Source organism: Thauera humireducens (assembly GCF_001051995.2).
Taxonomy (GTDB): Bacteria; Pseudomonadota; Gammaproteobacteria; order Burkholderiales; family Rhodocyclaceae; genus Thauera; species Thauera humireducens.
On sequence record NZ_CP014646.1, the window covers coordinates 1,745,882 to 1,858,505 of the forward strand.

The 112,624-nt window shown below is 67.8% G+C and carries 111 protein-coding genes (2 of these 111 cut by a window edge); 53 read left to right on the forward strand and 58 right to left on the reverse strand.

Translation table 11 applies throughout. The annotated features are described in order from the left end of the window. From AC731_RS08270 to AC731_RS08285, 4 genes are all read left to right on the forward strand, one after another. On the forward strand, window positions 1-317 hold the end of the coding sequence (locus AC731_RS08270; RefSeq protein WP_048705071.1) for a VWA domain-containing protein. Its footprint begins 727 nt before the window's first position; the window shows 317 of its 1,044 coding nt (coding positions 728-1,044); the start codon falls outside the window, past its left edge; the stop codon is at window positions 315-317. Next, on the forward strand, window positions 310-1,965 hold the full coding sequence (locus AC731_RS08275) for a VWA domain-containing protein (RefSeq protein WP_048705073.1): 1,656 nt from the start codon (window positions 310-312) through the stop codon (window positions 1,963-1,965). Before AC731_RS08270 ends, AC731_RS08275 begins: the two co-directional genes overlap by 8 nt. Continuing rightward, window positions 1,962-3,398 (forward strand): BatD family protein, encoded by a 1,437-nt coding sequence (locus AC731_RS08280; protein ID WP_082794278.1) that lies wholly within the window; start codon window positions 1,962-1,964, stop codon window positions 3,396-3,398. Before AC731_RS08275 ends, AC731_RS08280 begins: the two co-directional genes overlap by 4 nt. A gap of 83 nt (window positions 3,399-3,481) precedes the next feature. Further along, entirely contained in the window at window positions 3,482-4,378 is an 897-nt protein-coding gene (locus AC731_RS08285) for an alpha/beta fold hydrolase (protein ID WP_048705077.1), read from the forward strand. Window positions 4,379-4,424: 46 nt separating this feature from the next. On the opposite strand, the gene AC731_RS08290 is transcribed toward AC731_RS08285, so the two are convergent. The 8 genes from AC731_RS08290 to AC731_RS08325 form a co-directional block, all read right to left on the reverse strand. After that, window positions 4,425-5,102, reverse strand: coding sequence for an EthD domain-containing protein (locus AC731_RS08290; RefSeq protein ID WP_048705079.1), 678 nt, complete (start codon window positions 5,100-5,102; stop codon window positions 4,425-4,427). Next, entirely contained in the window at window positions 5,099-6,115 is a 1,017-nt protein-coding gene (locus AC731_RS08295) for an NAD(P)H-dependent flavin oxidoreductase (protein ID WP_048705081.1), read from the reverse strand. The genes AC731_RS08290 and AC731_RS08295 overlap by 4 nt, the downstream gene beginning before the upstream one ends. A 48-nt stretch (window positions 6,116-6,163) precedes the next feature. Further along, window positions 6,164-7,327, reverse strand: a complete 1,164-nt coding sequence (locus AC731_RS20145; protein WP_237266625.1) for an acyl-CoA dehydrogenase family protein — start codon at window positions 7,325-7,327, stop codon at window positions 6,164-6,166. Window positions 7,328-7,345: 18 nt separating this feature from the next. Continuing rightward, window positions 7,346-8,470 carry an acyl-CoA dehydrogenase family protein gene (locus tag AC731_RS20150; protein WP_048705085.1) on the reverse strand — a complete coding sequence of 375 codons (1,125 nt, stop codon included), beginning with the start codon at window positions 8,468-8,470 and terminating at the stop codon, window positions 7,346-7,348. After that, window positions 8,470-9,672 (reverse strand): acetyl-CoA C-acyltransferase, encoded by a 1,203-nt coding sequence (locus AC731_RS08310; RefSeq protein WP_048705087.1) that lies wholly within the window; start codon window positions 9,670-9,672, stop codon window positions 8,470-8,472. The genes AC731_RS20150 and AC731_RS08310 overlap by 1 nt, the downstream gene beginning before the upstream one ends. A 57-nt stretch (window positions 9,673-9,729) precedes the next feature. Next, entirely contained in the window at window positions 9,730-10,191 is a 462-nt protein-coding gene (locus AC731_RS08315) for a MaoC family dehydratase (protein ID WP_004256984.1), read from the reverse strand. Between the two features lie 11 nt (window positions 10,192-10,202). Next, window positions 10,203-10,988, reverse strand: coding sequence for an SDR family oxidoreductase (locus AC731_RS08320; RefSeq protein WP_237266626.1), 786 nt, complete (start codon window positions 10,986-10,988; stop codon window positions 10,203-10,205). A 127-nt stretch (window positions 10,989-11,115) separates the two neighbouring features. Then, window positions 11,116-11,262 (reverse strand): RidA family protein, encoded by a 147-nt coding sequence (locus tag AC731_RS08325; RefSeq protein ID WP_237266627.1) that lies wholly within the window; start codon window positions 11,260-11,262, stop codon window positions 11,116-11,118. A gap of 170 nt (window positions 11,263-11,432) precedes the next feature. Here AC731_RS08325 and AC731_RS08330 point away from each other — a divergent pair, with 170 nt between their 5' ends. Continuing rightward, the gene (locus tag AC731_RS08330) at window positions 11,433-11,906 is read left to right on the forward strand and encodes a universal stress protein (protein ID WP_004256914.1); all 474 of its coding nucleotides are present in this window, start codon (window positions 11,433-11,435) and stop codon (window positions 11,904-11,906) included. 24 nt (window positions 11,907-11,930) lie between these two features. Here the strand turns inward: AC731_RS08330 and AC731_RS08335 are convergent, their stop codons facing one another. After that, a complete protein-coding gene (locus AC731_RS08335; protein ID WP_048705092.1) occupies window positions 11,931-12,869 on the reverse strand; it encodes a LysR family transcriptional regulator in 939 nt (312 codons plus the stop codon). A 181-nt stretch (window positions 12,870-13,050) separates the two neighbouring features. Between AC731_RS08335 and uraH the strand changes: the two genes are divergently transcribed. The 9 genes from uraH (at window position 13,051) to AC731_RS08380 (ending at window position 20,535) form a co-directional block, all read left to right on the forward strand. Further along, the gene (gene uraH / locus AC731_RS08340; protein ID WP_048705094.1) at window positions 13,051-13,401 is read left to right on the forward strand and encodes a hydroxyisourate hydrolase; all 351 of its coding nucleotides are present in this window, start codon (window positions 13,051-13,053) and stop codon (window positions 13,399-13,401) included. A 40-nt stretch (window positions 13,402-13,441) separates the two neighbouring features. Next, on the forward strand, window positions 13,442-14,635 hold the full coding sequence (locus AC731_RS08345; protein ID WP_048705096.1) for a urate hydroxylase PuuD: 1,194 nt from the start codon (window positions 13,442-13,444) through the stop codon (window positions 14,633-14,635). 49 nt (window positions 14,636-14,684) lie between these two features. Next, on the forward strand, window positions 14,685-15,263 hold the full coding sequence (gene uraD, locus AC731_RS08350; protein WP_048705098.1) for a 2-oxo-4-hydroxy-4-carboxy-5-ureidoimidazoline decarboxylase: 579 nt from the start codon (window positions 14,685-14,687) through the stop codon (window positions 15,261-15,263). A 34-nt stretch (window positions 15,264-15,297) separates the two neighbouring features. Beyond that, window positions 15,298-16,230 carry an allantoinase PuuE gene (puuE, locus tag AC731_RS08355; protein WP_048705099.1) on the forward strand — a complete coding sequence of 311 codons (933 nt, stop codon included), beginning with the start codon at window positions 15,298-15,300 and terminating at the stop codon, window positions 16,228-16,230. Window positions 16,231-16,294: 64 nt separating this feature from the next. Further along, window positions 16,295-17,344, forward strand: a complete 1,050-nt coding sequence (alc, locus tag AC731_RS08360) for an allantoicase (RefSeq protein ID WP_048705100.1) — start codon at window positions 16,295-16,297, stop codon at window positions 17,342-17,344. Window positions 17,345-17,426: 82 nt separating this feature from the next. Further along, complete coding sequence (locus AC731_RS08365) at window positions 17,427-17,942, forward strand: ureidoglycolate lyase (protein WP_048705101.1); 516 nt, start codon at window positions 17,427-17,429, stop codon at window positions 17,940-17,942. A gap of 47 nt (window positions 17,943-17,989) precedes the next feature. Continuing rightward, window positions 17,990-18,754 carry a class II aldolase/adducin family protein gene (locus AC731_RS08370; protein ID WP_048705102.1) on the forward strand — a complete coding sequence of 255 codons (765 nt, stop codon included), beginning with the start codon at window positions 17,990-17,992 and terminating at the stop codon, window positions 18,752-18,754. A 58-nt stretch (window positions 18,755-18,812) separates the two neighbouring features. Continuing rightward, entirely contained in the window at window positions 18,813-19,001 is a 189-nt protein-coding gene (locus AC731_RS08375) for a 4-oxalocrotonate tautomerase (RefSeq protein ID WP_048705104.1), read from the forward strand. Window positions 19,002-19,134: 133 nt separating this feature from the next. Continuing rightward, the gene (locus AC731_RS08380; RefSeq protein ID WP_048705107.1) at window positions 19,135-20,535 is read left to right on the forward strand and encodes a nucleobase:cation symporter-2 family protein; all 1,401 of its coding nucleotides are present in this window, start codon (window positions 19,135-19,137) and stop codon (window positions 20,533-20,535) included. A gap of 107 nt (window positions 20,536-20,642) precedes the next feature. On the opposite strand, the gene AC731_RS08385 is transcribed toward AC731_RS08380, so the two are convergent. The 6 genes from AC731_RS08385 to AC731_RS08410 all read right to left on the reverse strand — a co-directional run bounded on the left by AC731_RS08385 (window position 20,643) and on the right by AC731_RS08410 (window position 26,286). After that, the gene (locus tag AC731_RS08385; protein ID WP_004256872.1) at window positions 20,643-21,131 is read right to left on the reverse strand and encodes a GlcG/HbpS family heme-binding protein; all 489 of its coding nucleotides are present in this window, start codon (window positions 21,129-21,131) and stop codon (window positions 20,643-20,645) included. 113 nt (window positions 21,132-21,244) lie between these two features. Beyond that, complete coding sequence (locus tag AC731_RS08390) at window positions 21,245-21,877, reverse strand: response regulator transcription factor (RefSeq protein WP_048705109.1); 633 nt, start codon at window positions 21,875-21,877, stop codon at window positions 21,245-21,247. A gap of 23 nt (window positions 21,878-21,900) precedes the next feature. Continuing rightward, window positions 21,901-23,373, reverse strand: a complete 1,473-nt coding sequence (locus AC731_RS08395) for a sensor histidine kinase (protein WP_048705111.1) — start codon at window positions 23,371-23,373, stop codon at window positions 21,901-21,903. A gap of 18 nt (window positions 23,374-23,391) precedes the next feature. Then, complete coding sequence (locus AC731_RS08400) at window positions 23,392-24,288, reverse strand: DMT family transporter (RefSeq protein WP_048705114.1); 897 nt, start codon at window positions 24,286-24,288, stop codon at window positions 23,392-23,394. A gap of 516 nt (window positions 24,289-24,804) precedes the next feature. Next, window positions 24,805-25,716: a LysR family transcriptional regulator gene (locus AC731_RS08405; RefSeq protein WP_048705116.1), complete on the reverse strand. Its 912-nt coding sequence runs from the start codon at window positions 25,714-25,716 to the stop codon at window positions 24,805-24,807. Window positions 25,717-25,818: 102 nt separating this feature from the next. Next, window positions 25,819-26,286: a nucleoside deaminase gene (locus tag AC731_RS08410; protein ID WP_048705118.1), complete on the reverse strand. Its 468-nt coding sequence runs from the start codon at window positions 26,284-26,286 to the stop codon at window positions 25,819-25,821. A 293-nt stretch (window positions 26,287-26,579) separates the two neighbouring features. Here AC731_RS08410 and gcl point away from each other — a divergent pair, with 293 nt between their 5' ends. The 7 genes from gcl (at window position 26,580) to pyk (ending at window position 33,898) form a co-directional block, all read left to right on the forward strand. Further along, window positions 26,580-28,355 (forward strand): glyoxylate carboligase, encoded by a 1,776-nt coding sequence (gene gcl, locus AC731_RS08415; RefSeq protein ID WP_048705120.1) that lies wholly within the window; start codon window positions 26,580-26,582, stop codon window positions 28,353-28,355. A 62-nt stretch (window positions 28,356-28,417) separates the two neighbouring features. Beyond that, window positions 28,418-29,197 carry a hydroxypyruvate isomerase gene (gene hyi / locus AC731_RS08420; protein ID WP_048705122.1) on the forward strand — a complete coding sequence of 260 codons (780 nt, stop codon included), beginning with the start codon at window positions 28,418-28,420 and terminating at the stop codon, window positions 29,195-29,197. A 38-nt stretch (window positions 29,198-29,235) separates the two neighbouring features. Continuing rightward, window positions 29,236-30,120 carry a 2-hydroxy-3-oxopropionate reductase gene (locus tag AC731_RS08425; RefSeq protein ID WP_004256851.1) on the forward strand — a complete coding sequence of 295 codons (885 nt, stop codon included), beginning with the start codon at window positions 29,236-29,238 and terminating at the stop codon, window positions 30,118-30,120. 147 nt (window positions 30,121-30,267) lie between these two features. Next, entirely contained in the window at window positions 30,268-30,690 is a 423-nt protein-coding gene (locus tag AC731_RS08430) for a DUF3830 family protein (protein WP_048705124.1), read from the forward strand. A 78-nt stretch (window positions 30,691-30,768) separates the two neighbouring features. Next, entirely contained in the window at window positions 30,769-32,031 is a 1,263-nt protein-coding gene (locus AC731_RS08435; protein WP_048705126.1) for a glycerate kinase type-2 family protein, read from the forward strand. Between the two features lie 35 nt (window positions 32,032-32,066). Then, entirely contained in the window at window positions 32,067-32,483 is a 417-nt protein-coding gene (locus AC731_RS08440; protein ID WP_048705128.1) for a GlcG/HbpS family heme-binding protein, read from the forward strand. Then, window positions 32,480-33,898, forward strand: coding sequence for a pyruvate kinase (gene pyk / locus AC731_RS08445; RefSeq protein WP_048705129.1), 1,419 nt, complete (start codon window positions 32,480-32,482; stop codon window positions 33,896-33,898). The genes AC731_RS08440 and pyk overlap by 4 nt, the downstream gene beginning before the upstream one ends. Window positions 33,899-33,922: 24 nt before the next feature. Here pyk and AC731_RS08450 read toward each other — a convergent pair whose 3' ends face one another. The 17 genes from AC731_RS08450 to AC731_RS08530 all read right to left on the reverse strand — a co-directional run bounded on the left by AC731_RS08450 (window position 33,923) and on the right by AC731_RS08530 (window position 51,361). Further along, window positions 33,923-34,381, reverse strand: coding sequence for a nuclear transport factor 2 family protein (locus AC731_RS08450; RefSeq protein WP_048705132.1), 459 nt, complete (start codon window positions 34,379-34,381; stop codon window positions 33,923-33,925). Window positions 34,382-34,391: 10 nt separating this feature from the next. Next, window positions 34,392-35,273, reverse strand: a complete 882-nt coding sequence (locus tag AC731_RS08455; RefSeq protein WP_048705134.1) for an SDR family NAD(P)-dependent oxidoreductase — start codon at window positions 35,271-35,273, stop codon at window positions 34,392-34,394. A gap of 52 nt (window positions 35,274-35,325) precedes the next feature. Continuing rightward, window positions 35,326-36,150, reverse strand: coding sequence for an SDR family NAD(P)-dependent oxidoreductase (locus AC731_RS08460; RefSeq protein ID WP_004256809.1), 825 nt, complete (start codon window positions 36,148-36,150; stop codon window positions 35,326-35,328). An 18-nt stretch (window positions 36,151-36,168) separates the two neighbouring features. Further along, window positions 36,169-37,743: an amidase gene (locus tag AC731_RS08465; RefSeq protein ID WP_048705137.1), complete on the reverse strand. Its 1,575-nt coding sequence runs from the start codon at window positions 37,741-37,743 to the stop codon at window positions 36,169-36,171. Between the two features lies 1 nt (window position 37,744). Then, window positions 37,745-38,620 (reverse strand): SDR family oxidoreductase, encoded by an 876-nt coding sequence (locus AC731_RS08470; RefSeq protein ID WP_048705139.1) that lies wholly within the window; start codon window positions 38,618-38,620, stop codon window positions 37,745-37,747. Window positions 38,621-38,634: 14 nt separating this feature from the next. Further along, complete coding sequence (locus tag AC731_RS08475; protein WP_004256797.1) at window positions 38,635-39,786, reverse strand: acetyl-CoA C-acetyltransferase; 1,152 nt, start codon at window positions 39,784-39,786, stop codon at window positions 38,635-38,637. A 2-nt stretch (window positions 39,787-39,788) separates the two neighbouring features. Continuing rightward, a complete protein-coding gene (locus AC731_RS08480) occupies window positions 39,789-40,847 on the reverse strand; it encodes an acyl-CoA dehydrogenase family protein (protein WP_048705142.1) in 1,059 nt (352 codons plus the stop codon). A gap of 12 nt (window positions 40,848-40,859) precedes the next feature. Next, window positions 40,860-42,029 (reverse strand): acyl-CoA dehydrogenase family protein, encoded by a 1,170-nt coding sequence (locus tag AC731_RS08485; RefSeq protein ID WP_004256790.1) that lies wholly within the window; start codon window positions 42,027-42,029, stop codon window positions 40,860-40,862. Window positions 42,030-42,038: 9 nt separating this feature from the next. Next, complete coding sequence (locus tag AC731_RS08490; protein ID WP_048705144.1) at window positions 42,039-42,791, reverse strand: enoyl-CoA hydratase family protein; 753 nt, start codon at window positions 42,789-42,791, stop codon at window positions 42,039-42,041. A gap of 50 nt (window positions 42,792-42,841) precedes the next feature. Continuing rightward, window positions 42,842-43,984 (reverse strand): NAD(P)H-dependent flavin oxidoreductase, encoded by a 1,143-nt coding sequence (locus tag AC731_RS08495; RefSeq protein ID WP_048705146.1) that lies wholly within the window; start codon window positions 43,982-43,984, stop codon window positions 42,842-42,844. Continuing rightward, window positions 43,981-44,892 carry an enoyl-CoA hydratase gene (locus tag AC731_RS08500; protein ID WP_048705148.1) on the reverse strand — a complete coding sequence of 304 codons (912 nt, stop codon included), beginning with the start codon at window positions 44,890-44,892 and terminating at the stop codon, window positions 43,981-43,983. Before AC731_RS08500 ends, AC731_RS08495 begins: the two co-directional genes overlap by 4 nt. 20 nt (window positions 44,893-44,912) lie before the next feature. Then, a complete protein-coding gene (locus AC731_RS08505) occupies window positions 44,913-45,713 on the reverse strand; it encodes a CoA-transferase subunit beta (protein ID WP_048705150.1) in 801 nt (266 codons plus the stop codon). A 14-nt stretch (window positions 45,714-45,727) separates the two neighbouring features. Continuing rightward, complete coding sequence (locus AC731_RS08510; protein ID WP_048705152.1) at window positions 45,728-46,603, reverse strand: CoA transferase subunit A; 876 nt, start codon at window positions 46,601-46,603, stop codon at window positions 45,728-45,730. A 26-nt stretch (window positions 46,604-46,629) separates the two neighbouring features. Continuing rightward, window positions 46,630-47,532, reverse strand: coding sequence for a VOC family protein (locus AC731_RS08515; RefSeq protein WP_048705155.1), 903 nt, complete (start codon window positions 47,530-47,532; stop codon window positions 46,630-46,632). A gap of 113 nt (window positions 47,533-47,645) precedes the next feature. Next, complete coding sequence (locus AC731_RS08520; protein ID WP_048705158.1) at window positions 47,646-48,395, reverse strand: SDR family NAD(P)-dependent oxidoreductase; 750 nt, start codon at window positions 48,393-48,395, stop codon at window positions 47,646-47,648. Between the two features lie 77 nt (window positions 48,396-48,472). Then, window positions 48,473-49,699, reverse strand: a complete 1,227-nt coding sequence (locus tag AC731_RS08525) for a helix-turn-helix transcriptional regulator (protein WP_048705160.1) — start codon at window positions 49,697-49,699, stop codon at window positions 48,473-48,475. A gap of 141 nt (window positions 49,700-49,840) precedes the next feature. After that, entirely contained in the window at window positions 49,841-51,361 is a 1,521-nt protein-coding gene (locus AC731_RS08530; RefSeq protein WP_048705161.1) for an acyl-CoA carboxylase subunit beta, read from the reverse strand. A 238-nt stretch (window positions 51,362-51,599) separates the two neighbouring features. On the opposite strand from AC731_RS08530, the gene AC731_RS08535 reads away from it, so the two are divergent. The 3 genes from AC731_RS08535 to AC731_RS08545 all read left to right on the forward strand — a co-directional run bounded on the left by AC731_RS08535 (window position 51,600) and on the right by AC731_RS08545 (window position 54,713). Further along, window positions 51,600-52,151 (forward strand): TetR/AcrR family transcriptional regulator, encoded by a 552-nt coding sequence (locus tag AC731_RS08535; RefSeq protein WP_048705163.1) that lies wholly within the window; start codon window positions 51,600-51,602, stop codon window positions 52,149-52,151. An 81-nt stretch (window positions 52,152-52,232) separates the two neighbouring features. After that, window positions 52,233-53,162: an alpha/beta hydrolase gene (locus tag AC731_RS08540; protein ID WP_048705165.1), complete on the forward strand. Its 930-nt coding sequence runs from the start codon at window positions 52,233-52,235 to the stop codon at window positions 53,160-53,162. Between the two features lie 54 nt (window positions 53,163-53,216). Next, entirely contained in the window at window positions 53,217-54,713 is a 1,497-nt protein-coding gene (locus AC731_RS08545) for a flavin-containing monooxygenase (RefSeq protein ID WP_048705167.1), read from the forward strand. Window positions 54,714-54,889: 176 nt separating this feature from the next. On the opposite strand, the gene AC731_RS08550 is transcribed toward AC731_RS08545, so the two are convergent. Next, window positions 54,890-55,846 (reverse strand): bifunctional OB-fold nucleic acid binding domain-containing protein/MaoC family dehydratase, encoded by a 957-nt coding sequence (locus AC731_RS08550; protein ID WP_048709904.1) that lies wholly within the window; start codon window positions 55,844-55,846, stop codon window positions 54,890-54,892. 5 nt (window positions 55,847-55,851) lie between these two features. Beyond that, complete coding sequence (locus tag AC731_RS08555) at window positions 55,852-57,063, reverse strand: thiolase family protein (RefSeq protein WP_048705170.1); 1,212 nt, start codon at window positions 57,061-57,063, stop codon at window positions 55,852-55,854. Window positions 57,064-57,268: 205 nt separating this feature from the next. Here AC731_RS08555 and AC731_RS08560 point away from each other — a divergent pair, with 205 nt between their 5' ends. Next, window positions 57,269-59,368 carry a PQQ-dependent dehydrogenase, methanol/ethanol family gene (locus tag AC731_RS08560; RefSeq protein ID WP_048705173.1) on the forward strand — a complete coding sequence of 700 codons (2,100 nt, stop codon included), beginning with the start codon at window positions 57,269-57,271 and terminating at the stop codon, window positions 59,366-59,368. 100 nt (window positions 59,369-59,468) lie between these two features. Here AC731_RS08560 and AC731_RS08565 read toward each other — a convergent pair whose 3' ends face one another. The 4 genes from AC731_RS08565 to AC731_RS08580 form a co-directional block, all read right to left on the reverse strand. Further along, window positions 59,469-59,672, reverse strand: coding sequence for a hypothetical protein (locus AC731_RS08565; protein WP_048705175.1), 204 nt, complete (start codon window positions 59,670-59,672; stop codon window positions 59,469-59,471). 218 nt (window positions 59,673-59,890) lie between these two features. Continuing rightward, on the reverse strand, window positions 59,891-61,738 hold the full coding sequence (locus AC731_RS08570; protein WP_237266628.1) for a long-chain-acyl-CoA synthetase: 1,848 nt from the start codon (window positions 61,736-61,738) through the stop codon (window positions 59,891-59,893). A 55-nt stretch (window positions 61,739-61,793) separates the two neighbouring features. Further along, window positions 61,794-62,435, reverse strand: a complete 642-nt coding sequence (locus AC731_RS08575; RefSeq protein WP_048705180.1) for a nuclear transport factor 2 family protein — start codon at window positions 62,433-62,435, stop codon at window positions 61,794-61,796. A gap of 11 nt (window positions 62,436-62,446) precedes the next feature. Beyond that, window positions 62,447-63,406, reverse strand: coding sequence for an SDR family NAD(P)-dependent oxidoreductase (locus AC731_RS08580; RefSeq protein WP_237266629.1), 960 nt, complete (start codon window positions 63,404-63,406; stop codon window positions 62,447-62,449). A gap of 26 nt (window positions 63,407-63,432) precedes the next feature. Between AC731_RS08580 and AC731_RS08585 the strand changes: the two genes are divergently transcribed. The 5 genes from AC731_RS08585 to AC731_RS08605 all read left to right on the forward strand — a co-directional run bounded on the left by AC731_RS08585 (window position 63,433) and on the right by AC731_RS08605 (window position 68,713). Beyond that, a complete protein-coding gene (locus AC731_RS08585; RefSeq protein ID WP_048705185.1) occupies window positions 63,433-64,776 on the forward strand; it encodes a spinster family MFS transporter in 1,344 nt (447 codons plus the stop codon). 30 nt (window positions 64,777-64,806) lie between these two features. Further along, on the forward strand, window positions 64,807-65,637 hold the full coding sequence (locus AC731_RS08590; RefSeq protein WP_048705188.1) for an alpha/beta fold hydrolase: 831 nt from the start codon (window positions 64,807-64,809) through the stop codon (window positions 65,635-65,637). Window positions 65,638-65,644: 7 nt separating this feature from the next. After that, the gene (locus tag AC731_RS08595; RefSeq protein ID WP_048705191.1) at window positions 65,645-67,777 is read left to right on the forward strand and encodes an oxidoreductase; all 2,133 of its coding nucleotides are present in this window, start codon (window positions 65,645-65,647) and stop codon (window positions 67,775-67,777) included. A gap of 108 nt (window positions 67,778-67,885) precedes the next feature. Then, complete coding sequence (locus AC731_RS08600) at window positions 67,886-68,341, forward strand: nuclear transport factor 2 family protein (RefSeq protein ID WP_048705193.1); 456 nt, start codon at window positions 67,886-67,888, stop codon at window positions 68,339-68,341. A 60-nt stretch (window positions 68,342-68,401) separates the two neighbouring features. After that, a complete protein-coding gene (locus AC731_RS08605; RefSeq protein ID WP_048705196.1) occupies window positions 68,402-68,713 on the forward strand; it encodes a hypothetical protein in 312 nt (103 codons plus the stop codon). A gap of 70 nt (window positions 68,714-68,783) precedes the next feature. Here the strand turns inward: AC731_RS08605 and AC731_RS08610 are convergent, their stop codons facing one another. The 5 genes from AC731_RS08610 to arsC form a co-directional block, all read right to left on the reverse strand. Continuing rightward, a complete protein-coding gene (locus AC731_RS08610; protein WP_048705198.1) occupies window positions 68,784-69,023 on the reverse strand; it encodes a thioredoxin family protein in 240 nt (79 codons plus the stop codon). Window positions 69,024-69,025: 2 nt separating this feature from the next. Then, window positions 69,026-70,489, reverse strand: a complete 1,464-nt coding sequence (locus AC731_RS08615; RefSeq protein WP_048705201.1) for a permease — start codon at window positions 70,487-70,489, stop codon at window positions 69,026-69,028. Between the two features lie 178 nt (window positions 70,490-70,667). Beyond that, on the reverse strand, window positions 70,668-71,255 hold the full coding sequence (locus tag AC731_RS08620; RefSeq protein ID WP_048705203.1) for a sigma-70 family RNA polymerase sigma factor: 588 nt from the start codon (window positions 71,253-71,255) through the stop codon (window positions 70,668-70,670). A gap of 66 nt (window positions 71,256-71,321) precedes the next feature. Then, window positions 71,322-72,074 carry an arsenical resistance protein ArsH gene (arsH, locus tag AC731_RS08625; protein WP_048705205.1) on the reverse strand — a complete coding sequence of 251 codons (753 nt, stop codon included), beginning with the start codon at window positions 72,072-72,074 and terminating at the stop codon, window positions 71,322-71,324. After that, window positions 72,052-72,474: an arsenate reductase (glutaredoxin) gene (gene arsC / locus AC731_RS08630; protein ID WP_048705208.1), complete on the reverse strand. Its 423-nt coding sequence runs from the start codon at window positions 72,472-72,474 to the stop codon at window positions 72,052-72,054. The genes arsH and arsC overlap by 23 nt, the downstream gene beginning before the upstream one ends. Before the next feature lie 14 nt (window positions 72,475-72,488). On the opposite strand from arsC, the gene AC731_RS08635 reads away from it, so the two are divergent. From AC731_RS08635 to AC731_RS08705, 15 genes are all read left to right on the forward strand, one after another. Next, window positions 72,489-73,610, forward strand: a complete 1,122-nt coding sequence (locus AC731_RS08635) for an MBL fold metallo-hydrolase (protein ID WP_237266630.1) — start codon at window positions 72,489-72,491, stop codon at window positions 73,608-73,610. Between the two features lie 2 nt (window positions 73,611-73,612). After that, window positions 73,613-74,938: a hypothetical protein gene (locus tag AC731_RS08640; protein WP_048705213.1), complete on the forward strand. Its 1,326-nt coding sequence runs from the start codon at window positions 73,613-73,615 to the stop codon at window positions 74,936-74,938. A 223-nt stretch (window positions 74,939-75,161) separates the two neighbouring features. Beyond that, a complete protein-coding gene (gene npdG / locus AC731_RS08645; RefSeq protein ID WP_048705216.1) occupies window positions 75,162-75,842 on the forward strand; it encodes an NADPH-dependent F420 reductase in 681 nt (226 codons plus the stop codon). Window positions 75,843-75,852: 10 nt separating this feature from the next. Next, a complete protein-coding gene (cofE, locus tag AC731_RS08650) occupies window positions 75,853-76,620 on the forward strand; it encodes a coenzyme F420-0:L-glutamate ligase (protein ID WP_048705219.1) in 768 nt (255 codons plus the stop codon). Further along, on the forward strand, window positions 76,617-77,567 hold the full coding sequence (cofD, locus tag AC731_RS08655) for a 2-phospho-L-lactate transferase (RefSeq protein ID WP_048705221.1): 951 nt from the start codon (window positions 76,617-76,619) through the stop codon (window positions 77,565-77,567). Before cofE ends, cofD begins: the two co-directional genes overlap by 4 nt. Window positions 77,568-77,876: 309 nt before the next feature. Further along, a complete protein-coding gene (gene cofC, locus AC731_RS08660; RefSeq protein WP_048705224.1) occupies window positions 77,877-78,524 on the forward strand; it encodes a 2-phospho-L-lactate guanylyltransferase in 648 nt (215 codons plus the stop codon). After that, window positions 78,491-80,977 carry a 5-amino-6-(D-ribitylamino)uracil--L-tyrosine 4-hydroxyphenyl transferase CofH gene (cofH, locus tag AC731_RS08665; protein WP_082794280.1) on the forward strand — a complete coding sequence of 829 codons (2,487 nt, stop codon included), beginning with the start codon at window positions 78,491-78,493 and terminating at the stop codon, window positions 80,975-80,977. Before cofC ends, cofH begins: the two co-directional genes overlap by 34 nt. Window positions 80,978-81,070: 93 nt before the next feature. After that, on the forward strand, window positions 81,071-81,970 hold the full coding sequence (gene cysD, locus AC731_RS08670; protein WP_048705227.1) for a sulfate adenylyltransferase subunit CysD: 900 nt from the start codon (window positions 81,071-81,073) through the stop codon (window positions 81,968-81,970). Between the two features lies 1 nt (window position 81,971). Then, complete coding sequence (gene cysN / locus AC731_RS08675; RefSeq protein WP_062450089.1) at window positions 81,972-83,879, forward strand: sulfate adenylyltransferase subunit CysN; 1,908 nt, start codon at window positions 81,972-81,974, stop codon at window positions 83,877-83,879. 53 nt (window positions 83,880-83,932) lie between these two features. Continuing rightward, a complete protein-coding gene (gene cysQ / locus AC731_RS08680) occupies window positions 83,933-84,715 on the forward strand; it encodes a 3'(2'),5'-bisphosphate nucleotidase CysQ (protein WP_048705230.1) in 783 nt (260 codons plus the stop codon). Between the two features lie 175 nt (window positions 84,716-84,890). After that, the gene (locus tag AC731_RS08685; protein ID WP_048705232.1) at window positions 84,891-85,553 is read left to right on the forward strand and encodes a TetR/AcrR family transcriptional regulator; all 663 of its coding nucleotides are present in this window, start codon (window positions 84,891-84,893) and stop codon (window positions 85,551-85,553) included. 10 nt (window positions 85,554-85,563) lie between these two features. After that, window positions 85,564-86,757, forward strand: a complete 1,194-nt coding sequence (locus AC731_RS08690) for a sulfotransferase family protein (protein ID WP_048705234.1) — start codon at window positions 85,564-85,566, stop codon at window positions 86,755-86,757. Beyond that, a complete protein-coding gene (locus AC731_RS08695) occupies window positions 86,750-88,201 on the forward strand; it encodes a UBA domain-containing protein (protein ID WP_048705237.1) in 1,452 nt (483 codons plus the stop codon). Before AC731_RS08690 ends, AC731_RS08695 begins: the two co-directional genes overlap by 8 nt. A gap of 13 nt (window positions 88,202-88,214) precedes the next feature. Then, window positions 88,215-89,066: an SDR family NAD(P)-dependent oxidoreductase gene (locus AC731_RS08700; protein ID WP_048705239.1), complete on the forward strand. Its 852-nt coding sequence runs from the start codon at window positions 88,215-88,217 to the stop codon at window positions 89,064-89,066. A 21-nt stretch (window positions 89,067-89,087) separates the two neighbouring features. Continuing rightward, complete coding sequence (locus tag AC731_RS08705; RefSeq protein WP_048705242.1) at window positions 89,088-90,125, forward strand: TIGR03617 family F420-dependent LLM class oxidoreductase; 1,038 nt, start codon at window positions 89,088-89,090, stop codon at window positions 90,123-90,125. A gap of 41 nt (window positions 90,126-90,166) precedes the next feature. Here the strand turns inward: AC731_RS08705 and AC731_RS08710 are convergent, their stop codons facing one another. Further along, window positions 90,167-91,342: a helix-turn-helix transcriptional regulator gene (locus tag AC731_RS08710; RefSeq protein ID WP_048705244.1), complete on the reverse strand. Its 1,176-nt coding sequence runs from the start codon at window positions 91,340-91,342 to the stop codon at window positions 90,167-90,169. A gap of 199 nt (window positions 91,343-91,541) precedes the next feature. On the opposite strand from AC731_RS08710, the gene AC731_RS08715 reads away from it, so the two are divergent. Then, the gene (locus tag AC731_RS08715) at window positions 91,542-92,381 is read left to right on the forward strand and encodes an SDR family NAD(P)-dependent oxidoreductase (RefSeq protein WP_048705247.1); all 840 of its coding nucleotides are present in this window, start codon (window positions 91,542-91,544) and stop codon (window positions 92,379-92,381) included. A 14-nt stretch (window positions 92,382-92,395) separates the two neighbouring features. Then, window positions 92,396-93,280: an NAD-dependent epimerase/dehydratase family protein gene (locus tag AC731_RS08720; protein ID WP_048705249.1), complete on the forward strand. Its 885-nt coding sequence runs from the start codon at window positions 92,396-92,398 to the stop codon at window positions 93,278-93,280. A 112-nt stretch (window positions 93,281-93,392) separates the two neighbouring features. Here the strand turns inward: AC731_RS08720 and paaY are convergent, their stop codons facing one another. Genes paaY through AC731_RS08770 form a run of 10 tightly spaced genes read right to left on the reverse strand, consistent with a single transcriptional unit; the run spans window position 93,393 to window position 103,551 of the window. Further along, window positions 93,393-94,004: a phenylacetic acid degradation protein PaaY gene (gene paaY, locus AC731_RS08725; RefSeq protein ID WP_048705252.1), complete on the reverse strand. Its 612-nt coding sequence runs from the start codon at window positions 94,002-94,004 to the stop codon at window positions 93,393-93,395. 4 nt (window positions 94,005-94,008) lie between these two features. Further along, window positions 94,009-95,436 (reverse strand): DHA2 family efflux MFS transporter permease subunit, encoded by a 1,428-nt coding sequence (locus AC731_RS08730; protein ID WP_048705255.1) that lies wholly within the window; start codon window positions 95,434-95,436, stop codon window positions 94,009-94,011. A gap of 14 nt (window positions 95,437-95,450) precedes the next feature. After that, window positions 95,451-96,251: an SDR family NAD(P)-dependent oxidoreductase gene (locus AC731_RS08735; RefSeq protein WP_048705257.1), complete on the reverse strand. Its 801-nt coding sequence runs from the start codon at window positions 96,249-96,251 to the stop codon at window positions 95,451-95,453. A 3-nt stretch (window positions 96,252-96,254) separates the two neighbouring features. Then, window positions 96,255-97,409, reverse strand: a complete 1,155-nt coding sequence (locus AC731_RS08740) for an acyl-CoA dehydrogenase family protein (protein ID WP_048705260.1) — start codon at window positions 97,407-97,409, stop codon at window positions 96,255-96,257. Window positions 97,410-97,422: 13 nt separating this feature from the next. Continuing rightward, window positions 97,423-98,637: an acyl-CoA dehydrogenase family protein gene (locus AC731_RS08745; RefSeq protein WP_048705263.1), complete on the reverse strand. Its 1,215-nt coding sequence runs from the start codon at window positions 98,635-98,637 to the stop codon at window positions 97,423-97,425. Between the two features lie 19 nt (window positions 98,638-98,656). After that, window positions 98,657-99,823, reverse strand: a complete 1,167-nt coding sequence (locus AC731_RS08750; protein ID WP_048705265.1) for an acyl-CoA dehydrogenase family protein — start codon at window positions 99,821-99,823, stop codon at window positions 98,657-98,659. Between the two features lie 17 nt (window positions 99,824-99,840). Further along, window positions 99,841-101,019: a lipid-transfer protein gene (locus AC731_RS08755; RefSeq protein WP_048705268.1), complete on the reverse strand. Its 1,179-nt coding sequence runs from the start codon at window positions 101,017-101,019 to the stop codon at window positions 99,841-99,843. Window positions 101,020-101,038: 19 nt separating this feature from the next. Continuing rightward, window positions 101,039-101,458, reverse strand: a complete 420-nt coding sequence (locus AC731_RS08760) for a MaoC family dehydratase (RefSeq protein WP_048705271.1) — start codon at window positions 101,456-101,458, stop codon at window positions 101,039-101,041. Beyond that, complete coding sequence (locus AC731_RS08765; RefSeq protein ID WP_048705274.1) at window positions 101,430-102,563, reverse strand: acyl-CoA dehydrogenase family protein; 1,134 nt, start codon at window positions 102,561-102,563, stop codon at window positions 101,430-101,432. The genes AC731_RS08760 and AC731_RS08765 overlap by 29 nt, the downstream gene beginning before the upstream one ends. A gap of 10 nt (window positions 102,564-102,573) precedes the next feature. Further along, a complete protein-coding gene (locus tag AC731_RS08770; protein WP_048705277.1) occupies window positions 102,574-103,551 on the reverse strand; it encodes an OB-fold domain-containing protein in 978 nt (325 codons plus the stop codon). Window positions 103,552-103,860: 309 nt separating this feature from the next. On the opposite strand from AC731_RS08770, the gene AC731_RS08775 reads away from it, so the two are divergent. After that, a complete protein-coding gene (locus tag AC731_RS08775; RefSeq protein WP_048705279.1) occupies window positions 103,861-105,441 on the forward strand; it encodes an MFS transporter in 1,581 nt (526 codons plus the stop codon). Between the two features lie 63 nt (window positions 105,442-105,504). On the opposite strand, the gene AC731_RS08780 is transcribed toward AC731_RS08775, so the two are convergent. Continuing rightward, a complete protein-coding gene (locus AC731_RS08780; RefSeq protein WP_237266631.1) occupies window positions 105,505-106,230 on the reverse strand; it encodes a hypothetical protein in 726 nt (241 codons plus the stop codon). On the opposite strand from AC731_RS08780, the gene AC731_RS08785 reads away from it, so the two are divergent. Then, window positions 106,198-106,845, forward strand: a complete 648-nt coding sequence (locus AC731_RS08785) for a metallophosphoesterase (RefSeq protein ID WP_237266636.1) — start codon at window positions 106,198-106,200, stop codon at window positions 106,843-106,845. The two genes, AC731_RS08780 and AC731_RS08785, sit on opposite strands and share 33 nt — an antisense overlap. A gap of 65 nt (window positions 106,846-106,910) precedes the next feature. Beyond that, window positions 106,911-107,483 carry an HNH endonuclease gene (locus AC731_RS08790; protein WP_048705285.1) on the forward strand — a complete coding sequence of 191 codons (573 nt, stop codon included), beginning with the start codon at window positions 106,911-106,913 and terminating at the stop codon, window positions 107,481-107,483. 217 nt (window positions 107,484-107,700) lie between these two features. Here the strand turns inward: AC731_RS08790 and AC731_RS08795 are convergent, their stop codons facing one another. Together AC731_RS08795 and AC731_RS08800 are read right to left on the reverse strand one after the other, a co-directional pair. After that, a complete protein-coding gene (locus AC731_RS08795) occupies window positions 107,701-108,612 on the reverse strand; it encodes a bifunctional GNAT family N-acetyltransferase/nucleoside diphosphate kinase regulator (RefSeq protein WP_048705288.1) in 912 nt (303 codons plus the stop codon). 184 nt (window positions 108,613-108,796) lie between these two features. After that, window positions 108,797-109,585, reverse strand: coding sequence for an AraC family transcriptional regulator (locus tag AC731_RS08800; RefSeq protein WP_048705291.1), 789 nt, complete (start codon window positions 109,583-109,585; stop codon window positions 108,797-108,799). 169 nt (window positions 109,586-109,754) lie between these two features. Between AC731_RS08800 and AC731_RS08805 the strand changes: the two genes are divergently transcribed. Then, on the forward strand, window positions 109,755-110,750 hold the full coding sequence (locus AC731_RS08805) for a bile acid:sodium symporter family protein (protein ID WP_048705294.1): 996 nt from the start codon (window positions 109,755-109,757) through the stop codon (window positions 110,748-110,750). Window positions 110,751-110,792: 42 nt separating this feature from the next. Here the strand turns inward: AC731_RS08805 and AC731_RS08810 are convergent, their stop codons facing one another. Continuing rightward, window positions 110,793-111,593 (reverse strand): SDR family oxidoreductase, encoded by an 801-nt coding sequence (locus tag AC731_RS08810; protein ID WP_048705298.1) that lies wholly within the window; start codon window positions 111,591-111,593, stop codon window positions 110,793-110,795. Between the two features lie 160 nt (window positions 111,594-111,753). Between AC731_RS08810 and AC731_RS08815 the strand changes: the two genes are divergently transcribed. Beyond that, entirely contained in the window at window positions 111,754-112,557 is an 804-nt protein-coding gene (locus tag AC731_RS08815; RefSeq protein WP_048705300.1) for an enoyl-CoA hydratase, read from the forward strand. 38 nt (window positions 112,558-112,595) lie between these two features. Next, window positions 112,596-112,624 carry the 5' end (the start) of an SDR family NAD(P)-dependent oxidoreductase gene (locus tag AC731_RS08820; RefSeq protein WP_048705302.1) on the forward strand. Its footprint extends 727 nt past the window's final position, so only the first 29 of its 756 coding nucleotides appear in the window; its start codon is at window positions 112,596-112,598; its stop codon lies beyond the right edge, outside the window.

A 112,624-nucleotide genomic window follows, 5' to 3' on the forward strand; every position in this document is an offset into this window, starting at 1 on the left:
CCGTCGCCATCGGCACCGCCAGCGCAGCGGCCGGCGAGCAGCCGGATCTCGAGGCACTGCGAGCCTGGGCCGCCATCACCGGCGGGCGCGCATTCAGCGCCGACGACCGCGACGGCCTGGCTGACATCTACCGCGAACTGGACGCCCTCGAAGGGCGCGACCAGGCGCTCGCAGCCGAGCGCCCGCGGCGCCCGCTCTTTCACTGGTTCGTGGCAACGGCGCTGGCGCTGATCATCGTCCACCAGGCCGCTGCCGCGCTGCGCGGCGGGCGGGCAGCGCACGCCGTGGTCCGACACGGGTCCAGCCGCGATGAGTGAATGGTTCGACGCCCTCCTGCCCGCGCACTGGCTGCGTCCGTGGGCGCTCGGCGGGCTGATCCTGGCGCTCTTGCTGGTCGTCCTTGGACGCCGTCGCAACGAGATGCGTGCGCTGCGCGAAGTCATCGATCCGCAGCTGCTTCCGCACCTGCTCGTGCATGGCGGCCCCCGACGCGGGGTGCAGCCCGCCGACACGCTCGCTGTGGCGGTGGCCTGCTTCAGCATCGCGCTCGCAGGCCCGGCCTGGGAACGCGAGCCTCCTCCACTCGCGCGCGAACAGGCCGCGCTCATGGTGGTGGTCGACCTGTCGAGCGCAATGGATGCGACCGACCTGCCGCCCAGCCGGCTGGCCTGGGCGCGCTCGAAGCTGCACGCCCTGCTGGCGCGCCGCGGTGACGCACCCACCGGCCTGATCGTGTATGCCGGCAGCGCCCACCTGGTGTTGCCTCCCACCGACGACCGCCAGCTCCTCGCGTCCTACGTCGACGTCCTGTCCACCACACTGATGCCCGCCGACGGCGCGCGTCCCGCCGCTGCCCTGGCGCTCGCGCATGCCTGGCTGGCGCGGACCGGGTTGCCCGGCACCGTGCTGTTCCTGACCACCGCCTGGCCGCAGGCGGAACAGACCGGTGCCGAGCGCGAGACTGCCACCTCCCGCCACCGCCTGATCGTGTGGGCGATCGGCACCGAGCGCGGCGGCCCGATCCGGAACCCGGAGACGCGTGCCACTCCCGAGGCGAGCGGAACGCTGCGCCACGCCCGCCTCGAAGTCACCGAATTGCGCAGCCTGCGCGCGCGCAGCGGCGCAAACCTGGTGAGCGTGACTGCGGACGAAGGCGACCTGGAACGTATCCAGGCGCTCATCACCCGCCAGCAGGCCGAGGCCTCGGCCGCAGCGGCCGACACGCGCTGGCGTGATCGCGGCGCGGACTGGGTCTGGCCCGGCCTGCTGGCGCTGTTGATGTCCTTCCGCCGTGGCTGGGTCGTCCCCTGGCGCGCCTTCTGCGGCCCGGTGCTCGCCAGCATGGTCGTCCTGTCACTGCTTTCGATGCCCTCGCCCGCCCAGGCCGGCGATGACGATGCGGGCTGGACGAATCGCCTGTCACAGCGCTTCGTCGACCTCTGGCTCACCCGCGACCAGCAGGGCCGCCTGTGGCTGGAACGCGGCGACCCGGCGCGCGCCGCGGACCTCTTCGACGACCCGCTCTGGCGCGGCATCGCCGCAGCCCGCGCCGGGCGCTGGCAGGCTGCGGCCGACGCCTTCGCGCAGGCGGACTCGGGGGCGGCCTGGTTCAACCAGGCGCAGGCGCTCGCCCGCCTCGGCCGCTACGCCGAAGCGCTGGCCGCGTATGACCAGGCCCTGATCCGTGTGCCGGGCTGGCCCGAGGCGCTCGCCGACCGTGCGCGCGTGCGCAACCTGCTGTCCGCGCGCACGGTCGCAGACGAGGGCGAACCCGCCACCGCCCCCGGCGAGGGCGACGAGCAGGGCGAGGACGGCGAGCGCAACACCCAGCCACCTGCCGAGGCCGAGGCGGCCGACGCCTGGCTGCGCCGCCTCGACACCAGCCCGGCCGCCTTCCTGCGACGCAAGTTCGCCCTGCAGGCGCAGCCGTCTGCCGCCAAGCACCCAGGATCTGCAAACCGATGAATATGCGCCCGATCCGACCCGACGCCCGGCGCCGCCAGTTGCTGCGCATGACCGCACTGCTCGCGGCGGCCGCCGCAGTCCCGGGGCGCAGCTTCGCCGGCGACCGCGCCGCCCCCGAGGCGCGCCTGCGCTGGGCCGTCGATACGGCGGGGCGGAACGATGACGCGGCATTCGAGCTCGGCGAGCCGATCATCATTCGGCTGGAGGTCTGGGTCAGCACCTGGTTCCAGGCCCCGGTCGATTTCCCCGCCACGCTGGCGACCGAGTCTGCCATCGTCGAGGAGATCGGCGGTTCGCCCGAAGCGGGGTTCGATGACATCGACGGCCGGCGGTGGACCGGGCTGATCCGCCGTTACCGCGTCCATCCACTGCAACCCGGCGAGCTCGTCCTCGCACCGCCCGCAGCGCTCGAGATCCTGCCCGGACGCGGCGATGGCCGACCCTTGCGCGCGTCGTCGCCGGCGCCGCTCCGCCTGGCCGTGCGCGTGCCGAAGGGCGCCGAGGGGCTGAAGCCCTTCGTTGCCGCGCGCGCGCTCGCGCTGCAGCAGCAGTGGGAGCCCGCGCCCGACCCGGACCAGGGCTGGCAGGTCGGCGACATGCTGCTGCGCCGGATCACGCTCGTCACCGACGCCCCTTCCCCGCTGCCGCCGACCGTGCCAGCGCTGGCGAGTGTCGAGGGCACCGAGTTGCAGCGCCACAGCGCGCCCACCCGCACCGCGGAAGCGGACTCCGCCCGGACCGTCCAGGAGCACGTCGCGACGTACGTGCTGAAGGCGCCCGGCGAGCTGCATCTGCCTGCCGTCGAGCTGGCCTGGTGGGATCTCGACCAGCGCAAGGTGCGCATCAGCCAGCTGCCCGGCCGGACGGTGAAGGTCTCGGCGGCATCGATGCCCGCGGACCCGTTCGCCGAACCCGGCAGCGGGCTGGAGGCCGAGGTGCCGGACGACTCGCATCGGGCCGTCACCGCGCAGGCCTGGCGCTGGATACCGACGGGCGCACTCGCGCTCGCGCTCGCCCCATTGGCCTGGCGACACCGCAGCGCGCTCGCCGCGGCGATCCGCCGTCCGCTCCAGCGTTTGCACGCCAGCGAGACGACGGCACGCTGGCGCCTGCGTCGTGCCTGCCTGCAAAGCCGGCCGGCGCAGGCCGCCGCCGCGTTGCGCGTCTGGTTGCAGACCCTGGATCCAGCCTTGCGAAGGCGCATTCGCGCCGACACTGCCTGCGCCGAGGCCATGGAGGCGCTGGTGCGCCATCTGCACGGCCCGCAGGCGCCACAACGCCCGGCGCACTGGAACGGACCGGCGCTGTGGCACGCGGTGCAGCGCGCGCGTGCGGCCTTACCGAAGACGCAGGATCTGGACGCCGCACTCCCCGAGCTCAATCCCCGCATGCAGGGCGACGCAAAGCTTCCCCACCCGGCGTCACGCAGATGACGCCACCCACGGCACGGGCAGCCCGCGCAAGACCGGGCCCGTCGCCATCCACCAACCTAGAAAATGGAATCCCAGGCGCTCGCATGATGAATACCAAGCTTGTCCTGAAACGTAGCGCGATCTTCACCCTCGTCATCCTGATGCTGCTGCTTGCAGGTCTGGGGGTGATTCTCCGGGACCGCCCGGCGGAGCCCGCCGCCGGCGAGCGGGTCGTGACCACCGGCCCGGGCGGCGCCCTGGTCTACCACCGCCTTGGTCAAGGCGAGGCAGTGGTGCTGTTGCCCAGCTTCGCCCGCTCGGCGGCCGACTTCAACCGCCTGGCCCAGGCGCTGGCGGATGCCGGCTATCGCAGCCTGGCCGTTCAGCCACGGGGCATCGAGGGTTCGGCGTTCGGCACCCTGGACGTGAGCCTGGCTGACTACGCCGCCGACGTCGCCGCCGTGCTCGACGCCGAGGGCGTCGCCACCGCGCACGCGGTGATCGGCCACGCTTACGGAAACCGGGTGGCCCGGGTGTTCGCCGTCAAGCATCCGGAAAGAGTGCGCAAGCTCGTCCTGCTCGCCGCGGGGGGCGGCAAGCCGCCACCGCCCGAGATCAACGCGGCGATCCGCAAGGCCGTGTTCGGTTTCGACGGCGCGGCGCGGGAAGCGGCGATCGCGCTCGCCTTCTTCGCGGGCGAAACCGTGCCCGCGGCCTGGGTCACCGGCTGGTATCCGCTCGCGGCACTGCACCAGACGCGCGCGACCACCGCGCAGGCCTATTCGAGCTGGAGCCATGGTGGCTCGGCCCCGATGCTGATCCTGCAGCCGGCTGACGACACGGCCGCCGCGCCCGCAGACTCGGAGAAGCTTGCGGCACAGCTCGGCGCGCGGGCGACCCGCCATGTGATCGCCAACGCCGGCCACGCCCTGCTGCCGGAGCAGCCCGAAGCGGTCGCCTCGCACATCCTGCGCTACCTGGACCCGCCCGGGAAACAGTGATGCCCGTGCCGCGCGGTCCGCGGCCACCCACCGGCGGAGCTGCCGTTCAGGGCCGCCGGTGGGTGATCCGGGTGAACATGCACACTGATCCGGCGGTGTCGACAGCGTCTGCCAGGGCCGGCGGCAGCCAGTGCCACACCGGCGGGCCGGCGAACGCGGCGGCCACGGCATCGACCGATTCGTACCAGGCCTCGACGATCGCGTCGTACTCGTAGCCAGGCGGTCGCCCGCCCGCCACCTCGTTCCAGACCAGGCGCGTCGCGGCCGACCACGGCGCGGCAGGGGCGCTGGCGAGATCAAGCGAACGCACGCGCTGCCCCGGCAGCGCGCGCAGGAACAGCACGAGACACACACCGGTCTCCGCGCCATCGACCAGCACCTGCTCACTTGCGACCAGGGTGAAGTCGCGCACGTAGGTCGAGAACACCCGCGGCTCGTCGGGCCGCATGATGCGCAGGGTCTCCTCGTCGTTCCAGATGTCGTCGGCGGCCTCGCGGTCACGCAGCGACAGCAGGTTGACGCCGTCGTAGTCGACGCTGACGCCGTTCGGCACGCCCGGGCGGTCGAGCACCCGCGAGCACTGGCGCACCGCCTTGACCTTGTCCTGCACGTTGCGGCACTCGCGGCCGAGCGCGGAGTGCTCGCGCCAGGCCTGGGGGAAATCCTCGGGCGCCAGCGCGGGGTTGCGCCGGGCGAGGTAGATCATCTTCCATTGCACGCTCATGCCAACGCTCCTGCCGACGACCCTGTCGATATCCGGGCCGCTTCGGCAAAGGTGGCCGGTTGCACGGCTGCCTCCGTGTATTCACGCTTCATGCGCGCCACCAGTTCGGCCACGGCGGGCACGTCATGGATGCTGCCGATCCCCTGTCCGGCCGACCACACGTCCTTCCACGCCTTGGGCTTGCTGTCGAGACTGGCAAAAAGGTCGTCCTTGCCGCCGTCCTGGCGGCCCTTGAGCGCGTCGGGGTCGATTCCCGCCGCGCGCACGCTGTTCTTCAGGTAATTGGCCCAGATGCCGCTGAACACCGGGGTGTAGACGATGTCTGCCGCGCCGTCGCGCACGATCATGTCCTTGTGGCCGGCGTCGGCCGCCGCCTCGCGGGTGGCGATGAAGCGCGTGCCCATGTAGCCCAGGTCGGCGCCCATGACCTCGGCCGCCCGCAGCGCGCGCCCGCTGGACAGGGCGCCGGCGAGCACCAGCGGACCGTCCCAGAACGCGCGCACCTCGGCGACCAGCGCGAAGGGCGAAAGATCGCCGCCATGTCCCCCAGCCCCGGCGCACACCAGGATCAGCCCATCGACGCCACTGGCCGCTGCCTTGCGCGCGTGGTCGACACTGATCACGTCATGGAACACCAGCCCGCCATAGTCATGTACCCGCTCGACCACCGCATCCGGCCGGCCCACCGAGGTGATCACGAAGGGCACGCGGTGCCTGACCACGCACTCGAGGTCCGGCTCGCGCCGCGGGTTGGACTTGTGCAGGATCAGGTTGGCACCGAACGGTGCGGACCGACGGTCCGGGTGCGCGATGTCCCACTGCGCAAGTTCGGCCGCGATGCGCGCCAGCCACTGGTCGAGCAACTCGGGCGTGCGCGCATTGAGCGTCGGGAAGCTCCCGGCGACACCCGCCTTGCACTGCGCCAGCACCAGCTCCTGGCCGCTGGCAAGGAACATCGGCGAACCGATCAGCGGCAGCGTCAGCCGGCCACGAAATATCTCGGGAATGGGCATCCCGTCACCTCCATGTAGTACCCGCTCGCTGGCCGCCGGGCCCGCCGCTCAGCCGCGCGGCATGCCCAGCCCGCGCTCGGCGATGATGTTGAGCTGGATCTCGTTGGTGCCGGCGTAGATGGTGTCGGCGCGCGAGAAGAAGAACACCTGCTGCAGGCGGCGCACCGCGTCGTCGTCCGAGCGCACGTCGCCCGCCACGCCGATCACGTCCATCGCCAGCTGGCCGAGCTCGCGGTGCCAGTTCGACCACGCGTACTTGTAGATCAGCGCTTCGGGCCGGACCTTGGTCGAGCCGGTGTCTTCTTCCAGCATGCGCAGGCCGTTGTAGCGCAGGCCCTGCAGACCCACCCAGGCGTCGGCGATGCGCTGGCGGATCGCCGGGTCGCGCGCCGCGCCGTTGGCGCGGGCGACGTCGATCACCAGCTGCAGCTCGTGGATGAAGTGCATCTGCTGGCCGAGGGTCGAAACGCCGCGCTCGAAGCCGAGCAGCGCCATCGCCACCTTCCAGCCCTCACCCGGCTTGCCGACGATGCAGTCGGCCTCGGTCACCGCGCCATCGAAGAACACCGAGTTGAACTCGGCCTCGCCGGTCATCTGGCGGATGGGGTGGATCTCGATGCCGGGCTGGTCGAGCGGCACCAGCAGGAAGGACAGCCCCTCGCGCCCCACCGAACCCGGCGTGCTGCGCGCGACGACGAAGATCCATTCGGATTCGTGCGCGAGCGAGGTCCACACCTTCTGCCCCTGCAGCCGCCAGCGGCCGTCCTCGCCCGGCCAGCAGCGCGTGGTGATGGCGGCGAGGTCGGAACCGGCACCCGGCTCGGAGTAGCCCTGCGCCCAGTATTCACGCCCCTCACGGATGCCCGGCAGGAAGCGGCGCTGCTGCTCGGGCGTGCCGAGCGCGATCAGGGTCGGCGCCATCAGCGTCTCGCCGATATGGCCGATGCGGCCCGGACCGCCGGCGCGCACGTATTCCTCGTGGAAGGCGAGCTGCAGCGCCAGCGGCAGGTCGCGCCCGCCGTGCGCCTTGGGCCAGCCCAGGCCAACCCAGCCCCCGGCGGCCAGTTCCTGCTCCCATTCCTTGCGCAGCGCCGGGAAGGCTTCCTCGTCGCCGGGGCCGCCGCGGTGCTTCAGGCAGGCGAAGCGGCCGACCAGATGGGTCGCCATCCAGTCGGCGACCTCCTGGCGAAACTCCTGTTCGTTCATGCTCATCGGTCCTTGTCGGTCCTGTCAGGCGGCGTCGAGCAGATGGGCGGCGAGCGCCTCGCGCCAGTCGCGGGTGGGGCCGAACCACTGGCTCGCCCACTGCGCGCGCTTGAAGTGCATCTGCGGGTCGTATTCCCAGGTGAAGCCCACCCCGCCGTGGAGCTGGATGGCTTCCTGCGCGCAGTAGCGGTAGGCCTCGCTGGCCTGCACGCGCGCGGCGGCGATCTCCGCCGCCAGCGCGGCATCGTCGAGTCCGCTCCCCTGCGCGCCCTGCGCCACCCGCGACGCAACGCCGAGCACGGTGGAACGCGCGGTTTCCATGCGCACCATCATCTCGGCGACGCGATGCTTGACCGCCTGGAAGCTCGCCACCGGCTTGCCGAACTGCACCCGCTCCTTGGTGTAATCGACGGCCAGTTGCAGGCACTGCGCCGCACCGCCGACCTGCTCCGCCGCCAGTTGCAGCGCCGCCAGCACGCGGGTGCGCGCCAGGCCGGCCAGCACCCGCGCCGGATCATCGACGCGCGCATCGGCCGTCAGCCGGACTTCATCGAAGCACCAGCGCGCCTGCGGCCGGGTGAGGTCCCACACCTCGAGCGGCGTGCGCGACAGCCCGGCGGCGTCCACCGCCAGCTCGAACAGCGCAACGCCCGGCGCCTCCTCGATGCGCGCCGCCACGTAGGCGTGGGTCAGCAGCCCGTCGTCGAGCACCTGCGCGGCCTCGCCGGCCAGAACCCAGCCGTCGCCGTCGCGACGCGCCTTGACGGTCAGCGACGCCGGCTCGGCGTCCAGGCCCGGACCGAGGATCAGCGTGGCAGTGCGCTCGCCATAGGCCAGCGCCGTCAGCGCGCGCTGCTGCGCCTCCGCGCTGGCGGCCTGCAGCAGCGCGGTCTGCGCCAGCACCACGTTGGCCAGGAAGGGCGTGCGCGCGAGGCGCCGGCCCATCTCCTCCATCAGCAGCACCAGCTCGACCGGCCCCAGACCGAGGCCGTCGAGGTCTTCCGGCACCTGCACCGCCGCCCAGCCGAGTTCGACGATGCGCGACCACAGCTCGGCGTCGGCATCCGTTTCCTTGCGCGCATTGGTATGGGCGGCGAGAAAGTCGGCCGCCGTTTCCTGCAGCGCACGCTGTTCGTCGGACAGCTTCATCACAGCACCTCGAACAGGCCCGCCGCGCCCATGCCGCCGCCGATGCACATCGACACCACCACGTAGCGCACGCCACGGCGACGGCCCTCGATCAGCGCGTGGCCCACCATGCGCGCGCCCGACATGCCGAAGGGGTGGCCGATGGCGATCGCGCCGCCGTTCACGTTCAGGCGGTCGTTGGGGATGCCGAGCTTGTCGCGGCTGTAGAGCACCTGGCAGGCAAAGGCCTCGTTGATCTCCCACAGGCCGATGTCGCCGACCTTGAGGTTGAAGCGCTCGAGCAGCTTGGGAATGGCGAACACCGGGCCGATGCCCATCTCGTCCGGTGCGCAGCCGGCCACCGCGATGCCGCGATATACGCCCAGCGGCGCGATGCCGCGGCGCTCGGCCTCGTCCCGGCTCATCACCAGCGCGGCCGAGGCGCCATCGGACAGCTGCGAGGCATTGCCGGCGGTGACGAACTCGCCCTGCTTCACCCACTGGCCATCCTTCACCACCGGATTCAGCTTGGCGAGATCCGCCAGCGTGGTCGAGGCGCGGTTGCACTCGTCGCGCGTGGCGATCACGTCCTCGTGGCCGACCGGCTTGCCTTCCTTGTCGAACACCAGCTTCCGCGCCGCCAGCGGCACGATCTCGGCGTCGAACAGGCCGGCGGCCTGCGCGGCGGCGGTACGTTGCTGGCTCTGCAGCGAGAACTCGTCCTGCGCGGCGCGCGAAATGCCGTAGCGCGCCGACACGATCTCGGCCGTTTCCAGCATCGGGATGTAGGCCGCGGGCACGATCGCCTTCACCGCTTCGGACTGCGCGCGGTAGGTGTTCTTGTGCTTGGTCTGGGTCAGCGACAGCGACTCGACGCCGCCCGCCACCGCGATCTTCATCTCGCCGGCCAGGATGTTCTTGGCGGCGACGCCGATCGTCATCAGGCCCGACGCGCACATGCGGTCGAGCGCCATGCCCGGCACCGTGTCCGGCAGGCCGCCGGTGTAGGCGCACAGGCGGCCGATGTTGTAGGCCTGGGTGCCCTGCTGCACGGCGGCGCCCATGATCACGTCCTCGACCGCTGCCGGCTCGATGCCGGCACGCTCGACGACGGCGCGCACCACATGGCCGCCCAGCACCGGCGCCTCGGTGTCGTTGAAGGACCCGCGGAAGGACTTGGTGAGCGCGGTGCGCGCGGTGGAAACGATGACGGCTTCGGTCATGGCGATGTTCTCTCTGGCAGTTCGGATGTCGGGACGGAAATGACGGGCGCGCTGCGCTCAGTCGTTGAAGGTGTAGCGGCTGATGGTGTCGACCACGCAGCCCGGGCGCTCGCTGCCCTCGATCTCGATGGTCACGCGCACGGTGGATTGCACTGCGTCCTTGATGCGCTCGACCTTGAGGATCTCGCCGCGGCCGCGGATGCGCGAACCGACCTTGACCGGCGCCGGAAAGCGCACGCGGTCGCAGCCGACGTTCACGCCCATCTTCAGGTTGTCGGCGCGGATCAGCTGCGGCAGGAACAGGTTGGCGAGCGCCAGCGTCAGGTAGCCGTGCGCGATGCAGGCGCCAAACGGCCCGTCCTTGGCGCGCTCGGGGTCGACGTGGATCCACTGGTGGTCGTCGGTGGCATCGGCAAACTGGTCGATGCGGTCCTGGCGAATCTCGATCCAGTCGGTCGTGCCCAGGTCCTGGCCTTCGGCTGCAACCAGCTGCTCGGCGCTGGAGAAAACCATGGTCATGGCCACGCCCCTCAAGCGTGCTGCGAACTGACCGACAGCACTTCGCCGGTCATGTACGACGCATAGTCGCTGGCGAGGAAGACCATCACGTTGGCCACCTCCCACACCTCAGCGGCACGGCCGAAGGCCTCGCGGCTGGCGAGCTGGGCGAGCAGCTCCTCGCTCGACGCCTTCTTCAGGAACTCGTGCAGCGCGATCGACGGCGACACCGCGTTGATGCGCACGCCGTGCTCGGCCGCCTCCACCGCAGAGCAGCGCGTCAGCGCCATCACGCCGGCCTTGGCCGCGGCGTAGTGGGCCTGGCCCTTCTGCGCACGCCAGCCCAGCACCGAGGCGTTGTTCACAATCGCGCCGCGACCACGCGTCTCCATGTGCGGCAGCATCGCGCGCGTCATGCGGAAGGTGCCGGTGAGGGTGATGTCGAGCACCCGGCTCCATTCGTCGTCGGTCATCTCGGTGACGCGCTTCTCGCCGCCCAGACCGGCGTTGTTGATCAGCACGTCGACGCCGCCGAGCTTGTCCTCGGCCGCAGCGACCAGGGCCTGCACTTCCTCTTCATTGGTGACGTTGCACAGCTGACCCCAGACGTTCTGCAGCCCGGTGTCGGCCTTGAGCTTGGCGACCGCCTCTTCCAGGCGGCGCGGATGAATGTCGGAGATCATCAGCGCGCGGCAGCCCTCCTCGGCGCACTTGCGCGCGGCGGCAAAGCCGATGCCGGCACCCGCAGCGGCGGTGATCAGGACGGACTTGCCGGCCAGCAACTGGTGACCGGGAACGTAGGAAGGCGCTTCTTTCACGGCGTGAACCTCGAAGGGTGGAGATGCCGTCATTTATAGGGGGGGCGCCGGCGGGCAGCATCGTCAAAACGGACGGTGCCCGACGGGATTTCGCGGCGCGCCTGATGGCAAGCGCGCCGAGGACGGATCAGGCATCGACCACTGCGACAGCCGAGATCTCCACCAGAATGTCCGGACTGGCGAGGGATTGCACACCGACCATCGAGAACGCATGGGGCGGAAACGGCACGCCATCGAGCGCGACGCCCAGCGCCCGCATGAATTGCTCCCCCACGGCCGATTCATCAGCTTTCTCGTATAAGCGCTATCAAGGACGCACCGGAGGCGTGTGGCGCAATTCCAATAGACTCCGCACGGTGGCGCCAAAACCTTATCCCCGTGGTCCCGTGACCCGTTCCGGCGCCCTTACACCAAGAGCCGTGCCACACCTTTCGGGAGACACTCATGAGCTACGAGATCCGCTCGATTCTTTACGCCTCGGACCTGACGCCGCGTTCGCCGGCCGTATTCCGTCACGCGGTCGGACTGGCAATGAAGTTCAATGCGCGACTGCATGCCGTCACGGTCACCCTGCCGTCGTCCAGCCTGCCGTACGAGGAGTTCATCAGCGAAGAAAAGATGGATGAAATCAAGCTGGCTGGCCACAAGAAGGCCGAGGCCCTGCTGCGTCATCGCATCGAAGTGTTTGCCGAAGCCAACCCGGATCTGGATGTGAAAAGTGTGCTCGCCAGCGTGCGCGCGCTCGAGGGAGATGCCTCCCGCCGCATCCTGGACGTCGCCAAGCACGTTCTCGCCGACGTGATCGTCATGGGCTCGCGCGGCCACAGCACCATCGGCGAGCTGCTGCTCGGCTCGGTGGCGCACAAGGTCACGATGAAGGCCGACGTGCCCGTGATTCTGGTTCCGATCGATCGTTGAGCGTCAACCGGCAGTCGGCCCGGCTCAGGCGGCGACCGGGACGATTTGCCGCCCCGAGTCGGACAGCAGGCGACGAAGCCAGCGATGGCTGGGCGAATGGTGATTGCGTTCGTGCCAAAGCTGGTAGAAGCGCATCGCCGGAAAGACGATCGGTGACGGGATGATCGCCAGGGGCAGCAGGTTGGCATAGAACTGTGCGAAGTGCCGTGTCGTGGTGAACACCAGGTCGGTGCCCTGCAGCAGGTAGGGCGCGGCCGTGAAGGACTGCACTACCACGCGCTCCTCCCGGTTGATGCGCATCGAGGCCAGCACGCCGTCGATGACGCCGCGCTGGCTGATCGAGTAAGGCATCGGCACCACGTGGGCGGCACGCATGTAGTCCTCGGTCGTCATCCCCTTCCGCGCACACGGATGGCTGGCCGCCACCAGGCACACGATCTCGTCCTCGAGCAGCATCGACAGGTGCATGCGGTGCGGCGGCTCGGGCCAGTTGCCGATCACCACGTCCAGATCCCCTTCCGCGAGCGAACGCTCGAAGTCGAAGTTCGGCCCCAGCGCATGCAGGGTCAGGCGTGCCTGCGGCGCCTCGCGGCGGAAGCGCTCGGCCACGCCGGCGACGAACACCGGCGCGAGATAGTCGGGCGCACCGACACGGAACTCGTGGCGCGTGGTGTGCGGCTCGAACGACTCCGGCCCGTCCACCATGCGGTCGATCTCGGCCAGCGCCCCCTTCGCATGCGACATCAGCGCCAGCGCACGCTCGGTCGGCACCATGCCGCCCTTCTCCCGTACCAGCAGCGGATCGCCGAGGATCTCGCGCAAGCGCTTCAAGGCCGCGCTGACGGCCGGCTGCGACTGGTTCATGCGCAAGGCCGTGCGCGATACGCTGCGTTCGGTGATCAGCAGCACGAAAATGCGCAACAGATAGGTATCGAGCGGGTCGTCGCTGCGCCGCAGGGTCATGATGGGTCTCCACGCTTCTATCGTTCTGGACGCTTGCGCCGGCACGAAGCGATACGGCAACAAAAGATACGCGAGAGCATATATCACTTATAAGAACATATGCGATCCGTTAACACGGTAGCGGCTTACACTGCGCTTCACACGCTCCCCGCATAGCCTAACAAGATCAGGAGACCGCAGCATGGGACGCCTCACCACTCACGTACTCGACACCGCCAACGGCAAGCCCGGCGTGGGCATCGCGGTCACGGTCTATCGCCTCGACGGTGAGCGCCGCGAGATCGCGCACACCGTCACCAACCACGACGGCCGCTGCGACAAGCCGCTGCTCGAGGGCGCCGCGCTCGAAGCCGGCAAGTACGAGATCGTCTTCGCCGCCGGCGACTACTTCCGCGCCATGGGCCTGAACCTGCCCGAGCCGCTCTTCGTCGACGAAGTCGCGCTGCGCTTCGGCATCGCCAATGTAGACCAGCACTACCACGTGCCCCTGCTGGTGTCGCCGTGGAGCTACTCCACCTACCGCGGCAGCTGAGCCCGCCGCTTCCCCCCGACACCGACAAAGAGAACAGATCATGGAAGCCTATCTGCTCGACTGGGCCAACCTGCTCGTCCGCTGGCTGCACCTGATCGCAGGCATCGCCTGGATCGGCGCGTCCTTCTACTTCGTGATGCTCGACAACTCGCTGAAGCCGCCCAAGAAGCCGGAGGACGCCAAGCGCGGCGTGTTCGGCGAGTTGTGGGCAGTGCACGGCGGCGGCTTCTACCACAGCCAGAAATACCTCACCGGCCCCAAGGGCGAGCCGCTCACCCAGGATCTGCACTGGTCGAAGTGGGAGGCCTACACCACCTGGCTGTCAGGCATGGGCATGCTCGCGATCGTGTACTGGATCGGTGCCTCGAGCTACCTGATCGACAGCAATGTGATGGCGCTGTCGCCGGCCGCCGCCGTCGGCATCTCGATCGCCTTCCTGGTCGTGGGCTGGGTGTTCTACGACGTCCTGTGCCGCAACATGGTCGGCAAGGACGGTCTGCTGGCGGCGATCGTGTTCGTGTTCGTGATGGTGGCGAACTACGTGCTGCACCAGGTGTTCTCAGCCCGCGGCGCCTACATCCACGTCGGCGCCATGCTCGGCACGATGATGGCGGCGAACGTGTTCTTCCACATCATTCCCGGCCAGAAGAAGATGGTCGAGCAGATCCGCCGCGGCGAGCCGGTCCACACGATGCCCGGCATCGTCGGCAAGCAGCGCTCGGTGCACAACACCTACTTCACGCTGCCGGTGCTGTTCATCATGATCAGCAACCACTACCCGATGACCTACGCCAATGCCAACGGCTGGCTGGTGCTCGGCGTGCTGATGGTGGCGGGTGTGCTGATCCGCCAGTTCTTCGTGCTGCGCCACCGCGGCCAGGTCAAGTGGTGGCTACCGGCGGCCGGCGTGGCGCTGATCGCGCTGATGATGGTGCTGATGGCACCCAAGCAGGTCGATGCCAGCGGCGACAAGGTCAGCTTCTCCACCGTCCAGTCGATCATGGCCCAGCGCTGCGTCACCTGCCATGCCGAGAAGCCCACCCACGAGGGCTTCGCCCAGCCGCCCAAGGGCGTGATGCTGCAGACCCCCGAGCAGATCGCCGCCAACGCGGTGATGAGCGCACAGACCGTGGCGAGCGGCTACATGCCGCTCGGCAACCTCACCGGCATCACCGAGGAGGAGCGCGCGAAGATCGCGATCTGGTTCGCCCAGGGCGCCCGCACCGCGGACTGAAGACGCCGACACAGGACTCAGCACAAAGAACAGGACAGGAAGAGACACCATGAGCACCCAGACTGCCACCGCACGCACCGGCGCCACGCCCGTCACCGTTCCGGACGGCACGACCGCCGCCCTTGCCGCGCTCTCGAAGCTGCCGCAGGACGCCTTCGTCGCCCGCCTCGAAGGCATCTTCGAACATTCGCCATGGATCGCCGAGCGCGCCTGGAGCGCCGGCCCCTTCAACAGCATCGACGCGCTGCACGCCGCGATGTGCCTGACGGTGGACACCGCCGCCCCCAGCGAGCAGCTCGGCCTCATCTGCGCCCACCCGGAACTGGCCGGAAAGGAAGCCGAGGAAGGCACACTGACCACCGCCTCCACCGGCGAGCAACGCGGCGCCGGGCTCGACCAGTGCAGCAAGCAAGAGCTGGAGCGGCTGCGCCAGCTCAACAAGGACTATCGTGCCCGCTTCGGCTTTCCCTTCGTGGTCGCGGTCAAGGGGCTCACCCGCCACCAGATCATGGACCGCGTCGAGGCCCGCCTGGCCAATGATCGCGACACCGAGTTCCGCACCTGCCTGAACGAGATCGGCAAGATCGCCCGCTTCCGGCTCGACGCGATGTTCGTCGAAACCGCGTGATCCACCGTCCGACCCGACCTCACGGAGCGACATCATGACTCTGAGCAAAGCCTACCCCCGCGACCTGATCGGCTACGGCAGGACCCCGCCGCAGGCCAACTGGCCCGGCCGCGCCCGCATCGCGGTGCAGTTCGTCCTCAACTACGAGGAAGGCGGCGAGAACTGCGTGCTGCACGGCGATGCCGGCAGCGAGCAGTTCCTGTCCGAACTGTTCAACGCCGCCAGCTACCCCGAGCGCCATCTGTCGATGGAAGGCATCTACGAGTACGGCTCGCGCGTGGGCGTGTGGCGCTTCCTACGCGAGTTCGAACGCCGCGGCCTGCCGATGACCATCTTCGGCGTGTCAATGGCGCTCGAGCGCCACCCCGAGCTGACCGCCGCCTTCCGCGAGCTCGGCCACGAGATCGCCTGCCACGGCTGGCGCTGGATCCACTACCAGAACGTGCCCGAGGAGATCGAGCGCGAGCACATGCGGATCGGCATGGAGATCATCGAGCGCCTCACCGGCGAGCGCGCGCTGGGCTGGTACACCGGGCGCGACTCGCCCAACACCCGGCGGCTGGTCGCCGACTACGGCGGCTTCCTGTACGACTCGGACTACTACGGCGACGATCTGCCGTTCTGGACCGCGGTGCAGAAGACCGACGGCGAGACGGTGTCGCATCTGGTCGTGCCCTACACGCTCGACACCAACGACATGCGCTTCGCGCTGCCGCAGGGCTTCTCGCACGGCGACGAGTTCTTCGAGTACCTGCGCGATGCCTTCGACGTGATGTACGCCGAGGGCGAGGAGCGTCCGGCGATGATGTCGATCGGCATGCACTGCCGCCTGCTCGGCCGCCCGGGGCGCTTCCGTGCGCTGCAGCGCTTCCTCGATCACATCGAGAAGCACGACCGCGTGTGGGTGTGCCGCCGCGTCGATGTCGCGCGGCACTGGATCGAACACCACCCCTACAATCCTTCATAAGCCTTCAACGCAGGCCGGCCGGTCATACCCGGCGCCGGCCACCCGACCCCAAAGGAGAACCCCCATGGCCAGCCACACTCCCGGCGCCCCCGTCTTCGCCCCGCCCGCCGAACTGCCCGACTGGGCACTGCGCTCGGTCGACCTCGCCAACCCGCGCCTGGGCGCAAAGGCGCTTGCCGCCTCCGACGACTTCTTCGCCGAAGTCGCCCGCATGCTCAACCCCGAACCCGCCCAGTTCGTCCCTGGCAAGTTCGACACCAACGGCAAGTGGATGGACGGCTGGGAGTCCCGACGCAAGCGCGTCGCCGGCCACGACTGGGCGCTCGTCAAGCTCGGCGTCAAGGGCGTGATCCGCGGCTTCGACGTCGACACCTCCCACTTCACCGGCAACTACCCCCCGGCCGTCTCCATCGAGGCCTGCGTGGCCGAGACCGATGACGTGGCCGCGCTCCAGGCCGCGACCTGGACCGAGATCCTCCCCGCCACCCCCATGGGCCCCAACAGCCACCACCTCCTCGAGTGCGCCAGCACCGCGGCCTGGACCCACCTGCGCGTGAACATGTACCCGGACGGCGGCATCGCCCGCCTGCGCGTCTATGGACGCCCGGTCGGCACCCTGGCCGCCAAGGCCGCCTCGGGCGAACTCGTCGATCTGGTGGCCATGGAGAACGGCGGCCGCGCCGTGTCGTGGAACGACGCCAGCTTCGGCTCGTCCGCCGCCGCCCTGCTGCTGCCCGGACGCGGCCTGAACATGGGCGACGGCTGGGAGACCCGCCGCCGCCGCGAGCCCGGCAACGACTGGTGCGTGCTCGAACTGGGCGCCCCCGGCACGGTCGAGAAGATCGAAGTCGATACCGCCTACTTCAAGGGCAACTACCCCGACCGCTGCTCGATCCAGGCCGCCTACGTGACCGGCGGCACCGACCGCTCGATCACCACCCAGTCGATGTTCTGGCAGACCCTGCTGCCCGAGCAGAAGCTCGAGATGCACGCCATCCACACCTTCACCGAGCAGCTCGCCACGCTCGGGCCCATCACCCACGTGCGCTTCAACATCTTCCCCGACGGCGGCGTCTCGCGCCTGCGCCTGTGGGGCAAACTCGAGGCCAAGTAAGACCGGCAGCACCCGGGCGCACCGCAGCGCCCGGGTGACTGAGACTTGCGTGTCGCCCCCCTTCCCCACACGAGAGCACACCATGACCGCGCAACCCGCCCTCACCCTCGAGATCCAGCCCCTCACCCGCGAGGCCTTCGCCCCTTTCGGCGAGCTCATCGAGGCCAGCGACGCCGTCCAGCACTTCACCATCAACGCCGGCAACACCGAGCGCTACCACGATCTCGCCCGCATCGAGCCCGGACCCGATGGCCGCGTCATCGTCTCCATCTTCCGCGGCCAGCCCCGCACCCTGCCCTTCACCGTGCAGATGATGGAGCGCCACCCCAAGGCCTCCCAGGCCTTCATCCCCATGTCGGGCAAGCCCTACCTCGTCGTCGTCGCCCCCGCCGGCAATCCGCCCGCGGCACAAGACCTCAAGGTCTTCCTCGCCCGCGGCGACCAGGGCGTCAACTACGCCACCGGCGTCTGGCACCACCCCCTGCTCGCCCTCGAGACCGTCTCCGACTTCATCGTCATCGATCGCAGCGGGCCCGGGCACAACTGCGACGAGGTGCAGCTCGACACACCGGGGCTGATCCCCGCCCTGCGCAGCTGAGGCGCAGCGGCGGTACGATGACGACGTGACCCACGACGGCCTCGACCATGCTGCCCCTCGACCCCTACGCCGCGCGCCCTGACACCCTCGGCGCCGAGGAATGGCGCGCGCGCGTCGATCTCGCCGCCGCCTACCGCCTGGCCGCACGCCGCGGCTGGAGCGATCTCATCTACACCCACCTCTCGCTTCGCCTGCCCGGCCGCGACGACGCCTTCCTGATCAACGCCTTCGGCCAGACCTTCAACGAGATCACCGCCTCGAGCCTGCTCACCATCGACGTCGAGGGCCGCGTCATCGACGGCAGCGACCGCATCGCCAATCCGAGCGGCTTCGCCATCCATGGCGCAGTGCATCGCGCGCGACCGGACGCGCATTGCGTGATCCATCTCCACACCGACGCCGGCATCGCGGTCTCGGCCCTGCAGGACGGCTTGCTGCCGCTGTCGCAGCACGCGATGCGCTTCTGGCGCGACATCGGCTATCACGACTACCAGGGGCTCGCCTTCGGCCCCGAGGAGCAGGTGCGGCTGGTCGCCGAACTCGGTACGCACCGCGCGATGATCCTGAAAAACCACGGCACGCTGACCTGCGGTCGCACCGTGGCCGAGGCCTTCGTGCTGATGGACACGCTGGAGAAGGCCTGCCGCATCCAGCTCGCCGCGATGGCGGCCGGCCCGGTGACGATGCCGCCCGAGGGCGTGCTCGCCCGGACCCACGCCCAGCTCACCGCCGACCCCGAGCCCGAAGGCGCCCTCGAATGGCCCGCGCTGCTGCGCGGCCTGATGCGCAGCGAACCCGATTTCGCGCGCTGAATCCGTCCTGCCGCATCCCGCAAGACGCCACCTCAACACCCATTATCTGGAGCAAAGCATGCCCACCTTCCATATCGAACTCTTCGAAGGCCGCAGTCCGGAGAAAAAACGCGAACTCGTCGAGGCGCTGACGCGCGAAACCTGTCGCGTCCTCGACTGCGAGGCCGGCGCTGTCGACATCATCCTGGTCGAGGTCAAGCGCGAGCACTGGGCGACGGGCGGCGTGCTCTGGTCCGAGCGCGCTTGAGAGCCACGCACAGGCGGCGGAAACGCTGCCCATACGGATTGGCTGATTTCTTCTATAAGCCGATAAGGCTTTTTATATTGCTGCGCAATCTTAGACTGGACTCATCGGCTCATAACGACAAGGAGACACCACGATGTCCGATCAAACCCGCACAAGCAGCCCGATCGAGCTCGACCCTGTAGACCAGTGCCCGCCTGGCGGACGCCTGTTCACCCTCGCCCTGCAGCACGTGCTGGTGATGTACGCGGGCGCAATCGCGGTCCCGCTGATCGTCGGCGGCGCCCTCGGGCTGCCCAAGGACCAGATCGCCTTCCTGATCAACGCCGACCTGCTGTGCTGTGGCCTGGTCACCATCATCCAGGCGCTCGGCGTCGGCCGCTTCGGCATCCGCCTGCCGGTCATGATGGGCGTGACCTTCGCTGCCGTCGGGCCGATGGTGGCCATGGCCACCAACCCCGAGCTCGGCATCAACGCCATCCTCGGCTCGGGCATCGCCGCGGGGCTGTTCGGCATCCTGTTCGCGCCGCTGGTATCGCGCGCGCTACCGCTGTTCCCGCCGGTGGTGACGGGTTCGATCATCGCGGTGATCGGCATCTCGCTGATACCGGTGGCGATCAACTGGTCGGCCGGCGGCCAGCCCAGTATCCGGAACGCGACGACCGGACTGATGGTGGACAACCCTGCCTACGGCTCGCCCGAATATCTCGCCATCGCCGCCATCGTGCTGGTCGTGGTGCTCGCGATCACCCGCTACGGCCGCGGCTTCCTTTCCAACGTCGCGGTGCTGCTCGGCATGGGCGTGGGCTTCGCGATCGCGATCGCGCTGGGCAAGGTCAGCTTCGACGGCCTGAGCGATGTGCCCTGGGTGGCCGTGGTGACGCCGCTGCACTTCGGCATGCCGATCTTCGATCCGATCTCGATCGCCACCATGTGCCTGGTGATGGTGGTGGTGATGGTCGAGTCGCTCGGCATGTTCCTTGCGCTCGGCGAGCTCACCGGCCGCCAACTCAGCCGTGACGACCTCACCCGCGGGCTGCGCACGGACGGCCTCGGCACCCTCATCGGCGGCTTCCTCAACACCTTCCCGCACACCAGCTTCTCGCAGAACGTGGGCCTCGTAGGCGTCACAGGCGTCAAGAGCCGCTGGGTGTGCGTGGCCGGCGGCGCAATCCTGATGGCCTTCGGCCTGTTTCCGAAAATGGCGCTGATCATCGCTTCCGTGCCGCAGTACGTACTTGGCGGCGCGGGCCTGGTGATGTTCGGCATGGTCGCCGCGACCGGCATCAAGATCCTGCTCGCGGCCGATCTGCGCAACAACCGCTTCAACCTCTACATCGTCGCGCTTTCGGTAGGCGCCGGGATGATCCCGATGGTGGCACCGCGGTTCTTCCAGCAGATGCCGCATGCCCTGGAGCCCCTGCTGCATAGCGGGATCCTGCTGTCCGCGATCACGGCGATCACGCTCAACCTGTTCCTCAACGGGGGTCGCCGCACCCCTGGCAGCGACGCGATCGAGCCGGCGATGGCGCACTAGGCGCATCATCGCCCGGGGCCTCGCGCCCCGGGTCGATCGGCCGGCCTGCAGGATCGGACGGATTCTTGGCGCTCGAATCCGCCTGACGCCTGCAGGCCGCTCTGGCCTTACTTGAGCAGCTCAGCCGACGCTGCGACGGCCGCCAATGCGCACTGCTCGTCGAGATGGCCGCCGGGCGCACCGCCAATACCGATCGCACCGATCACCTCGTCGCCGACCCGGACCGGCACGCCGCCGCCGAGCAGGAGGAAGCCGGGGATGTCGGTGAGGTTGGCGGCGCCCGGGTTCTTCTGCGCCGCCTCCATCATCGCCTGGGTGGCGTTGCGTGCCGATGCGGACGTGAAGGCCTTCTGCTGGCTGGCCGCCAGCGTGTGCGGACCGGCGTTGTCGGCTCGCTGCACCGCCCGCACGATCCCCGCGCGGTCGACCACGGTGGCACTGACGGCATACCCCTTTTCCGCGCAAGCCTGGACCGCATCGGCGGCGAGACGGTTGGCAAGCTCAAGCCCCAAGGTACGCTGGCTGAGGACCTGGGCCTGGGCAGCGCCGGCGGTGGTCAGGACGAAGGTGGCGGCAAGGATGGACAGCTTGTTCATGGCATTCTCCAGTGAGGATCGGCCTCTCCGATCCATGGAAGCAGTCTAGGGAGCCCGCCGCCCCCTGCCCATCCGGCCGGCTACCCGCCGCAGCGCGCCCGGCCTCCGTACAACTACGGACCGCCCGCCTCCACCAGGCATGCGTAGTGGCGGATCAGTTGCGCGAGCGACGCCGCTTCGAGCTTCGCGAACAGATTGGCACGATGCGTCTCCACCGTACGCGGCGACAGCGCCAGCGCGCGGCCGATCTCCTTGTTGGTCAGCCCTTCGACGATCAGGCCGAGAACCTCCCGCTCGCGCCCAGACAGCTGCGCATAGCGCTGGCGCGCGGCGCGGTCTGCGGTGACGCGCGCGCGGGAGGCGACATGCCGGCGCAGCGCCTGCTGCAGCGTGTCGATCAGGATGTCATCGTCGACCGGCTTCTCGAGGAACTCCGCTGCGCCCGACTTGAAGGCGCGCCGGCACAGATCCACCGTACCGTGGCCGGTAAGCATGATGACCGGCATGTCCACCCCGCGCGCAATCAGGGTCTCGAGCACGGCGAGGCCACTGATGCCCGGCATGCGCACGTCGAGCACCACCGCCCCCACGCCCTCGGGATCGAAGCCGGCGAGAAAGCCCTCGGGCGTCGGCCAGGTCTGTGCGCGAAGGCCGACGGTCCCGATCAACAAGGCGAGGCTGCTGCGCACGGCCTCGTCGTCATCGACGACATGGATCAGCGGAGAGAGCGGGATCGTGTCATGCATGGCGGAATTCTGACTCCGGGAAATCAAGCGCGCATTCCCTGTCCCGAAACACGCGGCAGGCTGAGGCGGAACGCCGCACCACGCCCGGAAGCTTCAAGCAACTCGAGCTGCCCATCCATGGACGCCGCCAGGGTCTCGCACAGACTCAACCCCAATCCGAGCCCTTCCGCACGCGTCGTGTAGAAGGGCGCGAACACCCGCGGACGCTGTGCGGCAGGAATGCCGGGACCGCTGTCGGTCACGGTCAGGCTGGCGCGGGCACCGTCGTTCGCGAGGCGCAATGTCAGCCGTCGCTCCGTCGCGGGCACCCGCAGCAGGGCCTGCAAGGCATTGGTCAGCAGATTGTGGACGATCTGCTCGAGCGCGATGGGGTCGGCCTGGACCCGGAAGTCGCCCGCTCCCTCGAGCCCGACGCGCACGCCGGCCTCGCGCAAGCGCGGCTCGAGCAGATGCAGGACGGCCTCGGCCGCCGCGCGCAGGTCGACGACCTGCACCCGCTCGGCGCCGCCCGGACGTTCGACGCTGCGCCGCAAACGGCCAAGCACGTCGGCGGCACGCCGGGCCTGGCCTGCGGCCGCTTCCATCGCGGTGCGTGCGGTCTCGGTGTCGGGCGGCTCGTCACGCAACAGACGAACTGCCGCACCCGTATTGGCGAGGATCGCGGTAAGCGGCTGGTTGAGTTCATGCGCCATGCCGGCGGCGAGCTCCCCCATGGCGTTGAGCCGCCCCACCTGCCCCAGACGCAGCAGCTCCTCGGCGCGGCGACGGGCAATGCGTTGCTGAGCCAGCGCCGCCGCCCCCGCCATCAGTCCGATGAGCACGGCGCTGCTCGCCAGCATCTGCGCCCACGGCAATTCGTCCCACCCGACACTGCGCTCCGCCACGACATCGAAGGGCTGACTGCGGACGTCGAGTGGACGGTTGAAACCGAAACGCCATCCCCCGGCCTCGTCGGCGCCCGAATGGATGCGCCAACGATGCCCGCCGTGCATGAGATCGATCCGCACGGGGGCATCGATGGCGAAGGGCCATTCGGCATCGGTGACCAAGCCGGCCAGATCGATCTCGAGTGCGTGGCTCGCGGCCTCGCCCGCGAGCACCAGCCACAGACGCCCCTGTTCCATCCCCGACACGAGCCCCCAGGCGCGTCCCGCACTGCGCGACGACGCCTCGGCCCGCGAGAGCTCCATCCCGAGCGTTCCGTGCGCCCACGTCTGCGTCCGCTCGGTGCGAAGGACGGTGACGATCCGCGGGTAGATGGCCGGCAGGCGATGCGCGGCCTCTGCCGTGGCCGGCGTGTCGAGCAGGGCCAGCGTGGCCAGAATGGCTTCGTGCTCGACTGCGCGCAGGCTCAACACCCGGTGGACGATGCCGGCCTGGGTCTCGAACTCACGCCTTGCGCGCTGCAACTCCGCATGCACCAGCCAGGCGGAAGAGATCAGGCAGAGGATCAGTGCCCCGGCGATCCAGCGCATATGCGCACGCACGAAGGTCATCTCACCCCCTCGACGCCCTCATCCGCCGAGGCGGCGGGTCTGCAACAGTTGCCACATGCTCATCATCGCCAGCGCGCCGACGATCAATGCCATGCCGGCCAGCTCGACCGTATTCGGCAGCTCGCCGAGTTCGATCCAGCCCGCGAGCGCGCCGATGAGCGGAATGCCCAGCGCCGACAGCCCGGCCATGCCCGCCGACAGCCGCTGCAGCACGTACAGCCACAACAGCCACGCCAGCCCGGTGGCGAACACCGCGTTGAAAAACAGGGCGCCGAAGAAGTACGGCGTCGGATCGATCGGCCGCGACGGATGCAGCAACGCGACCACGCACAGCGCAAGCGCGCCGAACAGCATCTGCCAGGCCGTCAGCGCCAGAAGATCGAAGGCGTGGTTCTGGCGCATGCGCTTGGCAAGCACGGCCGAAGCGGCCCAGGTGATGCCCGCCACCACCGCGAGGAGATTGCTGAAGCCGCTGCCCCCCATCGCCCAGGGCTGGAGCACGAGCACCAGACCGCCCCCGGCGATCGCGATCGACGCCCACTGGAGACCGCGCACCCGCTCGCCCAGTGCCCACCACGCCATCGGGATGACCCAGAACGGCATCGTATAGACCAGGACGGCCGTCTTGCCCGCACCACCGGCCACCAGCGCCCATTGGATCAAGGCGGTAAAGGCGGCCGTCTGCAGCAAGCCGAGCAGCACCACCTGGCGAACCGCCCCCACTCGCATCGGCCGGCGCAACAGGACGAGCACGAGGAACAAGGTCGCTGCGCCGAGTGCGGCACGAATGGCGGAAAAGTCAAAGGGATCCACGTACTGGATCACCTGCTTCATGACGACCCAGTTGTAGCCCCAGATCAGCGACAACAGGCCGAGGGCAAAGAGAGCGAGACGGGGCGTACCGGATGCGGACATCGGACCTCCAAAAAGAAAACGCCGCGGCGCCCCAGGTGGGGGCCGCGGTCGAAGGGCTGCCGCCGGAGAGACGGCGGCGATTCACGGTGCGAGGTGCATTATGCACAGCAAGAGGCGTGCTGACATAAGGTCTCGCTGATAGCGCTTATCGGCTCGGCGGCAACGGGCAGCGGATCTCGCCCGCCACGCGGCCTACCCACCGGCGCCCGACTCACATCGGCTGCGCCGCAACGACCGGCGCCTTGCGGCTCATCAGGCCGAGATGCAGGAGTGCGCCGAGCAACGGGAGCCCCTGAAGCACCTCGAGCCAACCTTGCGACTCGATGACGACGAGGAGCAGTTCGATCTCGAGTCTGTGTTCGAGGCTCTGCTCAGGGCCTGAACGGCGGGCGAGCGCTTGCTGGTCGTGAATCCGACGCTGAAGTTCGATGTACCCGGATTCCTCGACCTCGGTCTCCTGCTTGGCAAGGAACGGAAGCGCTGTGACCTCCGCTCGCCGGCCTGCGCGAGCGCTGCCTAGATCCCGCCCGCCCAGTAACCGGGCTGGTTGTAGGCCGTCTTGAGATAGTCGATGAAGTGGCGCACCTTCGCCGGCAGATGGCGCTGCTGCGGATACACGGCCTGGATGTCGTAGCTCGGCACGGCAAACTCGTCGAGGACGGTGACCAGCTCGCCCCGCTTCAGCTCGGCCTGGATCTCCCAGGTCGAACGCCAGCCGACGCCCAGCCCTTGTCTGACCCATCCGTAGAGCAGCTCGCCATCATTGCAGGCGAGATCGCCCTCGACGCGTACCGCAAACAGACGGCCATCGCGCAGGAAGGTCCAGCCACGCTGCTGGCCGCCAGCCAGGTTGAAGGCCAGGCAATTGTGACGAGCGAGCTCCTCCGGCTGCCGCGGAACACCATGGCGCTCAAAATAGGCCGGCGTCCCGCACACCACGCGGCGGTTCGCGAAGAGCCGCACCGCGACGTAGTTGGGATCGGTCACTTCGCCGATGCGTATCGCCATGTCGTAACCTTCGCGCACGAGGTCGACCACGCTGTCGGTAAAGTTGAACGACATCCGCAGATCGGGGTGCAGCGCCTTGAACGCGGTCGCGTGCGGCGCAACATGACGCCTGCCAAAGGCCGCAGGGGCCGATACCACCAGGTGGCCGCGCACTGCGTTACGACCCGAGCTGATGCCGCGCTCGATTTCGTCGAAATCCCTTAGCAGCTGACGCGACTGGTCGAGAAACTGCTCGCCCAGGTCTGTCAGGCGCAGCCCGCGCGTCGAACGGTGCATGAGCTTCACGCCGAGCCGGGCTTCGAGCCCATCCAGGCGGCGCCCCAGAACGACCGGTGTCACCCCCTCGATCAGTGCGGCCGCCGCAAAGCTGCCCTTCTCGGCCACGAGGACGAAGCTGCGTATTTCCGTATACCGATCCATGCCCTGCCCTCCCATGGGTGCGAGCCGGCGTGCTGCCGACGATCGGCTGCGGCGCCGACGCAAGGGCGGGTCCAGCCTCGGCGGCGGCCCGCCAAGGTCCGCTCAGTCGCGGAACACTTGCTCGGCCTCGTCCTCGAGCGCCGGTCCATCCACCACCACGCCCCGCCGGCCGCGCGCCAGCACCTCACGGCAGCCCAGATGCAGCTCGTTCTCGGTGCGTGGCAGCGCGCCATAGTTGCGTTCGCTGCTGAGCGCATACACCAGTCGCCGAACACCGCTCCAGAATACGGCGCCTGCGCACATGGCGCACGGTTCGGCGCTCGCGTAGACGGTGGCCCCTGCCAGGGTCCTGTCATCGAAGCGACCGCCGGCAATCCGCAGCAGGTTCATCTCGGCGTGACCAGTCACGTCATGACCGCTGGCCTGATCGTTCTCGGCTTCGGCCAGCACCGCCCCGTCAGCACCCACAAGCACGGCGCCGTAGGCCCCGTTGCCCTTGGCCTTGGCTGCGCGCGACAGCTCGATAGCTCTACGCAGATATCGAATATCGTCCTGATCGAGCGTCACCATATCCTCACCCTCCTGATCGACGGCAAGCACGTCCGCCTACGAGCACGCCGCTCCACCGCACGTCTTGGCCAATAAATGGACGAAATTTTACGCGCTTACACGGCCGGCACCATTTGAGATCGCTTATACCGGACATCATCCAGAACCAGGCGGCGGGCCTGTCCGTCTCCCGGTCGCTCGGGCATTCAATACTATTTGTATCGATAGAAGCGACGAATAGTGGGATTCAAGAATGGCTAGCGACTCCCTAAGCTTTCGCCATCCCCCAACCAAAAATGGCAATGGAGAGACAGATGGCCCTCATGAGAGCAGTCGATGCCGCAGCCGCGGTGATGCGCAAGGAAGGTGTGAGCACCGTGTTCGGCATTCCCGGCGCCGCGATCAACCCGCTGTACTCGGCGATGAAGAAGAACGGCGGCTTCAATCACATCCTCGCCCGCCACGTCGAAGGCGCCTCGCACATGGCCGAAGGCTACACCCGCGCCAATCCGGGCAACATCGGCGTGTGCATCGGCACGTCCGGCCCCGCCGGCACGGACATGATCACCGGGCTGTACTCGGCCTCGGCCGACTCCATCCCCATCCTGTGCATCACCGGCCAGGCACCGCGCGCCCGTCTGTACAAGGAGGACTTCCAGGCCGTCGACATCGAGTCGATCGCCAAGCCCGTCACCAAGTGGGCGGTGACCGTGCGCGAGCCGGCGCTGGTGCCGCGCGTGTTCCAGCAGGCCTTCCACGTCATGCGCTCCGGCCGCCCCGGCCCGGTGCTGATCGACCTGCCCTTCGACGTGCAGATGGCCGAGATCGAGTTCGACCTCGACACCTACGAGCCGCTGCCGGCCTACAAGCCCGCCGCCACCCGCGCCCAGGCCGAGAAGGCGATGGCGATGCTGAACGCCGCCGAGCGTCCGCTGATCGTGTCCGGCGGCGGCGTGATCAACGCCAACGCCGAAGCCCGGCTGCAGGAATTCGCCGAGCTCACCGGCGTGCCGGTGATTCCGACCCTGATGGGCTGGGGCACGATCCCCGACGACCATCCGCTGATGGCCGGCATGGTGGGCCTGCAGACCTCACACCGCTACGGCAATGCCACCCTGCTCGCCGCCGACTTCGTGTTCGGCATCGGCAACCGCTGGGCCAACCGCCACACCGGCTCGATCGAGGTCTATACGCAGGGGCGCAAGTTCGTGCACATCGACATCGAACCGACCCAGATCGGCCGCGTGTTCGGCCCCGACTTCGGCATCGTGTCGGACGCCGGCGCCGCGCTCGACCGCCTCATCGAGGTGGCGCGCGAGATGAAGGCCGCCGGGCAGTTGCGTGATCGCAGCGCATGGGTCGCCGAATGCCAGCAGCGCAAGCGCACGATGCAGCGCAAGACGCACTTCGACAACGCGCCGATGAAGCCGCAGCGTGTGTATGAGGAAATGAACCGCGCCTTCGGCAAGGACACCTGCTACGTCAGCACCATCGGCCTGTCGCAGATTGCTGCCGCACAGTTCCTGCATGTGTACAAGGCGCGCCACTGGATCAACTGCGGCCAGGCCGGCCCGCTGGGCTGGACCGTGCCGGCCGCGCTGGGCGTCTGCGCAGCCGATCCGCAGCGCAAGGTGGTGGCGATCTCGGGCGACTACGACTTCCAGTTCATGATCGAGGAACTGGCGGTCGGCGCACAGTTCAAGCTGCCTTACGTCCATGTGCTGGTGAACAACGCCTATCTCGGCCTGATCCGCCAGGCACAGCGCGGCTTCGACATGGACTATTGTGTGCAGCTCGCGTTCGACAACATCAACGCACCGGAAACCGAGGGCTATGGCGTCGATCACGTCAGCGTGGTCGAGGGCCTGGGCTGCAAGGCGATCCGCGTGCGCACGCCGGAGGAGATCCAGCCGGCCTTTGCCCAGGCGAAGCAGTGGATGGAGGAATTCCGCGTGCCGGTGGTGGTCGAGATCATCCTCGAACGTGTGACCAACATCTCGATGGGCACGGAGATCAACGCGATCAACGAGTTCGAGGACCTCGCCGAAAAGGGCGCCGACGCCCCGACTGCCATCGCCCTCCTCGATTGAGCCCCTTTGCCGGGGGCGGTCCGTTCCGCGCCCGGCTGCAACCGATTACCGGAGACGAAGAAATGCCGAAGTTCAACGCCAACCTGACGATGTTGTTCAACGAAGTGCCCTTCATCGACCGCTTCCAGGCAGCGGCGGAAGCCGGCTTCAAGGGCGTGGAGTTTCTCTTCCCCTACGCGTTCGACAAGCACGAACTCGCCGAGCGCCTCGACAAGCATGGCCTGGTCCAGGTGCTGCACAACCTGCCGGCCGGCAACTGGGAAGCCGGCGAACGGGGCATTGCCTGCCACCCGGATCGCGTTGGCGAGTTCCAGGACGGCGTCGGCCGCGCGATCGAGTACGCGACCGCGCTCGGCTGCAAGCAGGTTAACTGCCTGGCCGGCATCGCCCCCGCTGGCGTCGCCCCCGACACGCTTCACGAGACTTTCGTCGGCAACCTGCGCTTCGCGGCCGACAAGCTCGAAGCCGCCGGCATCCGCCTGCTGATCGAGCCGATCAACACCTTCGACATTCCGAGCTTCTACCTCAATCGCACGGCGCAGGCGATCGCGCTGATCGACACGGTCGGCTCCGGCAATCTCTACCTGCAGCACGACATCTATCACATGCAGCGGATGGAAGGCGAACTCGCCAACACCATCGCCAGGCACCTGCCCAGGATCGCCCACATGCAGATCGCCGACAACCCCGGGCGTAACGAACCCGGCACCGGAGAAATCAACTACGCCTGGCTGTTCCGCCACATCGACCAGCTGGGCTACGACGGCTGGATCGGCTGCGAGTACAAGCCGGCCGCCGGCACCCGCGAGGGGCTGGGCTGGGTCACGGCGCTCGCGGGTTGAGCCGCACAGCGACAGCTTCGACAACAGGAGAAACGACAATGACAAGCATCGGATTCATCGGCCTCGGCATCATGGGCACCCCCATGGCGGGACATCTGCTCGCAGCCGGCCACGCGGTCCACACCTACACCCGCGGCGACACGCCGAAGGCCCTGCTCGAGGCCGGCGCAAAACCCTGCGCCAACGGCGCGGAGGTCGCGCGCAACGCCGACATCATCATCACCATGGTGCCCGACACGCCGCACGTCGAAGACGCCCTGTTCAACCCCGAGGGTGTCGCGGCCGGCCTGTCGAAGGGCAAGATCGTGGTCGACATGAGCTCGATCTCGCCGGTGGCCACCAAGGAGTTCGCCCGCCGCATCAACGCGCTCGGCTGCGAATACCTGGATGCCCCCGTCTCCGGTGGCGAGGTCGGCGCCAAGGCGGCCAGCCTCACCATCATGGTGGGCGGCAGCGAGGCAGCCTTCGACAGGGTCAAGCCGATCTTCGAGCTGATGGGCAAGAACATCACCCTGGTCGGCGGCAACGGCGACGGCCAGATCACCAAGGTCGCCAACCAGATCATCGTCGCCCTCAACATCGAGGCCGTGGGCGAGGCCCTGCTGCTCGCGGCCAAGGCCGGCGCGGACCCGGCAAAGGTCCGCCAGGCGCTGATGGGCGGCTTCGCCAACTCGCGCATCCTCGAGGTGCACGGCGAACGCATGGTCAAGCGCAGCTTCGATCCGGGGTTCCGCATCGAACTGCACCAGAAGGACCTGAACCTGGCGCTCACCACCGCACGCCAGCTCGGCGTGTCGCTGCCGAACACGGCCACGGCGCAAGAGCTCTTCAATGCCTGCGCCGCGCATGGCGGTGCCAAGTGGGACCACTCGGCAATGGTGCGGGCGCTGGAGAAGATGGCCAACTACGAGATCGGCCAGTAAGCGGCCTTGCACCGGCGGGCGTCCCGGCTGCACGAGCGGCACGCCCGCCCCTGCCACCCATGGGGTATGAGACGCCGGCACCGACCGGCGTCCCCCCGGGCGGCACGCGCTCCCCGGCGTGCCGCCCACCTACTCAAGGAGATTCCGATGCGTCACCTCGCCATCGATGTCGGTTCGTTCCGCTTCGTCGCCCGTATGGAGGAAAGCGCCGCGCCGAAGACCTGCGCCGCCTTTCTGGAACTGCTGCCCTTCTCCAACCAGGTGATCCACTCGCGCTGGAGCGGCGAGGCGGTGTGGGTGCCGCTCGGCGAGTTCGACACCGGGCTGGGCTTCGAGAACCACACCAGCCACCCCTCGCGCGGCGACATCCTCCTCTACCCGGGCGGATTTTCCGAGACAGAAATCCTCTTCGCATATGGCAGCAGCTGCTTCGCCAGCAAGATGGGGCAACTCGCGGGGAATCACTTCCTCACCGTGGTCGAGGGCGTCGACCAGCTCTACGAAATGGGCCGGACCGTACTCTGGAAGGGCGCGCAAGCGAATCGCTTCTCCGACCTCGGCGCGCGCTGACGCAGCGCGCGGCACCGCCCACGTGCGTCAGCGACGTCGACGCACCGCAGTCATTAGGCTCAAAGCACAGGATCCAGCATGAACACCTCACCGCGCGAACTGCTCGCCGCCATGTTCAACGCGGCCGTCCAGGCAGCCCAGCCCGCACACTGCATCCCCCGGTTTCTTCCGGCGCCCCCCAAGGGCCGCACGCTGGTGATCGGCGCCGGCAAGGCCTCCGCCGCCATGGCGCAGGCACTCGAGCGGGCCTGGACCGGCCCGCTCTCCGGTCTCGTCGTCACCCGCTACGGCTACGCCGTGCCCTGCGAACGCATCGAGATCGTCGAGGCGTCCCACCCGGTTCCCGACGCCGCCGGCCTCGGTGCCGCCCGGCGCATGCTTGAACAGGTGCGTGGCCTGACCGAGGACGATCTCGTGATCTGCCTGATCTCCGGTGGCGGCTCCGCCCTGCTGCCCCTTCCGGGAGAAGGCATCGAGCTCGCCGACAAGCAGGCGATCAACCGCGCACTGCTTCGGTCCGGCGCCACGATCTCGGAGATGAATTGCGTCCGCCGCCACCTCTCCGGCATCAAGGGCGGGCGTCTGGCCGCCGCCTGCCACCCGGCGCGGGTGGTCAATCTCCTGATCTCGGATGTTCCCGGCGACGATCCGGTCGATATCGCATCCGGCCCCACCGTGGCCGATCCGACCACCTGTGCGGACGCGCTCGATATCGTCCGCCGCTACGGCATCGAACTTCCGCCCGGCGCGTGGCGGCTGCTGGAAAGCGGCGCGGGCGAGACCGTCAAGCCCGGCGATGACCGGCTCGCCCGCGTCGTCACCCACCTGATCGCGACACCCCAGATGGCGCTCAAGGCCGCCGCCAAGGTCGCCGCGCTCGAAGGCGTGACGCCCGTCCTGCTCGGCGACAGCATCGAAGGCGAAGCGCGCGAGGTGGGCAAGGTGATGGCCGGCATCGCGCTCCAGACCCGACACCAGCGGCAGCCCGTACCCCCGCCGTGCGTACTGCTCTCGGGCGGCGAGACCACCGTGACCGTGCGCGGCGCGGGCCGCGGCGGACGCAACGTCGAGTTCCTGCTCTCGCTGGCGCTCGCGCTCGACGGCACCCCCGGCGTCCATGCCGTCGCCGGCGACACCGACGGCGTGGACGGTCTAGAGGAGATCGCCGGCGCCTTCGTCGCCCCCGACACGCTGTCGCGGGCCTGGGCAAAGGGCATTCGCCCGCGTGACAGACTGGACGACAACGATGGCCATGGCTTTTTCGAGGCGCTCGGCGACTCGCTCGTCACCGGGCCGACCCTGACCAACGTGAATGACTTCCGCGCCATCCTGATTACGTGACTGCCGATTCATCAGAACCAAGGAGGAGACACCCCATGAGAAGCACGAAACTGCTGACGCTGGACGACGTGAAGCGCATCGCGGCCGCGGCGGAATCCGAAGCGCGCAGCAACAACTGGGCCGTCAGCATCGCCGTGTGCGATGCCGGCGGGCATCCGCTCTGGCTGCAGCGCCTGGACGACGCGCCGCCGATGAGTGCCTTGGTGGTGCCGGAGAAGGCACGCACCTGCGTGCTGAGCGGCAAGCCCAGCCGCACCTACGAGGACATGGTCAACAACGGTCGCTTCGCTGCGCTGAAGATGCCGGTCGTGCCGCTCGAAGGCGGCGAGCCCATCATCGTCGAGGGCACGGTGATCGGGGCCGTGGGGGTATCCGGTGTCCGCTCGGGCGAGGACGCCCAGGTCGCACGTGCCGGGATCGCTGCCCTCACCACAGTCAAGGAGGCCACATGAAACGCGAACGACGTGCCCGGATCCTCGCCACCCTGGGTCCTGCCAGTTCCTCCCTCGAGAGCATCCGCGCCTTGGCCGAGGCCGGCGCCGACGTCTTTCGCCTGAACTTCAGCCATGGCTCGCACGCGGACCACGCCGAGCGCCTTCAGCTGATCCGCCGGGTCGAGCAGGAACTCGAACGCCCGATCGGCGTGCTGATGGATCTCCAGGGCCCGAAGCTGCGTGTCGGCCGCTTTGCCGACGGCAAGGTCACGTTGAAGGCGGGCACGTCCTTCCGCCTCGACCTGTCGCCCGAAGACGGCAACGAGACGCGTGTCAGCCTGCCGCATCCCGAGATTTTCGCCGCCCTGGAACGCGGCACCGAACTGCTGCTCGACGACGGCAAGCTGCGCCTGCGGGTGGAGTCCTTCGGCCCGGACTTTGCCGAGACCGTGGTGATCGTGGGCGGCGTCCTGTCCGATCGCAAGGGCGTCAACGTGCCGGGGGTGGTGCTCCCCATTTCGCCGCTCACCGCCAAGGACCGTGCCGACCTCGCGTTCGGGCTGTCGCTGGGCGTCGACTGGGTCGCCCTGTCCTTCGTCCAACGCCCGGAGGACATCCGCGAGACACGCGAACTCGTGGGCGACCGTGCCTGGATCATGGCCAAGCTCGAAAAACCCGCCGCGATCGACCAGCTCGAGCCCATCGTGGCCCTCGCCGACGGCATCATGGTGGCGCGCGGCGACCTTGGCGTCGAGCTGCCGCCGCAGCAGGTACCCGTGCTGCAGCGGCGCATCGTGCGGGCGGCGCGTGCAGCCGGCCGGCCGGTGGTCGTCGCCACGCAGATGCTCGAATCGATGATCAGCGCGCCCGTCCCCACCCGTGCCGAAGCCTCCGATGTCGCCACGGCCGTCTACGATGGTGCCGACGCCGTAATGCTCTCGGCCGAGTCGGCCTCGGGCCAGTATCCGGTCGAAGCGGTCAGCATCATGCACCGCATCATCTGCGAGGTCGAAAAGGATCCGGCTTACCGGGAGGGGCTCGAGGCAAGCCACAGCCCCGCCGCCGCCAACACGCCGGACGCCATCTGCTGCGCGCTGCGGCGCGTGGCGGACCTGCTCGAGCCGGCCGCGACCGTGACCTACACGACCTCGGGGTTCTCCTGCCTGCGCGCCAGCCGGGAGCGCCCGAAGGCGCCCATCCTTGCACTGACGCCGCATGTGGGTACCGCGCGCCGGCTCTCGCTTGTCTGGGGCGTCCATCCGGTTCCGTTCGAGGAAGTCCACGATGTCGCCGAGATGGTCGAACATGCCGGGGCCGCGGCGGTCCGTCAGGCGTTCGCCAATCCCGGCGACGTCGTTGTCGTGATCGCCGGGATTCCCTTCGGACACAGCGGCAGCACGAACCTGCTGCACGTGTTGCGGATTCCCGCCTGAACCGGCGCCACCGCGCCTGACGCGCTACGCGGGCCGCGAACTCGCTTCATCGCGGCCCAGAACGGATGAGAGTATCCGCGACCGCGTCGCCACGATCCTCCAGGCGCCGTCGATGCGGCGGTACTCGTCGTCGTACATCACGCCCAGCCGGCGGGTCGCACCGGATTCGGCGTCGAGGTTGAAGTAGGCCAGCGACCAGCGACCGCGCGCGTGGTCGTCTGAAAGCAGCTCGATCTCGGGATTGGCACCGTGGTGGCTGTCGCGCACGCGCGGGTGGCAGGCGAGCGACTGGTAGAGGGCGACGAAGCTGTCGCGGTCCTCGAAGCGGCCGACGGCCTCGTAGTCGACGACGATCAGGCCGGTGGCGAAACAGTCGCGGATCGTCTCGACTTCCTTGAGGTCGCAGGCGTTGAGGTAGCGGTGCTTGAGCTGGCGGATGGCTTCCAGCGCCTCGAGCCGCGCGATGCGTTGTTCAAGCGTCATCGCACGCTCCTCAGCTCACTCGCGCCGGATGGAAGGCGCACGGCGCGCCGAGGATGTTGCGCCAGGTCGGCGGCTCGCGGCCGTCCTCGTCGCGCACGCCGTAACGCTGCGCGAGTTCGGCGACGATCTGCGTGCGGCCGGACAGCTCGGAAAGTCCGGGGTCGCGCCACAGCGCATGGATGACCCGCCCGACGAACTGCGGGCTCTCGCTGCGCGCCATGAAGTCGCCATAGGCATCGCCACGCAGGCGGGCGGCGATCTCGGTGCGTTCGGTGCGCTGCACGCCCAGCCAGAGCGAGACCGCCGCCACGCCGCTGCCTTCGAAATCCACCGCCATGTCGGCCGCCATCTTGTCGCAGCCGGCCTTCTGCGCACCATAGGCGGGACCGTGCATGTAGCAGCCGGCGCCGTACGAGGACGTGAAGGCGACGAGCCCCCGCCCGGCGGCGATCAGCAGCGGTGCCGCATGCCAGGCGGCGACGTAGTTCGAGCGCAGGCCGACGCCGAACATGTCGGCCTGGGCGAGCGGTTTGGTCCAGAACGGGCCGGGCTCGATCAGGCTGTCGTCGATGCAGAGCGCGTTGTTGACCAGGATGTCGAGCCGGCCGTGCTCGTTCGCGATGCGCGCGAACAGCGCCTTCACCTGCGCGTCGTCGGCATGGTCGCATGGCACCGCGATGCCCTGCCCGCCCGCGGCGGTAACCGCAGCGGCGGCGTCGTGGATGGTGCCGTGCAGCGGCGTGTCGCCGATGCGGGAGGCGCCTTCGGTGGTGCTGCGTCCGGTCAGGTAGACCGTCATGCCGGCCGCGCCGAGCGCTTCGGCCACGCCCCGGCCCACACCGCGGCTGGCGCCGGTAACGAGGGCGACGCCCTGAGAGGCGGATGTATTCATCGATTCTCCATCGGAACGAGATCGGGGCATGCGGCGCCCCGGTGCCAGCCCGCTATCGCCCGGCGACCTGCCCGCCATCCACGCTGTAGAGCTGGCCGCTGATCCACGCACCCTGCGTGCTGCAGAGATAGACCACCATGCTGCCGATCTCTGCAGGGGCGCCCGCGCGTTTCAAGGGCACATAGGTGTTGATGATGGCGTCCCACTGCTCGGACGAGAGATCGTCCAGCCGCGACGTGGAGACGATGCCCGGACAGATCGCATTGACGCGGATGCCGTATCGCCCCACCTCGCCCGCCATCGCCGCGGTCAAGGCATGCAGCCCCGCCTTGCTGGCGGCGTAGGCGGCCGTGTTGGGCGCCATCAGTTTGCCGCCCACGGACGAGATGTTGATGATGGTGCCGCCCTCGCCCTGCGCGATCAGCTGGCGGCCGAACACCTGGCTCATGTAGAAGCTGCCGTTCAGGTTGACGTCGATGACCTTGCGCCAGGCGGCCGGATCGACATCGACCACCGGGACGCGGTCACCCGCGCGCGCGGCGCCGGCGTTATTGATGACGAAATCCACCCGGCCGAACTCGCGCACCACCGTGTCGGCCAGCGCCGCGACGGCGTCCGGGTCAGCGACGTTGCTGACCACCGGCAACGCGCGCCGGCCCAGGGCGCGGATTTCCTCCGCGACGGACTCGATGTCGCGCCAACCGGCCTGCTTCTCGTCCGCCGGGAATGCGTCCGGCGAGCGACCGCTGCCGGTGATGACGACGTCGCAGCCGGCCCGGGCGAGCTCGACCGCAATCGAGCGACCGATGCTGCGCATCCGCCCCGCACCGGTGACGACGGCGACCTTGCCTTCCAGCCCTGTGAGTGCATAGCTCATCTGCGATGCCCTCGTCGATCAGCCCAGCCGCGGCGGCCGGCGATCCGCCCACGGCGCGGCCTTCTCCAGTTGCGCGGCCAGCGCGATCAGGCGCGCCTCGCCGCCGTAGGGCGCGGCGAACTGCACGCCGATCGGCAATCCTTCCGCGCTCCAGTGCAGCGGCACCGACATCGCCGGCAGGCCGGTCATGTTGAACATCGAGGTAAACGCCGAGGCCTGAACCGCATTGCGTGCAAACGCCTCGAAGGGCTGGTCGAGCGAGAGCGCCCCCAGCTTCGGCGGCAAGGCCGCGGTGGTCGGCGACAGGATGAGGTCGTAGCGCGCGAACAGTTCGTCCAGCACGCGGCCGCCGCGATCGAACACGCTGCGCGCCTTGAGGATCTGCTCGGCAGTGTAGGACTTGGCCTTCTGCAGGCTTTGCCAGTCGATCGGCTCGAATTCGTCCTCGCGCGCCTCGCGGCCGATCGCCTTCTCACGCTCGCGCACGGTGTAGAGCATGCCGCTGGCGGTGACGACGCCCATGCTGCCCGCCATCTCCAGGAAAGGCAGGGCCGACAGGTCGATCGGCTCGACGTGGTGGCCCAGACCGGCGCACAGCGTGGCGGCCTTGCTGGACGCTTCCAGGCATTCCGCATGCACGCCGGCGCCGAACAGGTTGGTCTGGAACAGGCCGATCTTCAGCCCGCGCGGCGCCTGCTCCAGCGCCGCGAGCAGGTCGCTGGTCGGCGGCAAGGTGCGCGCACCCGCCTCCGCGCCCTGGCTGAGCTGCATCAGCAGCGCGGTGTCGCGCACGCTGCGGCTGATCACGTTGTGCGCCGACAGGCCGAGCCAGCCTTCGAGCGACTTCGGCCCCATCGGGATCAATCCGCGGCTCGGCTTGAGACCGAACAGGCCGCAGTGCGAAGCCGGAATGCGGATCGAGCCGCCGCCATCGCTGGCATGCGCCACCGGCAGCACGCCGGCAGCCACCGCCGCCGAGGCGCCGCCCGACGAACCGCCGGAACTGCGTTCGAGATCCCACGGGTTGCGGGTAGCACCAAACAGGCGCGACTCGGTGGTGCCGGTCTGGCCGAACTCGGGCGAGGCGAGCTTGGCGAAGATGTTGAGGCCCGCCGCCTGGTAGCGCTGCACCAGGGTGGAGTCGTGATCGGCGACGGCGTCCTTGAAGAAGGCGCAGCCGTTGGTGGTCACCGTGCCCTTGAGCGCGATGCCGAGGTCCTTCAGCGCGAACGGCACGCCGGACAGTACCGGACGCGCCTCGCGCTCGGCCTGAGCGGCGCCGTCGAGCGCGCGCGCCGCCTCGCGCGCCATGTCGAAGTGCGGCACGGTGACGGCATTGATCGCCGCATAGGCCTCGGCACGGGCGATCGCCGCCTCGAGCACCTCGCTCGGCTTGACGTCGCCGCGGTGGATGCGCAGCGCGATCTCGGTCGCGTCCCACTGCTCGTAGTCGGGCAGCGGCAGGGCCGTGGCGGCCGCAGCCGCAGCAGTACCCGGCATCGCCCCACCCAGCCCCACTGCCGCCGCGCCGCCGAGCGCCGCACCCGTCTTCAGGAAATCACGACGCCCCTGCGCCACCGCCCGCTCGCTCATCTCAAGTCCCCCAGACCTTCTGCGCAGGCACGGCCTGCTTCATCAGCTCATCGACGTTGGCGCCGGCTTCCAGCGGCGTCAGGCGCGCGCCCTTGTCCTTCTGCGGGCCGGTGCGCCAGCCGTCGCACACCGAGATGCGCCCGCCCTGGCTCTCGAACACCTGACCGGTGACGTGCGAGGACAGCTCGCTGCCCAGCCACACCACCAGCGGGGCCACGTTCTCGGCCGCCCAGGCGTCGAAGCCGGTCTCGGGCGCCTTGACCACGTCGGGCATCGCGCTCTCGGTCATCGAGGTGCGCGCGGCCGGAGCCAGCGCGTTGGCGGTGACACCGTAGCGCGCCAGCTCGGCGGCCTGGACCAGGGTCAGCGCGGCAATACCGCCCTTGGCCGCGGAATAGTTCGACTGCCCGACCGAGCCCTGCAGGCCGGCGCCGGAGCTGGTGTTGATGATGCGCGCGGCGATCCTTTTGCCGGCCTTGGCCTGGTCGCGCCAGCGCTTGCCGAGGATGTTGGCGAGGCAGAAGTGGCCCTTCAGGTGCACCCGCATGACCTGGTCCCAGTCGTCCTCCGACAGGCTGATGAACATGCGGTCGCGCAGGATGCCGGCGTTGTTCACGACCACGTGCACCTCGCCGAAGGCCGCCACGGCGGCGTCGACGATCTGCTGCGCGGTCTCGATGCGGGTGATGTCGTCGGCGTTGGCGATCGCCTTGCCGCCCGCCGCGGCGATCTCGGCCACGACGGCGTCGGCCGCTTCCTTGCGGATGTCGTTGACCACCACGTTGGCACCCTCGGCCGCGAAGGCGAGCGCATAGGCGCGGCCCAGGCCGCCGCCGGCGCCGGTGATGATGACGGTGCGTCCTTCACAAATTCCCATGTCGATCCCTTCTCTTACAGCTTTTCAATGATGGTGACGTTGGCCTGGCCACCGCCTTCGCACATGGTCTGCAGGCCGAAACGGCCGCCGCTGCGCTCGAGTTCGTGCAGCAGCGTGGTCATCAGGCGCGCGCCGGTGGCACCGAGCGGATGGCCGAGCGCGATCGCGCCGCCGTTGGGGTTCATGCGCGCAGGGTCGTAGTCCAGCTCCTTCTGCCAGGCCATGACCACCGAGGCGAAGGCCTCGTTGATCTCGACCACATCGATGTCGCTCATGCGCATGCCGGTCTTATTGAGCGCGGCGCGGGTGGCGGGAATCGGCGCGGTGAGGTGCCAGATCGGGTCGTCGCCCATCACCGACAGGTGATGGATGCGCGCGCGCGGCGTCAGGTTGTAGCGCTTGAGCGCGGCTTCGGACACCACCAGCAGCGCGGCCGAAGCGTCGCAGGTCTGGCTCGACACCGCCGCGGTGATCGACGGGTACTCGGGGCCGACCGGCTCCAGCTCGGCCATCTTCTCGAGCGTGCTGACACGCGGCGTCTCGTCCTTCGTCACGCCTTCGAGGCCGACGATCTCACGCTCGAAGCGGCCCTCGGCGATGGCGGCGAGCGCCCGGCGGTGGCTCTCGAGCGCATAGACCTCCATGTCGCGGCGGCTGAGATTCCAGTGGTCGGCGATGCGCTGCGCGGAATAAAACTGGTTCACCGGCTGGTCGCCGAAGCGCGCCTTCCAGCCCTTGCTGCCCGAGAACGGGTCGGGAAAGCCGAGCGGCTGGCCGGCGAGCATGGCGGACGAGATCGGGATCTGCGTCATCGTCTGCACGCCGCCGACCGCGACCACGTCCTGCGTGCCGCTCATCACCGCCTGCGCGGCGAAGTGCACCGCCTGCTGCGAGGAGCCGCACTGGCGATCCACCGTAGTGCCGGGCACGTTCAGCGGCAGGCCGGCGGCCAGCCACGCGGTACGTGCGATGTCGCCCGCCTGCGAGCCGATGGTGTCGACGCAGCCGAAGATCACGTCATCGTATTCGTCGGCGGGAATGGCGTTGCGCTCGACGAGCGCCTTGAGGACATGCGCGCCGAGGTCGATCGCATGCACGTGGGACAGACCGCCCTTGCGCTTGCCGGTGGGGCTGCGCAGGGCATCGACGATATAGGCTTCAGCCATCTTCATTCCTCGAAAGTGTGGCCGGGGCCGAGCGCGGCGCCGTCGGCCAGGATCGCGTCGGCGACGCGGGCCTTGTGGTAGCCGCGGTCACCCCAGGCGGCATCCAGCGCCCAGGCGCGCTTCATGAACATCTGCAGATCGACTTCCCAGGTGTAGCCCATCGCGCCATGCACCTGGATGCCGTGGCGCGCGGCCAGCCAGGCGGCCTCGCCGCAGGCGAGCTTGGCGTGCGAGACGCGGGCGTCGGCTCCGGCCTCGCCCTTCGCCAGCGCATAGGCGGCGCGGTACAACACCGGCTTGGCAAACTCGATCTGGGTCGCCACGTCGGCGAGATGATGCTTGACGGCCTGGAAACTGCCGATCGGCTTGCCGAACTGCTTGCGCTGGGCGACGTAGTCGACCGACAGGTCGAGCATGCGCTGCGCCAGGCCAAGCAGCTGACCGGCCGTGGACAACGCGCCACGGTTGAGCGTCTGGGCCCACAGCCTGCGGCCGTCATCGCTGCCGGCAAGCCGCGTGGCGGCCGATGGCGTCCAGCGCACGCCGGCCAGGCGGCGCGACAGATCGATGCTGGGATTGGGCTCGATCTCGACCTGGCCGCGCGGCACCGCATGCACCTCGTCGCCGTGGGCGAGCAGCAGCAGGTCAGCCGGATTGGCATCGGCCACCAGCGGATTGACCGGATGGCCGACGGCGATGCGGATGCTGCCCTCGGCGATGCGGGCAAGCCAGTCCTCGCGCGCCGCGGTGCCGGCCGGCAGCGCCGTGATGAGTCCGGCAGCCACGTAGGCCGCGTCCGCAAGCGAATCCGGGATGGCGTAGTAGCCCAGTTCCTGGGTCATCAGCGCCCAGGCGACATCGTCCATGCCCAGGCCGCCGCAGTCCTCGGGTACCGACAGCGCGGTGAGGCCCTGCTCGGCGATGTTCTTGCGCAGCTCGGGCGAGCGCCCGGTGTCGGTTTCCCAGATCTCGCGCAGCATCTCGGGCGCGGCTTCGGTCATCAGGAAGCGGCTCACCGCCTCGCGGAAGGTGAGCTGGTCGTCGGTAAAGGTGAAGTCCATGGCCGGCCCCTCTTACTTCGGCAGGCCGAGCATGCGCTCGGCGATGATGTTGCGCTGGATCTCGTTGGTACCGGCGTAGATCGGTCCGGCCTGCGCGAACAGGAAGCCGTCCAGCCAGCGCGCGGCCTCGACCGCCGCCGGCGCGTCGCCGGTCAGTTCGGCAAGCGGGCCGAGGATGCGCATCGCGGTTTCGTGCATCTTCAGGTCCAGCTCCGACCAGTAGATCTTGTTGGTGCTGGCTTCGGCGCCGATGCGGGCGCCTTTCGCCAGACGGCCAACGGTGTGATAGGCGGCGAGCGCGTAGGCCTCGGTGCCGGTCCAGGCCTCGATGACCGCGTCGCGGATGCTGGGATCGCGGTCGGCGACCGCGCGGTTCGCCTTGTACAGCTCGACCAGGCGGCGTGCGGTGTACTGGAAGCGCGCCGGCGAGCGCAGCAGCAGGCCGCGCTCGAAACCGGCGGTGGCCATCGCCACGTGCCAGCCCTGGCCTTCGTCGCCGATCCGGTTTTCCACCGGCACCTTGACGTCGTCGAAGAAGATCTCGGCGAAGGCCTGCTTGCCGTTGAGCGCCTGGATCGGGCGGATGGTCACGCCCTCGGCATCGAGCGGCACCGCCAGGTAGGACAGGCCGTGATGGCGGCTGGAAGCCGGATCGCTGCGGAACAGGCCGAACAGCAGGTCGGCAAAGCTCGCCCGCGTCGACCAGGTCTTCTGGCCATTGACCACGTAATGCGTGCCGTCGGCGGACAGGATGGCCTTGCTGGTGATCGCCGCCATGTCGGAGCCGGCGTTGGGCTCGGACCAGCCCTGCGCCCACATGTCCTCGCTGGAGGCCATGCGCGGCAGGAAACGCGCCTTCTGTTCCTCGGTGCCGAACTCGATCAGCGTGGGGCCGAGCAGGAGCTGGCCGTTCTGGTTCACCCGCATCGGGGCGCCGGCGCCGTAGTACTCCTCCTCGAAGATCAGCCATTCGATGAGGTCGCAGCCACGGCCGCCCAGGGCTTCGGGCCAGATCACCATCGACAGGCGCGCGTCGAACAGCTTGCGCTCCCATTCGCGGTGCTGCTCGAAGCCCTCGCGGGTGTCGTAGCTGGCCAGTGGCTCGCGCGGCAGGTTGGCCGCGAGCCAGTCGCGCACTTCCTGGCGGAAGGCTTTCTGCCGGGGGGTATAGGCGAGATCCATGGGGTCCTCTCAGAACTTGGCTTCGCGTTTCTCGACAAAGGCGCGGCGAGTTTCCGCCGAATCCGGGCTGGTGTAGGCCTGCAGCGTGAAGCCCTGCTCCCAGCGGTACTTGTCTTCCAGGTTGCCGTCCTCGATGCCGTTCAGCGCCTCCTTGGCGATGCGGATCATGGCCGGGCTCTTGGCGGCAATCTTGCGGGCGATCTCGAACGCAGCCTCGCGCAGTTCGGCCTTGGGCACGATGCGCTCGATGAAGCCGTAGCGCTCGGCTTCTCTGGCGCCGATCTTCTCGCCGGTGAAGAACAGGTAGCGCACCTTCTGCACCGGGAACAGGCGCTGCAGGTGGGCGCCGCCGCCCATCGCACCGCGATCGACCTCGGGCAGCGCGAAGGTGGCGCAATCGGCGGCGAGGACGATGTCGGCCGCACCAGTGATGCCGATGCCGCCGCCGAGCACGAAGCCGTGCACCGCGACGATGACCGGCACTGGGTTGCGATGCACCGCCTTGAAGGTCGCGTAGTTGCCGCCGTTGACGGCGACGATGCGCTCGGGGTGGGCGTCGAGTTCCTTGATGTCCACGCCGGCGCAGAAGCCGCGCCCTTCGGCGCGGATCACGATCACGCGTACCTCGGGGTCGTGGCCGAGTTCGTCGATGCGGTGCGCCAGCGCGTACCACTCGCTGCTGTCGAGCGCGTTGACCGGGGGCTTGTTGATGACCAGTTCGGCGATGCCGTTGTCGATCGTTGTCTGGAATGCCTGGCTCACGTTATGGGGCTCCGTGGGATCTTGTCGTTTGTGTGGTTCGGGCAGTGCGCTCAGGCGACCGCCGCGGTCTCTTTGCAGGGTTCGGTGCAGGCCGCATCGCCCAGGCGTGAATACAGCGCGGCGAGGCAGGCCTCGGCTTCCGCCGCAATGCCGTGGATGACCTCTTCGCAGCTTTCAAGCTTGCCGATCGCCGCCGCCACCTGGCCGCTGGGCAGGATGCCCTCGTCGGGGTAGCCCTCGACCATCGAGCGCTGCAGCAGCACCGGCTGGTTGGCCGACATCACCGTCTGCGACACCGCGCCCGGGTCTTCCTTCACCGCCTGGCGGAACACGCCGAGCATGTGGCCGAAGCTCATGCCGGTCTGCTGCTTCCACTGCCAGGCGCTCCTGAGCGCGATCATCAGGCGGCCCAGCGGGCTCGCAGCCTCGAGCCTGTTGATGAAGGGGTTCTCGATCATGCGGTGGCGCATGCCGTCGACCGCCAGCGTCACCCGAACCTTCTGCGGGTCGTCGACCTTGACGTAGCGGTCGAGCGTGGCCGGCGGCGTCGGCGAATCGGTGGTCATCAGGAAGCGCGTGCCCATCGCGATGCCGGCCGCACCGGCGGCCAGCGCCGCGGCCAAGCCGCGCCCGGTGGAATAGCCGCCAGCCGCGATCACCGGTACCTTCACCGCCGCCAGCACCTGCGGCAGCAGGATGGTCGTAGGCACGCCGCCGGTGTGGCCGCCGCCCTCGCCGCCCTGGATGGTGATCATGTCGGCGCCCAGTTCGACCGCCTTGATCGCGTGCTTCAACGCGCCCACGGTGGGAATGCACAGCACGCCGGCTTCCTTGAAGCGGGCGATGGTCTTCTTGTCCGGCCCGCGGCCGTAGCTCACCGCACGCAGCTTGTACTGGATCGCCAGGTCGACGCACTGCGCCGCGTTCTCCTGGAACATGTGGAAGTTGAGGCCGAAGTTGCTGCCGCCGGTGGCGGCGATCACCTTCTTGATCTCGCCTTCGATCTTGTCGGCGTCGATGGTGGCCCCGGCGAGGAAGCCGAAGCCGCCGGCCTTGGTCGTGGCGATCACCAGGTTCGCATCGGCCACCCAGCCCATCGCCGTCTGGATGATCGGGTAACGGCAGCCGAGGCGCTCGGTGAGCGGTGTGCGCAGCAGCGCCGAGAAATCGTGCTGGTCGGGGGTCTGGCTCATGCCTTGTTCTCGCGAGCGGCCTGCTTGTTGGCGCTGGCCATGGCTTTGGCGTCATAGCCGCCGAGCTTGTCGCCCGACAGCAGTTCGTTGTGCGTGTGGGCGAAGTGGTGCCAGGCGAACACCGCATCCATCGCCGTGCGCTTGCCCTGCAGGTCCTCGACGTGGTTGACCGCCTGCTTGGTCAGCGCCAGGCCCATGCGCGGCTGCTTGGCGATGCGGGCGGCGAGCGCGTAGGTCTCGGCCTCGAGCTGTTCGCGCGCCACCACGCGGTTGACCATGCCCATCTGGTACGCGCGCTCGGCACCCATGCGGTCGCCGGTCATCAGGAACTCCTTGGCGATGCGCGGGTTGAGCTCGTACGGATGCGCGAAGTACTCCACGCCGGGAATGCCCATGCGCACCACCGGGTCCTGGAAGAAGGCGTCGTCGCTGGCGACGATCAGGTCGCACACCCAGGCCAGCATCAGCCCGCCGGCGACGCAGGCGCCCTGCACCATCGCGATGGTCGGCTTGGGCAGCTCGCGCCAGCGCCGGCACATGTTCAGGTACACCTCCTGCTCGCGCACGTAGAGGTACTCGCCGCCGGGCTTGTTGGTGTGGTCCCACCACAGATGCACGCGGTCGAACGACTTGTTGATGTCGCGCCCCGGCGTACCGATGTCGTGGCCGGCGGAGAAGTGCTTGCCGTCGCCGCGCAGCACGATGACCTTGACCGCGTCGTCATCCACCGCACGGCGGAAGGCGGCGTCCAGCGCGTAGGTCATCTGCGAGTTCTGCGCATTGTTGAACTCGGTACGGCTCATCGTCACCGTAGCGATGCCGTCAGCCACGGCGTAATGCACCGGGCTGTCGGTCTCGTACACCGCGTTGTCGGGGCGGGTGACGAAGTTCTGGTCGGGGGCGCTCATGTGCGTTTTCCTTGCCGGGTTCAGGCGGTGGCGCGGATGCCCGGCGGGTTGCCCTTGATCTGCGCACCGCGCAGGTCGTGGGGATCGAGGCGACGGATGATCGCGAGCTGCTCGGCGGTCGGATGCGGGGTTTCGCCCAGATCCGGCGCCTTCAGCAGCGGGAAGCCGGTCTTCTCCTGGACCTCGTCGAAGGACACGCCCGGGTGCAGCGAACGCACGCGGATGGCGTGGTCCGGCCCCTCGAAGTCCATCACGCACAGGTCGGTGACGATGCGGCGGATGTCCATGAAGTCCTGGCGCATGCCGGGCTCCCAGCGCGCGGGGTTAAAACCCACGCCGGACACCATGTCGACCTCGCCTTCGACGAACACCCGCTTGCTGTGGCCGGGCACGAAGAAGGAGTTGATGTGGTTGATGCTGTTGCCGGGCAGGCCGCGCACGCCGAGGATGGCGGCCTTGGGCTTCCTGTAGTCGCCCACCACCGACAGGTTGGTCTGGCCGAAGCGGTCGATCTGGGTCGGACCGATCATGGCGTGACGACGACCACCCCACACGCACTCGAACACGCGCTCGAACGACATGCAGCCGGAGTACTTCGGCACGTAGTCGCCGCGCGGCCCGAGCGGGACCGGCTCCTCGACCAGGAAGCACTCGCTGTCCGTCATCAACAGTTCGGGCGCGTAGGTGAGCTTGGCGAGGCTGGCACCCAGGCGCGGAATCACGCCGATGCCGGAGGCCAGCACCTCGCCGTCGCCGCGCCACGCTTCCGAGGCCGCGACGATCATCAGCTCGGCAAGGGTGAATTCAGTGTTGTTGCTCATGCCGCTCGCGCTCCTCAAAACACCGGCAGGGGCAGCTTGCCCATGCGCTCGATACCACCGTTCTTGTCCTGGTAGGCCGCCTCGCCCGGCGTGACGAATTCGTCCATGTAGGCCTGCCAGCCCCCGTCTTCCGCGGCGCTGGCGACGTAGCGCTTGAAGTGCGCCATGTCCCAGCCGTACTCCGGCGCGCACGTGGTCGGATGGGCGCCACAAGGCGCATGCACCACACCCTTCACCAGGTAGCGCTCGAAGGTGTTGAGGCGAGCCTGCTCGGCGGTCAGCGACAGCCGCTCCTCGACACGCTCGGCCGAGACGTAGCAGGCATCCGCCGCCCGTGCGACCAGGTGGTCGAAATACGGATCGCCGCCCTGGATCAGGGTGTTGCCGAGCTGGTCGGCAACGTTGACGTGCACCAGCGCCACATCGAGCTTGAGTGCCGGCATCGCCAGCAGCACCTCGCCGTCGGCATAGGGCGACTGGATGGTCTTGAGCTCGGGATTGAGACGGGTGACGTCGGTCGCCAGACCGCAGCGCGTCGGCAGGAAGGGCACGCGCATGCCGGCGGCACGCAGGCCCCACTGCCACATACCCTCGTCGAGCTCCATCAGCTCGAGGCCACCGGCCTCACGCACCTTGCGATACCAGGGTTCGAGCGGAATGGCGTCCAGCGTGGCAAAGCCGAAGATCAGCTTCTTCACCTTGCCGGCAGCGCACAGCATGCCCACGTCCGGGCCGCCGTAAGACACCACGGTGAGATCCTTGACGTCCGAACGCAGGATCTCGCGCACGATCGCCATCGGCTTGCGCCGCGGACCCCAGCCACCGAAGCCGATGGTCATGCCATCGCGCAATTGGGCGACGACCTCGGCCGTCGTCATCAGTTTGTTCATGGATGCTTTCCTGTTGCCGGCCGCGTTCAGGCGGCCTGTTCCTGCTGACCCACGCCGAAGTCGTGACCCCAGATGCTGACGCGGGTGAATTCGAAGGCGCTGTGGCGATCCCAGTCGCACTGCAGGCCACCGTAGCCATACTCGAGATCGAAGCCCGAAGGCGTCTTCATGTAGAAGGAGATCATGCGGTCGTTGAGGTGCTGACCCAGGGTGGCCGACAGCGGCACCTTGTGGGCGATGCGGCGGTCGTGCGCGCGCCCCACTTCGGTCATCGAGTCGACCTCGACCATCACATGCACGCAACCGCTCGGCACCGGATACTCGGCGATCGCCAGGCTGTGGTGGCGGGCGTTGTTGCAGTGCAGGAAGTGGATGCGCACCGGCGGCGCAGCGGGATCCGGACGGAAGTTGAAGATGTCCGACAGCCCGAAACCCAGCACGTCGCGGAAGAAGGCCGCGGTGGCATCGAAGTTGGGGGCCGGCATCACGGTGTGCCCCAGGCCCATCTCGCCAGTGAGGAAACGCGGCACGCCCTGCGGCGAATTGAAGGGCTGGCAGTCCGACAGGTGGCCCCAGCACAGCTCGTGGCGGTTACCCGAAGGGTCGGTCACGACCGCGACGGCCTGCATGCCGCGCTGGGCGACGGTGGCGGCATCGGCCAGCTCGTAGCCCACGCCCTTGGCGTCGAGTTCAGCCAGCGCCGCCTTGAAGGCGCCCTCGCCCGCCAGCTCCCAGCCGGACGCGACATAGCGGCGCTCGGCGCCCTTCACCACCAGGATGCGGAAGGGACGCTCGTCCATCTTGATGTAGAGACCGCCGCCGGGCGCGGTCGAGGTCATCATGCCGAGCACGTTCTCGGCGTAATGCTTCCATTCGGCAAGGTCGTCGATCTGGGCGACGAAATAGGCCAAACCGCGAATGTCGATCATTGCTGCCCCCAAGGATTGGTCGGATACGTGGGGACATTGTGCGAAGAGGCGGCCGCGCCATCATCGTCCGTTGAGACTACGAAAACGGACGCCCGGCGACGGCCGCTGCGGGGTCAGAACGTGGCGTTGAAGCCGGCCAGCATGCCGCCGTCGATGGTGAACTCGCCGCCGGTGCAGTAGGACGCCTCGTCGGAGGCGAGGAAGGCGACCAGGCGGGCGACTTCCTGCGGCGTGCCGATGCGCGCGATCGGCTGATGCTGGTAGGCGTTGTTGAGCTCGCGGTCGGGGGTCTGCACCATCGGCGTGTCGATGCCGCCCGGATGCACCGAATTGACGCGGATGCCGTAGCGCCCGAATTCGAGGGCGGCGCACTTGCTCATGCCGCGCACCGCGAACTTGCTCGCGGTGTAGGCGCTCGCCCCGCCGATGGCCATGATGCCCGCGGCGGAGCTGATATTGACGATCGCGCCGCCACCGGCCGCCTTCAGCGCCGGCAGCACCGCCTTCATGCCCAGCCAGCAGCCGGTCTGGTTGACCTGAATCACCTGCGTGTAGTCCTCGAGGCTCATGTCCTCGATGCGCCCCCAGCGCAGGATGCCGGCGTTGTTCACCAGCACGTCGAGGCGCCCGAAGCGGGCGAGCGTCGCGTCGACCGCCGCCGACCACTGCTGCGGATCAGACACGTCGAGATGGACAGCCAGCGCATTCGGGCCGAGCTGGTCCGCCAGCCGTGCCGCCTCCGCGTCGAGCACGTCAGCGATGACCACCCGGGCACCTTCGGCATGAAACAGCCTTGCCTCGACCTCACCCTGTCCGCGTGCGGCGCCGGTGACCAGAACCACCCTGTTTTCAAAACGCTTCATGGACGACATCTCCTCCTGATAGGGATGCTGCAGTGATCCGGCCCGACGGGTCCGGCTTGAAAAAGGGATCGCCGGACTCAGGCCAGCGGCGCGACGCCGCTGAGCAGTACGCGCAGCAGTTCGGCCTGGCGCGTGACGCCCGTCTTGGCGAAGATGGCGCGAACCTGGCAGCGCGCCGTGTTGCGACTGACGCCGAGGTTCTGCGCCGCCTCGTCGACCGTGCGTCCCGACATCAGCTCGATGGCCAGGCCCGCCTCGGCATTGGTGAGGCCATACAGGCGCTTGAGCTGTTCGTCGGACGCGAGCAGGCGCGCGTCCGGGTCGCGGATGATGACCATGGCGGCTGGCCGGCTCGAAGGCTCGGACCATTCGGTCGGCGGCACCGCACGCACGGCGACCCCGAGCTGCGCCCCGCCAGAGGGCCGGCTGACCGACATGCCGTCGACGACTCCGGGTTCGTGGCGCACGCCCGCAACGACCGCCTGCTCGATCAAGCGGCGCAATGCGCGGCTCTCGCCATTGAGCGCGGCGGACAGGCTGCCGCCGACCACGCTCAGCCCGTCGCGGCGGCCCAGGATCTCGGACGCCGCCTGGTTCAGCCGCAGGATGCGCCCATTGCGATCGAGCAGCACGACACCGACCGACAGGCGGTCGAGCATGCCCACGTAGCAGTGGCGTTCGACCTCGGCGATGTCCAGGCTGGCGCGCAGCTGCACCGCCGCATGCAGGTGGGGCAGCAGCAGGTTGCAGATCGCACGCTCGCGCTCGCCGAAGCGCTCGGCCCAGGGCGGGCGGGACACGCGCAGGCGGCAGCTCGGCTCGGACTCCATGCCGATGTCCGCCCCCATGTGGTAACGCAGGTTCAGCGGCTCGTGGAAGCTGCGGTAATAGACGCCTGCCTGCCAGGCCGCTTCGTCGATGAGTTCATCGAGCATCACCATGCGGTCGCGCGGCAGGTTGACGAAAGGGTCGACCGCAGCCAGCTCCGCCTCGTAGGGCTGCACGATCGCCGGCCGCGCCTCGCCGGCGAAAACGACCTGCAGAGGCTGGCTTGCCCCCTGCGAGCGCAGGATCAGGGTGACGTAGTTCGCCCCGAGACGCGTGCTCAGCGTCTCCAGCAGTTGCACCCACGGCACGTCGTCCTGCGTGCCGCCATAAGCCATCGCGACCAGGCTGTCGTACTCGTCGAAATCCAGCCCGCTGCAGCGGAAGAGCGTGTTGCGATCACCCGGCTCGAGCGCCCGCAAGGGCACCCGCAACCCGGACGGCCCGCGCGAGGCCGGATCGGCTGCATTGCTTGTCATCGTTCTCTGTGTCGCCCTTGGGTGAGGGCCGCGACCTGAGCGACCTGCTCGTTCTTATATCCGCAGACTCTGTCACGCCGCGCCGGGCGGCTCATCACCAGAATGGATGATGCCGAGATGCGCCGCAGCCCTGTGCACACGCTATGGCCTTATGCCCGCCACGCAGCTCGGTGCCGGCGCCGCGGTGAAACGGCCCTCGCTGAGTTCGAGACCACGCAGGAGCGCATTGCGCAGGTCGCGCGGATCGATCACATCGTCATAGGCCATGCGGTCTGCGAGCCGGTAGGCGCCGCCCACCTGCTCCGCCTCGATCCTTGCGCGGGTCGCCGCGTCCAGCTTGGCCGAATCCGCACCGCCGGCCACCGGCAGGGACCCCAGCGTCACCGCGGGAAATGCAAGGCTGAGCGTCTGCCCATCGAACGGATTCATGGCCATGACCGAGGAGCCGAAGCCGAACGCCTTCCGCAAGGTGACGTGGAGCTTCGGAACCTGGAGGCGGTGCTGTGCGACGAACATGCGGGCGGCGTGGCGCAGTGCGCCCGACTGTTCGGCCCGCGTCCCGCTCATCACGCCGGGGTTGTCGGCGAGGAAGATCATGGGCAAGTGGAAGGCACCGGCGACGTCCATGAAGTGAGTGGCCTTGTCGGCGCCGTCAGCGTCGATGGTCCCGGCCATCACGCTGGGGTCATTGGCGACGATCCCCACGCTCCGGCCCCCGAGTCGGGCGAGCGCCACCACCACCGAGGCACCGAACTTCGGCTGCACCTCGAGCATGCTGCCCTCATCGACCAGCAGTTCGAGCACAGCCCGCATCCGATACGGCTTGCGCGAATTGGGGCTGATCAGATCGAGAATCCCGTCCAGCCGGCGCTCGCCAGTGTCGCCGATGGCTATCCGGGGCGGCCGCTCCCACGCATTCGCCGGGAAATACGACAGGTAACGGCGCGCAAGACCGATCGCCGCCTCATCGTCCGCCACGAGATTGTGCGCAACGCCGGAGACGAGCACATGCACCTGGGGGCCGCCAAGCTGCTCCTTGGTCACCACCTCGCCCGTGGCGGCCTTGACCAGCGGAGGCCCCGCCGCAAACAGGGACGCGGCTTCGGTCATGACGACGAAATCCGACATGGGCGCGGTCAGCGCGCCATGCCCGGCGGCGGCCCCCATGACCAGGCAGACGATCGGGACCTGGCCGGAGAGTTCGGCGAGACCCTGCAGGTCATTGGGGCGGCGGCCCGCATGGGTGTTGGTCAGGCGATGCCCTACGCCTTCGAGCATGAAGACCAGGGGCACACGCTCCTGCGCCGCAAGCTGGGTGAGCCGATAGCGCTTGTCTGCGGCACCATCGCCGATGGAGCCGCCCAGCACGGTGAAGTCCTCGGCCCCCGCCAGCACGGGCCGGCCATCGATCTTTCCGAAACCGGCCACCAGCGCATCGGCCGGGACAGGCGCGCCGCCTTCGGTCGCCATGCCTCCAACAAATGCCCCCAGCTCCGTGAAGGTGCCGACATCGAACAGCTTCAGCAGGCGCTGGCGCGCATCCAGCTTGCCGGTCCCTCGATGGCGCAGGACCTTCTCTTCGCCGCCCATGGCCTCGGCCGCATCGCGGCGCTGCTGCAGGTCCCGAAGAATCGGACCCCATTCATGGTGTTCCGTCGTCAATTGAATGTCTCCCTGGATTTTTCTCTATCCTTTCACCCCGCCCGGGAAGGTCGTTGGGAAACACCTTCCCGGGCATCGCAGCGTGGTGTGGCCACCAGCTGTAGTCACTGACTACAGCACACTTTTATAGAGCACGCAGACGTGCGTCAAGCCAAATTCGAAGGAGCCGGCTTTGGACACCTCAGGGTCAGACTCACCCCGCACGGCCGCAAGGGACAAGCCTGCGGGCGCCGCGGCAGTGCGCGAATCCATTCTCGACGCGGCCATCAGACTCATGGGCGAGCGCGGCAGCACGGATGTGGCCTTGCGCGAGATCGCCAGAGAGGCAAACGTCAATCACGGCCTGGTGCATCGTCACTTCGGCACGCGACAGGACGTGCTCATCGCAGTGCTTCGGCGGCAATCCGAGGTCGGCGCCGATTTTCTGCGCGACGCGGAGAACATCCATGCGGCGATCGACAGGCTCTGGGAACACCCGAAGATGGCCGAGAACTCGAAACTCGTTGCAAGCGCCTTGCTCGGCGGGGTCGAGCCTGAATCCATCGCGCCCGGACATGCCTTCCGACGGCTGGAGCAGTTGCTGGAAGCCGATGACTGCACCGACGAAGACAGGCGAGCCGCGACGGCCGTTGCCATTTCCTGCCTCATCCTGGGATGGGGGATCTTCGGCGAATACCTGACGGCGAATGCAGGCGCGAAGCACCCTGAACGATTACGGGCGCAGGTTCTCGAGATCCTGCATGGGCTGTCCCGCGACAGGCCGAACCGGCCGGGCGGGCAGGCCGTTTAACCAGTTTGCACGATGACCGCCGGCGCGGCCCCCGAATAAGGTTTGCACCTGACTCCCGCAAACCAGGACCGAGGACCCGCCGTGCTGCTAGACCCCCAAGCCCAGGCCATTGCCGACCAGTTCGCCCGCCTCCCTCGCCCCGACCTCGACACCCTCAACGCCGCCGACTACCGCGCGGGCCTGACCGCGTTTGCGGCCTTGGCCCCTGCGCTCGACGCCGGCATCCGTACCGAACACATTGCACTTGACGGCCCCGCGGGCCCGATTGCGGCGCGGGTTTACCAGCCCGGCGGCGACGCGCCCCGGCCACTCGTGGTCTTCTTCCATGGCGGCGGCTTCGTCAGCTGCGGTCTCGACACCCATGACGGCCTGTGCAGCGGCCTCGCCGCGCGCACCGCAGCGATCGTGGTGTCCATCGACTACCGGCTGGCACCGGAGCATCCGTTCCCGGCCGCCGTCGACGACGCCGTGGCAGCGCTACACGCAGTCCATCGCAACGCCGCCGCACTGGGCGGCGACCCGGCACGCATCGCCGTCGCCGGAGACAGCGCGGGCGGCACGCTCGCCACCGTCAGCGCGAGGCTGGTACGCAGCGCCGGGATGCGCCTCGCGCACCAGCTGCTGCTCTACCCGGTTACCGACAGCGCCTGCGACACGGCATCGCACCGCGAGCATGCGAACGCCCCGATTCTCGACAGCGGGCTCATGCGCTGGTTCTGGCGTCAGTACCTGCAGAACGCCGACCACGGGCGCGATCCGCGCGCCTCGCCGCTGCGTGCCGCGGACCTCGCGGCGATGCCCCCCGCCACGGTGATCACCGCCGGCGTCGACCCGCTGCGCGACGAAGGGGAGGCCTACGCGCTTGCGCTGGTCGCCGCTGGCGTGCCGGTCACGCTGCGGCGCTGGCCGGGCCAGTTCCACGGCTTCGCCAGCCTGATTGGCCAGCTCGACGCCGCGGACGAGGCCCTCGCCTTCGGGGCGGCGCAGCTTCGCGACGCGCTGACGCGCTGAACCCTCTGACCACTCGCCCCCCTCTCGCCCCTACTCCCCCGGGAAGGATCATCCATGTCCACCTCCGCCCAAACCCCCGCGCCCGGCGTCCCGCGCCGACTCCGCATCGCCGTCATCGGCGCCGGCATGGCGGGCATTCTCGCCGCCATCCGCCTGAAGGCATCCGCCGAACATGAGGTCGTCGTGTTCGAGAAGGCCGACCGCATCGGCGGCACCTGGCGAGAGAACACCTATCCCGGCCTCACCTGCGACGTGCCGGCGCACGCCTATACCTACTCCTTCGCCCCCAACCCGGACTGGAGCAGCTACCTGGCGCCGGGGCCGGAGATCCAGCGCTACTTCGAGGCCCTCGTCCGCCGCTACGGCATCGCGCCGCTGATCCGCTTCGGCTGCGCCATCGAGTCCTGCCGCTTCGACGACGAAGGGCGCCGGTGGACGATCACCGACAGCGCGGGCCGGCAGGACGACTTCGACGTCGTGATCGCAGCGACCGGTGTGCTCCATCACCCGAACACACCCGTGCTGCCGGGCCTGGACGATTTCGCCGGGGAGTGCTTCCACTCCGCGCGCTGGGACCATGGCGTCGCCCTCGACGGCCGTCGCATCGCGGTCATCGGCAGCGGCTCGACCGGCGTGCAGATCACCTCCGCCCTCGCCGGTCGCGCCGCGCGGCTGTATCACATCCAGCGCACGCCGCAATGGATCATGCCGATGCCCAACCAGCCCTATACCGACGCGCAGCGCGCGGCCTTCCGCGCCGACCCCGGGCTGATCGACGAGATCCGCTACGGCGATCACTACACCGGACTGGTGCGGCGCTTCACCCGCGCCATCATTGACGCGGACTCACCCGAAATGCTCGAGATCGAGGCCATCGTCCGCGACAACCTCGAGCGCAGCGTACGCGACCCTGCGTTGCGCGAAGCCTTGCGGCCGAACTACCGCGCGGCATGCAAACGGCTGATCTACTCGTCCGACTACTACGAAAAGATCCAGCATCCCGACGTCGAGGCCGTCGTCGGCCGTATCGAATGCATCGAGCCCGAGGGCGTGCGGATGAAGGACGGCAGCCTCAAGCCAGCCGACGTCCTCGTGCTCGCCACCGGCTTCCAGGCCGACCGCTTCGTCCGGCCAATCAAGGTCAGCGGACGCGACGGTGCAGACCTGGACGCCCAATGGTCGCCCAGCCCTTCCGCCTACCTCGGCATCGCCCTGCCCGACTTCCCCAACTTCTTCATGATCAATGGCCCCACCGGGCCCGTAGGCAACTTCTCGCTGATCGACATCGCCGAGCGCCAGTGGGCCTACATCGAACAACTGCTCGCGCCGCTCGCGCGCGGCGAGTGCGCGCTCGTCGAACTGCGTGCGGAGACCTTGCGCGACTATGACCGCCGACGCATCGCCGCAGCGCGCCGCACGATCTTCGCCTCCGGCTGCGCGAGCTGGTATCTGGACGCCACCGGCGTTCCTGCGAGCTGGCCCTGGAGCTACGAGGAATTTGTCGACTGCACCGCACAGCCGAACCCTGCGGACTACCTGTTCATGGCGTGAAGCCGATCGCGGCGTGACCGGGCCGCACCTCCGCCCCCTCATGAAAAAAAACGGCCGCCAACCCTTGCGGGAGGCGGCCTTCCAAAAGAGGAGGGAAAACCATGCAACGAACTACAGTCACTACGACAACGCACTACAAGAACAACGATTAAGCGCAGGCCGGCCGGGGCCGGCCCTTACATGTACAGGATCACCAGGTCGTTGATGACCGAGGGCCGCTCGCTGCCGACGACATGGGTGACGATCTCCATCGTCAGCTGCATGCCCTTGGGCAGCTTCTCCACCGCCTTGACCCGGGTGCGCGCATGGATGCGCGAACCTGCCGGCACCGGGGCCGGGAAGCGCAGGCGATCGGAGCCGTAATTGACCATGTTGTTGAAGCCGACCACTTCGTAGTCGAGCGGGATGCGCAGGCGCGACTGCAGCACCTGCACCAGCGCGCCGTGGGCGATGGTGCCGCCGAAGGGGCTCTGCTTGCGCGCGCGCTCGGGATCGGTGTGAATCCAGTAATCGTCACCCGACAGCTTGGCGAACTCGTCGATCAGCGCCTGATCGACGACGATCTGATTGCTCCACGCCGAATAGGTCTCGCTGACCAGCGACTTCATCGCCGCCTCGTCGTCGAAGCGCACCTGACGCTTGTCGGCCACCGGCGCTGCAGCAGCAGCCTCTGCGGCAGCGGCCAGCGCCGCGGGCGTGCTGTCGATGCGCTCGGCCATGTCCTTGTCGGCGGCGGTGAAGCGCAGCAGGGCCGTACCGTCGGACTTCACGGTATCGAACACCGGCTTCACCCGCATGCCCACCTGGATCTCGGCTTCGTCCACCCCGACAAGCGTGGTGTTGATGCGCACGCCTTCGTCCAGTTCGACCACCGCCATCTTCTGCGGCATCTCGTCGGCAAAGTCAGGCAGCGTCGGAATGCGGGTCAGGGTGTAGGTGTAGAGCGTACCCGTGCCCTTGACCGTCTTCCATGTCAGATCCTGCGACCAGCACTTGTCGCAATGGCGACGCGGAAAGAAGATCCAATGGCCGCAGGAGGTGCACTGCGGGATCGTGAGGCGACCTTCCTTGAGGCCGTTCCAGAACGGCGCCGAGATCTCGGTCGGCGTCGGCAGCGGTTTGTTGGTCGACATGCTCGTCATGCTCCCTGGAGAATCAGTGCGCCCTGCTCGCTCATCACGCCACCGGTGCCGGAAACGAACACGGTGTCGCAACGCTTGAGCTGACGATCGCCCGCACGGCCGGCGATCTGGTGGAAGGCCTCGATGACCTGCGACATGCCGCCCGCGGTGCCGCTCTGCCCGAAGCTGAGCTGCCCGCCATGGGTGTTCATCGGGAAATTGCCCTTGTAGGTCAGGTCGTGCTCGCGCACCCAGCGCATGCCCTCGCCCTTCGGCGCGAAGCCCGCGTCTTCCAGGGTCAGCAGCACGGTGATGGTGTAGCAGTCGTAGATCTGCGCGGCGTGGATGTCGCTGCGCTTGACGCCCGCCATCGCGAAGGCACGCTCGGCCGCGGGGCCGATCGGCGTGTCGGTCATCTCGGTCGCGTAGGTCGGCGACTTGAAGTACAGGTGCTCGCCAAAGCCGGTGATGCAGGCGCCACGGTTCCTCGCCCGCGCCGCCACTTCCTTCGAGGCCACGATCACCGCCGCGCCGCCGGCCACCGGCATCACGATCTCGAGCACGCGCAGCGGCTCGGCCACCATCTTGCTGGCGAGCACGTCCTCGATGCTGAGCGGCTTGCCGAAGAAGCTGGCGTCCGGATTGGCGAGTGCGTTGGTGCGCTGATCGACCGCGATCTTGGCCATCGCGACCGGGTCATAGCCGTACTTGGCCGCGTAGCGCTGGGCGATCATCGCGTAACCGGTGTTCTGGCCCATGTGGCCATAGGGCAGGTCGAACTCGGCCTCGGGTGCGCCGAAGGCGGTGCTGTGACCCCCGAAGCGCATCGCACGGGCCATCCAGCTCGGATCTTCATCGGGCCCGAAGGGGGCCATGCGCGCAGGGATCACGCACAGCACGGCCTGGCACAGGCCCAGCTCGACCGCCATCGCCGCACGCCACACCGCCGCCACCGACGAGCACCCGCCCAGGTCGACGACTTCGGCGAAGTTGAGCGACAGGCCGAGGTATTCGGCCGCCATCGCCGGCACGAAGACCTGCGCCTCGTGGAACTGCGGGCCATGGACCACCAGCCCGTCGATATCCGCGGCCTTCAGGCCGGCATCGGCCAGCGCGCGACCGGCCAGGTCGGCCACCTGCTCGAGATGGAACATCCGCGGTGCGGTCGCGTACTTCTCCGGCCTGTACTGCGCGGCGCCGACGATTGCTGCGTTTCCTTTGAGACCCATGCTCCCTTACCTCGCTTGTGCGGGCACTGTCCGGCCCTGTGTTGGGCACAACGATGCCACAGCGTCCGGGGGGCGCAATCGTTCAAATCGACTAGGCGAAGCGGAGGACCCCTCCGGACGGACGATTCGGCAACCGACCCGCGCCCCGATCATGCGCGAGTCATCCCTTGCCCACCATTCACCGCAACACTCGAGGAGTCCCCGTATGCGTCGCTTCACCCTCAAGCCGCTGCTCGCCCTGCTGGCGGCAGGCAGCGTCCTCGTCGCACAGGCGCCCGCCTTCGCCGCGTCGCCCGCCCCCGCGTCCCGACCCGAAACGGGGGGCGAGTGGCCCCGACATGGACTGGACGCCGCCGAGACCCGCTTCAGCCCCCTGTCCGCGATCAGCGCGGACAACGTCGGACGGCTGGGACTGGCCTGGCACTTCCGCTTCGACCGGCCGCGTGGCGTCGAGGCCACCCCCATCATGGTGGACGGCACGCTATACGTCAGCGGCCCGTGGGGCGTGGTGTATGCCGTCGACGCGCGCAACGGCCAGCTCAGATGGCAGCACGATCCCGAGGTGCCGGCCGGCAAGGGCATGCACGCATGCTGCGACGTGGTCAATCGCGGCGTGGCGGTCGAAGACGGGCGCGTCTTCGTGGCCACCATCGACGGCAGACTGCAGGCTCTGGATGCGCAAAGCGGCCGCCTGCTGTGGTCGATGCGGACCTTCGCCATCGACGCGCCCTACACCATCACCGGCGCTCCGCGCGTGGCGCGCGGCCTGGTCATCATCGGCAACGGCGGCGCCGAATACGGCGTGCGCGGTTTCGTTTCTGCCTACGACGCACAGACCGGCGAACTGCGCTGGCGCTTCTATACCGTGCCGGGCAATCCGGCCGACGGCCCCGACGGCGCCATCTCCGACCGCCCGCTGCAGGACATCGCACTGCCGACCTGGCGCGGCGAATGGTCGCGCTACGGTGGTGGCGGCACCGTCTGGGACTCGATGGCCTGGGATCCGGAACTGGACCTCCTTTACGTCGGCGTCGGCAACGGCTCGCCGCACGACCGCGATGTCCGCAGTCCCGGCGGTGGTGACAACCTGTTCCTGTCCTCGATCGTCGCGATCCGCCGCACCACCGGCGAGTACGTCTGGCACTACCAGACCACGCCGGGCGACAGCTGGGACTACACCGCCACCCAGCACATGATCCTGGCCGAGCTCGAGATCGACGGTCGTGCGCGCAAGGTGCTGATGCAGGCACCGAAGAACGGCTTCTTCTACGTACTGGACCGGACGACGGGCGAACTGCTCTCCGCGGAAAAATACGTCCCCGTCAACTGGGCCAGCCACGTCGACCCCGCCAGCGGCCGTCCGGTCGAAACCGAGGGCGCGCGTTACCCCGCCGGCCAGCCCTTCATGGTGCAGCCTTCGCAGCTTGGCGGCCACAACTGGCAGCCCATGGCCTGGAGCCCAAACACCGGCCTGGTCTACATCCCGGCGCAGGAGAACACAGGCTTCATGATGAAGGAGCCGGACTTCCGCTTCGAGCCCGACCGCTGGAACACCGGCGTCCTGAACCCGCCGATGCCGCCCGACCCGTCCCTGCTCGCGCAGGCCAAGGCATCGATGCGGGGGCACCTGCTGGCCTGGGACCCGGTACGTCGTACCGCCGCATGGCGCACGCAACACAATAGCTCGTGGAACGGCGGCGTACTCGCCACTGCCGGCGGTCTGGTGTTTCAGGGCGTCGGCGGCGAGGGACTTGCCGCCTTCGACGCGCGGGATGGACGTCGTCTGTGGCAGTCGGATACCTGGCTCGACATTCTCGGCGGGCCGATCAGCTACGTGCTCGATGGCGAACAGTACGTCGCCGCAGCCGCCGGCTTCGGAAGCTCCATCCATCTCACCTCGAGTTCCCTGTTGCCGCGCACCGGCGCACCGGTACCGGGCGGTCTGTTCGTCTGGAAACTGGACGGGCGGGCGGCAATGCCCACGCCCGAAAGCCGGCCGGACCTCACCCCGCCTGCCGACGAGGGCACCGAGGGCCAGATCCAGCAGGGCGGCGCGCTCTATGCCCGATACTGCATGCAGTGCCATGGCGCAGGGGCGATGGCCGGCGGCGGCATGCCCGACCTGCGCCACTCGCCCTACCTCACCGACGCCGCCCTGTTCCGCCGCCCGCTCATCGACGGCGTGCTGTCAGCGCGTGGCATGCCGGACTTCGGCAAGACGCTGCAGCCGGCGCAGGCCGATGCAATCCGTGCCTACGTGATCCGCATGGCGCATGCCATGCGCGCCGGCGCCGCATCGCGCTGAGGCCGAACGGAAAAGCCCCGCGCCTGCTGACACAGGCGCGGGGCTGAAGACATTTCGTCGATCCGGCTGTCGTCAAGACAGCCGTCGCGGCAGGCAAGGCTCAATGCATTGCGAGCATGGCGAAAAACTGGTTGGCCGACGCCTTCGTGGTCGAGCTCATGCCCTGGCACTGCGGCTCGTTACCGCCACAACTCGGCATCTGGACCAGCGAGTCGACGACGCGCGCGTGCCCCCGGTCAAGCAGGACAGACAGCGCAGCCATACCAACCACTGCCAGGCTGATTACGAAAAGCTTGGTGAACATGTGTCTCTCCTCCGTTTCCCGACCGGCCGGTGCAGGCTGCACCCCGGTTTGGCAGGAACCCGATACGACGCCGCTCTGCTTGCGACTGCCGCCCAAGTGTCTCCTCCTGCACGATGTCCAGACTAGACCGATGAAGCAAGGTCAACATCGTCCGAATGGACTAGATCGAAAAAAAGGCGCCTCTCGGCGCCCCTCTTGTCATCGCGTCGCACCGACGCTCAGGCGAACGGCGGGAAACCCGCATCCCGCAAGACCTCTTCAGAATAGGGTCGATAGGTGCCGGCCTTCTCGTCGCGCACGAAAAGCGGGTCATCGAACGCACGCGGATCGTACCCCTGCCGCTGCAGGTCAACCTTGCGCAGCTTGTAGGTGGTCGTCAGGTCGGCAGCAGCCGACACCCTCACGAACTGCGGCGCCGCGTAGCGCGGGATGCGCTGCTCGGTCAGCTCGTAGAACGCCTTGGGGTCGAACGCGTGTCCGGGCTGCATCACGATGGCGGCCATGCCGGCACGGCCTTCGTGATTCGGCACCTTCACGCCGTAGATGTTGAGCAGTTCCATGCCAGGGTAGTCCGCCAGCGCCTCGGCCACCTCGGCGGTCGACACGTTCTCGCTCTTCCAGCGGAAGGTGTCGCCGATGCGGTCGACGAAGTAGAAGTAGCCGTCCTCGTCATAGCGCAACAGATCGCCCGAGCTCCAGAACGCATCACCCTCGGCGAACACGTTGCGCAGGATCTTCTTCTCGGTCGCCTCGGGCGAGGTATAGCCCTCGAAGCGCCCGGCACCGATGTCGGGGTGATTGACGATGTAGCCAAGGCCTTCGCCGACCTCGCCCGGCTTGCACAGGATGTAACGCCCGTTCTCGTCGCGCGGATGGCTTTCGGTCTCGACGTCGTAGCGCACCAGGCGGAAGTTCGACTTCTCCCAGTAGGGCACACGTCCCACCGATCCCGGAACGTTGTCGACGTTGATCACCGCGGTATTGGCCTCGGTCGAGCCCCAGCCCTCGTAGATGTCCACCTCACCGAAACGCTCGATCCACCGCGTCCAGCTCTCCATCGTCAGGCCCGCGCCCAGCATGCAGCGCAGGCTGTGCTCACGATCGTTCGGCTGCGGCGGCGCATTGAGCAGGTAGCGGCAGATCTCGCCGATGTACTGAACGATGGTAATGCCGTTACGCCGTACGTCGGACCAGAATTCCCGGGTGCTGAACTTGCGCCGCACCACGATGCTGGCGCCCGCCTTCAGGGCGGTCGAAGTCACCGAGGTCGCCGCCGCCCCATGGTAGAGCGGCAGGCAGCAATAGAAGACGTCGTCGGGCGTCACCCCGAGCGTCACCTCCATGACGTCGCCCGAGGACATCCAGCGCATGTGGCTGTATCGCGCAGCCTTGGGCAATCCCGTCGTGCCGGAGGTGAAGATCAGCAGCATCGTCTCCTCGGCACGCACCTCGGCACGTCCCTGGCGCGGGAACGTCGCCCGGGACGCCGCCGCCACTTCCGACGTGATGTCGGCCGAGACGAACGTGCGATGATCGGCCTCCGCGGGCTTCTCGGCGTCAGCGACGAGGTACAGCGGCTGGTCGGGACGGCCTTCCGTGACCGCAAAGTTTGCCAGGCACTCCTCGCCCACGATGACGGCCCGCGCCCGGGTCGACTCGAGCGCATGGATCAACGGACGTCCGGTGACCTGCGTGTTGATGACCGCCGTGACCACGCCCAACTTGGCCAAACCGAACCAGTAGACGAAGAACTCGAGCCGGTTCTCCATGGCCAGCGCACAGACGTCGCCGCATCGCAAGCCGCGGGCATGCAGGGCATGGGCGACCTGGTTCGCGCGCGCATCGACCTCGGCATAGCTGAGGTGCTCGTTGCCATACACCAGCAACGTGCGTGCCCCCTGGCTGGCCGCCTTTTCCTCGATGCGGTCGGCGAGCGTGTAACGATCGGCCGGCTTGATCCGGCTCGCAGCGACCGAACGGACATCCAGCTTGGCCTGGGTTTCGTCGCGCGACACCACCTTCCGCGATCGTACGTCCTGCCTCGTCATGAAATCGGATTCAGACACAGTCCATCTCCTTGGTATTTGTGAATGTATTGGTATCGTTATCGGGCAGGCGCAATCAGCGGACGCGGATACGCGGGTCGGGCGCGCCTCGGCGCATCGTTGCCAGAAAGCTGTCCATCGGCGCCGGCTCGGCGACTTCCGGCAGGCGCTCCTTGTCCGGCCGCTCGGCCCAGAACGCCTTCCACGACGGGAACAGATCGTGGAACGTCCCCTGATAGGGTTCGCGCCCCGGCCAGCGCATCTTCCGGTCGCCGATCGGCGGCTTGTTCAGGTCCGCGGCATACCAGTAGCAAGGCAGGCGGCGCCGGAAATACCAGCATCCGTCGATGCGCTCGTAATCGTCCCAATACAGCATCTGCATCACGACCCACTCAGGCCCGGTCTCGTGCTCGTTCTTCGAATACACGACGCCGACGGCATGATCCGGGTCGGTGAACTCGATGATGTGCTGCCCCAGGTGGTGGGACGTGCCCGAGAACTGGTTGCGCAAGGTGTCGTCCACCCAGGCCTTGAGGTGGGCGCGGCCGACCTTCTCGCGGCCAACGCGGATGTCCGGCGCAAAGAGGTTCACATGCGCATCGAGGTCGCGCATGTCGAGCGACAGCGAATACTTGCCCACCAGTTGGCGGATGGCGTCAAGTGACTCGAGGCGGTCGATGCGTGCGAGCAGGTCGGCCTGCGGCGGGGAGGTCGTCATGCCAGCCCCGCTCAGATGAAGGCCATGCCGCCGTTGACGGCGATGTTCTGTCCGGTGATGAAACCGGCGTCTTCGCTCGCGAGGAATGCAGCGACGCGCGCGATCTCCTCCGGCTCGCACATGCGGCCGAGCGGGATCGCCTTGATCATCGACTGCATCCACTCGTCAGGGATGCCCGCCATCATCGGCGTGTTGGTCGGTCCGGGCACGATGGTGTTCACGCGGATGCCGCTCGCGGCCAGCTCACGCGCGATGCTTCGCGTCAGCCCCATGACGCCGGCCTTCGACGCGCAATAGTGACTGGGGCCTTCGCCCGACATTGCGGCGGTGCTCGACACATTGATGATGGCGCCCTTGGCGCCGCCCTTCTGCATCAGGCGGGCACCCTCACGGCAGCACAGGAAGGTGCCGGTAAGGTTGACGCCGATCACGCGCATCCAGTTGTCGTCGGGCGTGTCGAGAAATGCATCAACCGAGCCGATGCCGGCGCTGTTGATGAGCACGTCGAGACGACCGAAACGCTCGGCCACCGTATCAAAGGCCGACTTGACCGAGGCCGGGTCCGACACGTTGCACGCCAGCGCAAGGCCCTTCGCGCCATACCCCGCCACGGCGGCGGCTGCGGCATCGGCATTGATGTCCGCGGCGACGACGCACGCACCCGCGTCGCCGAAATGCCGCACGATCGCCCGCCCCATGCCCTGGCCGGCCCCGGTCACGAAGACCACCTTGTCCGCAAAACCCATCTGTCCGCCTCCTTGTGCCTGTACGTTCCCGGGCCGCACGCATTGCGGATACCCGGCGCTATGGGCGGCAGTTTTCTCGGCTTGCAAGGACCGGACATCGTCCACTAAGACTAATGCGACTCTGCCGTGGACCGTTCCCCGGTTGTCGTCTGAACGGACGATGCCCGGCCCCCTGTTCAAACGGACGATAAGCGCCGATCGCAGGCGGCCCCTTTCCGCCTGCATTCCGGAAGTTCTCCTGGAGGCAGGTCGTGAACGCAACCCAAGGCAGCTCACATAAAACCACCTGGCATACGCACTACGCGTTGGCCGTGCTGGCGATCATCTACGTCTTCAATTACATCGACCGCCTCGTCATCTCGATCCTGATCGAGCCGATCAAGATCGAGTTCGGCATCTCCGATACCCAGATCGGCCTGCTGTCGGGGGTGGCATTTGCGATCTTCTACACCGCGTTCGGCCTGCCTTTCGGGCGCCTCGCCGACCGCATCGGCCGCAAGCCCGTGATCGCCCTGGCGTGCATTGCTTGGAGCGGCATGACCATGCTGTGCGGCGTCGCGACCAGCTTTGCCATGCTGTTGCTGTTCCGCATCGGCGTTGCGGTTGGCGAAGCCGGCGGCACGGCGCCGTCGGTGGCGATGGTGTCCGACCTCTATCCACCCGAGAAACGCTCGCGCGCGCTGTCGGTATTCCTGATGGGGCCGAGTCTGGGCGCGGTACTCGGTCTGGGGCTCGGTGGCTGGATCGCGCAGACCTATGGCTGGCGAACCGCCTTCCTGGTCATCGGCGCACCGGGCGTGTTGCTCGGCCTGCTGCTGTGGCTGACTGTGCGCAGCCCGGCCGCCCCGGCCCCCGTGCCCGCGGCCAGCGCTGGCGCCGCAAAGGAAGACTGGCGCAGCACGCTACGCGAGTTGCTGGCAACGCCGGCATTCCTGCTGATCACCCTGGCCGGCACGCTGGCGGCGATCATGGGGTATGCAATCGGCACCTGGAACCCCAGCTTCATGATCCGCTCGCACGATCTCAGCATGCAGCACGCGGGCCTGCTGATCGGACTCGGGGGCGGGCTCAGCGCCACCGTCGGCACGCTGATGTGCGGCAGCCTCACCGACCGTCTGGTGGCACGCGACCCGGGCTGGCAGCTTGGCGTGCCGCTTCTCGCCTGCCTCGTCAGCGTGCCGCTCGGCTTGTGCTTCTATCTGTGGCCGGCAGGGATCGCCTTCCACCTGGGTAGCATCCCGATTCCCGAGGCCTTCTACTTCTACCTTGCCTTCAGCTTCGCCGCGACATGGTGGGCGGTCCCCTGCTTCGGCGCCATCAGCCACCTCTTCCCGCCGGGCCGTCTCGCGCAAGCCACGGCGATCTTCGTCATGGGCATGACCCTGTTCGGCGTCGGCCTCGGTCCGATCGTGGTCGGCAGCCTCAGCGACTTCTTCGCTGCCAGCATCGGCAAGGAAGCACTGCGCTACGCGCTGGCCAGCACCGTCGGGCTGTATGTGCTGACCGCGCTCTGCCTGCTGGCCGCGATTCCAGCCTATCGCCGCAAGCTGGGCCAGACGCCCGCAAAGTCGCGCACCGCAGCCGTCGGTGCCTGAACACACAACGATGCCTCAGGAGACAAACGCATGACCTCACCCGATCTGCCCATCCCGCTCGACCAGTTCGCCGAACTCGACAACGGCCTGCGCCTGCACTACCTCGATGTCGGCCACGGGCCGGTGGTGGTCTGGCTGCACGGCAGCGGCCCCGGCGCGAGCGGCTACAGCAACTTCAAGGGGAACTACCCGGCCTTCGTCGAGGCGGGTTTCCGCAACATCGTGCTCGACCTGCCCGGTTTCGGCCGCTCGGACAAGCCCGCCGACGCCCAGTACAACCTCGACTTCTTCGTCGCCAACCTGAACGCCTTCCTTGGCAAGATCGGCGTCACGAAATGCACCCTGCTCGGCAACTCCCTGGGTGGCGCGATCTCGATCGGGCAGGCGCTGGCCCACCCCGATACCGTCGAGCGCCTGATCCTGATGGCACCCGGCGGGGTCGAGGAGCGCGAGACCTACTTCAGGATGGAAGGCATCGTGCGCATGGTCGAGACCTTTGCCAAGGGGCCGATGGGTCCGGCGGAAATGCGCCACGTCATGAGCCTGCAGGTGTTCGATCCGTCGCTGCTCGACGACACCATCATCAACGAACGCGCCGCCATCGCACCGTCGCAACCGGCCAACCTGTTCTCGACGATGATGGTGCCGAACATGACGACCCGCCTGCACGAGATCAAGGCGCCGATCTTCGGTTTCTGGGGCACCGACGACAAGTTCAACCCGCACACCGGGGCGCTGAAGGTGATCGAGAACGCCCCGAACGCGCGCATGATCCTGCTCAACCAGTGCGGCCACTGGGTCCAGGTGGAACACCGCGATCTGTTCAACCGCAGCTGCATTGATTTCCTGACCAAGGGGTAAGCACGCCATGGGCGCTTTCGACAACCTGCTGCAACCCGGCCGCATCGGCACCATGGAGGTGCGCAACCGCATCGTCATGGCGCCGATGGGTTCCAACTTCGCCGAGGCGGACGGCACCTGCGGCGAACGCATTCAGGCCTATTACGAGGCCCGCGCGGCGGGCGGCGCCGGCCTGCTTACGATGGGCGTCGTCTCCATCGCCTACCCGCACGGTACGGCCGAGCCCTACCAGGTGGGCATCTCGGACGACAAGTTCATTCCCGGGCTGAAGGGCATCGTCGATCGGGTGCACAAGCACGGCGCCAAGATCGCCGCGCAATTGCAGCACGCCGGCAAGACCTCGGTGCGCGACCTCGCCGAGGGCCGTGAACTGTGGGTGCCGTCCATGCCGCCGGCGGTCAAGACCGACATGTTCGCCGCGCTGACACAGGAAGAGCTCGGCGCCTTCATCAGCTCGTCCAAGGGCCGCGAGAAGGCCGGCGTGAAGATCCGCGTGATGGACAAGGCCGACATCGCGCAAATGATCGAATGGTTCGCCGCCGCCGCCGATCGCGCCCGGCGCGCGGGCTTCGACGGTGTCGAGATCCACGCCGCGCACACCTACATCATTGCGGGCTTCCTGTCCGGCTACTTCAACAAGCGCAACGACGAATACGGCGGCTCGATCGAGAACCGCGGCCGCTTCCTGCGCGAAGTCATTGCCGCCGTGCGCCAGCGTGTCGGTGCCGACTACCCGGTGTGGCTGCGCCTGGACGCCTACGAGCTGCGCATGGACGGCGGCATCACGCTGGAAGAAGCCAAGGTCTTCGCCGGCATGGCCGAAGCCGCCGGCTGCGACGCCGTCAGCGTATCGGCCTATGCCAACACCAGCACCGGCGTCGCCTTCACCGAGGCCCCGCTGGTGCAGCAGAAGGCCGGCTTCCTGCTGTGGGCCGCCGAGATCAAGGAAGCAGTGAAGATTCCGGTGATCGCCGTCGGCCGCCTCGAGCCCGAGGTCGCGGACAACGCCATCGCCGCCGGCCAGTGCGACTTCGTCGCCATGGCGCGCAAGATGCTGGCCGACCCCGAACTGCCGAACAAGCTCATCGAGAACCGCCCCGAAGACATCCGACCCTGTATCTACTGCTACGCCTGCGTCAGCCAGATCTTCGTCAACCAGCGCGTCAAATGCGCCGTCAACCCGATGACCGGCCACGAGTCCGAGATCCGGCTGGTCCCTGCTGAGAAGCCGGGCCATGTGCTGGTCGTCGGCGGCGGGCCTGCCGGCATGGAGGCAGCCCGCGCAGCCGCCTTGCGCGGTCACAAGGTGACGCTGGTGGAGCGCAGCGGCAGGCTGGGCGGCACCCTGTTCTTCGCCGCGCTGGCCTACGCCGAGAACGGCGGCCTGCTCGACTACCTGACCACGCAGATGAGGAAACTGCAGATCGACGTGCGCCTCAACACCGTGGCCACGCCCGAGCTGATCGGGCAGATCGGCGCCACGGCCGTGATCGTCGCCACCGGCGCCGAGCGCAACGCACCGCCCATCCCTGGCGCCGAGCTGGACCACGTGTGGTCGGGCGACGAACTGCGCCGCCTGATGACCGACGACCGCGCCGAAGAGATCGCCAAGCGCAAGCTGTCCTTCACCCAGCGCACGCTGATGAAGGCCGGCAGCCTGGTCGGCGTCACCGACAGCACCGACGCCATCCAGAACCTTTCGCGCGTGTGGATGCCGCTGGGCAAGAAGGTCGCCATCATCGGCGGCGGCCTGGTGGGTATCGAACTGGCCGAGTTCCTGGTCGACCGCGGACGCGAAGTCGTGGTGCTCGAAGAAGGCCCGAGCCTGGGTCGCGAGCTGTCCATCGTGCGCCGCTGGCGCGTGCTCGATACCCTGCGCCAGCATGGCGTCGAGCTGCACACCCGGGTCCGGATCGAGTCGATCGACAAGAAGGCCGTGAAGTACACCGACGCCGAGGGCCAAAGCCACACGCTGCCGGCCGAATCGGTGGTGCTCGCGGTCGGCGCGCGGCCCGACGACACGCTGGCACGCACGCTGGAAGCTGCCGGCGTGCCGGTCAGCTCGGTCGGCGACGGCGCGCAGATCGGCTACATCGAAGGCGCCGTCAAGTCCGGCATGCTCGCCGGCCTGTCGGCCTGACCGGAACATCCCGTCGTCCCTCGGCCGGGTGTGCGGCGCTCATGCCGCCACCCGGCTTTTTTCTCTCCGCCCGCCGCGCACACGGCAGGCGCATCAACGGAGCGCACGATGAGCACCTCCGCCACCGAAATCTGCAACCTGCTCTACCGCTACGCCGAAGCCATCGACGAAGGCCGCCTTGAGGACGCTGCCGCCCTCTTCCGCCACGCCCGCATCGAAACCGGGGCCGCCGGTCCGCTCGACGCCGATGGCCTGCTCGCCCTGTGGCGCAAGATCCTGGTGATCCACCCCTGCGGCACGCCGCGCACCCGCCACCTCGTCACCAACCCCATCCTCGACATCGACGAGGCAGCCGGTACCGCGCGGGTCCGCTCCTGCTTCACCGTGATGCAGGCCACAGACGACCTCCCGCTGCAGGTCATCGCCAGCGGCCGCTATCACGACCGCTTCGCCCGCATCGACGGCGAATGGTGCTTCGTCGAACGCGACTACCGCCAGCTCGACTTCACCGGCGACCTCAGCCGGCACCTGCGCGTTCCCGTCAGGACCGGAAGCCGCCGCTGAGCCCGCAGCCCGCCGCCGTCTTCAAATAAACTGTCGGCCCCGACTCTCCCGCACAGACCGATGAAGATCGACAAGCTCCCGACCGGCACCCGCTTCCAATGGAAAGGCCGCAACTACACCAAGGTCGGCCCGATGACCGCGGCCGCGGACAGCGGCGGCGTGGACTTCATCCCCAAGCACGCAACGCTCCAGCCCATTCCCGGAGAAGCCTGGGCGGCCGCGGCAGAACAAGAGCCAGCCCCGCTGCTCGACGCGGCCAGGGTCAAGGCGGCGTTCGAGGCCTATCACGGCACGGCGCTGCGGCATGCGGACGATGCGGGACGGCTGGAGCTGGAGCGCGCGCGCGTACGGTTTCTGGCCGAGATCGGCTAGGGCCGCTTCGATGGTCGGATGACGCGGCCCTTGGCACGCGCGACGCCCGTTCTGCTTGAATCGGGCGTCCTCAGGCCGCCCGGATCCACTCCGCAATCGTTGCCGTCGTCGGAATCCGCCCCGACGACACCAGCTTGCCGCCAATCACCAGCCCCGGGGTCTTGAGCACGTCGTAGGCGAGGATCTCGTTCATGTCGGTGACCTTGACGACTTCGGCCTGAAGGCCGGTGGTCGCGAGCGCGTCACGGACGAGCTCTTCCAGCTTGCGGCAGTTGGCGCAGCCGGGACCGAGCACCTTGATTTCGAGCATGATCAGATTCCTTTCAGTGAGGACGCGTTGCGGCTTGCGACCGACAGCAGCACCGCCAGCAGCGCGATGAAACCCGCGAGGTAGAGCGCGAGCATGAGCAGCGAAACGCCGTCGATCCAGGCCCCGTAGATGAGCCCGGCGGCAGCACTGAAGAGTGCCACCAGGCCGACATAGGTGAAGGTCTTCCTGCGACCGATGATCGCCGAGATGATCAGGATGCTCTGCAGCGACAGCTCGGGGTCGGACATCAGGTAGGCTAGCAGCGGGCCGCGATGCATGCCGAGTTCGAGGAACATCTTGGCGATCGGCACCTCGACCAGGGTCGGGAAGTACATGAACACGCCGAACACCACGCCCGCCAGGTTGCCGGTAAGCGAGTTGGTACCCGCCAGCATCTGGATCCATTCGGGACGGATCAGCACGCGGATCATGCCGACGATGAACACGCCCACGACCAGCAGCGGAAAGATCTGCTTCACGAAGCGCCAGGACTCCCATAGCCAGTCGCGCAGCTCGTCCTCGTTCAGTCGGTGACGGACGATGTAGCTCAGCACCGCGAGCGCGGCGGCAACGCCGAAGAACTTGCCGGTGAGGCCGACGCGGAGCCCGCCTTCCACCGGCTGCACCGCCAGCGCGGCCACCAGCAAGGTCGCCGCGATCAGTGCGAGGCTGATCCAGGTCCATGCATTGGCACCGTCGGCGATGTTTTCCAGCCCGCGCCAGGCGGCGAAGCCGATCGCGCCGAGCAGCCCGATCAGCACCACGCCCTGCAGCGACACGCCCTCCTCGCCTCTTGCGGCGTCGTAGGGCACCAGGCGGTCGAGCACGGCCTGCCAGCCCTGCGCGTCGGCGAGCGGCAGCCTGACGTCGAGATACGTCCCGGTCAGCACGTCGAGCTTCAGCGTTCCCGCCAGCAACAGCGCCACCCAGACGAACAGGAAGACCAGCGCCATCCGCCCCATCCCGGCGCCCTGCGCACCGAAGGCGGTGTCGGTGGCACGGTCATGCGCGGCGTCGTCGCTGCGAAAGATCAAGGCCATGATCAGGCCGATGCCGATGCCGAAGGTCAGCGACAGCAGAAAGCGCGCGGCGGCAAGATCGGGGCCGATGATGCCGCCGGTGTAGACCAGCGCCAGGATGTTGGCCGCCGGCGCGAAGAACAGGAAGGTGATCGCCGGGCCCAGGCCGGCGCCCTTCTTGTAGATACCGGCGAAGAGCGGAACGATGGTGCACGAGCACACCGCCAGCAGGGACCCGGCGGCTGCGGCAGCGGGATACGACACTGCCTTGCTGGAGTTGCGACCGAGGAAACGGGTGACGGTCTCCTTGGGAATCAGCGCCGACATCGCCCCGGCGATGAAGAACGCGGGCAGCAGGCACAGCAGCACATGGGCCGCAAGGTAAGCGGCCAGATTGCCCAGCCCGCCGTAGAAGACTGGGAGAACCGAGGAAAGCATGGTGTCCATGACGCGAACTCCCGCAAGAAAATGGTGCTGCCCGGTGCGAGACCGACCGCGCCTGCAACCGAAAACTAGCGCCCAGATCGACAGTCGACAAGCAGCTTCATCAATGAAGACGCACGCACGCCGAAAAGGATGCAACCCACCGCGATCGCGCCCGAATGAACCCGCGCCTGTGCAGAATTCAGCCGGGCGGCGGCCGCGGCACGAAGCAGCACACCTTGCCGCGCTCGTCGAGCTGCACCTGGCAGGCGCACAGCAACTGTGCCCGCAGTCGCTGGCGTGCGCGCTGAACGCGCGACTTTGCGCCGGGCAGTGACAGACCCTTGAGTGCGGCGAAGGCCTTCTGGCTCATCCCGCCGATGTCGCACAGCTCGAGCGCCTCGCGATCGTCCGCAGCAAGCTCGGTCAGCACCCGCGGCAAGCAGGCCGACAGCAGATCGACCGGCGCGAGGCCAGGCTCGGGAAGCACGTTCATCGCCTGCGCACCCATCGCCGCCGGTTCGGCCCCGCGCTCGGCGAGACCCTCGGGGAGCGGCTCGCTGCTGCGCGTGCGCCGGGCATGATCGACAACCGCGTTACGCGCTACCTCGAACAGCCAGGCGCGGGGGTTGTTCACCGCACAGAAGCGCTCGCCCTGGCGCAAAGCCTTGAGGAAGAGATCGTGCAGTACATCCTCGGCTTCGGACGCCGGGCGGACGTGGTGGCGCAGGTAGCGCAGCAGTTCGGATTCATGCGCCGACCAGGCGTCGAGCAGGCAGGGGACCGTCACCTTGGAGCGCTCTTTTGGGGCAGTGGTTAACGTTCGGAAAGGAAAGCCGTGGCTGGGCAGTCGAACTCAGATCGACGCCTGATTCACCCGCGCCGACAGCTCGGCCGCGCTCTCCTTGCGCTCGCTGTAGCGATCGACCAGGTAGGGCGCGATGTCGCGCGTCAGCAGCGTGAACTTCACCAGTTCCTCCATCACGTCCACCACGCGATCGTAGTAGGCCGAGGGCTTCATGCGGTCGTGGTCGTCGAACTCGAGGAAGGCCTTGGCGACCGAGGACTGGTTGGGAATGGTCAGCATGCGCATCCAGCGTCCGAGCACCCGCATCTGGTTGACCGCATTGAACGACTGCGAACCACCGCACACCTGCATCACCGCCAGCGTCTTGCCCTGGGTCGGACGCACGGCGCCGACCGACAGCGGAATCCAGTCGATCTGCGCCTTAATGATGCCGGTCATCGCGCCGTGGCGCTCGGGCGAGCACCACACCATGCCCTCGGCCCATTGGGTGAGTTCGCGCAGTTCGACCACCTTGGGGTGTGTGTCGGGCGCATCGTCGGGCAACGGCAGACCGCTGGGGTTGAAGATGCGCGCCTCGGCACCCATCGCGCGCAGCAGTCGGGCGGCCTCCTCGGCCAACAGGCGGCTGAAGGAGCGCACGCGCAGCGAGCCGTAGAGCAGCGCAATGCGTGGCGGATGGCTGGACGGCTGCGCGGCGCGTAACTGCGCTGGATCGGGCACGCGGAATAGCACCGGATCGACGTTGGGCAGGTCGGTGGTTTGCAGAACTTGTGCGGACTCAGACACGGCGCCCCCCCGCATCGACCACCCGCTCGCCATCTTCCTTGGTGAAGGCACCACGTTGAGGCTGCGGCAGGATGTCGAGAACGACCTCAGACGGACGGCACAGGCGCGTGCCGAGCGGGGTGACGACGATCGGGCGGTTGATCAGGATGGGGTGGGCCATCATCGCGTCAACCAGTTCTTCATCGGTCTTCGCCGGATCGGCGAGGCCAAGTTCAGTGAATAGCGCCTCCTTGGCGCGCATGATGCCGCGCACCCCCAGGCCGGCGGCCGCGATCAGCGCGAGCAGCAGATCGCGGCCGGGCGGGGTCTTGAGATACTCGATGACCTCGGGCTCTTGGCCACTGTTGCGAATCATCGCCAAGGTGTTGCGCGAAGTGCCGCAGCGCGGGTTGTGATAGATCGTGATGTCGCTCATGGATGACCTTGTTCATGAAAGCGGTGGCTGACGCCGGCCCAGCGATGTTACATGCCAAAGCGCCGAGCGCCGCCACCGGGGCGACAAAACCGATGACTCACTGCAGCCTGTGCTGGCACCATGACGCCGTGTCATACCCGATTTCGGCCACCAGCACGCCACGCCGCCCCTGCAAAGCAATGAGCCCTCACGTCCACACCCTCGCCCGACACTTCCTCAGCCTTGCGATTGTGTTCAGCTTCGCATCGACCGCGTTTGCCGATCAAGGCTTCACGCTTGCGCACCACGAGCTTTCAGGCGGAGTCCATGCACTGCTCGGCCCCTCCGGCGCACGCAGCTACCAGAATCACGGCTTGAATGCCAACTTCGGGATCATCGATACCGCCGAAGGCGCTGTGCTGATCGACAGTGGCGCGTCGCAGCAGGGCGCTCGCCTGCTCGAAGCCGAGGCCTCTCGCCTCACTGCCAAGCCGGTGCGATGGGTCATCAACACCGGCGCTCAGGATCATCGCTGGTTGGGGAATGACTACTTCCGCAATCGGGGCGCCGAAGTCATCGCCCATACGCTCACCGCCGCAACGCAGCAACGCAATGCGCACGCACAACTCGACAGCCTGCGTCCGGTGCTCAAGGAACGGCTCGACGATACGGAACCGGTCACCGCAAACCGCCTCCTCGAAGGCGCACATACAACGCTGAATCTTGGCGGCCGGCAGATCGAGGTTCATTACTTCGCCGATGCCCACTTTCCGGGCGATGTGGTCGTCTGGTTGCCCGAGGAGCGCATTCTTTTCGCGGGCGATCACGTCTACGTCGATCGATTGCTCGGCATCCTGCCGCAGAGCAATGCCGAGACATGGCTGAGTGCATTCGAGGCGCTCATGGCGCTCGGTCCAGACCGCATCGTTCCCGGTCATGGTTCGGTGAGCGATCTAGCCCGGGCGCAGGCCGACACCGGCGATTACCTCGCCTTCATCGTCAATGGCGTCAAGCCCTTGGCCGAAGACATGGTGGGTGTCGACGCGGCCGTCGCCCAACTCGGCGATGCACCACAATTCGCCCGCCTCGCCAACTACGAAGAGTTGCATCGGGGGAACGTGAGCCAGGCGTATTTGCGTCTTGAAGCCGCGCAGTGAGCATGGACATGGACTCAGGCGATTTCAGCTTCACCCGGCAAGTCGGCGCGCACGACATCGCCGAGGCGATCAACCGGGGGTGCGACTGCCGCAGCCTGGACCCTGAGCGCTTGCGCCGGCAGCTCGAGGCCGAGCCGAGCCTGCTCGGACTCGCCGCCGAAATCGGCCACAGCCGGCCGCACCTGTTCTCCGCGACCGCCGTGTTCATTGCGCCCGAAACCCTACAGGCCATGGAGCACATCGTCGCAGCGGTCGAGTCGGTCGTCGCACTGCCTGCCTACCAGGCCATGGCGCTCGACCGCGCACCGCCGATTGCCCGCGTCACCCCCGGGCCGCAGTCGGTGTTCATGGGCTTCGACTTCCATCTGGGTGACGCCGGCCCCCAGCTCATCGAGATCAACACCAACGCTGGCGGCGCCCTGCTCAACAGCGCCCTGGCACGCGCGCAGAGAGCCTGCTGCGAGCAGATCCAGCCTTTCCTTCGGCCTACCGCAGAACTCGAGACGCTCGACCAGCGCTGGCTGGACGACTTCTTCGCCGAATGGTCGCTGCAGGGGCGAAGCGGCAGGCCCGCCCGCATGGCCATCGTGGACGAACACCCCGCGACGCAGTATCTGCATCCCGAGTTCCTGCTGTTTCGCCACCTGTTCCGCCGTGCCGGCATCGACGCCGTCATCTGCGACCCCGCCGAACTGTCATTCGAATCGGGACGTCTGATGCATGCCGGCGCGCCGCTCGACCTGGTCTACAACCGCCTGACCGATTTCTACCTGCAGGCACCGGCGCTGGCGCCCTTGCGGGCGGCCCACGAAGCCGGTGCGATCGTGCTGACCCCGCATCCACACGCCCACGCGCTGTATGCGGACAAGCGCAACCTCTGCATCCTGAGCGATGCCGCACGCCTTGCCGAACTCGGCGTTCCCAAGCCCGTCATCGACCGCCTCGTCACGGGGGTGCCCCGCACGCTCGAAGTCACCCCTGAGAAGACGGAAGCATTATGGGCGGCACGACGCGGCCTGTTCTTCAAACCCTTCGCCGGTTTCGGCAGTCGCGCGACCTACCGAGGCGACAAGCTCACGCAGCGTGTCTGGCAGGAGATTCTCGCCGGCGGCTACGTGGCGCAGAACCTTGCCCTCCCCTCGGAACGGCGGGTTGCGATCGATGGGCAGAGCAGCGATCTGAAGCTTGATGTCCGCGCCTATGCGTATGCCGGCTCCATCCGTCTGGTCGCTGCGCGGCTGTACAAGGGACAGACGACGAATTTCCGGACGCCCGGAGGAGGATTTGCGCCGGTGTTCGTGACCAGTGCGAAGGATCTTGCCCAGTGAGCCTTCCCTGCCATCGGCAAACACCTTAGCCGTGCTGCCGTTGATCTCCGGCCGAGGTCCGTCGTGACCGACAGGCCGGGCCGACAGCCCGCCGGGAAGCTTGCGCCAGAAGAGCGTCGTCCGATCGGACGATGCCCTTCCGCCATCGACTCTCGTAGCGTGGGCAGCACCACGCATACCCGCAAGTCTTCGGGTATCGCGCTCACCCCACGGAGACATACGGATGGTCATCGACAACACAAACACAATTGGCGTCATCGGCGGTACCGGCAAGCTGGGCGCGGCGCTCGCACGCCGCTGGGCGAAGGCGGGGCTGCGCGTGGCGATCGGCTCGCGCGATGCGGACAAGGCCCGCGAAGCGGCCGCCGCGCTGGCGGCGGAGACCGGCGCCAGCGTCGATTCGGGCCTCAACGCCGACATCGCCGCCCGTGCCGATCTGATCGTGGTCAGCGTGCCCTTTGCGTCGCAGGTCGCCACGCTGGAGGAAATCCGCGCGGCTGCGGCCGGCAAGCTGGTGGTGGATACCACCGTGCCGCTGATGCCGCCCAAGGTGATGCGCGTGCAGTTGCCGGCCGAAGGCTGCGCGGCGCTGCGCGCGCAGCAGGTGCTGGGCGAGGCGGTGCGCGTGGTCTCGGCCTTTCACAACGTGGCCGCCCACAAGCTGGCGACCGACGAGGACATCGCCTGCGACGTGCTGGTCTTCGGCGATGACAAGGCCGACCGCAGCCAGGTCATGGCGCTGGCCGATGCCGCCGGCCTGCGCGGTCTGCACGGCGGTGCCCTGCCAAACTCGGCAGCGGCCGAGGCAATGACCTCGGTGCTGATCTTTCTCAACAAGACCTATCGTGTCGATGGCGCCGGCCTGTGCATCACCGGCGAACTCGACATGAACGCCGACGCCTGAGCCGACCGCCATGGGACGCCGGCTGTGTTTCGAAGCGCTTGCCGGCATCCCGGAGATCCGGCCCGGAGACGCGCTGGCGCCGCTGATCGTGGCGGCGCTGGCGGAGAACAGAAGCGAGCTGGGCAGCGACAGCATCGTCGTGGTGGCGCAGAAGATCGTGTCGAAGTCGGAAGGCCGCTTCGCCTGGCTGGACGAGGTCGTCCCGTCCGTCAAGGCGCAGGAACTGGCCCGCATCACCGGCAAGGATGCGCGGCTGGTCGAGCTGACGCTGTCCGAATCCACCCGCGTGCTGCGCGCGGTACCGGGCGTGCTGATCGTGCGCCATCGCCTGGGCTACGTGATGGCCAACGCCGGCATCGACCTGTCCAACGTGCCGGAAGAGGCTGGCCGCGAGCGCGCCCTGCTGCTACCGCTGGACCCTGACGCCTCGGCCGCCGGGCTGCGCGAGGCCTTGTACCTCGCCACGGGGCAGCAGGTCGGCGTGATCGTCAGCGACAGCTTCGGCCGCCCGTGGCGCAACGGCGTGGTGAATGTGGCGCTGGGCTCGGCCGGCATTCCGGCACTGATCGACCGCCGCGGCGACACCGACCGCCACGGCCGCAGGCTGCAGATCACCCAGACCGCGTTTGCCGACGCGGTGGCCGCCGGTGCCGCGGTGGTGATGGGCGAAGGCGACGAGGGCATGCCGGTGGTGATCGCCAGCGGCTTCATCCCGGCCGCGCCCGAGACCGATTGCCGGGCGCTGGTGCGCCCGATCGACACGGACCTGTTCCAGTGAGCGCGCCCAGCATCCTCGCCCTGAGCGGCGGCGTCGGTGGTGCCAAGCTGGCCGACGGACTGCTGCACGCGGCGGGCCGCGGCCGGCTCACCGTCGCGGTCAATACCGGCGACGACTTCACCCACCTGGGCCTGCACATCTCGCCCGACATCGACACCGCGCTGTATACGCTGGCCGACCTCGCCAACCCGGAAACCGGCTGGGGCCGGCGCAATGAGACCTGGACCTTCATGGACGCGCTCGCCCGCCTGGGCGGCGAGATCTGGTTCCGCCTCGGCGACGGCGATCTCGCCACCCACGTCGAGCGCACCCGCCGCCTCGCAGCCGGCGAGCCGCTGTCGGCCATCGTCGCCGACTTCGCGCACCGCCTCGGCATCGAGGCCGACATCGTGCCGATGTCCGACCAGCCGTTGCGCACCCGCGTGCGGACCGACGAAGGCGTGTTCGACTTCCAGGACTACTTCGTCCGCCAGCAATGCCGCCCGGTCACGCGTGCGATCGAATTCGTGTTCGCGCCCGACACCCGGCCCTGCGCCGCGCTGGAGCGGGCGCTCGCCGACGAGACGCTGGGCGCCATCGTGATCTGCCCATCCAACCCCTACCTGAGCATCGCCCCCATCCTCGCGGTGCCCGGCCTGCGCACGCTGCTGCGCGCGCGTGGCGTACCAATCGTCGCGGTCTCGCCGCTGGTCGGCGGCGCCGCGGTGAAGGGGCCGACCGCGAAGATCATGACCGAGCTGGGCGTGCCGGTGAGCGCGGACGAGATCGTCCGCCACTACGGCGACCTGCTCGACGGCTTCGTGCTGGATGCACGCGATGCCCATCTGCGCGAACAGCTCGCGCTGCCGGTGCATGTCACCGACACGCTGATGCTGACACCGGCCGATCGTGTCCGCGTGGCACACGAGACACTGGCCTTCACCGCCACCCTGTCCCACCGATCCTGAGCGAATCGCGTTGCACCCCATCGACGCCAGCGCTCGCCCCAAAAACCGAGCTTTTTCACATTCAGCCGAACAGCATCCGAACAACATCCTCAGACCCTTGTTTTTATTGCTTTTTTTATCCTTACTCGGCCAACCTTCAGCACCCCAAAGCGAGTAGCCGTCGTCGTATCTGAGGTGTTTCAATTTTGCCAAGGACAGCACGAAGACCATGCAGACACGACACCTCAACCCTCTCGCCGCCCGTAACGCCACGCCCGCCTCGCAGCGTGTAATGGGTGCCGCTGCGACCAGATCGCCGGGAGTGCGGCCATGAGCTGCTGGGCCGTGGTTCCGCTCAAGGCGCGCCGCTTCGGCAAGACGCGGCTGGCCGGTCTGCTCGACGATGCCGCCCGCGCCGGGCTGGTGCAGACGATGCTCGACACCGTGTTGTCGGCCTTGTCCGATGCGCAGGAGATCGACCACATCGCGGTCGTCAGCAGCGAGCCCGAGCGGGTTCCTTTGGGCGTGCTCGCCCTGCCCGACCCGGGCGCGGGCCTCAACCCGGCGCTGACCGCCGCCGCCGACAGCCTGCTCGACCACGGTGCGACTTCGCTGCTGGTCATCCACGCCGACCTGCCGCTGGTGCGGGCGAGCGAGATCGACCGCTTCGTCCGCGCCGGACGGCGACAGGGGCTGGCGCTGGCGTCCGACCGCCACGGCACCGGCACCAACGCGCTGTTCGTCGCGGATCGGCTGGACTTCCCTTTCCGCTTCGGCACGAACAGCCTGTCGCAGCACCTGGCGGAAGCGCGCATCCGTCGCATCACGCCGGCCCTGCCCGCCTTGAATGGCCTCGCCATCGACATCGACACGCCCGCCGATCTCGCCTGCCTGCTGCCGGCAGCGGGCGTTTCCCTCAAGCCCTCCCGCTGGAGCCTGACGCCATGCACAACCTCGCCATGCACGACTTCGCTCTGAGCCTACTCGCCCGCGCGCGGGCAGGACACACGCTGTCGCCCGAAGACATCCATCTGCTGGCCGAACACGCGTCGCACGCCGACCTGCTGCACACCGCCGGGGCCCTGACGCTGGCCGGGCACGGCGCCAGCGTGGGCTACTCGCGCAAGGTCTTCATCCCGCTCACCCGGCTGTGCCGCAACACCTGCGGCTACTGCACCTTCGCCACCACGCCGAAGTCGGTGCCGAACGCCTACCTGAGCGCGGACGAAGTGCTGGCCATCGCCCGCGCCGGCGCGGCGGCAGGTTGCCACGAGGCCTTGTTCACCCTCGGCGAACGCCCGGAATCGCGCTACCAGGCGGCGCGCGACGCCCTCGCCGCGCTCGGCCACGGCTCGACCATCGAATACCTGGCGGAGATGGCTGCGCTGGTGCATCGCGAGACCGGCCTGCTGCCGCATGTGAACCCCGGCACCATGAGCACCGAGGAGATCGCCCTGCTGCGCCCGCTGTCGGCGTCGATGGGCATCATGCTCGAGTCCTCCTCCACCCGCCTGTGCGAACGCGGCGGCCCGCACTGGAAGTGCGTGGACAAACACCCGGGCGCCCGCCTCGAGACCCTGCGCCTGGCCGGCGAACAGGCGGTGCCGATGACGACCGGCATCCTCATCGGCATCGGCGAAACGCGCCGCGAACGCGTCGACTCCCTGCTCGCGCTGCGCGAGGTGCACGCGGCCCACGGCCACCTGCAGGAGATCATCGTGCAGAACTTCCGCGCCAAGCCCGGCACGGTGATGGCACAGGCGGAAGAGCCCGCGCTGGATGACCACACCTGGACGATCGCGATGGCGCGCCTGATTTTCGGCGCCGGGATGTCCATCCAGGCGCCGCCCAACCTGAGACCCGGCGAACTGGGCCCGCTGCTGCGCGCCGGCGTCAACGACTGGGGTGGCATCTCGCCGGTCACGCTCGATCACGTCAATCCCGAGGCAGCCTGGCCGCAGATCGACGCGCTCGCCGCCGAGACGGCCGCACACGGCCGCCACCTGCGCCCACGCCTGCCGCTGATCCCGTCCTTCGTGCGCGAGGCTGCGCGATGGACCGATGCGGCAATGGGCACCGCCCTGCTGCGTCGAGCCGACGCAAACGGCTTCGCGCGCGTCGACGACTGGATCGCCGGCACCGGTCAGGCCCCCTCGCCCGCCGCGCTGCGCGCCTTCGCCTCCCAACCGGACGGTGCAGCGCCATCGCAGGCCATCCGCGCACTGCTCGACAAGGCCCTGACGGGCCGCGAACTGGCCGAGGACGAGATCGTGCGCCTGTTCGATGCGCAGGGCGCGGACCTGCACGCGGTGATGGCGGCGGCCGACCACCTGCGCCGCGACACCGTGGGCGAGGCGGTCACCCACGTGCGCAACTGCAACATCAACTACACCAACATCTGCCAGCACCGCTGCGGCTTCTGCGCCTTTGCCAAGAGCCACGCCGCCTCCACGCTGCGCGGCCCGGCCTACCGGCTCAACGCCGAGCAGGTGGCCGCCCGTGCGCTCGAAGCCTGGGCCCGCGGCGCCACCGAGGTGTGCATGCAGGGCGGCATCCACCCGCACTACACCGGCGACACCTACCTCGAGTTGCTGGCAGCGGTCAAGCGCGCCACGCCCGACATGCACATCCATGCCTTCTCGCCACTGGAGATCCGCCACGGCGCCGCCACCCTGGGCCTGTCGCTGCACGACTACCTGCGCCGCCTGCGCGACGCCGGCCTGCGCACGCTGCCGGGCACGGCAGCGGAGATCCTCGACGACGAGGTGCGCGCCATCATCTGCCCGGACAAGCTCGACACCGCGCAATGGCTCAAGGTGATGGAGGCCGCGCACGCGGTCGGCATCCGCAGCACCGCGACCATCATGTTCGGCCATGTCGATACGCCGCGGCACTGGGCGCGTCACCTGCTCGCCATCCGCCGCCTGCAGGCGAAGACGGGCGGCTTCACCGAGTTCGTGCCGCTGCCCTTCGTGCATATGGAGTCGCCGCTGTGGCACAAGGGTCGCGCACGCTCGGGCCCGACGCTGCGCGAAGCGGTGCTGATGCATGCGGTCGCCCGCCTGGTCCTGCATCCGCTGATCCCGAACATCCAGACCTCGTGGGTGAAGATGGGCGCCGAAGGCGCGGCGCTCTGCCTGCAGGCCGGGGCGAACGACCTCGGCGGCACGCTGATGTACGAATCGATCACGCGCGCAGCGGGCGGCGCCAACGGCCAGGTGATGGAAACCGCCGACCTGCGTGCGATCGCTGCGCGCTGCGCACGCCCGCTGCGACAACGTACGACGCTCTACGAAGCGGTGCCGCCCACGATCGGCCGCGCCAGGGCCGCAGCAGCGACAGACGTCTGCACGACGGCGGCCGGCACGCGTGGTGAAGCCGGCCCCCCACATCGACCCCAACGGGTGCACAGGCTGCACGCACTCGCCTGAACGCCCACGCTCCACGCAGTACCGAACCGCGCCGCCCCGGCGGCGCGGCCGGCCCTCTACGTCCCTAGTTCCCGCAACAAAGCTGGAGAATCCATGACACTCACCCACCTGCAACGGCTCGAAGCCGAAAGCATCCACATCCTGCGCGAGGTCGTCGCCGAGGCCGACAAGCCAGTGATGCTGTACTCCATCGGCAAGGACAGCGCGGTCATGCTGCACCTGGCGATGAAGGCCTTCTACCCGGCCGTGCCGCCCTTTCCGCTGCTGCACGTCGATACGCGCTGGAAGTTCCAGGAGATGTACCGCTTCCGCGACCGCATGGCGCAGCAGACCGGCATGGACCTGCTGGTGCACATCAACCCCGAAGGCGTGGAGAAGGACATCAACCCCTTCACCCACGGCTCGGCGATCCACACCGACATCATGAAGACCGAGGGCCTCAAGCAGGCGCTCGACCAGTACGGCTTCGACGTCGCCTTCGGCGGGGCGCGCCGCGACGAGGAGAAGTCGCGCGCCAAGGAGCGCGTGTTCTCCTTCCGCACCGCGCAGCACCGCTGGGACCCGAAGAACCAGCGCCCCGAGTTGTGGAAGCTCTACAACGCCAGAAAGCACAAGGGCGAGTCGATCCGGGTGTTTCCGCTGTCGAACTGGACCGAGCTCGACATCTGGCAGTACATCTACCTCGAGAACATCCCCATCGTGCCGCTGTATTACGCGGCCGAACGTCCGGTGGTCGAGCGCGACGGCACGCTGATCATGGTCGACGACCACCGCATGCCCCTGAAGCCCGGCGAGGTGCCGATGATGAAGAAGGTGCGCTTTCGCACCCTGGGCTGCTACCCGCTGACCGGTGCGGTGGAGTCCGAGGCCGACACGCTGCCGGCGATCATCCAGGAGATGCTCCTTACCCGCACCTCCGAACGCCAGGGTCGGGTGATCGACCACGATTCCGCCGCTTCCATGGAAAAGAAAAAGCAAGAGGGGTACTTCTGACATGGCACACGTTTCCGACCTCATCGCCACCGACATCGAGCAATACCTGAAGGCGCATGAACACAAGAGCCTGCTGCGCTTCATCACCTGCGGCAGCGTGGATGATGGCAAGAGCACGCTGATCGGGCGCCTGCTCTATGAATCGAAGATGCTGTTCGAGGACCAGCTCGCCGCGGTCGAGGCCGACTCGAAGAAGTTCGGCACCCAGGGCGACCAGATCGACTTCGCGCTGCTGGTCGATGGCCTGGCCGCCGAGCGCGAGCAGGGCATCACGATCGACGTGGCCTACCGCTTCTTCTCGACCGACAAGCGCAAGTTCATCGTCGCCGACACACCGGGCCACGAGCAGTACACCCGCAACATGGTCACCGGCGCGTCGACGGCGGATGTGGCCATCCTGATGGTCGATGCGCGCAAGGGCATCCTGACCCAGACCCGGCGCCACAGCTACCTGGTGTCGCTGCTGGGCATCCGCCACATCGTGGTGGCGATCAACAAGATGGACCTGGTCGATTACGCGGAGAAGGTCTTCCGCGACATCGTCGAGGACTACTCCGCCTTCGCGGCGCAGATCGGGCTCGACAACGTCACCTTCATCCCGCTGTCGGCCTTCAGGGGCGACAACATCACCACCCCGAGCAGCACCATGCCCTGGTACCACGGCACGACGCTGATGGGCTACCTGGAGACGGTGGAGGTCGACGACGCGCGCATGCAGCGCGCCCCCTTCCGCCTGCCGGTGCAGTGGGTCAACCGCCCGAACCTGGATTTCCGCGGCTTCGCCGGCCAGGTGGCGAGCGGCGTGATCCGCCCGGGCGATCGCATCCGCGTGCAGCCCTCGGGGCGCGAGAGCACGGTGGCGCGCATCGTCACCCACGGCGGCGACCTTGCGCAGGCGGTGGCCGGGCAGTCGATCACGCTCACGCTGGCCGACGAGATCGACATCTCGCGCGGCGACCTGATCTCGACCGTGGAGGCGCCGGCCGAGGTGGCCGACCAGTTCGAGACCACGATCGTGTGGATGCACGACGAGCCGCTGCTCGCGGGCCGGCCCTACCTGCTCAAGATCGGCGCCAAGACGGTCACGGCCACGATCACCGACATCAAGTACCAGGTGAACGTGAACACGCTCGAGCATGTGGCGGCCAAGACGCTGGAGCTGAACGCGATCGGCGTGTGCAATCTGTCGCTCGACCGGCCGATCGCCTTCGATGCCTACCAGGCCAACCGCGACACCGGCGGCTTCATCCTGATCGACCGCCTGTCGAACAACACGGTCGGCGCGGGCCTGCTGCACTTCGCGCTGCGCCGCGCACACAACATCCACCTGCAGCACGTCGATGTCGACAAGGCGGCGCGCTCGGCCCAGAAGCACCAGAAGAGCTGCGTGCTCTGGTTCACCGGCCTGTCGGGCGCGGGCAAGTCCTCGATCGCCAACCTGGTCGAGAAGAAGCTGCACGCGCTGGGCCACCACACCTACCTGCTCGACGGCGACAACGTGCGCCACGGCCTGAACAAGGACCTGGGCTTCACCGACGCCGACCGGGTGGAGAACATCCGCCGCGTGGCCGAGGTCGCGAAACTGATGGTGGACGCCGGCCTGATCGTGCTGACCGCCTTCATCTCGCCGTTCAAGTCGGAGCGGCGCATGGCGCGCAGCCTGATGGGCGACGACGAGTTCATCGAGATCTTCGTCGACACGCCGCTCGAGGTCGCCGAGCAGCGTGACGTGAAGGGCCTCTACAAGAAGGCGCGCCGCGGCGAACTGAAGAACTTCACCGGCATAGATTCGCCTTACGAGGCGCCGGAGAGCCCCGAACTGCGGCTCGCCACGCCCCAGCTCTCGCTCGACGCGGCCGCCGACGCGGTCATCGCCACGCTGCGCCTGCGCGGCGTCATCGCCGACTGAAAGCAGCGGGCCCGCACGGGCCCGCTGCCCACCATACACGAACAGGAACCACCATGCCCCAGCCATCCGACCCGAGCGCCCTGCTCGACGCCCTGCTCCCCGTCGCCCGCGCCGCCGGCGACGAGATCATGAAGATCTATGCCACCGACTTCGAGGTGCGTGGCAAGTCCGACGCCTCGCCGGTGACCGAAGCCGACGAGCGCGCCGAAGCCCTGATCCTGCCTGCACTCGCCCGCCTCACCCCGGACATCCCGATCGTCTCCGAGGAGGAGGCCGCGGCCGGGCGCATTCCCGCGGTGGGCGAGCGCTTCTGGCTGGTCGATCCGCTCGACGGCACCAAGGAGTTCATCAGCCGCAATGGCGAGTTCACCGTCAACATCGCGCTCATCGAGCGCGGCGAACCGGTACTCGGCGTCGTCTTCGCCCCTGCGCTCGACCGCCTGTTCGCCGGTGGCGCGACACTCGGCGCCCTGGTCGAGGACAAGGGCGTGCGCCGCACGATCGCCTGCCGCACGCCGCCCGCCGAAGGCCTGACCGTGGTGGCCAGTCGCTCGCACGGCGACGCCGACGCGCTGGCCGCCTTCCTCGCCGGGCGCAAGGTCGCCAGCCAGACCAACGCCGGCTCATCGCTCAAGCTGTGCCTGGTCGCAGCCGGCGAAGCCGATGTCTATCCGCGCCTCGGCCGCACCATGGAATGGGATATCGCCGCCGGCGATGCCGTGCTGCGCGCCGCGGGCGGCATCGTCCGCACCCTCGATGGCGGCGTCCTGGGATACGGCAAGGCGGATTTTGCCAATCCTCACTTCGCCGCCTGGGGCACGAGCGACGCGGTGTAACGCCACAAAAACCGAGCAAAGCTCGGTTTCCGCGACAACACCCCGAGTTCGATTTACAAGCCCTTGTTTCAACGTGCTTTATTTTTCACCTCCGGCTCGCGCAACGGCATCGAATGCGAGTAGCCAGGCCGGGGACGGCTTGCTCCAATTGACCGCGTCACGCAAAGGAACGCCCATGGCCTCCCACCATTCACCGCTTCGCCGCAGCCCCACCCAGTCCCGGGCGACCGCAACCCTGCGGGCGATCCGTGAGGCTGCGCTGCGCATCCTGAAGGAGGAAGGTCATGCGCGCCTGACCACCAACCGCATCGCCGAAGTGGCCGGGATCAGCATCGGCAGCCTCTACCAGTACTACGCCGACAAGCATGCGATTGCGGCGGACATCTGCAACGAGCTGCTGACCTCGGAACTCGACGACATCCGGCGCCTCGACCGCCAGGCGATCGCGCTCGCCGAGAACTCCCTCGACGCCACGCTCGAGTTCTTCGTCGCGGAACAGGTCGCGCGCCATCGGCGCCTGTACCTGCAGCTGCGCGACTTCTACCTCGAGATCCACTGGAAGTACGACTTCGAGGCCTACTCGCGCAAGCGTTACCCGAACAAGCCCACCACGGCCGAGTGGCTGCCGTCCGCCCTCGAGCGCCACCGCGACACCCTGCGGGTGCAGGACTTCACGCTCGCCGCGCGCATGGTCGCCAACGCGCTCGAAGGCACGATCCACGCCACCCTCGACCGCAACCCCGAGCTGATCCTGACGCAGGAATTCATCGACGAGCTGCACGTCATGCTCGTCCGTTATCTCAGGAAGATGCCCGGCGAAGGCATCCAGAACGACTAAGGAGACTCTCTTGTTCTACTACTTCGACTTCACCGTCTGGTTCAAGCTGCTGCGCCTCGTCGGCCAGGAGCAGAACACACGCCAGCGCCGCGGCCTGTACAAGCTGCTGCTGCTTCACGTACCGCTGCGCGCAACGGTGACCGCGGTGTGCTTCTTCCTCGACGGCATCCTGTTTCCCGGCCTGTGGCGCACCAAGGTGAAGACCCCGGTCTTCATCATCGGCCACGCGCGCAGCGGCACCACGCTCGCCCACCGGCTGATGGACGCCGACGCGCGTTTCTCCACCTTCAAGTACTACGAGCTGCTGCTGCCCTCGCTGCTGCAGAAGAAGCTCGTGCGCCTGGCCGCATGGATCGACGCCCACCTGCTCGGCCGCGCGCTCGAGCGCAGGCTGCAGGCCTGGGAGAAGCGCAAGTTCGGCCCCATGCAGCACATCCACAAGATGGGCCTGACGATCCCCGAGGAAGACGACCTGCTGTACTTCAACTCCTGCGCGTCGGGCTTCTGGCTGACCAAGCTCCCGTATATGAGCGAGCTCGACTTCTTCCACATCGACCAGCGCCCGGCCGCGAGCCGGCGCCGGATGATGAAGTTCTACAAGGAATGCGTGCGCCGCCAGCTCTACCTGAACGGCAGCGACCGCATCCACCTGAGCAAGAACCCCACCTATTGCGGCCGCGTCGCGTCCCTGATCGAAGCCTTTCCCGATGCGCGCTTCGTGATCCTCTACCGCAACCCGCACGAGACCATCCCCAGCCTGCTCAAGCTCCTCAACGTGGGCTGGAAGCTGCAGGGCAACCTGTCGCAGGACCGCATCCGCGAATCCAACCAGGTGATGACCGGGCTCTCCTACGAGTCCTACCTCCATCCGCTCGAGGTCCTCGAGCGCCACCCCGAGACCCCGCACGCGGTCATCGACTACCGGCGCCTGACCACCGATCCGAAGGGCACGATCGAGGACGTCTATCGCGACCTCGGGCTCGACATCAGCCCCGACTTTGCCCGCTTCCTGGAGGCCGAGGCCGCCCGAACCCGCAAGCACGAAACCGAACACCGCTACAGCCTGGCCGAATTCGGCCTCGACGACGGCGAGATCCGGGAGCGACTGGCGCCCCTGTTCGAGAAGTTCAACTGGGACGAGGACGTCCCCCCCAACCCGCAGAGCGCATCCGCGCAAGACAAGAAGGAGCTGGCCCATGCATGAGCCCAATCCCCGGCACGACGCCGTGTTCGACATCGTCAAGGCCCACGTCGAGGCGCGCGACCCGGAGACCCGCGATGCCGCCGTCCAGTTGCGCCAGGCCTGGGACGACATGATCGCGCAGCTGCAGGACGCCCGCGATGCGATCGACGACCCCAAGCTGTGGCCCCCACCCGCCACGCCGCGCAACCTCGCCGAAGGCTACCGCTACGTGCTCGGCTTCCTCTACGGCTCGATCTCGCGCTGCCTCGGACCGACGCCGGAGTTCCCCTACTTCGTGCGCGCCATCCAGCCGCTCAACCGCTCGACCATCGACAACTGCGACGCCCTCTACCTGATGGCGCCGATCGACGGCAACTACAGCTACACCATCCGCGGTCGCGCCGCCGACACCAGCGCCTGGCGCGGCGGCAAGGCGCCGGCCGGGGTGCGCAAGGCCCCGCACTACGTGATCTTCGAGACGCCCAGCGGCTACTCGGGCGAAAGCGGCAGCCTCAAGGAGATGACGCCCGGCTCGCGCATCAACTGCGCCGAGCTGGACTGCACCGAGCTGAAGGTGGAGGCAGATGGCAGCTTCGAGATCCTGCTCGCGCCCGAGAAGCCGCCCGGCTACGAGGGCAACTTCATGCTCACCCGCGCCAGCCGCACCCGCAAGCAGAAGGACGGCAGCAGCGTCACGCGCGAATACGTGAGCCAGCTGGTGATGCTGCGCGAGCTGTTCTCCGACTGGGAGAACGAGGACCTGCTCGAGCTCTTCATCTACCGCAACGACCTGCTCGGCAAGCCGATGCCGGCCTACACGCCCGAGGTCGCCGCCAGGCAGATCGCCGACATCGGCCGCTTCACCCGCAACCAGGTGCACTTCTGGAACGAGTTCTACGCGGTCGTGTGCGAGTGCTACGGCGACATGAACGGCGACGGCCAGTGCTTCATGCCGCGCAACGACTTCAACAAGCCGAACGCCGCCTCGCTCGCCACCGCGGGCGGCATGGCCACCAACGTGTATTGCGGCGGCATCTTCGAGCTGGCACCCGACGAGGCGCTGGTGGTCGAGATGCACCAGCCGGTGGAGCCGGTGTACATCGGCTTCAGCCTGGGCAACATGTGGGGCGAATCGCTGGACTTCGCCAACTACCAGAGCAGCCTCGGCGGCCTGCAGGCGCACCGCGATGCCGACAACGTCTTCCGCCTGGTGGTCTCCCATCGCGATCCGGGCATCGCCAACTGGCTCGACGCCACCGGCCACCCCGAGGGCTACATGGCGATACGCTGGGCCTACCCGGTCAAGCCCATGGACAACCTGCCCTGGGCCACGGCGAAGAAGGTGCCGCTGGCCGAAATCCACCAGCACCTGCCGGCCGACACCCGCCTGATCTCGCCCGAGGAGCGCCGGAAGCAGATTGCGATCCGGCAGGAACACGTGCAACGCCGCTACCGCCAGCACTGACAAGGAGCCCCGCATGACCCACACCCTGAAGGACAAGGTAGCGATCGTCACCGGTGCCAGCCGCGGAATCGGCGCGGCGATCGCACAACGCTTTGCGGCGGAGGGCGCGCGGGTCGTGCTCGTCGCGCGCACTGGCGAACCCGGCGGCAAGCTGCCCGGCTCGCTCGACGAGACCGCAGCGCACATCCGCGCGGCCGGCGGCGACTGCCTGTGCGTGCAGGCCGACCTGGCCAGCGCCACCGATCGCGAGCGCATCGTCGCCGAAACGCTACGTCATTACGGCGGCATCGACATCCTGGTCAACAACGCCGCCTGGGCGCGTTTCGGCGCGGGTTACGCGCAGTCGGTGGAGCGCGTCCAGCTGGCCTATGCGGTCAACCTGTTCGCGCCGCACCACCTCGCGCAACTCGCCATCCCGGCGATGAAGGCGCGCGGCGGCGGCTGGATCCTCAACCTGTCGAGCGCGACCAGCACCCGCCCCGGCCCGGCACCCTACGCCCCGAAGGACCGTGCCTACCGCTTCCACACCACCCACTCGCCCACGCTCTACGGCTCGACCAAGGCCGCGCTCGAACGCCTGAGCACCGGCATGGCGATGGAGCTTGCCGCCGACAACATCGCGGTGAACACCCTGGCCCCGGTCGAGGCCGTAGCCAGCGAAGGCGCGCTCGTCAGCGGCTCGATCGACGACCTCGCCCACATGGAGCCGGTGGAAGCCATGGCCGAAGCGGCCCTGGCCCTGTGTTCCCGTTCGCAGGCTGCGCTGTCGGGCCGGGTCGCCCTGAGCCTGCCGCTGCTGCGCGAGCTCGGCCTGCCCGTGATGCGCCTCGATGGCGCCGGCCCGCTGCCCGATTTCAAGCTTTGAACCTTGCCCAGGACTCCCCCCATGTTCGAGATCTTCGCCTCCACCCCTGAAAACCTGAACCTGGCCGACATGGGCGCCTTTGCCCGCCGCGTCGAAGCCATGGGCTACGACGGCCTCTTCGTCTCCGACGCGATCCACGATGGCCTGCTGCTCGCCTGTCAGGCGCTATCCGCGACCTCGAAACTCAAGGTCGGCACCTCGGTGCTGATCGTCTTCCCGCGCAGCCCTATGAACGTCGCGCTGGCCGCCTGGGACCTGCAGAAAATGTCGGGCGGCCGCTTCGAGCTCGGCATGGGCACGCAGATCAAGCAGAACATCGAGGATCGCTACTCGGCGCGCTGGCTGCCGCCGGCCGCCGGCATGCGCGAATACGTGGGCGCGCTGCGTGCCATCTTCCACGCCTTCCGCACCGGCGAACGGCTCGAGTACATCGGTGAGCACTACAAGTTCACCCGCCTGCAGCCCTTCTTCAACCCGGGGCCGATCGACGCGCCCGACGTGCCGCTGATGCTCGGTGCGGTCGGCCCGAAGATGCTCGAACTGGTCGGCCAGAGCGCGGATGGCATCCACACCCATCCGACCAACACCTCGGTGCGTTACCTAAAGGAAGTGATCCTGCCGCAGATCGCCGTCGGCACCGAAAAGCGCGACCCCGGACGCGCCAGGCCCTTCATCAGCGCGAGCCAGTTCGTCGCCACCGGGCCGGACGACGCCACGGTCGCCAGCGAACGCGAACGCTTCCGCGACATGCTGGCCTTCCTGTTCTCGACACCGGCGTACTGGGCAAGCCTGGAGCTGTTCGGCTGGCAGCACATCGGCGAACAACTGCTCGCGCTCACCCGCGAGGGCCGGTGGAAGGACATGCCGGACGTCTTTACCGACGAGCTGCTGGACACCTTCCTGGTGAGCGGTCGCTATGACGAACTGCCATCCGCCATGAACGCCCGTTTCGGCGGTCTGGTGGACCGCGTGACGCTGACCGTGCCGAACGATCCGGCACACGATGCCGCGGCAGCCGAGGCGATACGGGCGATACGCGCGTTCAGCGCGACGCGCTGATCATCCTGCGGACCGGCGGCCGGTGATCGGCCGCCACCGTCTCAGACGTCCGCGCCGCCCCGCAGCGGCGCGACGCTGTTCAGCATGATGCGCACGAGCTCGGTCTGACGCCGTACCCCGGTCTTGGAGAAGATCGCGCGCAGGTGGGCGCGCGCGGTGTTGCGGCGGATGCCCAGGGCCTCGGCGGTTTCCTCGAGCGATGCGCCATCGGCGAGCTTCAAGGCGACGGAGGTCTCGGTCGGGGTGAGGTTGAAAAGCTGCCGGATCGCCTCCGCATCGGCCAGCGTGCGCCCGGCGGGATCACGAACATACAGCACCGCGACCGGCCGGCCACGCACGCCCGCCCACTCGCCAGCCGGCAGCACCTCCACGACGACCCCCAGGGCGGGCTGCCCCGACGGCCGCGATATCGACAGCGCCTCGACCACAGCCGGCTGGGACGACGCATGCCTTGCGAAGGCACCGCGTATCAGGCTCTGCAGCGCCCGATTGTCGCTCGGGTAAAAGGCCTCGAGTCCGCCACCGGCCAGTTTCAGTCCGTCGCCGCTGGAAAGAATCTCCTGTGCCGTCAGGTTCTGGTCGAATACCCGGCCGCGCTCGTCGAGGACGATCGTCCCGACCGACAGGCGCCCCATCGCGCTCGAGAACGCCCCGCCGAGCGATTCCTTGCGATGCAGCAGGTTGTGCATCTGCAGCGCGCGTCGCAGGTGCGGTAGCAGCGCCTGACAGCGCGCCCGATCCTGCGGGGTGAACGCGGGCGCCGATTCGGGACGCGTGATCCGCAGCGGCATGCGCCCGGCCCCCGCGATCGAGATATCCACCGACATGACGTGGAAGACGTCGTACTGCGTGCACCAATGCTGGAGATAGGCCGAGCGACGCCACTCCGACAACTCCATCAGATCATCCACGACGTAGATCTGATCCGTCGCCAGATTCACGAACGGCGTGACGTCGCTGCGCGCGGGCTCGAAACGGGCGTTTCCGCCGTTTTCACTATCGCCGACCCAGACGATGAGACCCGGGTCCTCGATCGAGGCCTCGCGCAGGATCAGGGTCAGGAAGTTCGCTGCAAACAGGCTTCGCATCTCCTGCAATGCATCGACCCATTTCTGGCTGTCCATGATCGCTGCGTAGATGAGGCCCACGATGTGATCGTGGTGCGCAGTGTCCATGCCCGCAGCAAGAAAGACCCCGGACGGGTCATGAGCGCTCACTGCAGCACCTCGGGCTCCATCATGCGATCCGGCTTTTAGAGTCATGGAAGGAATATCCACAAGCCCCCGCAGCGCCTCATCGTCCGGATGGACGATAAGGCGGTAGTCCCCCTAAAGGATGTCATCCACCACGGCCAGGCCGACACTCGGCAGAGGTCGGCGGATGGCCGCTCGAAACTACTGAAGGGGGTCGTAAGGCATGCTCGATTTCGATAAGAGGACAATCTTGGTGACCGGTGGCGGCGCGGGTATCGGGCGAGCCACCGTCGAGAAGTTCGCCAGGCTGAAGGCGAAAGTACGGGTGATCGAGTCGGACGCAGCACGCGCTGCCGACGTCGAAGCCTGGCTCGTCAGCCAGGGCGACGGACACAAGGTCTTCCGCGGCGACGTGACGCGGGCGGACGACGTCAGGCGCGTGTTCGCCGAACTGGCTGCGACAGACGGTGCGCTCGACGTGCTGGTCAACAACGTCGGCGATTCGCTCCAGCTCGCAAAGCCCTTCGAAGACTATTCGGACGAGGATATCGACCGGCTGTACGGCGCGAACCTGCGCCACGTATTCGAGGTGACGCGCAGCGCCCTGCCTCTGCTCAAGCGTCACCGCAGCCCCACCGCAAGCATCGTCAATCTGTCGACCATCGAAGGCTTCCGTGGCGTGCCCAACCTGGCGGTGTATTCGACCTTCAAGACCGCGCTGGCCGGTTTCACCAGGAGCCTTGCCGTCGAGCTGGGCCGCCACGCCATCCGCGTCAACCAGGTCGCGCCCGAAGCCACCGAAACCGCCCAGCTGCCCCTGTCACAGTTCATCAAGGCCGAATACGCCGAACGCGTCAGCGACTGGGTGCCGCTGGGGCGCTATGGCAAGGCCGAGGAAATTGCCGACGCGGTGATCTATCTCGCCAGCGACATGGCGAGCTGGGTCAGCGGCACGACGCTGCACGTGGACGGCGGCGCCCTCGCGGCCAGCGGCTGGTACCGCACGCCTCAAGGCGGCTGGACGATCGCGCCAGTCATCGAAACCAACGGATTCAATTTCTAAGGAGACAGACCATCATGAAGACTCTGGTCGTCGGCGGCACCGGCCTTCTCGGCGGGCACGCAGCGTTGTACCTCAAGGCACAGGGATTCGACGTCACCATCGCCTCGCGGACGGCGCCCAAGGCGCCGCTGCTGGCGGCACTGCCCTTTGTCAGCATCGACTACACGCAGGCCATCGACCCATCGGTGCTGAAAGGCTTCGATGCGCTGCTCTTCTGCGCGGGGCAGGACATTCGCCACGTCGATCTCGGGCAGTCGCTGGACGAGCAATGGCACACGCGCAATACCCTCGCCATCCCGCGCTTCTTCGCTGCCGCGCGCGACGCGGGCATGCGCCGCGCAGTCCTGCTGGGCAGCTTCTATCCGCAAATGGCACCCGAGCTGATCGAGACGGTTCCCTACGTCCGCTCCCGCCACCTGTCGGATATCGGCGTACGCGCCCTGAACTCGGCCACATTCGAAGTCGTGTCGGTGAACGCACCCTTCATGGTCGGCCACGTGCCGGGCTTGCCGAACCCGATGTTCGACGCCTACGTCGCCTATGCGAAGGGGCAGATGCCCGACCTGCCGGTATTCGGTCCGAAAGGCGGCACCAACTTCATGTCGGTGCGCTCGCTGTCCGAAGCGCTGCACCAGGCGCTGGTCAAGGGCACGCCGGGCAAGGCCTATCTGGTCGGCGACGAGAACCTGAGCTTCGCCAAGTACTTCAGCCTGTTCTTCGAGGCCGTCGGCAATCCGCAGCCGGTCCCCGAGCTGGACCAGGAGCACCCGCTCCTGCCCGACGTCGCCATCTACACCGGACGCGGCAACTACGCCCGCTACGAGCCCGACATGTCCCTCGCCTACCGTCGCAATGACGTGGAAGCGGCGGTGCGTGCGCTGGTCGGGCAAGACCGCTAAGTACCAAAGGGCATCCGTGGCGCGCTGGGCGAGCGCCACGGATGCCCGAGCGGTTTTTCGGGGGCAAGGCCGTCAGCGCGGCGTCACGGCACAGTAAAGCGGAGCACCTGCCTCAGGATTCGCCTTCGCGACGCATCGCCTGCAGCGTTACCGCCGAGAAGAGCTCGATCCGTTTCCGGCCGGCCTCGACGGCAGTCAGCGGCTCACACGCTTCGAGCGTGGCCAGGCTGACACGGGCCAGGGTCTGATAGCAGCTCGTGCCGTTCCGCTTCCAGTCGACCTCGTCGGCCCCCAGCGGCCGGATGACGCGAGCCGGCAGGCCCGCCACCAGACTCTGCGGCGGCACCTGCATGCCGCTCTTCACGAATGCGCAGGCGGCAACGATGCTGGACTCGCCGATGAGCGCGCCGTCCATGATCACCGCATTCATGCCGATCAGCGCATTCCGACCGATGCGGCAGCCGTGCAGGACCGCGCCGTGCCCCACGTGCCCGTCTTCCTCGACCACCGTGTCGGAGCCGGGGAAGCCGTGCATCACGCAGGTGTCCTGCACGTTCGAACCCGGCTCCAGAACGATGCGTCCGAAATCGCCGCGCAGGCAGGCCAGCGGGGCAACGTAGCAGCCTGCGCCGACGATCACATCGCCGATCAGCACCGCATCCGGATGCACGAACGCATCCGGCGACACCACCGGCCGCAGGCCGGCAAACGCGTAGCAGGTCATCACATCACTCCATGGAAGCTGTCCGCGGTCGCATCCGCACGGCAAACGCAACGGCCAGGGCAAAGCTCAGCGCCAACAGCAGGAAGGCCTCGACGTAGGCCACGAAGACGCCATCGGCAAGCGCGCCATGCACGGTCGTGCGCCATTCCACGAACACCGCGACGACCGCGACGCCGAGCACACCCCCCAGTTGCCGGGTGTAGTTGCTGACCATCGACGCCTGCCCCAGACGCGCGGGGACGACATGCGCCATGGTGGCCACCATCAGCGCCGGCACCGTCAGCCCGAGCCCGAGCCGACCGACCAGGCTGAAGCCGATCACTTCAGCGTAGCTGATCTCTCCCCCTCGCCACGCGAACAGCACGAAGGACACCCCGAACAACACCAGCCCCCACACCGTGATCCAGCGCGGCGAATAGCGGTCGGTCAGCACGCCGGCCAGCGGAATGACGACGGCGAGCAGCATGCCCGATGGCAGCAGGGCCAGCCCGGCATGCGTGGCGTCGTAGCCGAGCGCACTCTGCAGGAAGACGGGAATCAGATACGTCGATGCATACAGGCCGAAGCCGTACACCACGGTCACCAACCCTGCCATCGCGAAGCTGCGCTCGGCGAAGATGTCCAGCGACACGATGGGCGCAGCCGCGCGCCGGGCATGGCGCACGAAGGCCACCACGCACACCATCGAGAGGACCAGCACGAGCGAGGTCCGGGGTGCGAACAGGCCGGACCCGCGCAGGCTGGCGATGAAGTCGATCGCCAGCAGCGAGGCCGCGCACAGGATGCCCACGCCCTGCCAGTCGAAGGGCTGGCGCCGCGCGGCTTCGTGGCGCGGCAGCAGGTACAGGCCGAGGATGCCGGCGATGACGCAGAACGGCAGGCTCATCAGGAAGATCGACGGCCAGCCGAACCGGTCGAGCAGGACGCCCGCCAGCGCGGGCGCGACTGCCGGCGCCAGCACGATGCCGAAGCCCAGCAGCCCATGCGCCCGCCCCTGGCTGCCGGGTGAAAACAGGCGCATCACCGCGAGCATCGGCAGCGGTTGCAGCAGTCCCGCCGCCACACCTTGCACGGTGCGCATGGCGACGACAAAGCTGAAGCTGTCGCCCAGCGCCCCGGCGACACTGCTGACGCCCAGCAAGAGGTTGGCGCCGAGGAAGAGCCGCCGGAAACCGATCCGGTCAAGCAGCCACGGCGTGGGCAGCATGGCGACGGTGAGCGCGGCCATGAAGCCGGTGATCGCCCACTGCACCTGGTGCTGGCCCAGCCCGTAATAGGCCCCGAGGGCCGGAACGGCCACGTTGAAGCTGGTGGTCGCCAGCACGGCGGCGATGGTGCCCAGCCCGACCACGGTCAGCGCAAGCCACTTGAAGGCCTCGCCGTGGCGGGCGATCAACTCGTCGCGTGTCCGGACCGGCGGAAGGCAGCGCATCGCGCTTCGTCGCCTCAGCCGGCCGAGGGCTGCCAGGACACGCCGTTGATGTGCGAGCCGCCGTCGAGGAACACCGTGTTGCCGGTCATGTAGCCGCCGGCATCGCTGCAGATGAAGGCGATGATGCTGCCGATGTCCTGTTCGGGTTCCCCCATGCGGCCCATCGGGTTCTGCCTGAGCAGCTGCGCGGCATTCTCCGGCGACGCGGCGGCGAAACGCTCGTAGGCCGGGGTGCGCGCGCCCGGGCAGACCGCATTGACGGTGATGCCGTGCGCCGCCCATTCGCGCGCCGCGCTGCGGGTGAGACAGCGCAGCGCTTCCTTGCTGACGTTGTAGTCGGCCGTGTACATGTGCGCATTGACGCCATTGAGCGAGCACATGTTGATGATGCGGCCCCAGCGCTGCGCCTTCATGTGCGGGAAGGCGCGCTGCATCGCGGCCAGCGGCGCATAGAAGCTGCCCTGCAGCGCGCGCGCGAAATCGCCCGCTGCCTTGGTCTCGAGCGGCCCCGGCAGGTTGCCCAGGTAGGCGTTGTTGATGAGGATGTGGAGCGCGCCGAAGCGCTCGGCCACCGCATCCACCAGCGCCTCCACGCTCGCGCTGTCGGCGATGTCGCAGCCGATCGCCACCGCCTCGGCGCCACGCGACTGCGCGATGGCGACGGTCTCGGCGGCGGTTTCCGCGTTGATGTCGGACACCACCACCCGGGCGCCCTGCTGCGCCAGCTGCAGGGCCACGCCGCGACCGATGCCCTGGCCGGCGCCCGTGACGACGGCAACCTTACCCGCGAGAACGCCGTTGCCCGTCGCCGTCATCGCTCAGGCCTCCGCCGTGCTCAGGTCGCCGTAGCGCTGCACGTGGAAATCGCCATCGCCGAGGCTGGCCTGCGCGACGCGGATGCGCTTGAGGTAGAGGCCGACGTCGAGCTCGTCGGTGACGCCCATACCGCCGTGCAGCTGCACCGCCTCGCGGCTGATGCGGTGGGCGGCGTCACCGGCCTTCCACTTGGCGAGGCTGGCCATGCGCGCGCGCGTCGCGGCATCGAGCGTCGGGTCGTCCATCGCCGCCAGGCCGGCCATCACCGTGCTGCGTGCGAGCTGCAGGTGCGCGTAGCACCACGCGGCGCGGTGCTGCAGGGCCTGGAAGCTGCCGATCGGCACGTCGAACTGCACGCGCGTCTTCAGGTACTCGATGGTGGTGTCGAACAGGCTTTGCGTGGCGCCCAGCAGCTCGGCCGCCAGGCACACGCGGCCGCGATCGAGCGCCGCGTCGAGCGCGGCGAAGCCCTCGCCCTCCGCGCCCAGCCGCGCCGCGGCGCCGACGCGCACCTCGTTCAGCACCAGCGTGGCGTGGTTGCGCGAATCGAGCGTCTTCATCGGCGACACCTGCACGCCGGCCGCGTCCGCGGCGACGATGAACAGGCTGATGCCGCCCTGCTCGCCCGGCTGGCCGCCGGTGCGCGCGGCGACGATGAAGGCATCCGCGCCCAAGCCGTCGGCGACGAAGGCCTTGGTGCCGGTGAGCACGTAGCCGTCACCCGCACGCGTGGCGCGCAGCGCGACCGCGGCGGGGTCGTGGCGCGGCGTTTCGTCCACCGCCAGCGCGACGCGCTTGTCGCCGCCGATCAGCGCCGCCATCCACGCCGCCTGCTGCGCTTCGGAGCCAGCGAGCTCGATCACCGCGCCGCCGAGCACGACGCTCGACAGCAGCGGCGAGGCCGACAGGTTGCGGCCGATCTGCTCGAACACCGCGCCCAGGCCCTTGCAGCCGAACTCAAGGCCACCGAGCGCTTCGGGGAAGGGAATCGCGCTCCAGCCCATGTCGACCATCTCGCGCCACAGCGCGGCGTCGAAACCCTCGGCCGCCCCCTCATCGCGCAGCTTGCGCTGGGCGGTGACCGGGCTCTTCGCCATCAGGAACTCGGCGGCGGTATCGGCCAGCAGTTGCTGCTCTTCGGAATAAACCAGACTCATGACAGGCTGCTCCTCACTTGCCCTGCTTGCCGCTGTTGCCCTCGGGCAACTCCAGCACCCGCTTGGCGATCACGTTCAACTGCACCTCGGACGAGCCGCCGGCGATGGTCTGCGCGAAGCTGCCCAGCCACGCCTTGGTGAGCGCCAGCTCCTGCGGCTCGAAGGCGTCGCCTTCCCAGCCCAGCGCGCGGTGGCCGAGCACGTCGACCAGCACCTCGAACTTGTCCTTCTCCTGCTCGGAGTGCACCAGCTTCATGATCGACATCAGCCCGGACACGTTCCTGCGCGCGCGCGCCTCCTCACCCATGCGCTGAGCGGTGAGGCTGTAGGCCATTTCGTCCATCGCCATCGCGTAGGCGCGCTGGCGCAGCGCGACGTCGGCCGGCGAGGACGCCGCCTGCGCCGGCAGGTACGTGCCGGCGATCGACAGCAGGTCGAAGTGGGTCGGCAGGCTGAACTCGCCGAACTTCGACATCGCCCTGCGCTCGTGCTGCAGCAGCGCCTTGGCCAGGGTCCAGCCGCCATTGAGCGGGCCGATCAGCTGGCGCTTGGGCACCTTCACGTTGTCGAAGAAGACCTGGCAGAACGACGACTTGCCGCTGATGAGGTCGATCGGCCGCGCCTCGATGCCCGGCGAGCTCATGTCCACCACGAGCAGGCTGATGCCCTGCTGCTTGGGCACGTCGGGGTTGGTGCGCACCAGCATGTACATCCAGTCGGACTTGTCGCCGTAGGAGGTCCAGATCTTGGTGCCATTGACCACGAAGTGATCCCCGGCATCGACGGCGCTGGTCTTGAGGCTGGCGAGGTCGGAACCGGCGTTGGGCTCGGAGAAGCCCTGACACCAGCGGATCTCGCCGCGCGCCATCGGCGGCAGCAGCTCGCGCTTCTGCTCTTCGCTGCCGAACTCGAGGATCACCGGGCCCAGCATCCAGATGCCGAGGTTGATCTGCGGCGGGCGGCAGCGCAGGCGGCGCAGCTCGGACTCGAGCACCGCGTTCTGCTCCGGTGTCAGCCCGCCGCCGCCGTACTCGGCCGGCCAGTCGGGGCAGAACCAGCCCTTGTCGCGCATGCGCTCGAACCACAGGCGCTGGTCCTCGGTCTTGAACTCGACCGTGCGCCCGCCCCACACCAGCTCGCCATCAGGCATCCCGGTGCGCATCGAGGCCGGGCAGTTGGCCTCGAGCCAGGCGCGGGTCTCGCGGCGGAAATCTTCGAGGGTGCTCATTTCCTGTTCCTGTCGTGGTTCAGCGCGAACGCGGCATGCCAAGGCCGAACTGTGCCACCAGTTCGCGCTGGATCTCGTTGGTACCGCCGCCGAAGGTCAGCGTGACCGAGGCGCGCACCTCGTATTCCAGCTCGCCGAGCAGGGCCGCGGCCGCCGACCCTTCGCACACCAGGCCGCTGGCGCCGACGATCTCGGACAGCTTGCGCAGGATATCGACCGCGGACTCCGAACCGTACACCTTGGTCGCCGACGCCAGCGCCACGTCCATGTGGCCGCGCTCGAGGTCGGCGGCGATGCGGAAGTTGATCAGCCGCATGGCCTCGATCTTCGCGTAGCACTCGGCCAGCAGGCTGCGCACCCAGGCGGCATCGACCGCGCGGCGGCCGTTCTCGTCCTGGGCCTTGGCCCACAGCAGCACGCGGCGATACAGCGCGACGACCTTGTCCGACCAGGAGCCTAGGCCCAGGCGCTCGTGGTTGAGCTGGGCGGTGATGAGCTTCCAGCCACCGTTGAGCTCGCCCACCAGCATCTCCTTCGGCACCTTCACGTTGTCGTAGTAGGTGGCGGCAGTGGGGTTGCTGCAGGTGGGGATGACGGTGTGCGAGAAGCCTTCCGCCCGGGTGTCCAGGATCAGGATGGACACGCCCTTGTGGCGCGGCAGGTTGGGATCGGTGCGCGCGGCGAGCCAGACGAAGTCGGCGGCCTCGGCGCCCGAGGTCCACAGCTTGTTGCCGTTAACCACGAAGTGGTCGCCTTCAAGCCGCGCACTGGTCTTGAGCGTGGCGAGGTCGGAGCCCGCCTCCGGCTCGGAATAGCCGATGGCGAACATGATCTCGCCGGCGGCGATGCCGGGCAGGAACTTCTTCTTCTGCAGCTCGGTGCCCGCCTCCATCAGCGCCGGGCCGACCGTGCTGATGGTGACGAAGGGCAGCGGCGCACCGGCGATGTTGGCTTCCTCGAAGAAGATCAGCTGCTCGGTGGCGGCATAGCCCTGGCCGCCGTGTTCCTTGGGCCAGCCCACCGCCAGCCAACCGTCCGCGCCCATCTTGCGGATGGTGTTGCGGTACAGCTCGCCGCCTTCCTTGCCGCGCAGCTCGCTGCGCAGCTCGGGGGTCATCAGGGTCTGGAAGTAGTCGCGCACCTTCAGGCGCAGCGCGTGTTGTTCCGGGGTCAGATCGACGAACATCGTTCGTTCTCCTTCGCTCAGGCGACGCCGAGGATGAGGCCGCTGGTCGGCACGCCGGTGCCGGCGGTGACCAGCACGTTTTCGACATCGGCCACCTGGTTGGCGGCCGTGCCGCGCACCTGGCGCACCGCCTCGGCGACGCCGTTCATGCCGTGGATGTAGGCCTCGCCCAGCTGGCCACCGTGGGTGTTGATCGGCAGCTTGCCGCCGCGGGCGTGCTCGCCGGCACGGATGAAGTCCTTGGCCTCGCCGCGCTTGCAGAAGCCGAACTCTTCCAGCTGCGGCAGTACGAAGGGGGTGAAGTGGTCGTAGATCACCGCGGTCTGGAAGGCGTCGGGGCCGAGGCCGGACTGGGCGTAGAGCTCCTTCGCCACCACGCCCATCTCCGGCAGGCCGGTGATGTCGTCGCGGTAGTAGGAGGTCATGCTCTGCTGACCTTCGGTGATGCCCTGCGAGCCGGCCTTGATGATGACCGGCTTCTGCTTGAGGTCGCGGGCGCGCTCGGCCGAGGTGATGACCATCGCCACCGCGCCGTCGGACTCCTGGCAGCAGTCGAGCAGGCGCAGCGGTTCGGCGATCCACTTCGAGGCCTGGTGCTCTGCCAGCGTGATCGGCTTGCCGTAGAAGAAGGCCGCCGGGTTGGTGGCGGCGAAGTCGCGCACGGCGACCGACACGCGGCCGAAGTCCTCGCTGGTGGCGCCGTATTCGTGCATGTAACGCTGGGCGAACATGCCCACCCAGGCCGCCGGAGTGTGAAAGCCGTAGGGCATGTACCAGCCGTAGTTTACGTTCTCGAAAATCGGCGTGTCGCCAAAGCCATAGGTGCCGGTGCCGAAGCGATACCACGAACGCTCGTTCATGGCGCGGAACACCACCACCACCTTGGCCAGCCCGGTGGCCACCGCCATCGCCGCGTGCACCACCGGAGCGCAAGCGGCGCCGCCGCCGTGCGGGATCTGGGAGAAGAACTTGACGTTCTTGCAGCCGAGCAGGCGCGCGATCTCGTAGTCGGGCACCTTGTCCATGGTGTAGGACGAGAAGCCTTCGACCTCGGACGGGTCGATGCCGGCGTCGGCCAGCGCGGCCAGGGTGGATTCCATCGCCAGGCGCAGCTCGGTGCGGCCGGAGTTCTTGGAGAATTCGGTCGCGCCCAGGCCAACGATGGCAGCGCGGCCGGAAAGGGACATATCCGTCATGAGTTCGGTTCTCCGCATGTCAGGGCAGCACCAGCGTGGCCGTGCCGGTCACGTGGCTGCCCATCGAGTTCTTGCCCTTGAGCGCGACTTCCACCTCGCGGCTGGCCGCGTCGGTGCGGACGACCTCGCCGCTGAAGGTCATGGTGTCGCCCGGGTAGTTGGGCGCGCCGAGCTTGATCTTGAGATCCTTGAAGCGCGCCGCCGGACCGGCCCAGCCTTCGACGAAGCGCTGGGAGAGGCCGCTGGTGGTGAGGATGTTCATGAACACGTGCGGCGAGCCGAGCTGCTGTGCGGCTTCCATGTCGTGGTGGCCGGGGAAGTAGTCGCGGGTGGCGATCGCCGCCGAGGCGATCAGCGTCGTCGTGATCGGGATCGCCAGCTCCGGCAGCGCCTCGCCGGGGCGCACGTCGTCAAAGCGCTTGCTGTTCTTCGAGGTCATATTTCCATCCCAGCTTGTCGTTGTTGGCGAGCCAGTCGCCGAGTCGTTCGAGCGTGGCGGCGCTGCCGCCCAGGGTGATGCCGATCGCGCGGCTCCAGTAGAGGTAGCGGTGGATCGGATAGGTCAGATCGACGCCGATGCCGCCATGCACGTGCTGAGCCTTGTGGCCTACGAGGTGGCCGCATTCGTTGGCGAGGTACTTGACCGCCAGCGCCTCGGACGGCGACGGCAGGCCGGCGTCCAGGCGATACACGAGCTGCCACAGCGCGGAGCGCAGCGCCTCGATCGCGATGTGGGCGTCGGCCATGCTCATCTGCACCGCCTGGAAGGTGGCGATGGCGCGGTCGAACTGGCGACGGTCGTTGATGTACGCAACCGTGCGGCGCACCTGCTCGGTGCTCACGCCCAGTTGCAGCGCGGCCAGCGCGGCGATGGCGCGCTGCTCCAGCCAGGACAGCGCCGCCTCGGGCAGCACTGCGTCCGCAGGCAGGCGGTGGGCCTTGAAGCCCAGGTCGGCCACCGCCTCGCGGTGGGTGAACACACCCGCGACCTTGTCGATGCCGGCGGCGCGCAGATCCACCGACACCAGCCGGGGGCCGTCGTCAGTGTCGGCCAGCAGCAAGGCGCGGCACACCTCGGCACCCAGCGCCACGGCGGCCACCTTGCCGTCGAGCACCCAGCCGTCGCCGTCGCGGCGCGCCTTGAGCGCAACGCCATGGGCCGATGCCGCGGCATCGAGCGACAGCGTGATCAGCAGCTTGCCTTCGGCTGCGGCGGCAGCGATCCCGGCGCCGCTGTCACCACCGAAGCGCGCCAGCGTGGCAGCGCCAAGCTGGTGGCGCCACAGCGGCACATGGCCGAGGCCGCGCCCCTGGGCTTCGAGCACCAGCATCAGCTCGGTCATGCCCAGGCCGCTACCGCCCGCGTCTTCCGGAATCGCCAGCGCATGCAGGCCGGTCTCGACGCACTGCTTCCACAGGTCGGCCATGAAGGGCTCGCCCGCGGTGTCGAAGGCGCGCAGGCGGTCGTCGGTGCACAGGTCGCCGAACAGGCTGCCCGCCATGTCGGCGATGGCGCGCTGATCGTCAGTCAGTTGGAAATCCATGTTCGTCTCCTCAGGCCGCAACCGGCCGGAACATCGGCAGGGTCAGTTCGCCGTCGTCGAAGGACTGGAACTCGACCTGCACGCGCTGACCGATCTGGATCTCGTCACGCTTGACGCCCACCAGGCCAGCGATCAGGCGCACGCCCTCGTCGAGTTCGATGAGGCCGATCGGGTTGGGATGCTCGAACGGCGGCACCTCGGGGTAGTGCATGACGACGAAGGAATAGATGCTGCCCTTGCCCGATGCCTCGACCGTGTCCCAGTCGAAGGAATGGCACTTGATGCACACCGGCGCCGGCGGATGGCGCAGCGTGCTGCAGCAGGTGCAGCGCTGGATCAGCAGCTTGCCGGCTTCGGCGCCTTCCCAGAAGAAGCGGGTGTCGTCGCTGACGCCCGGCTTGGGACGCTTGAACTTGGGCACCGCGGGTGCCGCACCCTTCTCCACCGGCTTGGGCACGTTGGCGGGACGGAACTTGAACACGCGGAACAGCAGCTGGCCGACCTTCTCGTCACCCTCGGGCTTCTGCGAGAAGAAGCTCATGATCAGCGTGACGAAGTAGCCCGTGCCGAGCGCGGTGGTCTTCTCCTCGCCGATCGCATCCAGGCGGGTGGTGTAGTAGAGCTTCTCGCCCAGCTTCACGTAGCGCTCGAAGTGGAGGTCGGAATTCACCGCCACCACCGAAGGCAAGCCATGCGCCTCCATGGTCTTGAGCACTTCGTAAGGGTTCTCGTCGGTCGATCCCGGCGCGTAGTTGTTCATGTGCAGGCCTTCGAGACACCAGGCCTGCAGCATCGCCGGCGGCGCCACGATGCCACCGAACTCCGTGGTCGCGGCATAATCCGCGTCGGTGTAGAGCGGGTTGTCGACGCCCATCACCTCGCACCACTGCCGGATCATCGGCGCGTTGACCTCGTCCCAGGCGTAGACGCGACCGTACTCGCGACCCACCTTGGCACGCACTTCGGACATCCATTCCTGTTCAGCCAAGTTCGTCTCCTGCGGTTGTGTGAGGCGCCGTCTTCAAGCTGCCGCCCCTGCTGGACCCTGCTGCGAGCGGCACCACCATATTGGCGGCACACCCTTTTCGCAGCGCTTGCAGCGAGTCTAAGAGCAGGACCGACCACGGCACTTCGTCTGAACGGACGATGGACAAGGCGGCCGAACCTCGACATTCGGCGCGGTTTTACGAGCCCGATTTAGTCCCATCGGACGATGTGCCCCCACCCCTCGGGCATGAACATCCGCCGACACAAAAAGGCGGCGCGCGCCCGCATGCGCTGCATCCGGAGACAGCCAATGGATTCACGCACCGACACGCGCACGGCCTGGGCCGTGTATGCCGCCCTGTTGTTCGGCACCTTCATCACCATCGAGGCCGCCGCCTTCCAGGCACCCGCGCTACCGAGCGTGACCCGGCATTTCGGCATTCCGGTGAACATGTCGGCGCTGATCCTGATCCTGTATTCGCTGGCGCTGACCGTGTTCGCCCCGATCATGGGCCGCCTGGGCGACCAGCACGGGCGCAAACGGGTCATCACGATCGGCATGCTGGTGTTCGCTGCGTCGGAGTTCGCCGCCGCCTGGGCGCCCAACTTCTGGTTCTTCCTCGGCGCCCGCTTCGTCCAGGGCCTGGGCGCGGCATGCATCCTGCCGGGCGTGTTCGCCTACGCCACCCACCTCTTTCCCGACAACAAGCGCGGCCTGGCGCTGGGCATCCTCGCCTTCACGATGACCTTCGGCGCCGCCTCGGGCGGCCTGCTCGGCGGCCTGCTGATCGATCGCCTGGGCTGGCCCAGCGTGTACTGGATCAGCGGCGCGCTCACGCTGATCGGCCTCGTGCCGGTGCGCATGCTGGTGCCCGAGATCGCCCCGGCCAAAAACCAAGCCGCCTTCGACTACACCGGCGCGATGCTGCTGTTCGCCGTCATCGCCTCGCTGCTGTCGCTGCCCACCTGGGCGACCAACTTCGGCAAGGAATCGCCCATCACCTGGGCCATCGTGGTCGTCGGCATCAGCGCGCTGATCGTGCTGTGGCGGCACAGCAAGCGTATGGCCAACCCGGTGATCGACCTCGGCATCCTGGCGCGCGGCACCTTCGCCACGCCCTCGGCGATCTACTGGCTGCACATGATCTTCTCCAGCGGCGTTGTCTATTCGCTGGCCTTCTTCATCAACAGCCGCCCGGGAGGCACGGCAGCGCAGTTCGGCTTCGTCACCCTCTTCCTCTACGGCAGCGGGCTCATCAGCTCGCCGATCGCGGGCAAGCTGGTCGACCGCATCGAACCGCGCGTGCTGGTCATCATCGCCATGCTCGCCAGCCTGGGCGGCACCCTGCTCTTCCTCAACATCGACGTCACCACGCCGCTGTGGATGGTGATCGCCGTGGCCTGCATCATGGGCCTGTCGATCGGCTGCAACACCCCGGCGATCATGAAGCTGGCGCTGGGCGCGGTGCCCGCCAAGGACATGGGCGCGGGCAGCGGCCTCTTCAGCATGTTCCGCGACCTCGGCAGCCCCACCGGCTCGTCGCTGTCGCTCGCGGTGTTCGGCGCCAGCCTGGCCTACGCCACGCAGGACGCGATCCTGCGCCAGATCGCAGCGCTCGATCTCCCGTCGACCTCGGTGGAGGCCCTCGCCCGCGCCGCCAGCAGCCGCGCACGCGAACTGCCCGCCGAAGTCGCCACCCGCCTGGGCGAGGCTGGGCTGTCGGCCGACGCCGTGCTCGCCGAAGCCAACATCGCCGGCCTGAACACCGCCCTCACCAACGTGGGCTACATGCTGCTCGGCCTCATCGGGCTGGCGCTGGTCCTGAGCCTGCGTCTGGCGCGCACGCGCGCGGCGGCGGTAACGGGGGAAGCGCAGGCACGGGTGGGTTGAGGGGGGGTGCTTGGGAAATGCCCGGTCAAGCGACGTCGCGGCGCGCGCCGCCGGACCAGAGACTCAGGCGCCGGAAAGCGGCTTTCCGTCGTGGGTGATACTCAGGATACCGTCGGTCGTGAAGTTGAGCGCGATGCTGTCGTAGTGACGATTTGCGGAGAATAGGTAGTGGTACTTCGCGACAACAGCGTCGATCTGGGTCTGCGATGTGGCCGCCGCGTATTCGCGTTGGAAGGGAATGGACTTGTTCATCTCAACTACATGCGACGTCAGCGCTGAAGTCGTGCGTAAGGCCCGTTCCATCGCCGGATTGTCTTTCAGCGCCTGTTTGAACTCCGCCGCATAGGGGTAATCAGCCGGCAGTTCGATCTGCCCCATGCTGTCGTATGTCATGCTCGCTGGTGGCGTCGGGATGCCCTTGTCGGCCAGGAAACCCGGCATCTGCGCCGAAAGGTAGTTCGACAGGGCTTCGATGTTCTTCTGGCTCGGAAGCAGTAGCGGCACGGCATCCAGATCCACGCCATCACTGCCCTGTGGCGCGAAGTAGGACTCGATGTCGAGATCCATCCTGCCTTTCGTGGTGTCGAATGCGGTCTTGACGTTGTTGACCGCGGAAACTGCAGGCTTGGCCTGGTTCTCGACACTCGCATAGAGATCGCGTGCAGCCTGAGAGATGCTGACCGTGTCGGCAGTATTTGCCGGCGACGCGTCACACCGATTCGCATCGCCGTGCTCTCTGATCTTCACCTCGACGGGGTGGGCTACCGAGAGCGTGCCGTTATCGAACAATTGCGTGTGGTCCGCCCAGACATCCTCATCTTGGCCGGTGATGTGGTCGATGAGCCTGGCGATCTGCCAGTCCTACGCGCACTCCTGTCGCAAGTCGACGTGCCGCACGCTGTCGCGGTACTGGGAAACTGGGAGTACTGGGGCGATGTCCCGCTTGAGCAATTGCACAAGCTCTATCGTGACCACAACGTCACGTTGCTGGTGAATGCAGGGGTGCAATTTCCGGTTGAAGGCCGCCAAGTTCGACTGTTCGGCCTTGATGACGCAACGGCGGGGACGCCGCGCCTCGATCTCGCCATTCGGGGCCCGGAGGAAGATGCTGCGGGACTAACGATCCTGGTCCAGCATTCCCCCGGTTTCTTTGCGGCGAAATCGGCCGGTGTAGGGCTGCCCAACAGAGCCTTCGACTTGTGTTTGTCAGGCCACACCCACGGCGGTCAAATCACGCTGTTTGGCTGGGCGTTTGGCCCGTTGCCGCCTGGCAGTGTGCCGTTCGTGGCAGGGCGATACGAGACGGCGGTGTGTCCGCTGTATGTGTCGCGGGGGCTTGGCACATCAGTTCTGCCGCTGCGGTTTTTTGCACGGCCCGAGATTGCGGTTTTTGATCTTCAATGAAGCTATCAGGCATTCGGATATTACGCAGCAGAACTGAAACCACAAAAAGCTAGAGCGCAACACCAATGAAATACTTGACGCTTTTCAGAATGCCAACCCCTATAAAGATTACGGGGCGCTCTTCCAGCATCACGAACGCTTTCATTAATTCAATAATTCCGGTTGTGCCTCCCGGCGAGGAAGAGATAAAACGCGCCTTGGAAATACTTGGAATGACTCCGGAAACATTTCAGTGCGCATACTGTGGCGGCGTTGCTTCGGAATGGGATCACCTTCGCCCACTCGTGAAAGACAAGAAGCCAACCGGGTACATCTCTGAAATCCACAATCTCGTTCCATCTTGTGGAAAGTGCAATCAATCAAAGGGCAACAAGGAATGGAAAACTTGGATGCTCAGCACCGCAAAACTGTCTCCAACAGCGCGTGGCATCAAGGACATCCAAGAACGAGTCAAACGACTTGAGGCTTACGAGGAATCAAAGGCTCCCACAAAAATAGACTTTGCAGCCATCGTTGGGCAGGATGTTTGGGCGCAGCACCAAGAAAATCTTGAGCGTGTGCAGTCCCTCATGCGCGAAGCGCAGGAGCTTGCTGCAAAGATAAATGCCGAGGTCGCAAGTGCATACAAAGCCCTCTAACCTGGTGGTCGACCTCGCTCCCTTCGGTCGCTGGCCACCTCTACGTTGGATGACAAGTTTTTTGCAAGCTCAACGGCGGCAACGGGTCGGCTCAAGACGGTCGCAGGTGGCCAACTGTTCATAATCCCCCCAAACGGGCTCTCTACATATTCGCCTGGCGAATCACTGTGACTGCTGACTCGTAGTGAAATCGGCCACCGTGACACAGCGTGAGAGCCTACAGGTGGAAATGGCCTGCGGCCTCTGGCTGATAAAGCACTTTCCTAATCTGAATATGGCGGGTCCGGTTCGTCATGCGCAAGTCGAAGGCATCGCCCACCTTGTAGCCCAGGATCGCGGTACCAATGTCGGAGCAAACCGACAATTTCCCGGCGCTGTCATCCGCGTCCTCCGGGTAGACCAGCGCCACTTCCATTTCCTCGTCGTCCAGCTGCAGCAAAGTCCTTGAGTTCATCGTGACGACATTCTGCGGCACTTGACGCGGCTCGACGACGATGGCCCGCTCGATCTCGTGCTCGAGTTCGAAAACTGCCGAGGGATGCTCGAATACGAGCAGACTCGTGAGCCGTTCCTTGTCGAATTCGGTGATGTGGATGTCAGCGGCGTGATTAGAGGCGCCTTCTCGCAGGAGCCGGAGATAACGCTCGGCGCTCATGGCGAACGACTTCAGGGTAGGCGTCTGGCTTTCCAGCACGAAGCCACAGTGTTCGAAAGCCTTCAGCGACCGTGTGTTTTCCATGTGGATCTTGGCGATGAGCTTGTCGGCCCGCATTTCGAAGAACGCGAGTTTCATCCCTTCGCGGATGGCACTGGCGCCAAGCTTGCGCCCCCAGTTGTCGCGGTTGCCGATGACCAGGACCATTTCACAGTCCCGCCCGGTTTTGACGAGACGTACAAAACCCACAGGCACATCATGCCGATCGTAGGCCATGAAGAACCGGCCGCCTTGATTGAACAGATGGGTCAGGACAGGCAGCTGAACACGTCCGATGACGTCTTCGATAAAGCGGGAAACATGGCGGGAATCGCTCAGGTAGCGGGTGACGCATTCGTCCTCCAGCCAGTCCATGAGAGTGAGCGCGTCGGCCCGAGTGATCTCGGGACACAGAGAAATGAAAGGCTTGGTCATCTTCACCACTTTGGCAGCGAGAATGAAAGCCTTTCATGGACACGGCCATGACGGTTCTTTCGGGAGAGCCGCCATTTTAGGGTTCTGCGAGGGCGAAGTCGAGGCGACCCGCGTATGCCGCTTGAAGTAACCCCGTGACCGAGGACCTTGGTCTCTGCTGACCCTACCCTTGTTCAGTCATCACTCACCCATCCCCCCGCTCCCCCGCAAACTCCCCCGGCGTCGCCCCGAAATGCTCCCTGAAGCTCGCGATAAACGCCGACACCGAGTCGTACCCGCAGGCAATAGCGACGTCGGTGACGCGCTCGCCGGCTTCGAGCAGGGGCAAGGCGCTGATCAGGCGCAGGCGCTGGCGCCAGAGGCGGAAGTTCAAGCCGGTGTGCTGGCGGAAGAGCCGTGCCAGCGTGCGTTCCGTGCATCCCAGGCGTGCGCTCCAGGCAACCAGGCCTTCGCGTGAATCCGGTTCGGCCTCGAGCGCTTCGCAGATCCGTCGTAGGCGGGGCTCCTGCGGCAGCGGCAGCATCAGGCCCAGCGTGGGCGCTGCGGCCACCTGATCGAGCAGGACGGCGGCGAGCCGGCCGCCTGGCCCGTGCTCGTCGTACTCGGCCGGCAGGGCGCCGAAGGCGCGGATCAGCTCGCGCAGCAGCGGGCTCACGGCAAGTACGCGGCAACCGCCCTGCGCGGCGGGCAAGGCGGCGGGCTCGATGTAGAGGCTGCGGATCTCGGTGTCGGCCGAGCAGCGGACCTGATGCGCCACGCCCGCGGGAATCCACACCGCGCGCTGCGGGGGCGCGATGAATCGCCCCGCATCGGTGCGCACGTCGAGCACGCCGGCCACCGCATACGCAAACTGGACCCAGGGATGGGCGTGGCGATAGCCGAGCGCGCGATTGGCCACCGACTCGGCGTGGCCGAATATCGATCGCGGCAGGGCGGCGAGCCCGGCGAGTTCTTCGGAAGGCGTCGGTAGCATGTCTTGTCAGCGATATCGAAGTGCCGGTTGGCGTTAGCTGGAAGTATCGCCCTTCGTTAGGCTTCGTCTCAAGCGCGCTACCGTCGCGGCCAGCGCGCCTTTCCGGGGCCTGTTTCCAGCCCGGTTCCACCTCACCCTCTCCCCTTTCTCCGCACATGCCCGGACCGCCATGAACCTTCTGCTTCTGCTTTTCGACCGCTTCACGCTCCTGCTCACCGCCGTCGTGGTGCTGGCCACCTTTCTGCCCGCGCAGGGCGCGTTCGCCGTGTTCTTCGACTGGCTGACCCATGCGGGGATCGCGCTGCTGTTCTTCCTGCATGGCGCGCGGCTTTCGCGCCGGGCCATCATCGACGGAGCGATGCACTGGCGCCTGCACCTGCTGGTGTTCGTGTGCACCTTCGCGATGTTTCCCCTGCTCGGCCTTGCGCTCGGGCCGGTGCTGCGTCCGCTGCTGGGCGACGGGCTCTGGCTCGGCATGCTCTACCTGTGCCTGCTGCCGGGCACGGTGCAATCGGCCATCGCCTTCACCTCGATCGCGCGCGGCAACATTCCGGCGGCCGTCTGCGCGGCGTCGGCATCGAGTCTGGTCGGCATCGTGCTGACGCCGCTGCTGGCGGGCCTGGTGCTGGGCAGCACCGGGGCGGGCGTGCCGCTCGGGGAAGCCGTGCTGAAGATCGGCGTGCAGTTGCTGCTGCCCTTCGCGGCCGGCCATGCCCTGCGCCCGTGGATCGCCGACTGGGTGATGCAGCAGCAGCGCTGGCTGCGCCTGGTGGACCAGGGGTCGATCCTGCTGGTGGTGTATACGGCCTTCGGCGCGGCGGTGCTCGACGGGATCTGGCGCGTGGTGCCGGCCTCGGCGCTGGCGCAGTTGGTGGTGTGCTGCGTGGTGCTGCTCGCGCTGGTGCTGGTCGCCACCACCTGGCTCGCGCGCACGTTCGGCTTCAATGTCGAGGACGAGATCACGATCGTGTTCTGCGGCTCGAAGAAGAGCATGGCGACCGGCGTGCCGATGGCGCAGATCATCTTCAGCGGCGGGGCGGCGGGCCTCGCCATCCTGCCGCTGATGGTGTTCCACCAGATCCAGTTGATGGTGTGCGCCGTGATGGCGCGGCGATACGCCGAGCGCGACCAGCCGGCGGCCGTGGAGCAGCGCGCCCCGCACTGAGGGCCGAGGCGGGGCCGCGCTTCTGACTCGGGCGCGGCCTCGTCAGTGCTGATCGCCGGTATTGGCCGCGGCGAGGAAGGCCGGCCGCTCGCCGCCGCCATGCAGCAGCAGGTTGGTGCCGGCGAAGTAGGCGGCCATCGGCGAGCCGGCGTACAGACAGGCGTTGGCGATGTCGTCCGGCGTCGCCATGCGGCCGGCGGGGATGGTGGCACCCACCGCGGCGATGCCGGCCTCGTCGCCATAGTGCAGGTGCGCCTGCTCGGTCTGCACCAGCCCCGGGCTGATGGTCAACACACGTACCTTGGGCGCCCACTCCACCGCCAGCGAGGACGCAAGCGACAGCACACCGGCCTTGGCCGCACCATAGGCGGCGGTGCCCGGCGAGGGACGCGACGCGGCAACGCTGCCGATGAAGATGATGACGCCGCCGCCGTCCTGTTCCTGCATCAGCGCATTGGCTTGCTGGGCGACGTTGAGCGGAGCGATGAGGTTGAGGCGGATGATGCCTTCGTGAAAGCGCGGCGAGGCCTTGTCGGCAAGCGCGAAGGGCGCCCCGCCGGCGTTGTTGACCAGCACGTCGAGGCGGCCGAAGCGCTCGCGGATGGCGGCAAACAGGGCCTGCGGCGATTCGATGTCGCGCACGTCGGCAGGGATGAAGTCAGCCGCCTTGCCGCCGGCCTCGGGCAGTACCTCCGGCGCATTGCGGCCGCAGACGACCACCGTCGCCCCCGCGGCGAGGAAGCCCCGCGCGATGCCGGCGCCGATGCCCTTGGTGCCGCCGGTCACGAGCACGACCTTGCCGCGGTAATCCAGCGCCGCCGATGGGGAAGCCTGAGTATTCATGCACCTGTCTCCACGAGGGTTCGTTCGATGCCTGCGAGTCTAGGGGCGCGCTTCGCCCCGATCGTCGTCTGAACGGACGATGAGCGGCTTGCGTCGAGGGCGGAACATTCGTCCCATCCCCTTCCCCGGCCGTCGCGCGCGGGGCGCTCCTGGAGACGCCATGACCACAGACCTGACACCGCCGTCCGATCCGGCCTCGCCCCTGCTGCTCGAACGCCTCGACGGCGGCGTCGCCCTGCTGCGCCTGAACCGGCCGCAGGCCACCAACGCGCTGTCGCTCGAACTGCAGGCCCTGCTGTCGCAGCGCTTCACCGAGCTGGCGGCGGACGACACGGTGCGCTGCATCGTGCTGACCGGTGGCGACAAGGTGTTCGCGGCGGGCGGCGACATCACCAGCATGGCCGGCGTCGGCCCGATCGAGATCACCCAGCGCCACACCGAGCGCGTGTGGGGCCCGATCCAGCATTGCCCCAAGCCGGTGATCGCCGCGGTGTGCGGCTACGCCTACGGCGGCGGCTGCGAACTGGCGATGCTGGCCGACATCATCGTCGCCGGCGAGGGCGCCCGCTTCTGCCAGCCCGAGATCCGCATCGGCATCATGCCGGGCATCGGCGGCACGCAGCGCCTGGTGCGCGCAGTCGGCAAGGCGAAGGCGATGCGCATGGCGCTGACCGGCAAGCCGATCACCGCGCACGAGGCGTGGACCGCCGGCCTGATCAGCGACCTGGTGCCCGACGACCAGGTGATTCCGACCGCGATCGAGCTGGCGCGCACCATCGCGGCGATGCCCCCACTGGCCGCCGAACAGATCAAGGAATGCATCCTGCTGGGCATGGATGCCCCGCTCGAAACCGCGCTGGCGATGGAGCGCCGCGCCAACGCGCTGCTGTTCGCCTCGCGCGACCAGAAGGAAGGCATGCAGGCCTTCATCGACAAGCGGCCGCCGAAGTTCGAAGGTCGCTGACCCCTCCAATCCACATCGACCCATCAACAGGAATCGAAATGTCCGACTCGCTCTTCAGACTGGATGG

Excerpts from the sequence above, each read along its gene's own strand:
- AC731_RS08635 (WP_237266630.1), top strand. The coding sequence starts at position 72,489 with ATGAAAGCGGTGGCTGACGCCGGCCCAGCGATGTTACATGCCAAAGCG.
- AC731_RS08565 (WP_048705175.1), bottom strand. The coding sequence starts at position 59,672 with ATGTTCACCAAGCTTTTCGTAATCAGCCTGGCAGTGGTTGGTATGGCT.
- AC731_RS08800 (WP_048705291.1), bottom strand. The coding sequence starts at position 109,585 with ATGCTACCGACGCCTTCCGAAGAACTCGCCGGGCTCGCCGCCCTGCCG.
- AC731_RS08345 (WP_048705096.1), top strand. The coding sequence starts at position 13,442 with ATGGAAGCCTATCTGCTCGACTGGGCCAACCTGCTCGTCCGCTGGCTG.
- AC731_RS08285 (WP_048705077.1), top strand. The coding sequence starts at position 3,482 with ATGATGAATACCAAGCTTGTCCTGAAACGTAGCGCGATCTTCACCCTC.
- AC731_RS08375 (WP_048705104.1), top strand. The coding sequence starts at position 18,813 with ATGCCCACCTTCCATATCGAACTCTTCGAAGGCCGCAGTCCGGAGAAA.
- AC731_RS08815 (WP_048705300.1), top strand. The coding sequence starts at position 111,754 with ATGACCACAGACCTGACACCGCCGTCCGATCCGGCCTCGCCCCTGCTG.
- cofC (WP_048705224.1), top strand. The coding sequence starts at position 77,877 with ATGAGCTGCTGGGCCGTGGTTCCGCTCAAGGCGCGCCGCTTCGGCAAG.
- AC731_RS08730 (WP_048705255.1), bottom strand. The coding sequence starts at position 95,436 with ATGCGCTGCCTTCCGCCGGTCCGGACACGCGACGAGTTGATCGCCCGC.
- AC731_RS08755 (WP_048705268.1), bottom strand. The coding sequence starts at position 101,019 with ATGACGGATATGTCCCTTTCCGGCCGCGCTGCCATCGTTGGCCTGGGC.
- AC731_RS08720 (WP_048705249.1), top strand. The coding sequence starts at position 92,396 with ATGAAGACTCTGGTCGTCGGCGGCACCGGCCTTCTCGGCGGGCACGCA.
- AC731_RS08365 (WP_048705101.1), top strand. The coding sequence starts at position 17,427 with ATGACCGCGCAACCCGCCCTCACCCTCGAGATCCAGCCCCTCACCCGC.
- AC731_RS08615 (WP_048705201.1), bottom strand. The coding sequence starts at position 70,489 with ATGGACACCATGCTTTCCTCGGTTCTCCCAGTCTTCTACGGCGGGCTG.
- AC731_RS08790 (WP_048705285.1), top strand. The coding sequence starts at position 106,911 with ATGAAATACTTGACGCTTTTCAGAATGCCAACCCCTATAAAGATTACG.
- AC731_RS08795 (WP_048705288.1), bottom strand. The coding sequence starts at position 108,612 with ATGACCAAGCCTTTCATTTCTCTGTGTCCCGAGATCACTCGGGCCGAC.
- cysQ (WP_048705230.1), top strand. The coding sequence starts at position 83,933 with ATGCCCCAGCCATCCGACCCGAGCGCCCTGCTCGACGCCCTGCTCCCC.
- AC731_RS08605 (WP_048705196.1), top strand. The coding sequence starts at position 68,402 with ATGAAGATCGACAAGCTCCCGACCGGCACCCGCTTCCAATGGAAAGGC.
- AC731_RS08370 (WP_048705102.1), top strand. The coding sequence starts at position 17,990 with ATGCTGCCCCTCGACCCCTACGCCGCGCGCCCTGACACCCTCGGCGCC.
- AC731_RS08560 (WP_048705173.1), top strand. The coding sequence starts at position 57,269 with ATGCGTCGCTTCACCCTCAAGCCGCTGCTCGCCCTGCTGGCGGCAGGC.
- AC731_RS08435 (WP_048705126.1), top strand. The coding sequence starts at position 30,769 with ATGAACACCTCACCGCGCGAACTGCTCGCCGCCATGTTCAACGCGGCC.
- AC731_RS08610 (WP_048705198.1), bottom strand. The coding sequence starts at position 69,023 with ATGCTCGAAATCAAGGTGCTCGGTCCCGGCTGCGCCAACTGCCGCAAG.
- AC731_RS08580 (WP_237266629.1), bottom strand. The coding sequence starts at position 63,406 with ATGCAGGCGGAAAGGGGCCGCCTGCGATCGGCGCTTATCGTCCGTTTG.
- AC731_RS08385 (WP_004256872.1), bottom strand. The coding sequence starts at position 21,131 with ATGAACAAGCTGTCCATCCTTGCCGCCACCTTCGTCCTGACCACCGCC.
- AC731_RS08545 (WP_048705167.1), top strand. The coding sequence starts at position 53,217 with ATGTCCACCTCCGCCCAAACCCCCGCGCCCGGCGTCCCGCGCCGACTC.
- AC731_RS08380 (WP_048705107.1), top strand. The coding sequence starts at position 19,135 with ATGTCCGATCAAACCCGCACAAGCAGCCCGATCGAGCTCGACCCTGTA.
- alc (WP_048705100.1), top strand. The coding sequence starts at position 16,295 with ATGGCCAGCCACACTCCCGGCGCCCCCGTCTTCGCCCCGCCCGCCGAA.
- AC731_RS08410 (WP_048705118.1), bottom strand. The coding sequence starts at position 26,286 with ATGGTGACGCTCGATCAGGACGATATTCGATATCTGCGTAGAGCTATC.
- AC731_RS08280 (WP_082794278.1), top strand. The coding sequence starts at position 1,962 with ATGAATATGCGCCCGATCCGACCCGACGCCCGGCGCCGCCAGTTGCTG.
- hyi (WP_048705122.1), top strand. The coding sequence starts at position 28,418 with ATGCCGAAGTTCAACGCCAACCTGACGATGTTGTTCAACGAAGTGCCC.
- AC731_RS08390 (WP_048705109.1), bottom strand. The coding sequence starts at position 21,877 with ATGCATGACACGATCCCGCTCTCTCCGCTGATCCATGTCGTCGATGAC.
- uraH (WP_048705094.1), top strand. The coding sequence starts at position 13,051 with ATGGGACGCCTCACCACTCACGTACTCGACACCGCCAACGGCAAGCCC.
- AC731_RS08740 (WP_048705260.1), bottom strand. The coding sequence starts at position 97,409 with ATGAGTCTGGTTTATTCCGAAGAGCAGCAACTGCTGGCCGATACCGCC.
- AC731_RS08480 (WP_048705142.1), bottom strand. The coding sequence starts at position 40,847 with ATGGACTTCACCTTTACCGACGACCAGCTCACCTTCCGCGAGGCGGTG.
- AC731_RS08475 (WP_004256797.1), bottom strand. The coding sequence starts at position 39,786 with ATGGCTGAAGCCTATATCGTCGATGCCCTGCGCAGCCCCACCGGCAAG.
- npdG (WP_048705216.1), top strand. The coding sequence starts at position 75,162 with ATGGTCATCGACAACACAAACACAATTGGCGTCATCGGCGGTACCGGC.
- AC731_RS08705 (WP_048705242.1), top strand. The coding sequence starts at position 89,088 with ATGTTCGAGATCTTCGCCTCCACCCCTGAAAACCTGAACCTGGCCGAC.
- gcl (WP_048705120.1), top strand. The coding sequence starts at position 26,580 with ATGGCCCTCATGAGAGCAGTCGATGCCGCAGCCGCGGTGATGCGCAAG.
- AC731_RS08775 (WP_048705279.1), top strand. The coding sequence starts at position 103,861 with ATGGATTCACGCACCGACACGCGCACGGCCTGGGCCGTGTATGCCGCC.
- AC731_RS08455 (WP_048705134.1), bottom strand. The coding sequence starts at position 35,273 with ATGAATACATCCGCCTCTCAGGGCGTCGCCCTCGTTACCGGCGCCAGC.
- AC731_RS08805 (WP_048705294.1), top strand. The coding sequence starts at position 109,755 with ATGAACCTTCTGCTTCTGCTTTTCGACCGCTTCACGCTCCTGCTCACC.
- AC731_RS08440 (WP_048705128.1), top strand. The coding sequence starts at position 32,067 with ATGAGAAGCACGAAACTGCTGACGCTGGACGACGTGAAGCGCATCGCG.
- AC731_RS08520 (WP_048705158.1), bottom strand. The coding sequence starts at position 48,395 with ATGAAGCGTTTTGAAAACAGGGTGGTTCTGGTCACCGGCGCCGCACGC.
- AC731_RS08695 (WP_048705237.1), top strand. The coding sequence starts at position 86,750 with ATGCATGAGCCCAATCCCCGGCACGACGCCGTGTTCGACATCGTCAAG.
- AC731_RS20150 (WP_048705085.1), bottom strand. The coding sequence starts at position 8,470 with ATGAAGCTGTCCGACGAACAGCGTGCGCTGCAGGAAACGGCGGCCGAC.
- AC731_RS08745 (WP_048705263.1), bottom strand. The coding sequence starts at position 98,637 with ATGAGCACCCTCGAAGATTTCCGCCGCGAGACCCGCGCCTGGCTCGAG.
- AC731_RS08295 (WP_048705081.1), bottom strand. The coding sequence starts at position 6,115 with ATGCCCATTCCCGAGATATTTCGTGGCCGGCTGACGCTGCCGCTGATC.
- AC731_RS08315 (WP_004256984.1), bottom strand. The coding sequence starts at position 10,191 with ATGACCATGGTTTTCTCCAGCGCCGAGCAGCTGGTTGCAGCCGAAGGC.
- AC731_RS08495 (WP_048705146.1), bottom strand. The coding sequence starts at position 43,984 with ATGAGCCAGACCCCCGACCAGCACGATTTCTCGGCGCTGCTGCGCACA.
- AC731_RS08460 (WP_004256809.1), bottom strand. The coding sequence starts at position 36,150 with ATGAGCTATGCACTCACAGGGCTGGAAGGCAAGGTCGCCGTCGTCACC.
- AC731_RS08765 (WP_048705274.1), bottom strand. The coding sequence starts at position 102,563 with ATGGATTTCCAACTGACTGACGATCAGCGCGCCATCGCCGACATGGCG.
- AC731_RS08640 (WP_048705213.1), top strand. The coding sequence starts at position 73,613 with ATGGACATGGACTCAGGCGATTTCAGCTTCACCCGGCAAGTCGGCGCG.
- AC731_RS08335 (WP_048705092.1), bottom strand. The coding sequence starts at position 12,869 with ATGACCCTGCGGCGCAGCGACGACCCGCTCGATACCTATCTGTTGCGC.
- AC731_RS08555 (WP_048705170.1), bottom strand. The coding sequence starts at position 57,063 with ATGGGTCTCAAAGGAAACGCAGCAATCGTCGGCGCCGCGCAGTACAGG.
- puuE (WP_048705099.1), top strand. The coding sequence starts at position 15,298 with ATGACTCTGAGCAAAGCCTACCCCCGCGACCTGATCGGCTACGGCAGG.
- AC731_RS08450 (WP_048705132.1), bottom strand. The coding sequence starts at position 34,381 with ATGACGCTTGAACAACGCATCGCGCGGCTCGAGGCGCTGGAAGCCATC.
- AC731_RS08715 (WP_048705247.1), top strand. The coding sequence starts at position 91,542 with ATGCTCGATTTCGATAAGAGGACAATCTTGGTGACCGGTGGCGGCGCG.
- pyk (WP_048705129.1), top strand. The coding sequence starts at position 32,480 with ATGAAACGCGAACGACGTGCCCGGATCCTCGCCACCCTGGGTCCTGCC.
- AC731_RS08505 (WP_048705150.1), bottom strand. The coding sequence starts at position 45,713 with ATGAGCAACAACACTGAATTCACCCTTGCCGAGCTGATGATCGTCGCG.
- AC731_RS08400 (WP_048705114.1), bottom strand. The coding sequence starts at position 24,288 with ATGTCCGCATCCGGTACGCCCCGTCTCGCTCTCTTTGCCCTCGGCCTG.
- AC731_RS08595 (WP_048705191.1), top strand. The coding sequence starts at position 65,645 with ATGGGCGCTTTCGACAACCTGCTGCAACCCGGCCGCATCGGCACCATG.
- AC731_RS08465 (WP_048705137.1), bottom strand. The coding sequence starts at position 37,743 with ATGAGCGAGCGGGCGGTGGCGCAGGGGCGTCGTGATTTCCTGAAGACG.
- AC731_RS08310 (WP_048705087.1), bottom strand. The coding sequence starts at position 9,672 with ATGACCGAAGCCGTCATCGTTTCCACCGCGCGCACCGCGCTCACCAAG.
- AC731_RS08425 (WP_004256851.1), top strand. The coding sequence starts at position 29,236 with ATGACAAGCATCGGATTCATCGGCCTCGGCATCATGGGCACCCCCATG.
- arsC (WP_048705208.1), bottom strand. The coding sequence starts at position 72,474 with ATGAGCGACATCACGATCTATCACAACCCGCGCTGCGGCACTTCGCGC.
- AC731_RS08290 (WP_048705079.1), bottom strand. The coding sequence starts at position 5,102 with ATGAGCGTGCAATGGAAGATGATCTACCTCGCCCGGCGCAACCCCGCG.
- AC731_RS08500 (WP_048705148.1), bottom strand. The coding sequence starts at position 44,892 with ATGAGCGCCCCCGACCAGAACTTCGTCACCCGCCCCGACAACGCGGTG.
- AC731_RS08700 (WP_048705239.1), top strand. The coding sequence starts at position 88,215 with ATGACCCACACCCTGAAGGACAAGGTAGCGATCGTCACCGGTGCCAGC.
- AC731_RS08395 (WP_048705111.1), bottom strand. The coding sequence starts at position 23,373 with ATGACCTTCGTGCGTGCGCATATGCGCTGGATCGCCGGGGCACTGATC.
- cysD (WP_048705227.1), top strand. The coding sequence starts at position 81,071 with ATGACACTCACCCACCTGCAACGGCTCGAAGCCGAAAGCATCCACATC.
- arsH (WP_048705205.1), bottom strand. The coding sequence starts at position 72,074 with ATGCGGGGGGGCGCCGTGTCTGAGTCCGCACAAGTTCTGCAAACCACC.
- AC731_RS08760 (WP_048705271.1), bottom strand. The coding sequence starts at position 101,458 with ATGACCTCGAAGAACAGCAAGCGCTTTGACGACGTGCGCCCCGGCGAG.
- cofH (WP_082794280.1), top strand. The coding sequence starts at position 78,491 with ATGCACAACCTCGCCATGCACGACTTCGCTCTGAGCCTACTCGCCCGC.
- AC731_RS08430 (WP_048705124.1), top strand. The coding sequence starts at position 30,268 with ATGCGTCACCTCGCCATCGATGTCGGTTCGTTCCGCTTCGTCGCCCGT.
- AC731_RS08330 (WP_004256914.1), top strand. The coding sequence starts at position 11,433 with ATGAGCTACGAGATCCGCTCGATTCTTTACGCCTCGGACCTGACGCCG.
- AC731_RS08750 (WP_048705265.1), bottom strand. The coding sequence starts at position 99,823 with ATGTTCGTCGATCTGACCCCGGAACAACACGCGCTGCGCCTGAAGGTG.
- cofE (WP_048705219.1), top strand. The coding sequence starts at position 75,853 with ATGGGACGCCGGCTGTGTTTCGAAGCGCTTGCCGGCATCCCGGAGATC.
- AC731_RS08515 (WP_048705155.1), bottom strand. The coding sequence starts at position 47,532 with ATGATCGACATTCGCGGTTTGGCCTATTTCGTCGCCCAGATCGACGAC.
- AC731_RS08525 (WP_048705160.1), bottom strand. The coding sequence starts at position 49,699 with ATGACAAGCAATGCAGCCGATCCGGCCTCGCGCGGGCCGTCCGGGTTG.
- AC731_RS08575 (WP_048705180.1), bottom strand. The coding sequence starts at position 62,435 with ATGACGACCTCCCCGCCGCAGGCCGACCTGCTCGCACGCATCGACCGC.
- AC731_RS08510 (WP_048705152.1), bottom strand. The coding sequence starts at position 46,603 with ATGAACAAACTGATGACGACGGCCGAGGTCGTCGCCCAATTGCGCGAT.
- AC731_RS20145 (WP_237266625.1), bottom strand. The coding sequence starts at position 7,327 with ATGAGCATGAACGAACAGGAGTTTCGCCAGGAGGTCGCCGACTGGATG.
- AC731_RS08600 (WP_048705193.1), top strand. The coding sequence starts at position 67,886 with ATGAGCACCTCCGCCACCGAAATCTGCAACCTGCTCTACCGCTACGCC.
- AC731_RS08590 (WP_048705188.1), top strand. The coding sequence starts at position 64,807 with ATGACCTCACCCGATCTGCCCATCCCGCTCGACCAGTTCGCCGAACTC.
- AC731_RS08485 (WP_004256790.1), bottom strand. The coding sequence starts at position 42,029 with ATGGATCTCGCCTATACCCCCCGGCAGAAAGCCTTCCGCCAGGAAGTG.
- AC731_RS08735 (WP_048705257.1), bottom strand. The coding sequence starts at position 96,251 with ATGACGGCGACGGGCAACGGCGTTCTCGCGGGTAAGGTTGCCGTCGTC.
- AC731_RS08275 (WP_048705073.1), top strand. The coding sequence starts at position 310 with ATGAGTGAATGGTTCGACGCCCTCCTGCCCGCGCACTGGCTGCGTCCG.
- AC731_RS08685 (WP_048705232.1), top strand. The coding sequence starts at position 84,891 with ATGGCCTCCCACCATTCACCGCTTCGCCGCAGCCCCACCCAGTCCCGG.
- cysN (WP_062450089.1), top strand. The coding sequence starts at position 81,972 with ATGGCACACGTTTCCGACCTCATCGCCACCGACATCGAGCAATACCTG.
- AC731_RS08810 (WP_048705298.1), bottom strand. The coding sequence starts at position 111,593 with ATGAATACTCAGGCTTCCCCATCGGCGGCGCTGGATTACCGCGGCAAG.
- AC731_RS08405 (WP_048705116.1), bottom strand. The coding sequence starts at position 25,716 with ATGGATCGGTATACGGAAATACGCAGCTTCGTCCTCGTGGCCGAGAAG.
- AC731_RS08470 (WP_048705139.1), bottom strand. The coding sequence starts at position 38,620 with ATGGGAATTTGTGAAGGACGCACCGTCATCATCACCGGCGCCGGCGGC.
- AC731_RS08550 (WP_048709904.1), bottom strand. The coding sequence starts at position 55,846 with ATGTCGACCAACAAACCGCTGCCGACGCCGACCGAGATCTCGGCGCCG.
- uraD (WP_048705098.1), top strand. The coding sequence starts at position 14,685 with ATGAGCACCCAGACTGCCACCGCACGCACCGGCGCCACGCCCGTCACC.
- paaY (WP_048705252.1), bottom strand. The coding sequence starts at position 94,004 with ATGACCTGCTACGCGTTTGCCGGCCTGCGGCCGGTGGTGTCGCCGGAT.